This window comes from Ruminiclostridium cellobioparum subsp. termitidis CT1112 (genome assembly GCF_000350485.1).
GTDB classification, from domain to species: domain Bacteria; phylum Bacillota; class Clostridia; order Acetivibrionales; family DSM-1351; genus Ruminiclostridium; species Ruminiclostridium termitidis.
The window spans coordinates 1-115,343 of sequence record NZ_AORV01000065.1; the positions used below are offsets into that span (position 1 = coordinate 1).

Genomic DNA, 115,343 nt, shown 5'->3' on the forward strand with positions numbered 1-115,343 from the left:
GGGAGAAATTGAGTTTATCACCTGCTCCGGCAACTGCATATACCGGTTGATTCAGCTTTGCAGCTTCCCGTGCAGTATTTCCTTCACGCCAGTTGCCTGCATGGGGATACAGTGAGTATGTGAAATAATGTTCTTCCTGGTCGGTATGAGGATTTGGCTCTATACCTGATTTTATCAAGGTCAGTGAAAGATTGCCCTCATGGACCGAATGTCCGTACTTGCAGTCATTCAGAAGACTTACTCCATAGCCTCCCTCTGAAATATCGGCCCACTTCTGTCCGCAGCTCTCGAAACGTGCCTGATCCCAACTGGTATTCCTATGGGTTTTACGGGTCACATTCCCGAACTGAACATCAAAGGTTGCTTCATCGGAATGAATCTCCAGAGGGAATTGAACCTTGAGCAGATGCTGATTTTCATGCCAGTCCACATAGGTTACAAAATCAATGCGTCTGGAGCCGGCATAAAAATGTATTTTCTGTGAGACAACAGAACTCGAAAAATTCCTATTTATCTCAAGAGTGGCCCTTACGGGACCGTTTTCAATCCACTCCATGGCTGCAATATCATTTACATCCCAGTATTTCTCGGTATAGAAAATATCTATATCCCAGTTATCATAGTAAATAGGCTTATCCTCATACACCCTGAGCTGATTTCCACACTTGCCGTCCCTAAGCACCTGCCTGCTGTTTTCCTTGTCGAACAGGGAACTGATATTGCCGTCCTCGGTGAACCGGACGTCATAGAAGGGAGTCTCGATTCCGTTTCCTGTAATGCGGAACGGAGTCCCGTATTCAGACCTGCCCTGCTCATCACGGCATGGAGTAAAGCTTTTATATCCCTTGGACGGAAGGCCTTTTACGTATGCAACGGCTCCGTCTGCCGTCTGCTGTACAGGGTAAACTGTCCCGCTTTCATCAGTGAGGCTCTCCGCCTCCATATTGCCCAGCAGAACTACATCATCCCTGTCGAAGCCCAGAGTATTAAAGAGAACCACGGCAGTTCCCTTGCCAGCCAGGGCTGACAATCTTTCCTTTATGAGATTACCTGCTTTTTCGGCCAGCCAGGCATACTCTTTTGCAGTCTGCTCATAAACCTCTTTAATTGAGGAGCCCGGCAGTATATCATGAAACTGATTCAGCAGCACTGTTTTCCACAAGCCGTCAAGTTCCTTTGCCGGATAATCAATTCCGGCAGAACCGGCCATTACGGATAATAGTTCAAGATCCATCAGCATCAGTTCACTCTTTCTGTTGGAGCGCTTGTTTCGTGCCATGGAGGTATAGGTGCCTCTGTGGTATTCGAAATAGAATTCCCCTTCCCACCTGGGCAGTCTGCTGCTGTCCTTTACGCGGGCTTCAAGCTCTTCAAAATACTTTCTTGAGAATTCCTGTCTTACTTTTGGAATACCTTTAACCCCTTTATCCATACGTGTTGAAGTTTCCAACATCTGGCGGGTGGGCCCTCCTCCTCCGTCACCATAGCCGAAGGCAACAAGGATATCATTGTTGATCTCCTTGTTCTGATAACGTGTCCAGCCTCCCATTATTGCATCAGGATGCAGCATCCCGTTATAGGTTGTAAAAAAGCTTTTTGCAGGCTGCCCCACACCCAGGGTGCTGATAAAGTGCGTAAACACTTCCGATCCGTCTATACCGCGCCACAGCAGTGTATCATAGGGCACCTTGTTGAACTGGTTCCAGGACAGTTTTGTGGTCATGAAATAATCTATTCCGCATTTTTTCATTATCTGCGGCAGTGCGCCGGAATATCCGAAAACATCGGGTAGCCAGAGAATTCTGTTATCAACCCCGAACTCCTCTTTGAAGAACTTTTTGCCGTGCATGAACTGGCGTACCAGAGACTCACCCGACGTAAGGTTGCAGTCTGCTTCCAGCCACATTCCGCCCTCAGGCTCCCAGCGCCCCTCCCTGATCCTCAGCCTGACTTTTTCATACAGCTCGGGATAGCGTTCCTTCAGGAATACATACAGCTGCGGCTGGCTGGACATGAACCTGTAATCAGGGTATTCCTCCATGAGCTTCAAAACAGTTGCAAAGCTGCGTGCGACCTTTTCTTTAGTCTGCTCCACCGTCCACCACCATGCAACGTCTATATGCGTGTGACCTATGCATGTGGCTATTACCTCATTAAAGCCCGCCATATTTTCATAGAGCTCACGCTTGATGTACTCTCGCGCTTGATTTACCGAGTCTGAAAACCCAGGTGAAGGAACCTTTCTGAAATCCAGAAGGTTTATGGTTCTGTTCAGCACTGCTTCAATATCAAGTCTGGTTTTGTCGTCTTTGTCCATTCTTTCAAATGCCCAGACAGGTACCTGCAGGTCATAGTACAAGCCCTGTATCTGCGGATCGATCTCTGCCGCCTCGCCTATCAGCCTGAATTCACTGTGAAGTGTCCCGGTGTAGGATTGAAGGTCCACATGATATGTCCTTCCGGCCTGGGCGCGGTCTGTTACCAAAATTTCGCGGTGATTCATATCCAGGCCCTGGACTATTTCTCCGTCAATAAACAGCAGGAACTGGGGATTCTTTCCGTCATCCCATTCTTCAATCTGGGTGTGAAAAATCAACCAGAGCGGTCTTCCATCGAATTCCTCCGGTACGGTAAATTCCGTCTTAAACCAGTAATGCCTGTCAGGGCCGTACCAGTGCATGGTCCTGCTGTCAAAAGTCTTCCAGTCTCCGGCTGCAGCTTCCGCATCGGCAGGCCTCAGAAAATTTCCCTCTTTCACCTGCCATTGAGTCAATTCCACCTTTTGCATCTTTGAAAACTTTTTCAGCTGGTCACAGATTACCTGGACCCTTTCCTTTGCAAATATCATAGCTTCACCTCCAGGGGGTATTTTTCCATATAATCAAGCAGTTCATTTATAGCGGTAAATGCCAATCCGGTAACTGTATCGGCACAGCCGTAATAGATGGCGATTCTTCCGGTTGCTGCATCGGTTAGGGCCGCACACGGAAAAGTTACATTTGGAACATCTCCGACACATTCATATATGGTCTGAGGTCCTAAGATGTAATTTCCTGAACGTGCAATAACCTTCCAGGGCTGATCAATATCAAGCAGCGCACAGCCCATTCGATATACAAACCCATTGCAGGTATTTATTACACCATGATAAATCAGCAGCCAGCCTTTATCGGTTTCTATGGGCACCGGTCCGGGACCTATTTTCTTTGACTGCCAGGCCGACTCGTCGCCGTTGATGGTTCCCATTACATATCTGTGCTTTCCCCAGAAAGTCATATCGGGACTTATACTGTAAAAAATGTCCCCAAAGGGGGTATGGCCTGTATCACTGGGCCGGCTGAGCATGGCATAATGTCCGTCTATTTTTCTTGGAAACAGCACCCCATTTCTGTTGTATGGCAAAAATGCATTTTCCAGCTGATAAAAGGTTTTGAAGTCAAAGGTGTAGGCCATTCCGATGGTCGGACCGTGATAACCGTTGCACCAGGTTATATAGTAGCGGTCCTCGATAAAGCAGACTCTTGGATCATAACGGTATTCCCTTTTGATTATTTCGGGAGCACCCTGGAATTTTATAGGTTCATGATTGATTCTCCAATTTATTCCGTCTTCACTGAAGCCGGCAAAGATATCCATACTTACCGACCTGGAATCACATCTGAAAACCCCGGCAAAGCCATTTTCAAAAGGTACCACCGCAGAATTGAATATGCTGTTTGAGTTTGGTATTTCATCCCTCTCAATGATGGGATTCTGAGAATATCTCCATACCGGCTGGCTGCAGCTTGCCGGCTTATCCTGCCATGGAATGTTTGGAAGAGCTCTCCCTATTATTTTACTCATGTGCTACCTCTCTATATAAATTTTATTGTTGTTTTCGAGTTCATTTAAAGCTGTTCTTAAAAAATATACAAAAATCCGAACAATAGGCTTGCACTAACGTCCGGATTTTTGCCCTGCACACAATTAATTTGCAAACTTAATACCACTTCTGGGAATGGTTAAATATTATTTAAAATATTCTGTGATCTGTTTCTGTGCTTCTGCCATAATTTTATCCATACCTGCTGCTTTAAGCTCTTTTACAATCTTCGGAACCATAACCACAGGATCGGATGCACCGGTTTGCAATTCATATTTGTATTTATCCCAAACTGCCTTGCAGTTTGCAACTTCCGTTGAAAGGTTGCTTATATCAAGAGCGTATCCGAGAGTGACCGAAGCCGTAGCTTCCTCATTTAACTTTTTAACCGCATCCCACTGGTCTGCCGGGTTGGGATCAACTGCCGCCATGTTGAAGAAAGTTCCCTGTGAGTATGCCGGTAGGGTCCAGGTATCACTTGTTCTCTTTATTACGTTATCGGCAACCTTCTGCCAGTCAGTTCCTTCAATACCGTATGCAAGCATATTTCTCAACTGTGCATCTGTGTTAACGGCCTGTATGAATTTCAAAGCCTCGGCCTTATATTTTGAATTTGCCGAAATGGCATTCAGAGAACCTTGAATACTGCTCGTTGTGAATATTGGTCCAAACTGCTGTGCCATTACATATTTTTCAACACCTTTATCCACCTGCCAGCTTGCTTCGGCACCCGGAAAAGCCTGTGCACTGAAGAACGGAAGTTTCTTTGGGGCTTCTCCCAGGGTCGGAGCATCAGGATTGATTATTCCGTCCTTATACCACTGGTGAAGCTGTTTCAAATCTTCCATTACATCCGGTTGTTCAAGTACTGAAACCACTTTTCGCGAAGTATCATCTATCTTTACGCCCATAGGTCTCAATCCCAGTGTAAGGTCGTCGTACTTGTTGAACATACCGTTAAAACCGTCATCCTTTATCATCTGCAAAGGATAATAGGACTTTCCCTCTCCGGCTTTGATTGCGCGGAATGGCTTATCAAGCTCCTTTAAGGTTTTAATATTTTCATAATCAATGTTATATTTCTTAACAATGGAATCATCCCATACAAAATACTGAGTTATTGATGAATCCTTATAAGTAGGCACTGAATATATTTTACCATTCAGCTTTGTACCATTCCATACTTTTTCAGGAATAAATTTGAAGAGGTCGGGAGTTTCCTTCTGGACTGCGTCTGTGATATCGGCCAGAGCCCCGAGATTTATAAACCGATTGTAGTTGTTGTTGTTTACAAACATTATGTCAAAAGCCTCTCCGGTATTGACTATGGTATTCATCTTTGTATCATAGTCACCCCAGCCGGCAACCTTGATATCAACTTTAACACCGTATTTTCCTGCAATGTATTCATTTATTTTTGCCACACCTTCTGTAAGATTTTGCGGTTGTGTACCTATCTGCCACCATACAATTGTAGGAGCATTTTCAGCCGACACCTGTGTGCTGGCTGCCGCATCAGTGCTTGGAGCAGTTGATGCCGTACCCGTACTTGCGGTAGATCCTGAAGCCGCAGAATTTGAGCCGCAGCCTGCAAATGCGAATATCATGATGCTTACAGCACAAATAATAGATAAAACCTTCAACATCTTTCTCATTTCTATTTCCTCCATTTTTTAAATTTTTTATAATCAAACTTAAGATTCCTTAAGTTCAATATCCTTGCAGATGAATTTGTTCCAAACCGTATCCTTTGAAAATAAAATCATTCCTTGACCGCACCTATGGTCAGACCTGAGGTGAAATACCTCTGGAAGAAAGGATATGCACATGCAATAGGAATAACTATGAGTACTGCTATAGCCATACGTGCCGATTCCTTGGGCATTTTTGCCGACATTTCAGCTGCACTGATTCCGATGGTGGCGGCATTTTTAGACAAATAGTCGGCCTGATTCATGATTTTATTCAACAACGCCTGCAGAGAATACATATCCTGGTTATCTATATACAGCATGGATTGAAACCAGTCATTCCAGTAGCCGAAGCACAGGAACAGTCCTATTGTGGCAAGTACCGGCAGCGAAATGGGCAGTACAATACTGAAAAATATCCGGAGCTGAGCCGCTCCGTCGATTTTAGCCGACTCTACCAGTGCATCTGGTATTGTAGTTCTAAAAAAAGTCTTGCATATCAGCACGTTAAAGGAACTTACCGCCAGCGGCAGAATCAAGGCCCAAACGGAATCCTTCATATGAAGCTGGCTTACATTTATATAATAGGAGGACACCATTCCTCCGTTGAATATCATTGGTATGAACACCATCCAGGTCATGAATTTTTTCAGGCGGTACTGAGGTCTTGATAAAACATACCCCATGCTTGTAGTAAGCAAAACTCCTATAAAAGTTCCTGCAATGGTAACAAACACTGATATTCCAAGTGCCCTGAGGATCATGTTTGCCTGCTGGTAAAGAAATATATATCCATCCATCGATATAACCTTTGGAATCAACTGATAGCCAAATTCTTCGATGGAAGCCTCCTTTGTAAGGGATATGGCAATGACGAATAAAACCGGAACAAGCGATATCAAAGCCAAACAAAGGAATAATAAATTAAAAACCATATTTGTAAAAGGTTTAACCTGATTGAATCTTTCAACATTTTCCTTGTAATTAAATTTCTGTGACATTAATATCCCCCCTAAATCATTGCGCTTTCAGAATCAATTTTTCTAACCAGTGCATTGGCCAGAAGAATGGTCACGCAGCCCACCACCGACTGAATTAAAGCTGTTGCCGACGCCATGCCCGTCGTTCCCGATTTCATCATGGAGTACACATAAACATCAATTGTGTAGGTAACGTCAAACAAAGAGTTGGAAGCTTTAGGCACCTGATAGAACAGACCGAAATCCGAGTAGAATATTCTTCCCACGCTGAGAATGAACATTATCACAATAACTGTCTTCATCAGCGGCAAGGTTATATACCTCACCTGCTGCCATTTGGTCGCTCCGTCTATAACAGCAGCTTCATAATATGTGCCGTCGATTCCAGTTATAGAAGCCAGATAAACCACCATTCCGTAGCCCACGCTCTTCCACAGGTTCATAAAGATTATAAAGTACGGCCAGTATTGGGGGCTCATATACCACTGTACAGGTTGGCCCCCTATGCTTTCTATGATTTTGTTGGCAAGTCCCTTGTCGTAGCTGAGGAAACCGAATACTACGGCAGAAACAACAACCCAGGACAAAAAGTAAGGCATGAACATTGCCGTCTGATATATTTTTGCGGCTATCCTGCTGTGAAGCTGGTTGATTATAAGGGCAAGGACTACCGGAATTACTATTCCTAAAATTATGAAAACAATATTGTATGCAAGAGTATTTCTTATAATTGTCCAAATGTCTCCGAAGCTGAAAAGGGACTCGAAATTCTTTAAACCATTTCCCCCTGCCCAGGAACTTTTGAAAACACTTGTAATGAAATTTCCTGAGATTCTGAAATCCTTAAAGGCAATAATTATTCCGAACATCGGCAGGAAGCAGAAAAGTACATACCATATTGTAGTTGGCGCCGCCAAAAGCGTGAGCTCTGTGTCATCCTTCGTCCACCGCTGACGGTACTTTTTTTCGGGATGTGATCTGTTTATCATTACGAAATCCTTCCTTTTAAGCATATTTTTATTTAGATTGAACAGATTTCCTAAAGCCTTTTCTTACTTTGATTATATTGCCTATTACAATTTCGCTTCCAGTCAATAAACAATATAAAATAATATAAAAACGTTAGATTTAATAAAAAATATCTAATTATTTGGATCGCAAATCCATATTTTTTGTATAGATTGCCATAAGGCTACATAACGACATATAAGATTATCTCTTTTTAATTTAACAAAAAAGTCCCCGGATAAGGAATTACCCTTAAACCGCGGACTTAAAATTTTATATTGATTTTTACCATGCAGCTGGTTCTAATTTTTAATGTTTATTTCCTTTTTGCTGCCGAATTTACAGGTAGTTATTGGCAACGTTTTCTTCATACCGGCGCAGGTTGCCGGGCGAATAACCAAAGTAATCCTTGAAATGGATGTAGAAATAATTCAGGTTCAGATACCCCACCCCATAGGCTATTGAAGCTATCTTTTCCGAAGTGGTCTCAATTCTTTCCTTTGCCACTGTCAGCCGGTAGCTCATCAGATACTCGGAAAACTTCATACCGGTTTCCTTTATAAAAATTTGTCCGAGATAAGTGCTGTTCATTTTAAATTTATCAGCTATAATCTTGAGATTTATATTTTTGCTGAACTCACCTTTCACAATCAGAATCACCTTATTTGTAAGATTTGAGAGAGATGAATATTCCACGTTCAGAATGGGATCGATATTTTTATCCTTTGGCATCCTTCCTTCCAGAGTTCCTTTCAAATCTTCTACTATAAGTCGTTCGATTATTTGCTTCAGCTTGACAGCATCAATGGGTTTTAAGATATAATCCTTTACACCCCTGAGAAATGATTTCCTGACAAATTCAAATTCATCGTAGCCGCTCATCATGACATAACTGGTAGGAATTTCAAGAACATTGAGTTTTTCAATAATATCATACCCCCGTGCATCATCGATACACACATCAAATAAAGCAATGTCAGGTCTCAGTTCCACCGCCTTTTCCACGGCTTCATGGAAATTCAGGGCAGACTCTATCCTGCTGAATCCATAGCTTTTCCAATCAATAAGCCGTTTTACCCCGTCAATAATCATGGGCTCGTCATCTACTATCAGCAATTGGTACATGTTCATCCCCCCTCCAAATCGATATAGATATGGTAATACCCGCTTCCTCGTTGTTGTTCAATTTCATTTTCAGACCATCTCCATAAAAAAAGCGAAGTCTGGTATATACGTTGATCAGGCCGATACTGCTATTATCGGTATTTTCTTTTTCGGTTGCGGCAAGCCATCCATTTATTGCTTCAAGCCTGTCAGGTTCAATCTTTTCACCATTGTTAATAATTTGAAACATTACTTCATTTTCATAAATTTTTCCGCTTATAAGCAGTAAATTATAATCGCAGCTTCTGTCGAAACCGTGTACAAAAAAATTCTCTACCAGCGGCTGCATCCAGAATTTAACCGTTTCCATTGAGCGTATTTCATGATCAACATCTATCTGGTAATAAAATTTTCCGCTAAACTTGAATTCCATTATTTTCAGATATTTCGTGAGTATGTCAAGTTCATTTCCAATAGTTATTACATCCTTGTTCTTAACCACCTCCCGCAGCATTCCTCCCAAATTGAACACGGCATCAGCAACACTTTCGTCGTTGTTCACCAGGGCATGGGACCTTATAACCTCAAGGGTATTATATAAAAAGTGCGGATTTATCTGCTGCTGCAGGGTCTTCATCTCGGCTTCCTTCTGCTTGAGCTTCAGAATGTATTCTTTTTGAATATGTTCTTCAAGCTGTTCCGACATATCATTGAGCTTTCTTGCTATTATACTGAATTCATCCTTGCGTTTTTTTATGTCTATCTTTACAAACTTTCCCGACTTTGCCTTGTCTATGGCTTTGGTAATCAGGCTCAGGTATTTGGCATCATATGACATACGCGTAGCTATCAGCAGAGTTATGGATATAAATATAAAAAGGATACCGAATATATAAAATAAAAATATTGAGCGATTCTGATTGATTATAGCTCCATAACTCACTAATGAAACCATTTTAAATCCATATTGTTCAGATGTATATACATTATAATGCATTTCCTGAAAAAAACCGGACCCTATCCTGCCGCTTGTTTTTTCACTGTCATATATTCGCCGGAACTGCTCCTTCATAGTATCATCAGCTCCGAAATAAAGTTCACCGTCCTTACTCATAACAGCTACATGAACTATGGGATTTTTATTGACATTTCCAAAAATAGCCTGAGCCCGGACGAGAAAGCTCACTTCTCCCAGCGTTTCAGACATATCACCCGGCTGCAGGATTTTTTTTGTATAATTATAGCCCAAAGATATGTCGTTTTTTATTCCGTTCCGGTTTGGAATGCGGAATTTTACCTGGGAAATCCCATTGGTTCCATAGGTAATAATATTTGAATTTTTAGAGGTAAGAAATAATATCTGGGAAATGGAATACTGGTTTGATCTAACAAAATTTTTTATATCTTCAATAAAACTGGTTTCGGCTTCATCGCCTGAAACCTCCACAATGCGTTTCATTATATAGGTCTCGGCATCATTCCCGAAAAAGCGCATGAAATCCTTAAGTATCCGGCGGTTCTGTTCAGAATACAACCCTAGAAAATAGCTGTCTATTTTCTGGATATTAAATCCTATATTGTTCTGAGCATTTTCAAACTCTTTGAGAGAGTCCTGCTTTATCTGCTCCAATTGACTGTTTAATGTCAGCTGGAACAGCAGGGAGCAAACCAGAGTACATACCACCAGCAGGGATAAGGTATAAACAATAAAAGGCTTACGGTAGACCTGTTTCTTAACAAATTCCAGCATAGCATTACGCCTTTCATTCCATTAGCCTGATATAACGGGTCAATAAATTTCCAAGAACGTGAAACGTTCTTTTGAACCTATGCGTTATAATATATTTTATATTGGCTTGCAAACATTTTTACAGTACACATTTGTTATATTATAGTATAAAAACGTTAGATTCAAGTGTATTTCTTGCCATTCCGTTCTGCTTCCGTGATATATTATGAAGTGTAAAAGTCTCTTTCAACCTTAAATTTTATAATTTCCAATAATCTAAAAGGAGTTATTGCGTTATGAATTATTCTCTAAAACTGCTTGGCTTGAATGAGTATCAAGAAAAAGCCGTTAATGAGCTTTCAGGGCTGCTGTACGTGACTGTATCTCCGAACGGCCTCCCCGTTCAATTCAGACGGTCACACATTCAGGAATATAGTTTCGACGGAAACTCCGGAATAATCTACTATGAAAAGGAGCACCAGATATTACGCGGACTTGGTATTTTTATAGAAAATCTGGAGACGGGAAAACCTTTTATTGTAAGAGAAAGTGCGGCATATGACCAGCTGGGCGTAATGATAGACTGCTCCCGCAACGCAGTTTTGAATATACCTTCTTTTAAAGAGCTTATTAAACACCTGGCTTTAATGGGCTATTCAAATGTACAGCTCTATACCGAGGACACTTACGAAATAAAAGAATATCCCTATTTCGGCTATCAGCGGGGCCGTTACACCCCGGAGGAATTCAAGGAAATGGATGCCTATGCCAAACTTTTTTCCATAGAGCTTGTACCATGTATTCAAACACTGGCTCATCTGGGCCGTGTATTGAAATGGGAAGCTTTTTCAGAACTCCGTGACTGCAATGATATACTCCTGATAGATGATGAGAAAACCTATGCTCTCATTGATGATATGTTCCGCACAATGTCTCAAAATTTATCCAGCCGCCGTATTAATATCGGTATGGATGAGGCTCATATGGTGGGCCTCGGAAAATATCTTGACAAACACGGATATAAGGATCGTATGGAGGTAATGCTCCGGCATTTTAACCATGTTATGGATATTGCACTTAAATACGGTTATCGCCCCATGATGTGGAGCGATATGTTTTTCAGGCTTGTATCGGGAGGCCAATACACCGCTGATGACTGTCCCATTAAAGAGGAGCTTCTCAGTCAAATACCTGAGGATATAACTCTGGTGTATTGGAATTACTATTCCACTGAACAGGAAGAGTATGATAAAATGCTGTGCAATCACAAAAAAATAAGTTCCAATTTAGTTTTTGCCGGAGGTGCATGGAAATGGAACAGCTTCACTCCCTACAGCCATTTCAGTGAATTTGTTTCAAAAGTCGCCCACAAGAGCTGTCAAGAGCATAATATCCGAGAAGTTCTCATAACCAGCTGGGGGGATGACGGGGCCGAATGCCCCTTGTTCTCCGTACTGCCTGTATTTCAGATATGGGCTGAGCTGTGCTATTCAGGTTTCTCCCATGAAGAATATCTTGAGAGACGCTTTTTGACATGTGCGGGAGCTTCATATAAAGATTTTATCACCCTGGGTGAACCCATATTGACCCCTGACAATCCCGCACCCGGACGCTGCGGGATAAATCCCACAAAATACCTGCTTTATCAGGACATCCTGGGTGGGCTTTATGATGCGCATGTGCTGCCTGATTCATATGACGCACATTTTAAAAATTGTGTCCGAAAAATTGCGGAATGCTCTAAACGCAATCCCAAATGGAGTTATCTCTTTGAATATCACAGGGCCTTTTGCCATGTGCTGGCCTTAAAGAGTGAAATGGGAATCCGCATAAGAAAGGCTTATCACTCGGGAGAAAAAGATATTTTACTTAAAACGGCACAGATTGAAATACCTGATTTACTTAACCGGGTGGAAGTTTTATTGACTTCATTGGAGGAACAATGGAAAAAAGAAAACAAAATTTTCGGACTTGACGTACTTGAGCTTCGTTTGGGAGGACTAAAGCAGCGCTTGCTGTCAGCCTCCCGAAGATTAATTCAATATTCCGGCGGTGAAATTGACATATTGGAGGAGCTGGAGGCAGAGCCACTGCCTTTTGATATAAAATCCCATGAAAAAGGGGAAATTTCAGTTTGGTGCCAGCCCTGGCATAATCTGGTCTCTCCTTCGGTAGTAGTGACATTATAGAAATTTTAACAAGGCTTGATGTCGGCGTGGCGCAAAACAATTGAAATACATGGAAAAACATTATAATAGTGCTCCCGTGCTAACTTCAAAAAATGGGAAGCACTATTATATTTGTCTTGTTTTGAGATGGACCCCTGCATCAAACCTCTTATATATCCCCATTACTCAGGGAGAATCCATCAGGATTTTAACCCATTACAACCTTAACTTCATGGTTCTTTCGGTCATTAAAGACAGGAACAATATTACCTTCATATTTTCTGCCGTCAACTACAAGCTCCTTAATACCTTTTGAGACATGCTCCGGATTGCTTATGGTTATATCATAAGTTGCATTCCGGAACTTTCTGCTGATCTTGTAGCCATCCCAGGCCTTTGGTATGCAGGGATCGATCATGAGACCGCTGTAGTCAGGCTTGATTCCAAGAATATTCTGAGAAATGACTACAAAGTTCCAGGCCGCAGTTCCTGTCAGCCAGGAGTTCTTTGCCTCCCCATGTCTCTTTGCGTCCTTTCCGGCAATCATCTGGGAATAGACATACGGCTCGGTTTTATGTATCTCACTTATTTCCTCAGTGTACGCAGGAGCAATTTTTGAGTATATCTCAAAAGCCCTGTCCCCTCTCCCAAGCGCTGTTTCACCGGCGGCAACCCAGGGATTGTTATGGCAGAATATGCCTGCATTTTCCTTATAGCCGGCAGGGTAAGTCGAAATTTCACCCATGTTGATATAATACTTTGTAAACGCAGGGTTGTTAAGTACCATACCATGCTGGCTGTCGAGATATTTTTTGGCCGAATCCAGAGCCTTTTCCACGTGACCGGTGTTGAGACCGATTCCGGCCATTGTGCAGAAGCCCTGTGATTCTATGAATATCTTGCCTTCTTCATTTTCCTTGCTGCCTATTTTTTGGCCGAAATCATCGTACGCGCGGATGAACCATTCTCCATCCCATCCATGCTCAAGAACCGTTTCGGCCATTTTATCAATATGTACCTGAGCCTTGCCGGCTTCCTCTTCCAGCCCATTCAGCCTGCATAACTTAACATACTCCGGTCCATAGTAGACAAACATTCCCGCTATCAGTACCGATTCTGCCACCTTGCCATCCTTGCTCGTAGTGGTCTGGAAGGATTCATCGGGAGCATTCGAGAAGCAGTTCAGGTTGAGGCAGTCGTTCCAGTCTGCCCTTCCGATCAATGGCAGTCCATGGGGACCCAGGTTATTTACCACATGATAGAAGGAACGTCGCAGGTGGTCAAACAAAGTGGCCGCCCTGGAAACATCATTGTCATACGGAACCATTTCCTTAAGAATGTCCATATCGCCTGTTTCTTTTATGTAAGCGGCAACTGAAGCAATCAGCCACAGTGGATCATCGTTAAAGTTTCCGCCGATTTCATTGTTGCCTTTCTTAGTCAAAGGCTGGTACTGATGATATGCACCGCCTGTTTCCAACTGAGTGGCTGCTATATCAAGTATTCTCTCTCTCGCCCTGTCAGGAATCTGGTGAACAAAGCCAAGAATATCCTGGTTGGAATCTCTGAACCCCATACCTCTGCCTATGCCGGTTTCAAAGTATGAAGCACTTCTGGACATATTAAAGGTAACCATGCATTGATACTGATTCCATGTGTTTACCATCCTTGCCAGCTTTTCATCCTTGTGCTCCAGTCTGTACTGCGTGAACAGCTGGCTCCAGTAACTCTGCAATTCTTCAAATGCAGCCTGAACACCTGCGGGATTACCTTTTTCCTCAATCATGGCATAGGCTTTTTTCTTATTGATTACCCCCTTGCTTTCCCACTTGTCGTCCTCAGCATTTTCAACATAGCCCAGAATAAAATCATATTCCTTTTCTTCACCGGGCTTTAATTCCACTGTGATACAATGTGAAGCCATTGGACCCCAGCCGTCGGCTATTGTATTTTGAGGTTGGCCGCTGACAGGAACCTGAGGTGCCTCAAAGCCGTTATATAATCCCACAAATGCATCTCTGTCGGTATCATAGCCCGTTAGACTCGCGTTTACAGAATAAAAAGAAAAGTGATTTCTTCTTTCCTTATATTCGGTTTTGTGGTAAATAACTGAATTCTCAACCTCAACTTCGCCTGTGCTCAGGTTTCTCTGGTAATTAGTCATATCGTCATATGCATTCCATAAACAGAACTCTATGCATGAAAACAGTTTTACAGTCTTATTATCTGAGGTTGTGTTTTTAACCCTGACTCTGTGTAACTCTCCATTAAAATTCAACGGAACGAAAAAGAGTACTTCGCTGCTTATTCCATTTTTGCTTCCTGTTATTTTGGTATACCCCAAACCATGCCTGCACTCGTAGCTGTCGAGATCGGTCTTGACCGGTGACCAGCCCGGAGACCACAGGGTTCCGTTATCGTTGATATAGAAGTATCTCCCTCCCATATCTATTGGTACGTTGTTGTATCTGTACCTTGTAATTCTGCGTAAACGCGCGTCCTTATAAAAACAATAACCGCCCGCAGTATTTGAAATTAAAGAAAAAAATTCTTGTGTTCCCAAGTAATTAATCCAGGGATACGGTGTTTTGGGAGTAGTAATTACATATTCCCGGTTGCTATCGTCAAAAAATCCAAATTTCATATTTTTTGGCTCCTCTCGAATGAATAAAAATGTATATAACAAATAAGCACTTTTACAAGTACCATTATTTTCTTGAACATGTTTCACGCAATATCATTTTTGTGTCGTAGCTATAGTTGAAAAACCCCTTTTTGTTTCTTTTAATATTTGCAATAAGCTCAGTTACAGCTTTATCCACTATATCATAAACAGGTGTTGACACTGTAGACAGGGCCGGTCTGATCAATGACGAAAGCGGAATATTATCAAACCCGATGATGGAAATATCTTCAGGTACTTTTATATTATTTTCTTTAAACAGGTCCATGGCAGTTATTGCCATATCGTCATTGGAAGAAAATATTGCACTTGGAAATTTATCTTTTTGAATCAGGTTTTTAACTTCATTGGCAGTCTTGGATTTTATAAAATCACCGTGCAGAATGAAATCCTTATCAACTTCCAGGCCATGTTTTTTCATGGTATCAAAGAAGGCTTCATATCTCTGCCTTCCCGAATATGTAGACAGTCTTCCCGCCAGCAGCCCAATATCCTTGTGTCCCAAACTTATCAGGTATTCAACTGCCTGGGCAGCACCTTCATAATCATTAGATCCTATAACTATCAGATTATTATTATCCGATTTATTTTTCTTTATCTCTTCGGCATCATAATCTATTAAGGCTACCGGAAAACCTCTCTTGGAGACATTAATAAGAACATCCGCTTCCCGCTCGGTTCCGATAACAATTCCCCCGTCAATCCGCTTTTGAAGAAAGACTTCACTGACTTTATTGTAATCATTTTCACAATAGATTATATTGACAAGAACATAAAAACCCCGCGCATTAGCACATTCTACCGCCGCATCAACAAATTGGGTAAAATAATTGTTGTTATACAATCTGTTTGGATTGTCAGTGTCAGCAATGCTGACAATAAACAGTCCAATCGTATCATTTTGTTTTCCTGCCAATACTCTTGCACTGGTATTAGGCTGATAATTGTATTTGGATATTACTTCGAGAACCTTTTTCTTAGTATCTTCCGGTACATTAGAATAATTATTTATTACTCTGGAAACAGTACTCCTGGATACTCCGGCAATTTTAGCTATTTCTTCACTTTTCATTCAAATCCACCTTATCCGAACTACGGCCTAATGTTAATTTATTTATTAAAATAGGGCTAACGCTACACCAAGCGCTAGCCCTATTTTACATCTATTTGGTAATTAAATCAAGCTAGAATAAATATAGTATCACCCAATTACTTGCTTGCTGTAAATGCATCAACCTGTTTCTGCATTTCTGCAAGAACATCGTCCAAACCAGCAGCCTTAAGTTTTTCATTGAACTTAGGAAGTACTACTGCAGGATCGGATTTACCGGTCTCAAGACCTGGCATAAACTGTTTCTTAACACCTGTCAAAGCTGCAACTTTAGTTTTAACCGGTTCAGCATTAAATGTGAAACCAAGGATTGGTGAAGCTTTTGCAGAATCATTGTAAGCTTTGAATTGATCCCACTTAGCAGTTGCAGATTCAAATTTTTCTGAATTAAAGATGTAAGTATTGAACTGATTAGCGAACAACCAAGCAGTTCCTGTATTGTAACCGTCTATACCTGCTTGTGTTTGCTCAATCTTAGTATCAGATACCTTGGTATAGTGAGTTCCCTCAATACCGTAGTTGATTAAGTTACAGAGTTCTGGTTCGGTATTAGCTAATTCAAGGAACATTAACGCTCTTTCAGGATTCTTTGAAGACTTGGATATAGCCTGCATTGCACCAGTCATTTCACGAGTAGTAGACATTGGTGCAGTTATATCGATCTGCTGCCATTCTATTCCTGATGAAACACTTTCTTCACCGTCTTTACCCGGTTTCAGTGAAGCTACTGCTGAGAATACCTTACCTGCTTTTCTGTTTGCCTGCCAGTCAGTGATTGTATCAGCATCTTTTCTGATATATCCTGCTTTATACCAGTTGTGAAGTGTTGTGAACAAAGCCTTTGCTTCAGGAGCATCAAAGTCGTTTATAACTTTAGTGTCTCTTCCGTCACCATAGATGGCACCCGGTACGTTATCATCAACCATCTTTTCGAAATCAAGAATTCTGTATGCAGATTCTCCGACAACTGTCTGGAAAGGTTCTACTCCCGGTTCTTTTTCTTTTATTATCTTAAGAGCCGGTTCAATATCTTCAAACTTCTTTATTGTTGACAAATCTATGCCGTTCTTGTCAGCAAGTTTCTTGTTGACAAGGAAACCCCAGTTATGAGCCATTTCCTTGTTAGTAGGTATAGCATAGAGTTTTCCGTCAATTGAGGCACCCTTTATAACTTTGTCGCCTAATAAAGCTTTAGTCTTTGGGGCATATTGATCCAACATAGGGGTAAGATCTACAAATGCACCCTTTGGAGCGTTTTGTAAATAGTTGGCAGCCCAGTTAGATGTAAAAGTTATATCGTACTCTTCACCGGAAGCAATCTTTGCACCCATCTTCTGTTCGAAATCATCACCCCATGTAAAAATGGTCAGTTTTAATGTAGCGTTAATTCTTGGCTGTAACCATTCGTTAATCTTTGCCATAACAGCGTCAATATCCTTAGGTTGGCCATTACCTACAACATACCATTTCAGTTCTACAGGATCAAGTGCTACTGATGATTCAGCTGCTGCCGATGATCCAGCGGCAACTGATGACGATGCAGTAGAAGTTGTTGATGTTGCTGCCCCGTTATCACTGCTGCCGCATCCAACCACGAATGTGATTGCCAAGCAGAGAACCAAAAACAAACCTGTTAATCTTTTTGCCTTTTGCATATGAACCTCCTTAAAATATAAATATTTATGCCATCCATATATTCAGCATCACGCTTTATATGGTATTAGCCTTTAACGGCACCAACTGTAAGACCTTTGACAAAATACTTCTGGAAAAAAGGATAAGCCAATATAATAGGACCGATTGCCAGGACGCACATGGCCATACGGGCTGTTTCAGAAGGCAGTTTGGAAAGGATCTGGGCAGTACCTCCAGTAACGTTTGACGCCTGCGCAAGATATTGAATTGCGGTCAATGTTTTATATAATATGTATTGCAGATTAAAAAGCTTGCTGTTTTCAATAAGCATAAGCGGGAGATACCAATCATTCCAGAAGCCCAAAGTCTGGAACAGCGCTATGGTTGCCAAACCCGGTTTGGCAAGCGGAATCACTATCTGAAGAAAAGTTCTGAATTCTCCCGCACCATCAATTTTTGCAGACTCAATAATTGAATCCGGTACATTGGTCTGGAAGAAGGTCCTCATTATCATTACGTACCAGGCATTGACCAGTGAAGGGACAATATAGGCCAGCAAGGTATCATTGATATGCAGAAAATTTGTATAAACCATATACCAAGGTACCAGACCGCCGTTGAATATCATTGTGAAAAATACTATGAAAGAAAATGTATTTCTGTATTTGAAGTCCTTTCTTGATATAACATAAGCAAACATTGCAATTATGGCTACACTGCATAAAGTACCGATAATTGTTATCATAATTGATAAGCCGTATGCTCTGATTATTGCATCACCGCTTTGAAAAACCCATTTATATGCCTCAAGACTGAAAACCTTTGGTATAAAATTGTAACCTGAGGTTATAATAGTCTTTTCATCGGTAAATGATACGCCGATTACCAGTAACAACGGTATGATACAAGCAAATGAATATAGTATAAAAATTATATTAAATACTCCATTCCAAAAAGGTGAAACTGTGTTTAATATACCTGAATTTTCTCTTTGTCTCATCTCTTTCCCCCCCTAAAACAGTGCTTTATCCGGATCTATTTTTCTAACTAACAGGTTGGAACTCAAAACCAGTATAAAGCCGCACACTGATTGATATAAGCCGGCTGCCGATGCCATGCCTACATCGTTCAAATTTCTCAATGCATTGTACACGTATGTGTCTATTACCGAAGTGGTATCATACAGAGCACCAACATTTCTTGTAACACTGAAGAACAATCCAAAATCCGAGTAGAAAACACGTCCCACCGCAAGTAGAGTTAAGATTACCATCAATGGAGTCAATAAAGGCAGGGTAATTTTTTTGATCTGGTAAAATCTCGAAGCACCGTCAACGGTGGCAGCTTCATAATATTCCTGATCAATACCTGCAATGGCGGCTACGTAAACAACACAGTTGTATCCGGTAAACTTCCACATGTTTACAATAGTCAGAATAAACGGCCACTTGCCGGGGTCGCCGTACCAGGAAGGAAGCGAATCCACATTCATGCCTAGAGCCGGAAGAAGGCTCTTGTTTACAAAACCCTGTTCTTCGCTTAATAATGCAAACACTAGATAGCTTACAACTATCCAGGACATGAAATAAGGTAAAAACATGCTTGCCTGATAGAATTTTGATTTGTACTTGCCCTTTATTTCATTCAGGATGATTGCAAAGAAAACAGAAACTATCAGACCAATAACAATAAATGCGAGATTATACAGCAGAGTGTTTCTGGTAATTGTGAACGCATCCGGCGTTGCCGTAAAGAATTCAAAATTCTCCAACCCTACCCACTCACTCTTGGCAAAATTTTCGAAAAGGTTTCTTCCGAAATATTTGAAGTTTTTAAAAGCGATTAACACACCTGCCATCGGTAAATAATTGTTCAGAAATAAAACCACCAATGCAGGGAGCATCATGATGAATAGTACTTTATTCTTTTTTAGTTCATACAAAAACCCGTGTTTATAAATTATTTTTTGCACATTGTCAACCTTCTTCGTAGCGGACGATGTTGTTCCCATGAGTAAATGCCACCCTTCATATTGTAGTATGTGTAAATGTGTAAATGTCAAGAACAGGCGTTCACAGTCAAAAATCAACTTATACCTGTTTCCTTTAATTACATTTTAATGAATAGACGGGCAAGACAAAATAGAACAACTTGTTTAAATGTGCAATATCTTGTCTATGCAATAGAGCAAAATAATACAACAAGATATTTCCATATATTTTACAGATGTTTTTTTCAAAGTCTTTTCAATATTGCACATTATATTTGACATTTTTTGAATATAGTTGTTATAATATTATTAAAAATTACCAATAAATGTCTTATTTGTAAGAAATATGCCAGTAAAATAGCCAAATAATTATCAATATATGTGAGGTTAAAGATTGAAGATAAAATTTTTTAAGCAAAATGATTTACATTTAATAAAGAGAACTATTAAATATGTATTTCCCTATAAAACCAAATTCATACTTGCATTCCTGTGTATACTAAGCGGCATAGGAACAGGGTTGGCCGGACCTCTGTTTTGGGGCAGAATACTTAACAGTCTGTTTCAAAAAAATATGGATGGTGCCGTACATAATATAGTATACAGCCTGATATTAGCTATACTAACCTGTGTTATATCATATTTCCAGTCATATATCTTTGCATCTTTAAATCAAAATATAATTTTCGATCTAAAACAGGATATGTACAAAGCGCTGCTGGATCTTCCGGTAAAAGCATATGACGACATAGATAATGGAGAATTAATGTCCAGACTGCATGGTGATGCCGCTGAGGTTGCAAATGCCATTACAGGAACATTATTAAATACCCTTGTGGACATAATACGTCTTTTTGCCATAGGCATAACCATATTCGCAATAAGTGCCAGCTTGGCATTAATCGTAATAATATCCTTTCCCCTTTCCTTTTTTATATCAAGTAAATATGGTAAAAAAATCAGGGCCAGCAACAAGCAGTTATCTATAATAAATGATTGTTATTTTAGCAATACCGGCGGAGCCATCTGGGGCATCAGAGAGGTAAAAAGCCTGGGGATTAAGAACAACCGTATCAATTCCTTCACAACACTGGCAAACAAATTAAAAGAACAGAAAATCTTTATAACCGTACTTGGTTCTTTGGCTCAATTGCTTTCAAATACGGTAAATATTGCCGCACAGATGGCTGTTGCTTTTGTTGGAGGAATTTTTGTTATTACCGGCTCATTGGACATTCAGTTTTTTATAGCCTTTTATTCCTACTCAGGCCAGTTTTCGGGCTCATTGCAAAATATAAGCCGTACAAGTCTGAACCTGCAGCAGGTTATGAATTCTCTTGAAAGAATATTTCATTTAATAGACGGAATGTCTTATCCATCTGAAAAATTCGGATCAAAGAGTATCAATAATATAAGTGGACATATAAATTTTGAGGATGTCACTTTTCAATATAATAAAGAACAAAATGTTCTTAAAGGCTTAACCATGGATATTCCCGCCAGGGGCCGGACCGCAATAGTAGGCAGCAGCGGCAGCGGTAAAACAACTATTTTCAACCTGCTGCTAAAACTTTATGAACCCTGCAAAGGACGAATACTCATTGATGGTATAGATTTAAAGGAGATCAAGGAAGAAGAATTGCGAAGGCACATTTCAGTTGTTCGGCAAGATCCGTTTCTTTTTCCAATGTCCATAAGAGATAATCTATTGCTTGCAAATCCGGATGTATCACAAACAGAGCTGGAAAATGCATGCAAGAGGGCTTTTATACATGATTTTATAGAAACACTGCCGGATAGGTATGATTCAATGTTAGGTGAAAACGGGGTCAATCTTTCAGGCGGCCAAAGACAGAGAATTGCCATAGCCAGGGCTTTCTTGAAAAAATCCAAAATAATACTTTTTGATGAGGCAACCTCATCTCTGGACAACGAATCTCAATTTTATATTAAGAAGGCCATAGATAATATATCCAGAGACTGTACCGTTGTGATAATAGCCCACAGACTTTCTACAATAATTGAATCCGATGTTATATATGTAATGGATAAAGGTGAAATAGCCGGGCAGGGTACTCATCAATCCTTAATCCGGATAAATAGCATATATAAAAATTTATACAAAGCAGAAGTGGATCTTATAAATGAGAATTGCAAGGAGGTGATTTGATATAAATGAAATAGGCAGAAAGATTCGGATAGCTGTTATTGACAGCGGTATAAACGCGGGATTATTCGATTTAAATGAGTATGTCATTCATTCAACAGGCTTTTATATAAACAGCCAAGGTTATATTGCCGAGAGTAATATGCTGCCTGTAAGGAACCTTCACGGTACAGCAGTAGCCATGATAATACGCCATATATGCAGTGATGTGGAGTTTATAAGCGTAAATGTCCTTGATGAAAATCTGTCAACAGATGGAAGGGTGCTGGCATATGCGCTTTCACAGGTATTTGACTACAGGCCTGATATTATCCATATGAGTCTCGGCACCTTGAAAAGGAGATATATATTTCCTCTGAAAAAAATAATAAAGGAGGCGAAAAAGCTTAATGTTTTATTGGTGGCTGCTGCTGAAAATAGCGGAAAAACCTCATACCCTGCCTATCTTAATGGTGTAATCGGTGTAAAATCCGGTTTTTTTGAGAATTACAAGCAATACTCATATAAAAAAGGGTTCTTCCTTGCCCCTGACGGAACCAAGGGCATTGCACACATTCAGGAAGTACCTGTAATGAAGAATTCCAGGGGAACCAGCATGTCGGCGGCATATATTTCAGGACATCTGGCAGAAATATTAAAAAAATATAAAAATTTTTCGGCAAACGACGCCACAAGAATTTTAATAAATACTTTGAAACAAAAGGAGTGATGGAGTGAATAATAATTTAAAAATTAAGATGGGAAGTTTACCGCCTTCCTGGAGGGGATTGGATGGCTTACCAAAGACAATAACTTTCTGTGTTACGGAAAATTGCAATCTTGCCTGTAAATATTGTTATATGACAGGAAAAAACCACTTTAAAAAAATGACATTTGAAACTGCAAAAAGGGCAATTGATTTTATACTCTCAGACACAGACAATTTTAAAGAGGCATCTGTGGTTTGGGACTTTATAGGGGGAGAAGCCTTTCTGGAAATAGAGCTGGTGGACAGAATAACAGACTATATCAAACAACAAATGTTCCTGCTTGACCATCGCTGGTTCAACAGCTACCGCTTGTCTTTCTCAAGCAACGGTCTTCTCTATGGTACACCGGCCGTACAAAAATATATAAAAAAGAATAAATCTCACCTTTCTGTTGGGTTGAGCGTGGACGGAAATAAAATAAAACATGACTTACAGAGAATACGGCCGGATGGCAGCGGCTCCTATGATGATGTGGTTAAAAACGTCCCTCTCTGGCTCAGTCAATTTCCAAATGCCTCAACCAAGGCTACCTTTTCTCATGACGACCTCCCTTATCTTAAGGACAGTATCATAAATCTCTGGAAACTGGGCATTAAAAATGTTGCTGCCAATGTAGTTTTTGAAGATGTGTGGCAGGACGGTGACGGCATAATAATTGAACAACAGCTCAAGGGGCTGTCAGACTATGTTCTTGAGAATAAACTATGGTCTGAATACTCGGTGAGATTCTTTGATCCCAATATAGGCAAGCCGCTCAAGGAAGAGGATGCAGGCCGTAATTTTTGCGGTGCGGGAAGTATGCTGGCAATAGACTGCGACGGTAACTTCGTTCCATGTGTAAGATTTTTTAATATCAGTCTTAATAACAGAGAGCCAATATATATAGGAAATGCGGATACAGGGATTAATCAGGATAAGGTCAGACCTTTTCTGGCATTAAATGTAAAAAGCCAGAGTCTTCCCGAATGTATGACCTGTGATGTGGCTACCGGCTGTGCATGGTGCCAGGGTTGTAATTATGATATGGCAGACACGGATACTATTTACCAGAGGGCTATATATTTATGCAATATTCACAAAGCAACTGTACGGGCAAACAAATACTTCTGGAATCAATTTGAATGTGTAACCGGCTTGCCTTCCGAGAGAATAGACCAGGAAGGAGAAAATCGGCAAGGTATAAAGAAATACCTGCAATTCATTACTTCGGATGATATAACCCCTCACTGTGCCTATAGAAATACGAAAGGCACAAACAATATCATGGCTGCTGAAGTCTTGGAAAAAGGTCTGGCCTACTGCAGTAAAAATGGTTACACTCCGGCTTTTCTTGGAATACCTGGGGAAACGGACAGTGAGAAATATCAGGAATATATTGTTATTGATAAAGCAGGACAAGCCGGCAATACGGTATCAGTATTTGACAATACCGCAGAAAACCAGGATGAATCAGGTGTCGGCATACTGCTCCTTAACAGGAACAATATTCAAAACCTATATGAAATAATTGAGAAGCTTTTTACCCAATTGTACAGAGTCAACCTGGTTATTGAAGACCTGTTTGGTTGGGATAATGAGGACACCGAGCTGTACAGGACGGAACTGGATAAATTAGTCGTTCTGATGGCCGATAAATACATGCAGGGGGAAGAACTTGAACTCAATGTATTGACCGATATATGGAATTTGAAAGCCATGAAGAATTGTGATGCAGGTATAAATTCCTTTTCACTTGCCCCTAACGGCCGGATCTACATGTGCCCTGCATTTTACTTTAATGACCCTGACAGCCATGTAGGTACCCTTGAAGATAATGTAACAATAAAAAACCCCCAGCTGCTTCTGCTTGAGAACGCACCTATATGTTCGGCCTGTGATGTCTTTAACTGTGATCGGTGCAAATATTTAAACAAAAAAATGACGAATGAATTAAATATACCATCTAAAATCCAATGCGTAGTCAGCCATATAGAAAGAAATCAGTCCATGAAGCTGCAAAAACTAATTAAAGAAAACAGCTCCTGTCAGTATGAAAATATATTGGGGGAAATTTACTACCTCGACCCGTTAGAAAAGTTATTAAAAATCTGATGAAAGGAAGTGTAAATATGACAGGTGAATTAGTTGGAACAGTAACCGAAGAAGAAAAAAATGAAATATTGGTGCTTTATGAAAGAAAAATGGGAATTGAAGAGCTTGCTGCCACTCTGGACAGTGATTTACTTTCCGATGATAAAAAGGAAAGCCTGCAGGATAAAATGATAGCAGAGCTGGGCAAAGTCACGGTCAACATGCAGTTATGGTGGGACAGAATGTATGAAAAATACAGGTGGAAAAGCATTCATGGCCATAAATGGAATATAGACTTTCAAACCTGTGAAATATTTTTAATTGAATAATAATATCTGCAGATAGAAGTGAGATCAATAAAATTAATTAAGGAGGCTATATTATGGATCGTTTATTTTCAAATAAAAAAATCAATAAGTCAAGGCAGGATATAAAAGGTTATAACGGACCAGGCTGCATGACATGTCAGCATGAATGCGGTAATAATTGTGTCGGCGGATGCACAGGGACCTGTGAGGGTAATTGTAACGGCTGTGCCGGTTCCTGTTCCGGTATGTGCAATTCGGCTACGGCGCAATATTGTGGTAGTGCCAATGCTTGGTAATTAAATTAAGCAGCAAACTATCCTGGGTTTTTAAATACATACTAATTATGAAATGTTAGGTATGGCTTTAAGCAAGGCTATCTGCAGATTTTATTATATATGATATCAATTTTCAAAGTTGACAATTGCGTTCCGGAGTTAGGTTCTAAAGGTGGAATACTCCTCCCCGGCTGTTTTTTGCCAGGAAGGAGTATTTTCTTTCAGGCAGCAATAAATTATTAAAACTCAATATAATTTCTATTGTATAACCTGGGTTTCCCGGTATTCAGAAGGCGTCATACCCGAATACTTTTTAAAAAGCTTGGAAAAATAATGCGGATCTGAAATTCCTACTATCTCTGCAACTTCATAAGTCTTGTACTTAATATCCTTGAGCAATTCTTTGGACTTTTCTATCCTTACATCATTGAGATAGTCAACAAAGCTTTTGCCAAGTTCCTTCTTGAACATTCTGCTTATATAAAACGTGCTGACATAGATATTCTCGGCTACTTCATTAAGGGTAACCTGCTCACTGTAATGCTCCTGGATATAATCTATGGCTTTTCTGAGAATAAGTTTTATGCTCTTGTTGTTGAAGTTGTTAACCTTCTCGGCAATTCTTACCGCCACATCCTCCAATAATGAATTCAATTCTTCGGCGCTTTCACTCTTTTCTATGAGTTTAAGCAGGCTGGCAATATCCCTGCCCTCTTCATGCCTCTTATCCACCTCAATAGCCGAGACCGAAATTCTGATGTTATTGATTGAGGATAAGGTGGTATAGTAAAAATTCTTCATATAATTGATGTTGATTTTGTTGGTAGTAACATATCTGGCTATATTTTGGGTAGTAACCTTTACAAGTCCCTCGTTGCCGGCTTTTATACTTTCCAGCAGCTGTTTCTGGTACTTGTCAAGTGTTGAATAATCCTCGTATCTGAAAAAGGAATTCAAATCACTGTATTGTATGATTGAATTGGTGCCCATATAGCTTTTATACTCCAGGGAACCCAAACATTCCTTTAATTTTTCCGGCAATTCCATGGCGGAAATTCCGCCCGAGCTGACAGCTATTGTGACGGTAAAACCAAACCCGTTATTTATCACTTCCTGAAGATAACTGCATTTTTCGCTTACTTCCTCTATATCCAATGGTATCCTGTCAGGCTTCTGTATAATGAAACCCACCCTGCTGCTGTTGAGCATTATGGACAGGACCTCGTACTTTTCGGCAAATATCTCCTCAAAGGAGTTAACAATGCCGAACTGGTAAAGATGTTTGTCATACTGGGAGCTGTTGGATTTTTCATCATAGTCGTTTTCCATGACAACCAGTACAAAGTTCTTTATGCTTATGTTAAAAAGCTTCATTTTCTCGGTTATTTCATATTCATTGGTATTCAGTCCGTAGATAATATCATATAGGAGCTTCTCTCTGAGAACCGGTATACTTTGTTCAAAGAGGACTTTAAACCTGTCTATTTCCATATGCCTTACTTTTTGATCATTGATTTCATTTACCGCCCTGGTTAGCACTGCAGTGAGCTCCTCAATCTTTGACGGCTTCAGCAAAAAATCAAAGGCGCCGAATTTGATGGCCTCCTGCACATAGTCAAAGTCCCTGTATCCGGTAAGGATTATTATCTTTGAATAGGGCACAATCCCTTTTACCTGTTTTATCATGCTCAAGCCATCCATGCCGGGCATCCTGATATCGGTAATAATTATCTCGGGCAGATATTTTTTTATCAGTTCAATCCCTTCAATGCCGTCACTTGCATCTGCACATACTTCACAGTCAAGCTGCTTCCAATTGACGATGTTTTTTATTCCTTTTCTAATGATGGATTCATCATCAATTATTAGTACTTTGTACATAAAAACCCTCCTTTTTATAACTCTGTGCAGGTAAAGTAACAGATACTTTTGTGTAGATATTTAATTTGCTTTCAAGGTTTATACCATATTTTTCACCGTAAAAGAGCTTGATTCTTCTGTTAACATTATCAATACCTATACTTTTGTTCTTTTTATTGCTTAAAGATTTAAAATATGTGTCGTTGTCCATCTCCAGGCCTTTATTTAATTTTACGAGTTCATCTGTTGATATTCCGTTGCCATTGTCAATTACTTCAATTATCAGCAAATCCTCTCGTATACTTGCTGTGAGCGTTATGATCCCTTTTCCCCTGCTGTTTTCCACTCCATGGTACACCGCATTTTCTATAAGCGGCTGTATCAGGAGCCTTGGAATCTTTATGTAGAGCACCTTGGGGTCGACTTCCTTGTTGAGGGTAATCCTGTCTTCAAATCTTCTCTTAAGCAGAGCTATATATTTATCTATATACATGAACTCCTCTTCAATTGTTATGAGCCTGTCATCCCTCCCGATACTTGCCTCCAGCAATGTGGAGAGGTCCGATACGGTACTGCTTATCTCAGGGACATTGTTCAGCTGGGCCATCCAGTTGATGGATTCCAGAGTGTTGAAAAGGAAGTGGGGATTTATCTGTGACTGTAACGCTTTTAGCTCTGCCTCCTTGCGGGTAATCTGCTCTCTGTATATCCAGGTAACCAGATGATCTATTTCTTTTGCCATGTTGTTGAAGGTTTTATGTAAAAAACCCAGCTCATCTCTTCTTTCTATCTCTATATAACTGTCGGATATATTGTCAATATTCATTCCTTTCATGGCCTTAACCAGCTGGTTTATGGGCTTGATCATATCAAAGGACATAAAGACACTCACAACAGACAATATCAAAATTGAACCCATGCATAACAATATGATTCTGTCTCTGAGAGTTTCCACATCCGAATAAAGCTGATTCAATGGAATGTAGGTAACTATTCTCCACCTTGGTTCCGATAGGTAGGTATGTGCAACAAAGATATTGTTCTTCTTATCTACAAAAGAATTTTTTTCATTGGGAATATCCTGTATGACCTTTTTAAATTTGTCCAGGGCTGCTTTGTTTTTATATATGATGATTTCATTATCCGAGGATAGAATTGTGGTGTTCTGCATTACCTCCGATTCAAGGCCCTGAAGTACAAAATCAAAGAACTCCATATTGATTTCCACAACAAGCAGTCCTATTTCCTTGTAATTATCCCTGTTGTAAATCATTCTGACCAAATACGAATTCTGTACAACTCCATTTTTGGTGTTAAAAAACCATACTGCCTTACCATTGGCTTGAGCGGCTGATTTTGTAATTTCAGTATATTTCTGCAAAACTATGGATTTGATATTTGATCCATCGGAGTTATTATTGTTATCATAAATAAAAAACCGTTTCTTGTTTGTTACAATGCACATGGATTGTATTTCGGTCCTGGTCATTACAGCATTAAGGAATACATTATTGAGCTTACTTCCTACCTCATAGCTGTACAGCATGTTTATATTATTGCTGTCGTCGTTCATCAGCGCTTCATAGATACTTTCATCGCTGCTCAGGTCCTGGGATATGATGTTAAGATTTCTGACCGTATCCTGGAGTCTGAGTTCAATAAGACTCAGTATATCCTTGGAGTACGAAAGGGATTTGTTTGTAATGATTTCTTCCGAACTCTTGAAGCTGAAAAATCCAATAAAAACAAGAGGTATCAATATCTGTATATATAGTACCAGCAACAGTTTTTTCTTTATAGAAATGTTTCTGTAAAATTGTAAAGCATTCATCAGTTTCGAAAACATTTCCGAAGTAATCTTATTCCACATTTTGACCTCATAGTTCTTTATTTTTGCTTGGCAATGATCAAATAATCACTTCCGATTCCTTAAACGATTATTATATGGTCATCCCTCAATTTGACTGAATTTTCTCCACAGCCTGCTTCCAGATTTCCTCAGCAGTCTTTTTTCCCTCCAGGAAGTAGGGAAACTGCTTTATAACTATATCATTCCAGGCACTTCTGTCTATGATATGATCTGGAATTGACGTCTTGTTTTCTTCCAGGGTCTTTTCATATAAATCAATACTTTGCTGTGCCAGTGAACTATAGGGTGTTTCCTGCTGTATTTTAAGATTGCTCAGCAAGGCGGTTTTCTCATAGAAAAATGTAGCTGTTTCCTTTGAGGTAAGATGTTTTAACAATAAAATGGTGTTTTCCTCTCCGCTTGGTGTATCCCAGGCACTGCTGCTGATATAAAAGGTTCCTCCGCCCAGTCCTGTGGGAATTTTGGGACTGTTGTTATTTATTGAAGGGAAGGGAATCATTTCAACACTCTCATCATATTTGTCAAAATAAGGTATGAACCAGGAACCCTGAACTATCATTGCCGCCTGTTTTGAAAAAAACAGCTGGTTTCTCTCATTACTGTTGAGAGTGAGTGCATCATTGGGAAAAGCCTTCATATCGTACAGTTCTTTCAGATATTTCATTGCATCGATATAATACTTATTGATCTTCCCGTCTGTAATGCTTTCCTCAACACCCTTGCTGCCGCCCAGATTGGCTATCATATTCTGGTATATATAGGAACCTTCTGCAGAGGAATTATAGGCTATGGGTATTATACCGTTTTCTTTGAATTTTGTAATAGCTGTTTTGAGTTCCTCATAATTTTCAGGTATTTTAACCTGATATTTATTAAAGAGGTCCTTATTGATAAAAAGTCCTTCAAATACCAATTCGAACGGTATTCCATATATTCTGTTTTCATAGGTTGTAAGGGAGAAACTGGACTCTTTGAAACTGTCCATCCAGCTTCGGTCTTCCTTTAATTTATCGGTAAGATCGGCCACTTTATTTGCCTTTATAAGATACTTTATGTCTGAGCCCGGCCAAAGACCAAAAACATCAGGTTCATTTCCTGATGCAAATCTTGTCTTAAGAGTCGGTAAATATTCATCTCCAAATATTGATTGATTTGATATCTTGATAGTACTGTTTTCATTTTCAAACTTGGCTATTATTTCTTTTAAACTTCCAGCTTTACTGTCAACACCGCCCCATGAAGTCATTAATTCGATTGTGGTACTCTTGGTTGGTAATGCAGGACTTTTTGACTTTTCGGATTCTTTTGTTATGCTACCTGCACACGCGACCATTGAAATGCCAAATATAGCAACAGCTATAATACTCAAAACCCTTTTTGAGTATTTCATGAATTTCACCTCACTCTACACAGATTTAAAGACAGCGTCATCTAGGAAATGGCAGTAAAGAAATATATCATATACAGTTATTATAATTATTTATCAGTACAATTTGCAACAATAAAGTGAAAAAAGCTGCACGGAAAACTGTGTTCCGGCAGCTATTTTTATTTTATTAAATAATTGATAACTTTATTTCATTGTTTTCATCCAGGTCAACGCCAACCAGTGAGCCCTCTTTTATGTTTCCCTTCAGGTACTCCTCGGACAACCTGTCTTCAATATAATTCTGAATGGCGCGTCTTAAAGGTCTTGCGCCAAACTTGATGTCATAGCCTTTTTCCAGTATGAATTCCTTCACCCTGTCGGATATATTTATTCTGATATCCTTATCTCTCGCTTCGGTATATACCTCCTCAAGCATTAATTCTATTATTTGCTTAAGCTCCTCATTGTTCAGCTCGGTAAATACAATTACCTCGTCAATCCTGTTTAAAAACTCAGGTCTGAAGGTCTCTTTGATCACATCCTTTACCTTGCTTTCCAGAGTGGCATAAGCATTGTTTGCAAAACCGATGCCGCTTGACTTAAAGTTGGTTCCGGCGTTGGATGTCATAATTATTATTGTATTTTCGAAACTTACGGTCCTTCCGTGGCTGTCTGTCAGTCTGCCGTCCTCAAGTATCTGAAGCAGCATGTTGAATACATCGGGATGAGCCTTTTCAATTTCATCCATCAAAATTACCGAATAGGGTTTTCTTCTGACCTTTTCTGTAAGCTGTCCTGCATCATCATATCCCACATACCCCGGAGGTGAACCTATGAGTTTGGAAACAGTGTGTTTCTCCATATATTCGGACATATCAAGCCTTATCAGTGCTTCCTCACTCTCAAACAATTCCATGGCCAATGCCCTTACCAGTTCGGTTTTACCAACACCGGTGGGGCCCACGAATATGAAGGAAGCAGGCTTTTTCTTTTTCTTGAAGCCCGATCTGCTTCTTCTTATTGCCCTTGAAACTCCTTCAACAGCCTTGCTCTGACCTATTACACGCTTGTGCAGCCGGGTTTCAAGATTGATGAGCTTTTCCGATTCCTCTTCACTGAGCCTTTGTATTGGGATTTTGGTCCAGGCTTCAATGACACTTGCAATATCGTCTATTGTCAGCTCAACATCCTTACTTGTATCTTCGATATCTTTTATAAGTCCGATTAGCTTACATTCGTGAACCTTTAAATCGGCTGCCTTCTGGTAATCTTCTATGGAGTCTGCAGAAATAGCGGTTTCCTTTTCTTCCTGGACTCTGCGGAGTTCATCTTTGTATGATTGAAGTTCTGTAAGTTTTACATTTCCTAGGTTTGCCCTTGAACCTGCCTCATCTATGACGTCAATTGCCTTGTCGGGCAGCATTCTGTCCGTTATATATCTCTCAGAGTAATTAACAGCCGCCTTAACAATTTCATCGCTGATCTTTACCCTGTGATATTCTTCGTAATAATGCTTTATCCCAATTAATATTTCAATGGATTCCTCTATGGAAGGCTCATCCACTATAACAGGCTGGAATCTTCTTTCAAGAGCCGAATCCTTTTCTATATGCTTTCTGTACTCATTGAGTGTTGTGGCTCCGATAACCTGTATCTCGCCTCTCGACAAAGCCGGTTTGAGTATGTTGGCCGCATTCATGGCACCTTCGGCTTCCCCGGCTCCCATTATATTGTGAAGCTCATCTATAACAAGAATTATATTTCCAAAGGATTTGGCTTCTTCTATAATTCCCTTCATTCTGCTTTCAAATTGGCCCCTGAACTGGGTACCTGCTACAACACTTGTCATATCCAGCAGATAAACCTCTGAATTAAACAGTTTCTGAGGAACGCTCTTCTCGGCAATTCTGACGGCAAGCCCTTCTGCTATGGCAGTTTTTCCTACACCAGGCTCACCGATTAGAACAGGATTGTTTTTTGTCCTCCTGTTCAATATCTGTATAACCCTTTCAATCTCCCTGTTCCTTCCGATCACCCTGTCTATGGCACCGTCTTTTGCCTTATCGATCAGGTTTGTCCCGTACATATCAAGGTACTTTTTCTTTTTAACAACCTTTTTATCCTGTACCTTGGTCTTGGTTGAATTCTTTTCCTTATCTTCCCCGTTGCCTTTGTCCTGGTTACTGACAGCCGGTACATCAGTGTTTTGATTGTCCGCTGTTTTAGGAAAAGCTTTATTCAGCATTCCAAAAAACGGATTTGTCTGATTTACATCACCTGCATCTGTCTGTAAAGCCTCCAGCAGCTCATTGCCCTCCATATCCTCAAGCATATCGCCAACCTGCTTGCTGATGTTATCAAGCTCATCCTCCGTCATTCCCGTCTGTGATAAAAGCTGATCTATGGGCTGTAAATTCTGCTTTCTGGCGCAGCTGACACAAAGCCCCTCCTGTACCTGCCTCCCGTCAACTATTTTAGTCACAAAAACAACTGCTATATTTTTATTGCATACTGAGCATTTTATCATATTGACCTCCATTGATATTTAAATGAACCGTGTTGTTGAGGTCATTATTCCGACCTCCCATATTTTGAGTACATTCCATTTTTGTCAATTTCTCCGATAGCATATTATAACCGCTTATGGAGGTTATAATAGTGACTCTTTTTCAGCATTAAAATAAAATTTATTATTTCATGGTCAATATTTTACCTCTTGTCCGGTCTTATTACTATTATGTGATGCACATAATATATACCACTTATACCGATATTTATAACCGTTATATTATCTTTTCAATATATAAACATGGAAATACCCCATCTTGCAACTTTATATATACATATATACTATATTATTTCCAGAAATGTCTATAATTTTTTAAATTTTATATTTTCCCTTTTACTCCAATATGTTTTTAATAGTATAACACAAGTATACTCCTAGGTCTAACAGCTTTTCAGTTGTTTTTGCTACTATTAAGTTATATTCGTTATTAATTGCAAAACAAATTAATTAACCGTGTCTATAGTCTTCCTTGCGTGTTTATACGTCCTTAATCCCTGTTTTGATTTTTCAATATGTAAATATTCTGTTACCGGATTAAATAAATTTGGAAAAAAGGAAACGGCAAATTAAACCAGGCTTAATCTACCGTTTCCTTTTTTAAGTATAGAGTTAAAATTTATATCCTGTTTAGTTTATTTCAGATAAATAACTTGAATATGGTAGTTATAAATGCACCTATCAAGGCGGATACAGGAATGGTAATTACCCAGGCCCAGACTATGTTTCTTACAAGGGACCATTTAACGGCCGACAGTCTCTTTGAGGCTCCCACACCCATTATTGATGATGAAATAACATGCGTGGTACTGACGGGGGCTCCAAAATGTGTCATGGTCTCTATGACAATGGCAGCACCTGTTTCGGCAGCAAAGCCTCCGATAGGCTGCAGCCTGATCATATTGACCCCTATGGTCTTGATTATTTTCCAGCCTCCGATGGAGGTTCCCAAAGCCATTGATAATGCACAGGCCACCATAACCCAGGGCTGTACACCCGTATGACCGCCGTTCAGGCCTGCACCCACCAGAGCCAGAGTTATGATACCCATGGATTTCTGCGCATCGTTATTACCGTGGGAATAAGCCATAAATGCCGCAGATATTATCTGTAATTTTGAAAACCATTTGTTTATGAATCTCGGGGTTAAATTACGGAGTAGTTTGTACAATAAGGTCATAAATAGAAAGCCTATACCAAAACCAATAAACGGCGAAGTTACCAAAGGCAATACCACCTTCTCCCAAACTCCCTGCCATTTTACAATGCTTATTCCCCCTGAATAGGCAATTGCAGATCCCACCAGCGCTCCGATCAAAGCATGTGACGAACTGCTGGGAATTCCGAAATACCAGGTTATCAAATCCCATATAATTGCAGCGATAATGGTCGCAATTATTACATATTGGCCTTTAATCATATCGCCGTCCACCAAACCATTGGTTATGGTATGGGCAACTTTACTGCTGGTCAGTGCACCTACAAAATTTAATACTGCCGACATAAGTATTGCCTGTCTTGGAGACAGCACTCTTGTTGAAACAGATGTAGCGATAGAATTTGCAGTATCGTGAAAGCCGTTTATAAAATCAAATCCTAGTGCCAATACAACAACAGCTACCAATGAAACACTAAGCATTTTTCATTACAACCCCTTCTACTATATTTGCAACATCTTCACATGCATCTATTGTATTTTCCAGTAATTCAAATATCGCCTTCCATTTTATTACTTCAACCGCATCGGTTTCAGACATAAACAAACTGGCCATGGCATCCCTGAAAATGGTATCTGCTTCATCTTCAACATTATTCACTTCAATAATCTTGTTCTGAAGCTGCTTGCTTTTCTTCATATTCTTTACTTCAATCATTACATTTCTCAGTTCGCCGGTGGCCTTAACAATCAACTTTGTAAGAGTAAGTGCTTCGGGTCTTACTTCCTTAACATTGAACATGCTGAAGCGGTGAGCTGCACTCTCAATATCATCGGTAATGTTATCAAGTTCTTTGGCAATGGTAAAAATATCTTCCCTGTCAATAGGAGTAATAAAGGATTTGTTAAGTTCATTAAGAATTTTGTGAACATAGCTGTCACATGCGTGCTCAGCTTCTTCAATGCTCATGATCTTTTCGTTGACATTGACATAATTGTGTGTCAAATCATCAAGCAGGTTTGCTGCCTTACAGATGATTTCACAAGTCTCAATAAAATAGTCAAAAAATATCTCTTCCTTAGCTGTAATTCTAAACATTGTGAGGTACCTTCTTTCGACAAAATATAACATTTAACCGTTACCATTATATAGTATTGTTAACTAATTTACAATAAAGTTAACATAGAATTAACAAAGCCAGGTATTGGCTGTTTTGATGCAATAAATGATTATTTAGGAGCACGTAAATAGAGTTCCTAGAAAAACGTATTTTATAGGAACTCCTTAATTATTTATTATGAAATTTATTGATACTTTATTTTAATATCCTTTTCAGATAATTTCCCGTATAGGAACCTTCAACCTTTGCTACCTGCTCAGGAGTACCCTGGGCAATAATGGTACCGCCCTTGTTTCCTCCTTCAGGGCCCAAGTCCAAAATATAATCGGAGGTTTTGATAACATCCAGATTATGCTCGATAACAACTATGGAATTGCCTGCATCCACAAGCCTCTGGAGAATGTCTATAAGTCTGTGCACATCGGCAATATGAAGTCCGGTGGTAGGCTCGTCCAATATATAGAGAGTACTTCCGGTACTTCTTTTGGACAGTTCGGTAGCAAGTTTGACCCTTTGGGCTTCTCCTCCCGACAGGGTGGTTGAGGGCTGTCCTACCTTGACATAGCCCAGGCCGACATCGTAAAGTGTCTGCAGCTTTCTTTGAATTTTAGGTATGTTTTTGAAAAATTCAAGTGCATCCTCTACAGTCATATTGAGAACATCAGAGATACTTTTCCCTTTATATTTGACCTCCAGTGTCTCCCTGTTGTACCTCTTGCCTTTACAAACTTCACAAGGCACATAAATATCAGGAAGAAAATGCATTTCTATTTTAATTATACCGTCTCCGCTGCAGGCTTCACATCTGCCTCCCTTGACATTGAAGCTGAACCTTCCGTTCTTGTAGCCCTTCATTTTTGCTTCTGTGGTAGCAGCAAAAACCTCCCTGATGAGATCAAATACTCCTGTATAGGTAGCAGGATTGGATCTCGGCGTCCTTCCGATTGGCGACTGGTCGATGTTTATAACCTTGTCCAGGTTTTCTACGCCATTTATGGCATCATGGGCCCCAGGCCTGGTCCTTGCCCTGTTCAACTGCGCTGCCAGGCTGTTGTATAATATCTCGTTTATAAGTGAACTCTTACCTGACCCTGATACTCCCGTAATTGAAGTTAAGACTCCAAGTGGTATTTTGGCATTGACTCCTTTAAGGTTGTTCTCCCTTGCCCCCAGGATTTCAAGCCACTTTCCATTGGGTTTTCTGCGTTTTTTGGGAACCTCGATACTCTTTCTGCCGCTGAGATACTGGCCTGTCAGGGACTCCTCACACTCAAGTATCTTTTCCAGCGAACCTTCGGCCACCACATTTCCTCCATGGATGCCTGCGCCGGGTCCCATGTCTATAATGTAATCAGCGGCATGCATGGTGTCTTCGTCATGCTCCACCACAATAAGGGTATTTCCCAAATCCCTCAGGCGGTTCAAGGTGGTCAGCAGTCTTGCATTATCTCTCTGATGCAGTCCGATGCTGGGCTCATCGAGTATATACAAAACTCCCATCAAACCCGAGCCGATCTGTGTTGCAAGCCTGATCCTCTGTGCTTCCCCGCCTGATAAGGTCCCGGCAGCTCTGGAAAGGGTCAGATAATCCAATCCAACGTCCACAAGAAACCCTATCCTGGCATTTATTTCCTTCAAAATCTGGTTTGCAATCATTTTTTGTCTTTCGGTCAGATCAATATTTATGAAAAAGTCCTTTGTGTCTGCAACAGACATGGTGGACAGCTCGTGAATATTTTTATTTCCTACGGTCACAGCGAGACTTTCGGGCTTCAACCTGGCGCCGTTGCAGTCAGGGCATGGAGTATTGCTCATGAACTGCTCGTAATACTGCTTCATACCTTCCGACTGGGTTTCCTTGTAGCGTCTCTCAACTACATTCATTACGCCCTCAAATGCGGCCATATAAGATCCGCTGCCGTATTCTCTCTCATACTCGACTTTTATTTTTTCACCCTTTGTCCCGTAAAGTATGATATCGAGTATTTGGGCAGGAAGCTTATGAACAGGAGTGTTGAGCTTAAACTTGTAATGCTTTGCCAAGGCATTGAAAATCATCCTGGTATAGGCATCTTCGCTCTCCACATTCCAGCCCGAAACCGTAATGGCTCCGTCGGCAAGAGACAGGGATCTGTCAGGTATCACAAGATCGGGGTCCACTTTGAGCAGGTTGCCCAGTCCCGTACAGGTAGGGCAGGCACCAAAGGGATTGTTGAAGGAGAACATCCTGGGTGTGAGCTCTTCAATGCTTATGCCGCAATCGCTGCAGGCAAAATTCTGGCTGAAAAGTATTTCTTCCTTACCGACAACGTCTATTATCGCAATGCCGCCGCTTAAGTGAAGTACAGTTTCCAACGAATCGGAAAGCCTCTTCTGTATATCCTCACGGATGATAAGCCTGTCCACGACAATCTCTATATTGTGCTTCTTGTTCTTGTCCATTGTGATTTCGTCATTGATGTCCAGCACCTGTCCATCGACTCTGATCCTGACAAAGCCGCCTTTTTTGGCATCCTCTATAAGCTTGTGGTATTCTCCCTTACGACCTCTGACAACAGGTGCAAGCAATTGGATCCTTGTGCCTTCCTCAAAAGAGAGTATCTGGTCAACCATCTGATCTACTGTTTGCTGGGTTATCTCTTTCCCGCATTTGGGACAATGAGGTATACCTATTCTTGCATAAAGAAGTCTGAGATAATCATGAATCTCGGTTACTGTTCCGACAGTGGAACGGGGATTTCTGCTGGTAGTTTTCTGATCTATGGATATGGCGGGTGATAAGCCGTCTATGTAGTCCACATCAGGTTTTTCCATTTGGCCCAGAAACTGTCTGGCGTATGAAGACAGAGATTCGACATACCTGCGCTGTCCCTCTGCATAGATGGTGTCAAAAGCCAGCGAGGATTTTCCCGACCCGCTGAGACCGGTAATAACAACAAATCTATCCCTTGGAATTTCAATGTCCACATTCTTTAGATTGTGCTCCCTGGCACCTTTTATGAAAATATTGTCCCTTATCATTTTTAAGCTCCATTTCTGCTTCATAAGATAAACATAAATTTCGGTTACTGTCTACCTGATAACACTTTTTCTATAATAAATATTAAATTTTACACTACTGTAAATAAAATCCTGCATGAATTTTATGCATTTATATTATATCAAAATAAGAAAAGAATGCAAACATTTGTTCGATAATTTCTAAAATTTTATTCTATTGAGTAATTATGGAATAAGCATGGATTAATTAAGCGGCCTATTGATCAACTTTTCATTGATATTATCTTAAACATCTGTTATAATAGCTTCGGATAAAAAGTATCCATATAATTTCATATTGTAAGGTATTGGCAGACAATTAATAATTCTTGACGGCATTATTTGACGGTTTGCTTTATACCTGAACGGGGAGCTGAAAATTGATTCGGCTGAGATAAGTATATTTACTTAAAACCCTTTGGAATGCTCTGCATTCCATGTACCTGATCTGGGTAATGCCAGCGTAGGAAAGCTTATTGTCATGCTGCATTTTTCCAAACAGGTATGGCATTTTTTATTTTAAGGAGGAGTTTACCATGAAAAAAATGTCTACCAGAATGTTGGTGGAGGCGGGCATTATGATTGCCTTAGCCCAAATATTGAGTTATGTTAAGATTTACGAGTTCCCTTACGGAGGTTCCGTGACAGCCGGAAGCATGATACCCATAGTGTTGTTTTCCATGAGGTGGGGAAGCAAAAATGGATTACTTGCGGGCTTTGTTTATGGAATACTGCAGTTCGTATTGGGACCCAAATATTCATACCATCCCCTGAGTGTTCTGCTGGACTATTTGCTGCCCTTTGCAAGTATTGGACTTTCGGGATTGATTAGAAAAAACCTGCTGACCAATATGGCAAGTATCACCATAGCTATGTTAAGCAGGTTCATTTTTCATTTTATTTCAGGAATTATTTTATGGGCACCCACGACCGGAGAAAATGTATACTTATATTCCCTGATTTACAACGGGAGCTATATGCTGCCTGAATTCCTCATTTCAGCAGTAATAATAGCCGCATTGTACAAACCTCTGAAGAGATTCTTATATGAAATAAATACTTAGAGATGTAAAAGGGAGGGATGCTTGGGCGTCCCTCCCTTTTACCGAATCCCATTTATTTGTACACCGGCAGGATCTACTTGCACTGCTTATTAAAATTATTACTGTTATAGAATTTTCTCACTATAATATGATACAGATTAAACCGCCGCTGCCCTCATTTATTATTTTCTGCAATGTTTCCTGCAGCTTGAGCTGAGCATCCTCAGGCATTCTGAACAGTTTATTCTGCAAACCTTCATTGACAAGTTCATGCAGTGATTTTCCGAATATATTGGACTCCCACAGTCTTGCCGTATCATTTTCAAATTCTCTGAGCAAATATGTAACCAGCTCTTCAGACTGCTTTTCGGTGCCAACCAGCGGGGCTATCTCAGTTTCAATGTCCGCCCTTATCATATGTATTGACGGGGCGCTTGCTCTGAGCTTGACTCCAAACCTGTTACCCTGTTTGATAATTTCAGGCTCCTCAAGTGTGAGCTCCTCCATCTGAGGTGAAACCATCCCGTACCCCTTCACCTTGACCTCGTGCAGCGCATATTCAACTCTGTCATACTCCTTTTTGATTCTGGCAAGATCCTTGATAAGACTGATTAATTTATGCTCACCCTCTATTTCCATGCCGGATTCTTCGCTGAGTATTCTGTACAGCAGACCGTCAGTCGTTGAAATGTCTACAAGAACCGAACCTTCTCCTAGACTAACCCTGTCAATTACTGACCTCTTTATGAAATCATATGCTTCAAAATCCGGCATAGCCAGCTTTATATCTCTTATTTTTCCCGCCGACTTAAAGGTTTCCCTTATGGAATCAAGCATATTGGCCTTAAGCCAGTGTGAATCCTCCAAAGCCTCAACCCATCTGGGAACGTTTATACCGATTTCATATATGGGGAATTCATACAGGATTTTTTCCATTACAGAATCTATATCATCTATTCTCATTTGCAAACAATCCATGGGAAGAACAGCTACTCCATATTTCTGTTCCAGTTCATCCCGGAGTCTGAGAGTTTCAGGATCTCTTGGCCTGGTGGTGTTGATTATCACAACAAAGGGTTTGTTAATGGACCTCAGTTCAGTTATTACCCTTCTTTCGGCATCTATATAATCTTCCCTGGGGATATCGGCGATGCTTCCGTCTGTGGTGACAACCACACCTATTGTGGAATGCTCATTTATTACTTTTTTAGTTCCTATTTCGGCTGCCTCTTCAAATGGAATCTGGTACTCGTACCATGGTGTCGACACCATCCTGGGTGCATTGTTCTCAAGATGCCCCATGGCCCCTCTGACCATATACCCCACACAATCAATCATTCTTACTTTCAATTGTACGTTTTCATCAATAACTACTTCTACTGCCTCGTTGGGGATGAATTTAGGTTCAGTGGTCATTATGGTTCTTCCCGACGCACTTTGTGGAAGCTCATCTATTGCCCTTTCCTTCTGGTATGCGTTCTCTATATTGGGGATAACCAAAAGATCCATAAATCTCTTTATGAATGTTGACTTTCCCGTCCTTACAGGTCCCACTATACCTATATAAATATCCCCTTGAGTTCTTTCAGCTATTTGCTGGTAAATATTGAATTTTTCCACGCTTAGAACCCTCCCCTATATTGCTACACGCCCAAATAGGACTATGTATTTTGTCACTTTCAATATTAAATATATGTCCGAAAACAGTTAATATTACAAAAATAAATTTGCAATCAAAAAATTATTCGTAAAAACTAAAAAGGAGCCCACATCCGCTTTCGTGATGTGACAGCTCCTCATATACCTATTAAATTCATTTAATTAATTTAACATGTTGTGCCAATTGAAAATTGTTTTTTGCTTTACAGATAGATTTAATTAGAATCAACTGGTAACGCGAGGACAACTTCATGAAATAGGATGCGCGGTTAAAAACAATTGCGGTAAATTGCCGACGAAGGTAAAGCGGTTTTGACGACAAAGCAGCAGGACGCTGCTTTGAGCTTCAAATCGAGACAGGATGTCGAGTTTGAGCGACGGCAAAATCGCTTTAAATGAGGCGCTACAATTTTCGCAATTGTTTTTGGTGCGTCCTATTTCATGAAGTTAGTACGGAAGTTACCAGTTGATATAAAAAATTACAGGTAAAGCAAATATAGAATAATTAGTACAACTAGTTAATTTAAATTCATTATTTACATTTCAGTTTTTTTGTCCCTGGTCATAAGATCTCCGACCGCATATCTCGGGTCCTTGCCTTCAAACAGAATACTGTAGGCTTCGCTGGTTATGGGCATTGACACACCCAGCTTTTTGGCCAGCTCATATGCCGGCTTTGTGGTAGCGACACCTTCCACTACCATATTGACCTCATCAAGTGCTTCCTGGACAGACTTGCCCTGACCTATCAATATACCCGCTCTTCTGTTTCTGCTGTGCATGCTGGTACAGGTAACAATCAGGTCCCCCACTCCCGTAAGGCCTGAGAATGTATCGGCATTTCCGCCCATTGCCACACCAAGCCTGGAAATTTCAGCAATACCTCTTGTCATCAGCGCGGCCTTTGTATTGTCCCCAAAACCCAGACCATCCGATATGCCGGCACACAGGGCTATAATGTTCTTGAGGGCCCCGCCCAGTTCAACTCCTATTACATCAGTGTTTGTATACACCCTGAAGTTAGCTGTCATAAACAAATCCTGCAAAAATTTTGCTACTTCCAGATTCTCAGACGCAGCCACTACAGTTGTGGGTATATCTCTTCCAATCTCCTCGGCATGGCTTGGCCCCGACAAAACCGCTATATTGTTATTCGGCAGCTCCTCCTGCATAATTTCCGATAAGAGTTTACAGCTGACATCCTCTATTCCCTTCGAACAGGTTACAACAACCGTATCCTTTGAAATCAGACCTGCCAGTGTTTTGCAATTCTGTCTGGTAGTCTGAGATGGAACTGCAAGCACAACAACTTCTGCATTTTTTACTGCATGTTCGATATCTGTAGTAAATTCAACACTATCCGGAACTTTTACTCCCGGCAATCTTGTCACATGCTCCCTATTTGCCTTTAACATGTTAATTTCATCTTTCATCGGAGACCAGAGGCTTACATTATTTCCGTTTTTCGATAACAGGACCGCCATGGCTGTACCCATACTCCCGGCACCGACTACTGCAACATTTCTGTTCATATTAACCTCCTAAGCCATGTTATGGCTTTGAGCCGCATTGCGGCCACAAAATGTAATGAAAATTTATATCCTTTATCGCTATAAGGCGAATAAAGGAGGTTAATTGGCCATTATATAAAATTACATTATAAATAGATTTAACCGTTGGTTTTTTTCTTCTGACCCAGCTTGGCCTCAGAGCCGTTTAGCAGTCTTCCTATATTCGCTTTATGTCTGGCTACGGCCAAAACAGCCAGAACAGCTGAAAAAATAATAAATATTGTGCCGTTTCCTTTTATAGCCGCACCTATTGGAAAAGCAACCGAGGCTATTATTGAGCCCAGGGAAACATATCTTGTAATTGCCACAATTACAGCAAATATTCCAAGCAGGATCAATCCAAGCTTCCAATCCATCATCAATACAACTGCGAAAGAGGTAAGTATTCCCTTTCCACCCTTAAACCCAAAGTAAACAGGCCAGTTATGCCCTGCTATGGCAGCTATTCCGGCTGCCATTCCGCCTATGCCTGCCAGATCAAGAGTTATGGATGCTGGTATTGAACTAATAATAATATTTCCTAAAAGGTATGATATAACACCCTTTAATATATCTCCGGCAATAACCATCACAGCTGCCGCTTTTCCCAGTGTCCTGAGGGTATTGGTCATTCCTGCATTGCCGCTGCCGTGCTTTCTGACATCGGTACCGTAAAATTTGCCGACTATGAGTGAAGTGTTCAAGCTCCCCAACAGATATCCTATTACAACAACAGCAACCAGCTTAATTACAAATAATCCCATATACATCCACCATTTCCGCCTTTACAGGCTTTATAACTTAATATCCGAAGGAGAATTCTATTCATCCTTGTTCCGCTGTCTGTGAATAAATTTAATAGGTGTACCTTCGAATCCAAAGTTTTTTCTCAATTGATTCTCAAGATACCGCTCATATGAATAATGGAAAAGCTCCAAATCGTTCACAAACACGACAAAGGCAGGGGGCTTGATTCCCGCTTGCGTCATATAGTAAATCTTCAGCCTCTTTCCTTTGTCGGAGGGCGGCTGAACCATTGCTGTCGCTTCATTGACAAGATCGTTAAGCATTCCTGTGGAAATCCTGAAGGCTGCCTGATCCGCAACATATTTTATCAATTCATAAATTTTATTGATTCTTTGCCCCGTTTTGGCAGATATAAACAATACCGGTGCATAAGTCATGAAACCTAATTTTTCATGTACCTGCTTTCTGTATTCTTCCAGAGTCCCTGTCTGCTTTTCAATCAAATCCCATTTGTTTATTACTATTATAGACGCCTTGCCCTGCTGGTGTGCATAACCGGCTATTTTGGTATCCTGCTCGGTAACGCCGTCCTCGGCATCTATCATTATGAGGCAGACGTCAGCCCTCTCTATTGCGGTCCAGGATCTGATGGTACTGTACTTTTCAATGCTTTCATTTATCTTTGCCCTTTTCCTGATACCCGCCGTATCAATAAAAGTAAATTTCTGCCCGTCGTTTTCCACGTGTGTGTCAATGGCATCCCTGGTTGTTCCGGGGATACTGCTTACAATAACCCTTTCCTCCCCAAGTATGGAATTTATTAATGAAGACTTTCCGGCATTTGGTTTTCCCACCACTGCTACTTTTATAACATCCTCATCTTCTTCGTTATCAATATCTTCGGGAAAATGTTCAAAAACAGCGTCAAGCAAGTCCCCCATTCCAAGGCCGTGAACAGAAGATATTACTACCATATCTCCCATGCCGAGGTTATAAAATTCGTATATTTCAGGCGGCGGGTCACCCACCCGGTCAACCTTGTTAACAGTCAATACAACCGGCTTCTGGGACTTTCTAAGCAAGGTGGCCACTTCCTTGTCGGTAGCTGTCATGCCGTCCTTTGCATCCACCATAAATATTATAACATCTGCAGTCTCAATGGCAATTTCAGCCTGCCGCTTCATCTGCTGCATTATTATGTCCTCTGAATACGGCTCAATTCCGCCTGTATCTATAAGGGTAAATTTCTTGCTTCTCCATTCAATCTCAGTATATATCCTGTCTCTGGTCACTCCAGGAGTATCTTCTACAATGGAAATCCTGCTTCCTGCAAGATAGTTAAAAAATGTTGATTTTCCCACATTAGGCCTACCAACAACTGCTACTACGGGTTTTCCCAAACCTTACACCTCCGCGTCTTTTATAAAAGCTTCCGATATAGCTTTACAAAGTCAAGCAAATACCTGGATTATTATTTGCTTTATTTGCCAATCAATGCATTGACTGATGCTTCTTCACTTGCTGTACACACAGGCCAAAAAATTATTTTAATATCATATTACTTTACTTCAGGTCCGGGATATCCGGATATTATTTCTTGTACCAATTGTAATATAATTTTTTTGACAAGTCTACCTGCGGCAATACTTATATGCCCGTTTTCCAACGGAATAATGCCTTTTTTTACACAACCTTTTTCTTTTAATAGAAATCAAAAAGCAGCAAGAGTAATCCTGCTGCTTTAATGACATATTATTATTTAGCTTCTACTTTAACTACCTGTTTGCCATCATAATATCCACATTCACCACATACCCTGTGAGGCAGCTTGAAAACATGACACTGTGGGCAGCTTACCAGAGTTGGCGATGCCAGCTTCCACTGGGATCTTCTCTTACCTGTTCTTGCCTTGGACCATCTACGCTTTGGATTTGCCATCAATAACACCTCCCTACTATAATGCAACCATCAAGAAATAATCAAACAATAAACCCTACATTTTTCAAGGCTATTCCTTGAAAACATACTTTATTATTTAATTATTTCCAGTAGAAACCTACTTGAAATAATCTTTAAGAATTTCCATTCTTGGGTCTACTATTTCGCGTTCATCACAATTACAATTTTTTATGTTCAAATTGGTACCACATGTCTTGCATAAGCCTTTGCAGTCTTCACTGCAGATTATTTTCATAGGCAGTGCAAGGATTATGTTGTCCATAAGTGGCTTATCAATGTCCACAACATTACCTTCAAATGTATATGCATCAACATCATCGGATTTGGAAACCTCGACAAAGCTCTCTTCTACCTTGATATCGGAAACCGTATCAACCTGTTTCAAACATCTGAGGCAATTCGCACTAAATTCAAAATGAAGGCCACCACTTAACTTTAACAGGCCACCCAAATTAACGATGCGCCCTGTGAACTCAAACGAAGGTTTGAATTCTACTGAAGTATCATACTCCCGTAATCCCGGCAGATTGTCACTAAAATTGACGTCTATTCCGGCCCCTTCAGTTTTAATAATATCAGACACATTAACTCTCATTAGTAACCTCTTAAAAACCGACAACTGATATTATACTAACTAATACCTCTTTTGTCAATAATTCAATTTCGGTAATTTTAAATGATTTTTGATCCTCCGGATTTGTATCCGGGCCCATCAAATTTATACTCAACCCCCGCATTGAAGGTTGAGTATATCTTTATTATTACCAATATTCCGATATCTATATATTCGTATCTATATAATAATGTAGAAATTATTTCAGAAGCCTTACGGTTTCTCTTGCAATGGCAAGTTCTTCGTTGGTCGGAATAACAAATGTCTTAACAGTGGCACCCGGTGCACTGATATCGATTTCCTGGCCCCTGATCTTATTCTTGTCAGGATCGATTTTTATTCCCAGGAAGTCCATATTGTCAAGGATTTGGGTTCTTATGGTTGAGTTGTTCTCCCCTATGCCGGCTGTAAATACAATTGCATCCACGCCGTTCATGACTGCAATATATTCACCGATAAACTTCTTGACACCATAAGCAAATATTTCAAGAGCCAGCTGGGCTCTTTTGTTTCCTTCTTCGGCAGCAGTGTGGAGATCTCTGAAATCGCTGCTTACGCCCGATACACCAAGTACGCCTGATTTCTTGTTCAGCAGTGTGCTTATACCTTTAACGGTGAGATCCTCCTTTTCCATCAGATAAGTAACGACCTCCGGGTCAATGGTACCGCTTCTGGTCCCCATTGCAAGCCCCTGCAGCGGTGTAAAGCCCATAGAGGTGTCAACTGACTTGCCCTTATCTACAGCACAGATGCTCGATCCGTTTCCAAGGTGACAGGTGATGATCTTTAATTCGCTTAAAGGCTTTCCGAGCAAGTCGGCAGCTCTTTCGGATACATATTTATGCGATGTGCCGTGGAAACCGTATTTTCTGATGCCGTATTTCTCATAAAGCTCGTAAGGTATGGCATAGAGATATGCATAATCGGGCATTGTGCTGTGGAAGGTTGTATCAAACACTCCAACCATGGGAACATCAGGCATTATCTGCTGACATGCTTCAATACCTACAATATTCGGCGGGTTGTGAAGAGGAGCTATATCAATACATTCTCTTACAGCGTCCATAACCTTTTCGTTTATAACTGCAGAGCTGTTGAACTTTTCTCCGCCGTGAACTATTCTGTGTCCGACGGCTGAAATTTCAGACATGCTCTTTATTACACCTATCTTTTCATCGGTAAGAGCAGCTATAACAGCCGCAATTGCATCTTTATGATTCTTCAGGACTTTACTTATTACTACTGCTTCTTCGTCTCCCTTTGACTGCTTGATAAATGAATTTTCAATACCTATTCTGTCACAAAGTCCTTTTGCAAGAACTGCTTCATTGGTCATATCGATCAGCTGATACTTTAATGAAGAACTGCCTGCATTAATAACTAAAACCTTCATTTATATTTCATCTCCCTAATTAATTATTTGGTTACTGAATATTTTTGATTGATCAAAACTTTATTTTAGATAAAATTTACATAATATTGTACTAAATATTATATTGTACCAAACTATTGTATCAAAATTACATATTTTGTGCCTGCACACAGGTAATAGCCACAACTCCAACTATATCCTCCGCACTGCAGCCTCTTGAAAGGTCGTTTACAGGTCTTGCAAGCCCTTGGATTATCGGGCCATAGGCATCAGCCTTTGCAAGCCTCTGTGTAAGCTTGTATGAAATGTTTCCGCAGTTCAGATCAGGGAATATCAAAACGTTTGCCTTACCTGCAACAGAACTTCCGGGAGCTTTTGACTGTCCGACGGAAGCAACTATGGCAGCATCTGCCTGCAGTTCACCATCAAGCTGAAGTTCCGGAGCCTTTTCTTTTGCGAGCTTTGTTGCTTCTACAACCTTTTCGGTTAATTCACTTTTTGCACTTCCGTAGGTTGAATAAGAGAGCATTGCCACTACAGGCTGGGCCTGAACAAGACTCTTGAAGGATTTTGAAGAAGCGATTGCGATTTCTGAAAGTTCCTCGGCATTTGGATTTTCAACAAGTCCGCTGTCACCATACACAAATACACCGTTTTCACCGTATTCACAGTTTGGAACAACCATTATGAAGAAGGCTGAAACCAGTTTTGCTCCGGGAGCTGTTTTTAATATCTGAAGTGCAGGTCTCAAGGTGTTTCCTGTTGAGTTTATAGCTCCGGCAACCATTCCGTCGGCCGCACCCATTTTTACCATCATTATACCGAAATACAATACGTTTTCACTCAACAATTTTCTTGCCTGCTCTATTGTCATTCCCTTGGCTTTTCTGAGTTCATACAAAGTATTTACATACTCGTCAAATTTATCAAAATCAGCAGGATCTACAATCTGCGCCTTTGAAATGTCCAAATCACCTGCCAACTTCTTTATTTCATCCTTGTTGCCAATGAGAATAATGTTTGCTATTCCTTGCTCCTGAATCATTGCGGCAGCCTTAATAGTTCTGATATCCGTACTTTCCGGAAGTACTATTGTTTTGATATCACTTTTTGCCCTACTCACAATCTGCTCTAGAAAATTCATACTACTGTTCCCCTTTCTTGTCCAGAAAATATTACTTGATTTAAAATAAATAAGCTTTAAATATTAGCTCAAATCCCGGCTTTTCTTACACAATTATTTCAATATTTCGATATTTAAAGTATTTCAATAATTAATGCATTTTATTTTATTACCTGGTCATATAACCTGAAACCAAGTATATTCGCCACTTTTATTATATACAACTTGTTCATTGTATACAAGATTAAATTTCATAGGATTTATTTTGATTAATTATGCAAATTCCCCAGATTGAATTCACAAATAAACCATAATGATATAAACTATATATAACAAGGTATCTTTACCTCGTTGAAACGCGCATAAGGTAAGAAAATTTTTCTGCAACGGAAAAATTTTCAAGAATGTGAAACGTTTTTTAAACCTATGCGTTATAATCTACCTTACGAAAGGACAGGAAAAAGAACACATGGAAAAAAAGCTGCTTTTGTACGCAACTTCGTTTTTTTGCGGAATGTCCGTAATGGCTGTTGAATTAAGCATTTCAAGATTATTAGCTCCAACCTTCGGAACTTCCCAGATTATTTGGACAGTCATAATAGGTCTGATAATGATTTCTCTAAGCATAGGCAATATTCTGGGCGGCAGGTCGGCCGACAAAAATAACAGCCTTAACAAATTGTACATGATTATATGGGGTGCCGCCCTGTGGATCGCAGTCATTCCCTTTATCGGCAAATACGTTATCATTGCTATTACCGGGTTATTGGCATTGTTCTTCTCAAATGACCTGCTGGTCACGGGTACTGCAATATCCTGTCTTGTTCTGTTTTCGGTTCCTTTGGTAGGTCTTGGCATGGTTTCTCCCTATCTGGTGAAGCTGGGTGTGACCGATCTTGAAAATGCGGGCAGGACCACCGGCAAGATTTATGCCATGAACACCATCGGAAGTATAATAGGAACATTTTTACCTACATTTGTTACAATTCCTTATATTGGAACCAATAAAACCTTTTTGCTGTTTTCTTTAATATTGAATCTCATTTGTTTGAGTTATTTCTTAATCAGGAAGATAAGACCCATTAAAGTTATAATCAGCTCGCTGTTGGTTTTTATGCTGATTTTCCTTCCCCTTTCCAATTCATACGCCTTCTGGAAGGATTGTATCCTGGAAGACGAATCGATTTATAATTATCTCCAGGTCTCGGAGGACGAGGAAGCGGTTTATCTCTCCACAAATGTGGCTTTTGGAGTACAGTCGGTATACAGGAAGGACAACAAGCTGTCGGGCCTTTACTATGACTATGCACTCATGGCACCTCAGTTTTTAAAGGAATTCAGTCCGGACAATAACTTGGACCTGCTTATACTTGGCAATGGTACGGGTACATATGCCAAGCAGTCCAGGATATATTACAAAAATGTAAAAACCGATGCGGTTGAAATCGACCCGAAAATTGTAGAGCTCTCAAAGAAATACTTTGGCGTAACCGAGGATGAGGCCACTGTCTATGAAACCGACGGCCGCACTTTCCTGTCGGACAGGAATTGCAGAGAGTATGATGTAATAATGGTGGATGCCTACCATGACATAACCATCCCTTTTCATATGACGACAAAGGAATTCTTTACCGAAGTATCGAGTCACCTCAAACCCGGAGGTGTGATCATACTGAATATAAATATGAAGTCAGAGGGCGATAACCCTATAAATCAATACCTCAGCCAGACTGTTAAAAGTGTCATGAACAAAGTTTATACCTGCGATATAGCCGGTACCACCAATGTTATGCTATTCGCCTCAAATGATGCAGATATGGTCAATAACTTTGATATTAATACAGGTAAGTTTGACAGTCAGAATCCTCTTCAGAGAGTTTCACAATATGTACGTCAGAATCTCCAGGAGGTTACCGGCTCGGAGCTGGTATTCACTGATGACCTGGCTCCTGTTGAAGTTCTGGGGCAAAGTCTCCTGAACGATATCGTTAAGGATGAACTGGCCAGCTTCAAGGATATGATAAATTTTAAGGAAAAAGGGTTGCAGGGAATCTTTGATATGCTTAAGTAATAAAAGATTTCCTTTGTGAAAAGTGATTTAATTCATTGAAACCTTGACACATATTATTTCAAAATAATATAATATAGAACAACCTATTAATTTATTAGCAATGACGATAATAAGTACTTCTTTAAGTTCTTAAAATCAATTGTGCTGCAATTGACCTGCAGAGAGCCGGAGATGGTGGGAATCCGGTAAGAACACTGATGGAAACAGGTATCCGAGCTTCGGGCTGAAGAAACATTTATCAATCAATTCTTCAATGGTTTCAAGAGAATCAAAGCGGATTTGACATTAAATGAAGTAAGCCTGACGGTTTGCTCCCGTTACAGAGAGAGGAATGAACAAATAATAATGGTGATTATTATTTTTCCGTTCTGTAAAGTGGGCTTTGCCAAGCACGGTGGTACCGCGGAAGTTAAACCTTTCGTCCTGCATATGGACGGAGGGTTTTTTTGTTATATCCGGCGCAGACAAATGTGGTTACGCCACCTTTGTTCTTAATAAAAATAATACTATATTACGGAAAGGAGTTAGATACCATGCAAACCAGAACCAGATTTGCACCAAGTCCAACCGGTTACATGCACATCGGCAACTTGAGAACCGCGCTGTATGAATATTTGATAGCCAGAAAAGAAAACGGAAAGTTTATTTTAAGAATAGAGGATACTGATCAGGAACGTTTTGTTGAAGGTGCGGTTGATATTATTTACAAGACTTTAAAGCTGGCCGGACTTGTTCATGATGAGGGTCCTGATATCGGCGGAGCTTATGGTCCCTATGTGCAAAGTGAAAGAAAGGGCATGTATCTGGAATATGCCAAAAAGCTGGTTGATTTAGGCGGAGCATATTACTGCTTCTGTTCCAAGGATAGGCTTGCCGCCCTTAAGGAAGAGCAGGAGGCTGCCGGCCTGGGCCACAGATATGACCGTCACTGTCTCAATCTTTCCAGGGAAGAGATCCAACACAAGCTTGCCAATAATGAACCCTATGTCATCAGACAAAAAATGCCCGACACAGGTACAACCAGCTTTGAAGATGCCGTTTATGGGACAATTACCGTTGACAACAGCGAGCTTGACGACCAGATTCTCATAAAGACCGACGGACTCCCCACCTATAACTTTGCCAATGTTATAGATGACCATCAGATGGCTATTTCACATGTTGTAAGAGGTAATGAGTACCTGGCTTCCACACCGAAGTACAATCTTTTGTACCAGGCGTACGGCTGGGATATTCCCACCTATGTGCATGTTCCATTGATATTGAAGGCTTCAGGACAAAAACTCAGCAAGAGAGCCGGAGATCCTTCCTTTGAGGACCTGGTTTCCATGGGTTACCTGGTTGAGGCAATAGTAAATTATGTGGTCCTCCTTGGCTGGAGTCCCGGAGACAACAGAGAGATTTACTCTCTTAAGGAGCTGGAGGAGATTTTCGACATCAAGGGTATCAGTAAATCACCGGCTATTTTTGATATAAACAAACTTACCTGGATGAATGGCGAATATATCAGAAAAATGCCTGCTGAAGAGTTCCACAAATTGGCTCTGCCCTATTATGAAAAAGCCATAACCAACAAAAATATTGACACTATAAAGCTAAGCAAACTGCTGCAGCTAAGAACCGAAGTCCTGACCACCATACCCGAAACTGTGGACTTCATTGATGAGCTTCCCGATTATGATATACAGATGTATGTTCACAAGAAGAGCAAAACCACCCTTGAGAATTCTCTGGAAAGCCTGAATTCGGTGCTTCCTGTGCTGGAGGCCATCAGTGACTGGAATTTTGATGCTATCCATGAAGCACTGTTTGCACATATTGAAGCTCTGGGTATTAAGAACAGTCTTATGCTCTGGCCTATAAGAACCGCTGTTTCAGGCAAGGCGGTTACTCCCGGCGGTGCTGTCGAAATAGCTGATATCCTTGGAAAAGAGGAAACCCTTAAGAGAATCGGAATTGGTATCGAAAAGCTGAAAAGCTGCTGATTATAAATACTATATATGCTATATAATACTGTAAGATACAAATCAGACAGTCAAAAAATTTGACTTATTATATATGGAGGTAAAACAATGGCTGACGAAATTATAAACACCCCGGCAATTGAAGAAGAAAACCCCGTCCCGTCAAACTTTATATATGACTTTATTGATGAGGACCTGGCCGCCGGGAGGGTACCCGATAATATTATAAGAACAAGATTTCCTCCCGAACCCAACGGTTATCTTCATATAGGCCATGCCAAAGCTATATGCATTGATTTTGGCACTGCACTGAAATATGGCGGCAAATGCAATCTTAGATTTGACGATACAAACCCCAGCAAGGAAGATGTGGAATACGTTGAGTCCATCCAGGAGGATGTAAAATGGCTGGGTTTCAACTGGGATAATATATTTTATGCATCGGAATATTTCGGTATTATGTACGAATGTGCAGTTAAACTTATCAAGGACGGAAAAGCCTTTGTCTGTGACCTGACTGCCGAGCAGATACGCGAACACAGGGGAACTCTCACCGAGCCCGGCAAAAACAGCCCATACAGGGACAGATCGGTGGAGGAAAACCTGGATTTGTTTGAAAAAATGAAAAACGGGGAGTTTGCCGACGGTTCAAAGGTGTTAAGAGCTAAAATAGCCATGGCTTCCCCAAATATAAACATGAGGGATCCGGTCATATACAGAATCCTCAGAGCACATCACCACAGAACCGGAGATCAATGGTGCATTTACCCCATGTATGATTATGCCCATCCCATTGAGGATGTTGTGGAGGGTATCACCCACTCCCTCTGCTCCCTTGAGTTTGAAGATCACAGACCTCTTTATGACTGGGTCAAAGTGAATGTTGACCTGCCTGCAAAACCAAGGCAGATCGAGTTTGCACGTTTGAATCTGGCATATACGCAGATGAGCAAACGTAAACTTCTTCAACTGGTGAACGAAAAGTACGTAAGCGGCTGGGATGACCCCAGAATGCCTACTATTTCAGGCCTGAGAAGGCGTGGATATACTCCCGGCTCAATCAGGAGCTTCTGTGAAAAAATAGGTGTTGCAAAAAACAACAGCCTTGTTGACTTTGCGCTGCTGGAACATTGCATAAGAGATGAGCTGAACTTCAGCGCATCAAGGGTTATGGCTGTATTAAGACCGTTGAAGGTGGTTATAGAAAACTACCCCGAGGGTCAGGTGGAATGGTTTGATGTGGAAAATAATCCCGAGAATCCTGAGATGGGCACAAGAAAATTGCCTTTCTCAAGAGAAATTTATATTGAGCAGGATGACTTTATGGAAGATCCTCCGAATAAATTCTTCCGTTTGGCTCCCGGCAAAGAGGTCCGTTTAAAGAACACTTACTTTATAACCTGCCGGAGTGTGGTAAAGGATGAGACTACCGGAGAGATCGTCGAGCTGAGATGCACTTACGATCCTGAATCCAAGGGCGGCAACTCCCCCGACGGCAGGAAGGTAAAAGGTACGCTTCACTGGGTATCGGCATCCCACGCCGTAAAAGCCGAGGTCAGGTTATATGATCACCTGTTTATGAAAATCGATCCCGAGGATGTTGAAGAAGGTAAGGATTTCAGATCAAATATTAACCCAAATTCTCTTGAAATTATTGAGAACTGTATGGTTGAGCCCGATCTTGTAAGGGCAAAACCCGGAGACAGGTTCCAATTCCTGAGAATGGGCTACTATTGTATTGACAACGACTCGACTGAAAACAAGCTGATTTTCAACCGGACAGTGGGTCTTAAGGACACCTGGGCAAAGGTGGTTACAAAGGGCTAATAATTTTATGGAGGTCATGCGGGGGATTCATTTATCTCCCGCAGATAGGGAGATTATATGAAATATGTTGTTGTTTTAGGTGACGGCATGGCAGATTATCCCATGAAGGAATTGGATAACAAAACACCGCTGCAGTATGCAAAAAAGCCGAATATAGATATGCTTGCCAAAAAAGGTACCGTAGGTCTGGTCAAGACTATTCCGGAAGGAATCCCTCCGGGAAGTGATGCAGCCAACCTTTCGGTTATGGGCTATAACCCCCGGGTATACTATACCGGACGCTCTCCGCTGGAAGCTGTCAGCATGGGTATCAGTCTCCTGCCCACCGATGTGGCACTTCGCTGCAATCTGGTTTATTTATCGGAGGACGAGTCAAACTATGCCGACAGGACCATGATCGACTACAGTTCCGACGAAATCTCAACCGAGGAGGCACGCGTACTGATAGAAGCAGTAAATGCAGCTTTGAAAAACCAAAACATTAATTTTTATCCAGGCATAAGCTACCGGCATTGTCTGGTGTGGAGCAATGGAAAAACAGGGCTGGGCTGTACTCCTCCCCACGATATTCTGGAGAGAAAAGTTACCGATTATCTTCCAAAAGAAGAATCCGGAATGTTGCTGGACTTAATGATAAAGAGCTACGATATTTTGAAGGATCACCCCGTAAACCGGTCCAGAAGGGACCGCGGACTCAGGCCAGCCAATTCAATTTGGCTCTGGGGAGAAGGCAGAAAACCTGCTCTGGCCTCCTTCAGTGAAAAGTATGGCAAGACCGGAACCATGATATCGGCAGTTGACCTGTTAAAGGGCATCGGCCTGTGTGCAGGTCTGGAATCCGTTGACGTAGAGGGAGCAACAGGGAATATCCATACAAACTTTATCGGAAAGGCCAACGCTGCCATAGCAGAACTGGACAGCGGTAAAGACTTTGTTTATGTCCATGTGGAAGCTCCTGATGAGTGCGGACACAGATATGAAATTGAAAACAAGGTAAAATCAATTGAATACCTGGACCAGAAAATTGTCGCTCCCATACTTGAAGGACTGAAAAAGCACAGGGATTACAGGGTTTTGGTGCTCCCAGACCACCCCACACCGCTGAGTCTACGCACTCATACTTCTGAACCTGTTCCGTTCATAATATATGACAGCACCCGGGAAGTTGTTTCGGAGGCACAGTGCTATGATGAGGCAGAAGCCGGGAAGACAGGTATTTTCGTCGGAGAAGGCTATAAACTGATGGATTGGTTCATAACCGGAAAAATATAGTGAATTTATTACCCCCGCAGCCGGTGTCCCCTGGAAACACCGGCTGCGGGGGTTGTTTTTGAAATGTGCTTCTGTCAATTCACCTTTTCCAGAATTATTGCATTCAACCCGTTTATCAGGGCAAGTGCACTGGCCTTGATGACGTCGGTGTCCATGGCCCTGGCCGTATAAATTTTTTCGTCGTGACAGATCCTGATGCTGACCCTTCCCAGCGCTTCCTTCCCTCTTGACATGCTGCTGATCTTATATTCCTTAAGGTCCACATCCAGGCCTGTAATATCCTTTATTGCAGTATATAATGCATCGATTGGACCATCTCCTACAGCACTGTGCTTGAAGGTCTCCTTCCCTTTTTTCAGCTTGATGGTGGCAGTGGGAAAAATATCATTACTTATTACCTGGAAGGAAACCAGTTCGTAAAGGTCAAGCTCCGCACCGGCACTGCCGTGTCCGCCGTCAGCCCTGCTGCTGTTATGCCTTTGGAGCAGATAGTAGACATCATAGTCGTAAACCTCCTTTTTAGCATCGGCAAGCTCCAGAAATTGATTAAAGAGAGCTTCGAAGTCCGTTTCACTCTGATACCTGTAACCCAGTTTTTCGGCTGCATTCCGAAATGCGTGGCGGCCCGACCTGGCCGTCAGGATTATATCCATCTTTTCTACTCCCACATCTTCGGGGGCAATGACTTCATAAACCGCTCTGTCTTTGAGCAGACCGTCCTGATGTATTCCCGAGGAATGTGCAAAAGCATTGTCCCCGGTTATTGCCTTGTTAACCTGTATGTCCAGTCCCGTCAGATTGCTCACCAGCCTGGAAGTTCTGCAAATTTCTTTTGTATTGATATCGGTGTGGGCATCATAGTAGGCAGACCGCAGTTTCATGGCCATCACCACTTCCTCAAGGGCCGCATTTCCCGCCCTTTCTCCGAGGCCGTTGATTGTACACTCGATTTTGTCGGCACCGTTCTTTATGGCGGCCAGGGTGTTTGCGGTGGCAAGCCCCGTATCGTTATGGCAGTGAACGCTCAAAATAACCTTGTCATTAAGGTTTTTCAAACGGTAATTGAGCTTTCCTATGAGTTCTCCGAACTCTTCAGGCACCGCATAACCAACTGTATCGGGAATATTGATCATAGTTGCCCCTGCTTTTACAACGGCCTCAATAGTTTTCCACAAATATTCGAATTCCGATCTGGAGGCATCTTCCGTTGAATACTGGACATAGGGCATTAATGTTTTGGCATACTTTACGGCATCCACTCCCATTTCCATTACTTCCTCCATTGTCTTATTAAATTTTTTATTGACGTGAACCTCAGATGTCCCAAGCACTATATGAATTAATGGATTTTGAGCCATTTTTATACTCTGGTATACCGCATCAATATCACTTTTTACCGCTCTTGCCAGAGCAGTAATCATGATGCTGCCGTTACCGATTTGTGACGCTATTTCTTTTATCGAATTGAAGTCTCCCTGGGATGAGGCCGCAAAGCCGGCTTCAATGATATCAACATTTAATGCCTTCAGCTGGTGTGCCAATTCAATTTTCTCATGTAGATTCAATTTGGCTCCGGGAACCTGTTCTCCGTCCCGCAAAGTCGTGTCAAGTACTAGTATCTTTCTGCTCATAGAAAAACCTCCATCAAATAATTATATTTAGTTTCAGTCAGCTGCTCAAACCCGGAATTTGAACAGCTGTTTTTCGTCTTGAAAAGTCTCAATTATGGGAATTTTTTTACTTTTCAGGACAACAAAAAGCCCCATCTCAGTATAGAGACGAGGCTGACTCGCGGTACCACTCTAATTAATTCTTAAGAATTCGCTCTTTCGACGGCTATTACCATCTATCCCTGTAACGGTGGAATTCCGGCTTACCCTACTTGTCGGGCAGCAGTTCGTGGATGAGTTCAAAATCATCAAGACTGCCGGCTCGCACCAAATGCCGGCTCTCTGTAAGCTTTTAGATTTCTAATATTTCCAGTCATTACCTTTAACATTTATTAAATGATAACCTAATCGCTTAAAATTGTCAATAACCAAATTAAGGTGATGTGCCCGGCTGGTTAAATTATTCTGGTTACACTGGCCGGAGTTATGCCGAAATTGTTCCAGTCAATATATCTTACATCTTCACTCCAGCCGTCATATACCTGAACAAAGTTTCTGTCGTCACAGTGCTCCCTACTGCTGCCGAACTCTCTATAACCGGTAACTGTGACAGTATGCCCCTCATAATCACCGCAGGCAATGTTCAGCAATACAGGATTCATGTCATCTATACTGTTTTTAATGGCCTTTAATTTTCCAATATATATATTATTCGGTTTGCTGCGCTCATAACCAAACTTCTTCCAGGTATCTCCAACCATTGTCTTTATTTCAAAGGGAGTGTATATGAATAAATCTCTCAAAATTCCTGATTTTTCCGGATCATACCCATGCTTTACTCCTATTTCCCTGACTATGGCATATATCTCATGGATATCTGATGGAATCTCATGAAACCCCAGCTCTGAGTAATATTTCATAATCCTGGTTATGGAAGCCAGGGTGCAGTTATTCCGGTTATCCGGCCCAAAAATAGTTTGCTTGAAATTTAAAATTGTCTCTATATTTTTACTCTTTTTTTGCTCCCAGCCTATCCCAAGCTCAAAAGCTGAATATCTTTCAATATCTTCAATCCCTCCGTAGCCTTTAAACTCCTTATGCTGACCGTTCTGCTTCAGATTGCCTGCTTCCGACATAATTGGCCTGCGACCTCCCTTCAGTTATTCATTTACATACCTTCTGACGGAAAAAGTATTCCATGCTTCATAACATGCTTCATAATATGTAAAGAATAACATTTGGGTTGAATAAAATTTATCTATTTACAGATTATATTACTGAATATCTTGGAAAATCTCTCTCAAAGGAGTTATTTATGTTTAAAGGAAAAAAGAACAAGAGTACCTCAAAACCCAATGCACAAAACAAAGCAGAGCAGGCAGCCATTCAGAATCCTGATAATCCAAAGTTCAGTGATAAGTTTAAAGGCAAGCTGGATGATTGATGATGATTTTTTATTGGGCAAAAGGCCATGTAACAGGTTACATGGTCTTTTAATGTAATAGTATGAACCCTGCTTTAAGCAGAGACATAAGTTTTAAGGATATTGCATTGAACTAAATTTATTCCTTAGATCCTCCTCCAGGTCCATCGTGAAGATAAGTAAAAAACTCAAAGTCAGCACTTCCGGCCAATGTACCGTTTGTAAAAATGCCTACTCTTGCCCCCTTCCAATTTGCGTTAGAACACCCGAATCCCCTTCCCAAACTTATAAAGGCTTTATTATCAAAACTATATTTAAAGCTGCAAAAGTTATTGATGTCTATATCAGCTAATAACCATATTTTATTTTCAGCTATACATGGTCCTATTATAAAGCCGCCATCTATGCTTGCAACTACCCGGTCCATACCGTCAATCTTTTTAATACCTATCCATTGGGCGGACTTGCCGATCAAAGTCAATCCTGCCTGCTGACCATCCGCAATATTTCCAGTATCAAGCAATGTAATTATTCTTCCCCTATCACCCATAATTTTCTGGGTCAGGACATTTCTTGTCAATAAAACATCAGTATTCTCATCAACAGGCTGAAGGGATAAAAACCCGGCGCGTTTGGTTAAAGACCAGCTGGAGTTCACAGGGTTATGGTTCCACTGCCACTGCAAACCTAACCTTTCACTCTTGAAATCATCTGAGGTCACGGGTGCTACTATTTTATCATGTTCAAATCCTGTATCCGGCTTCCTGTGAACTATGACAGGTTCGCCAATACCGTCGTCATCAATATCCACTCCTATTAAAGGCCAGCCATCCACCCATTTTACAGGGTTCAAATGCACAACCCGGCCTATAGTCCCTCTATCCTGAAAATGTAAAAACCACCACTCTCCGGACAGAGTATCCACAATTCCTCCCTGATGGGGGCCATTTATTCCGTTACCCTCCTTTAATACCTTTTTTGCTTCATAGGGACCGTAAATGCTGCCGGATCTGCATACTGTCTGCCAGCCTGCGGCAACGCCTCCCTCCGGTATTATAAGGTAATAATATCCGTTCAGTTTTAAGAATTTGGTTCCTTCCGCCACAGGTCCCCGGTAAATCTCAACTCCTTCATCCAATATACATTTACCGTCGGGACTCATTTTATGCAGTATAATGGGACCTGCACCCAGAATGCTGTGTCCGAGATATGCATTTCCGTCATCATCCCAAAAGGGACAGGGATCCTCCCAGCCCTTTATATTGACCAACTGATGTAATTGTTCCCAGGGTCCCTCAGGACTTTTTGCGCTGGACATGAACAGGCCTTCATCAGGAGTACAGAAATAAACATAAAAAGTCCCGTTGTGATATCGTATGCTTGGCGCCCAGCTTCCACCCCCATACCTGTTCATGTATACATAATTTTCATTAATATCCAGTCCGGAATATATTTGAGAGATATAGTTCCAGTTAACCAGATCCTTTGATTTGAGCACCTGCATTCCCATAAAATGAAAATCCGAACATACCATATAAAAAGTATCGTCCACTCTTATTACGTCAGGATCCGAATAATCTGCATTCAATATAGGATTTCTAAAAGTACCGTTTCCCTGATCTCCCCAGGTTCCTGTATATATTAAATTTGATTTATCCATAGTAGGTTCTCCTCTTGCTTTAATTGATGCTTATTTTAACAATATTGGTTTGAGAGATAAAACTGGAGCCCGACAGCTCCAGTTTTATCTCTCCTGATTACAAGCAAAATAATTTGCGCTCTTTATCTCATGGTACAATTATCTGCCATTGCTGATCATTTGAACCCGTATACGGCCACTGGATCAGATCGGCTCCGTCATTTGTGGCTCCATCCCTCACTGCTATGATCTTACCGCTCTTCCGGTTTATGATTTTGTAATAACCGCCGCCTGCGTCAACAATCTGCCACTGCTGATCAGGATAATCATTTGAATAAGACCATTGACAGTAAAGAGTCCCATCATTGGCGGAACCTCCCTGAAGTGCCAGATACAATCCACTCTTTCTGTTCATTATCTTGTAATAGCCGTCTCCCGCATCGACAAACCTCCACTGCTGATCAAGACTTGAGCTGTCAAATGGCCACTGGATCAAGGTTGCCCCTTCATATGTTGAACCGTACATTACTGCAGCAGCTTTACCGCTCTTACGGTTAACGATTTTATAGTTAGCATTGGGAGCCGGAAATGAACCGAGAGGGACACCGGCTGCAGTTGCGATAGCTGATGTATTGCCGTCACCGTCCACTGTCTGAATACCGTAGGTATCACCTGCAACACCCGTATCATCGAAGAAGAAGGTCCCCCTTGATACTTTGCTGAAATACTGCCCATTTTTGTATACGTTGTAATATGATATCCAGTTGTTGTCTATTCCTGTTGTCCATGAGACCTCATTACCTCCGTGGGACAAATATGTTGCAGGTGCCCCTTTAACATTTGTCGGAGCTGTAGGAGCAACTATGTCGGTTTGAGCATTGGGACGGTTCTGGAGATTTAAAAAGAATATCTCCCCTTTTGCAAGGTTTGTAACCTGTATTCCATCCGCCATCCACTGAGCACCTGTTTTTGTGGCAGCTGCAGCACTTCCGCACAGAGTCTGCATGGTATACTCGGTTACAGGGTTCAAGCCCTTTGGATAAAGTGTGAAGTTTGATGAAAACAAATCAGATCCCCTGCGGACTGTAATAAATGCTTTGGCGTTGTCCGCATTTGTTTTCTGCAGGAAATAAGTTTTGTCTCCTGTACTGACAGTTGGCCTGTAAACCTTGGAATACCTACCGGATACTCCTATCTTCATAAAATAGCTACGAAGGTCTATATCCTTGCGAAGATTTTCCATATCTGTTGCCTGCATAGGTGTTGCAGCATTTGAATAGCAGTCAATGTTGAAGTTATAGCTGAGTTTTCCGCGTCCTTCAGGATCATAGTTTGGCCATTGCACCGTATCATAAGAAGTATTTGCTACAATTTTATCCGGAGGTACAAGCATTGAAAGGTAATAACCGTCATAATGGTAGCTGTCGCCGTCGGTAGGCTGGACTATCTCTGCAAACCTGTTGTTTTCAATATTTATGCCTCCACCTCCCGATGAACAGTTAAAAATTCCTGCATTTGGGTTGGAATCTTTGAATGCTTTGGTCAACGCATAGAAATTATTGTTTTGTCCCAGCAGGACCGAGGTAGGTCCACCATTGCCATCAAAACAGATATCTCCGTCGTAACGCCACATATGACTTCCCCAGTCTTTCTGCATACGGTTCACCAAATTCAGTTCCCAGTTGAAAACCTCTTGCAAAGCCTGATTCAAGTGCATACCATATCCATTTGGCCTGTAGTCGTTTTCCACCTGCCAGCCAGGGTTGTTTACCAGTACTGTTGAGGTTTGTTCAGCGTGCCACACAGGCATCCAAACAGCCATATTCATTCCATGCCTTTTTGCGTAATTATTTATATCTGCCATATGGTCGGTGGTATTCCAGCTGCCCGAGTCATCAAATACGCCACAATCTATCCACAGTAAGCCTGCTCCCAGGTAACCCGCATTATTTATTGCAGCATAGGCATTCGGTTCCTGAGGTTTTCCTTTGAACTGGACCATATTCACCTGTCCCATGTACTCTTCACGTGTATAATCCCATTTATACCGGTATTGGTAATCAAGTATTGTATTGCCCAGATCATCTGTATCACCCTTAAATACACCTATGGTACTTTTAGGGGCTGTAACAGTTTCATTATTGGAAACAGCCAGGTTGCCTACCACCGCATTGTTTTCCAGTGTAAAACTTTTACCTCCCACCAGGCCTGCTTTTGTATTCCACTTTGCCATATAATCAAATGTTATGAATAATCCGTCATTATTGGACCTGTTTCTCAATGCAAAGAATTCCTGGTATTTATTGCTTGCACCTACATTTGCAACTGAATTTCCGTTAGTATGACCATCAACTGTCATAACCTCAACCGGATCCAATACCGAATCAAAAGTTCTGGAATAGTTTGGTGTAGCAGCTGCCGTTTTCAAAACATTGCTGCCTGTAAACCAACTGCCTCCCGTCATATAATGCAGGTCCACATTGTTCAGCTCGTTTTGCATAAATCTTTTCAGGAAAATACCGGGATTTGAAAAGCTTTTGGTAGCTCCCGAAACATTTTTAAAATCTGACCATTCCTGGATAACCCCTGTAGATGGATAAACTATATAATGACGTGTAACTTTCACCACATTGTTATGGAAGGTTATATCCAGCTGAATTTCTCCCTGGGACAGTGTGTTTGTACCGTATGTATCGTAGATCCATCCTCCGCCGCTGCCCTTATACTCGGCAGAATCTATCCATATGGAGAACTCTTCCGAGTCTGTAGCGCTTCCCTGTACGTATTCACGGTTTGTCAGTTTATTTTTATATGATATAAGTGAAAAATTTCCTCCGGAAAGGCATACCTTACTTTCGACCATGCTTGTACCCATAGTCCAGATACCCGTCTGTGAGTCATAATTTACATAAGCATCACCCGAACTTGCCCCGAGAGCGGGCTGACTTTCAAAAGCACAGAACGTTATAAGAATTAAAACAGCCAGCAATATGGAACTTAGACGCTTTAACCTGATTTTAAGCATAACTTTCTCTCCTTTAATATAATTCATAAGAATTATTTAACACCATATCTTCAATATTCCATTCCAATTATTTTTGACTCTTTTGCCTTTCCCATACTTTATTGTACAATTCCCCCAACTTGTCCGAGCCTTTTTTCCTGCATTCCTGAACGTAGCTGTCCCAGTTGCCGAAACTCTCTTTTCCATATATGAACTTCTCAGCCATCTGGTCAATATAGTCCTTAAGCGCAGTTCTTGTAAGTTTCTCCTGTTCTCTTTCATCTGCTGTCAGCTGCAGGTTTGGATCAGGATCACCGGCAACTTCCTTGTCAACCATCTCCTGATATACACCCACTATATCCGAAGATTTCTGGGCCATTACCCACTCTATAGGCTTAACCACTGTAAAACAGTTGTTAAGTACTCCGTATTCCTTTGGAGCATAGGTTTTTCCGCTCATTATATCGTCGGTAATCTTCTTTTCACCGTTGACAACCGTATATGATTTACCCTCTATGCCCCATGAGAAAAGATCGGTGCCCTCGGTTCCGTAGAACCAGTCTATGAATTTAATCAATGTATCAAAGTTTTCATTGTCTTTAACGCTTGCCGGTATAACCCATGACTCATGCATTTTGCTTGTTGGATTCAATTGGCACAGCCCATTCGGTCCTTTCGGAGGCATTATGGGCACCATATTGAAATCGGGGTTGATCTTTCTGCCCTCTGCATTGTATCCGGCAATTGTGTCATCCCAGTCAATGAGAATAAATGCTTTTCCAGCCTGAATTCTTTGCATATATACATTGCTGTCCAGTGTTGAAAACTCTTTGTCCAGCAAGCCTTCGGCAAGCAATTTATTTGAAAATTGCAGCAGGGTCTTGAATTCTTCGGATGAAGTAGTATTGATCCACTTGTCGCTTGTCTTGTCGTAATGCCATCCCGCATTATCGGTCCATCCCCCTGCACCCGGTACAAACAGACGTCCAAGGTTTCCGATAATATTGCCGGTTCCAAATCTGTTTATTATTGGATATGTATCGGGGTATTTTGCCTTTAATGCCTTTGCAGCTTCATACATTTCATCTGTAGTAGCCGGGATCTTTATCCCCTCTTTATCAAATACATCCTTTCTCACCATCCAGGTTTGCGGCTGGAACTTCTTTGTGAAGGTATTCACCGGCAGAGCATAGAATTTCCCATCCGATTCCTTAATGTTGTCGAGATCTGGCTTTAAATCAATTTTCTCTATCAGTGACTTGAAATTAGGCATCCTGTCCACATAGTCACTTACAGGAAGAAATGTTCCGTTTGGCACATAATCCTTTATATCATTGGCGGAGGTCTTGCATACTATATCAGGTATGCTGCCCGAGTTGAATATTATCTGCCTCTTGGTTTGATAGTCTGAGTCAGGTACAACCTGGATGTCCAGAGATACATTTGTAAGCTCGGTCATTTTCTTCAATGTCGGCCACTCCGCGTTAAATGGATAGGATGCATTGTCGGAATAAAGCATTGTGAATGTGACCGGTTTATCAGACACTTTTCCAGTGCCGGGCTCTGTTGCTGCCGCCGTACTTGTACTTACTGCCTCGGTTGAATTACCTGCCTTTGAGGTTTCTTCCTGCTTTCCGCATGCCGCAAATATCCCCAGCATCATAGCTAGTGACAGGACCATACCTGCCCCTCTGCAAAAAATTTTGCTGTTCCGCATTTCTTTTCCTCCTTGAAAATTTAATTTCTTATATTTAAACTTATCATTCCATGAAAACATAAATAGGAATGATATTTTAAAACCGGCTTATTCTTTAATAGATCCTATCATCATACCCTGTACAAAGTATTTTTGTATAAAGGGATAAACCAGCAATATGGGTATTGTGACCAGCATAACTGTAGCCGCCTGCAAAGACTGGGGCATTACTACCGATGCACCCGAATCCATGACCTGACCGTTTTTAGCAGCCATTTGGGAACCCATTATGACATTTCTTAAAAACAATGTGACCGGATATCTAATATTATTGTTTATGTATATCAATGGATAGAACCAGTCATTCCAGAACCAGACGGCAACAAAAAGACTGATTGTAGCCAGTATGGGTTTTGACAGCGGCATAACGATTTTTATTAATATCCCCAATTCATTCAACCCGTCTATTGCAGCTGCCTCTTCAAGACTCTGGGGAATTCCTTCAAAAAAAGTTTTCATGATCAGCATGTTATAAGGACTTATTGCACCAGGTATTATAAGTGCCCAAATCTTATCCGTCATATGTAAGGAATTCACCAGCAAATAAGTTGGAATCAATCCCCCTCCGAAGTACATGGTAAACACAATCAATTTCAGGAGAAGTCCTCTTCCTAAAAGACGCTTTTTTGAAAGGGGATATGCACATATGGTTGTCATGAAAAGCCCCACTGCCGTACCTGTAACAGTGTATAGCACGGTATTTCTGTAGCCTGTCCAGAAATCCTTCTGTTCCAGTATCCTAAGGTAAGGTTTTATGGTAAACTCAACCGGCAAGAAGAAAACCTTTCCCTGTAAAATTGCAGTGTTACTGCTGAAGGACATTGCAAACATGTATAAAAACGGAAAAAGCGTTACAAAAACCACAATTAACATGAATATAAAATTAAAAGCCTTAAACATCGAATACCCTTTACTTCTTTGAATAGCCATAAATTTAAAATTCCTCCTACCACAGACTTGATTCCGAGAATTTTTTTGCAAATTGGTTTACCATCCAGATAAGCACCAGGCTTATAATAGACTGGAACAGGCCAATAGCAGTGGAGTAACTGTAGTTGTTTGCAACAAGTCCTATTCTATACACATACGTCTGGAGTACATCGGCAGTATCATATATACTGGGGGTATATAGCAATAACACCTTTTCAAATCCTACCTGAAGCATATATCCGACCGAGAGTATGAATGTTATTATAATGGTTGGCATTATGCCCGGAATAGTGACATGCCAGGTTTGTTTCCATCTGTTGGCCCCGTCTATCTCAGCAGCTTCGTAGAGCTGTGTGTCAACGTTGGAGAGGGTGGCAATATAAAGTATGGCATTCCATCCCATGAACTGCCATATTTCAGAGGTAACATAAATAGTTCTGAACCAGGATGATTGATTGATAAAGTATATACTCTGATATCCAAATATTTCCAAGACCTTGTTAACAACTCCCGTGGATGGAGACAGTAAATTATTTATCATCCCGACTACCACAACCGTTGAGAAAAATTTCGGAAGATACGAAACTGTCTGTACAAACTTTTTTGTATACTTGCTTTTTATTTCATTTAATAACAGTGCAAATATAATAGGTATTGGAAAGCCAAATATTAAATTATAAATGCTTAATAATACAGTATTTCTAAATACATTCCAAAAGTTACCGTCGTGGATGAACATCCCGATGTATCTCAAGCCCACCCATTCGGTGCCAAATATGGATTTACCGGCCTGGTACTTTCTGAAGGCCACTGCCACACCTGCCATTGGTATATACTTAAATACTATAAAATAAACTACCGGTAGGATTAACATCATATACAGCAGGAAATCCTTCTTTACTGCCGCTTTTATTCCATTGCTGATTTTATAGGCATTTTTCCGTTTAATTGTTTCACTTTTTAATATCTCTCTATTCTCCAGAATTCTTTCCTCCTTCCAATATTTATTTACAAACTCAAAACATATTTAAAGATGAATATCCAATGTCCACATTCCGGATATACTCCCGGATGACCATATGTTTTTAACTTGCGATTTTATCTTACAGGGTTTGAACCAAACAGAAAACACCCAAGCTTGTCAATCTGACATAAAAATCTACAACATCATTGTTATGTTTTCAGCAGCAGTTATAAAATTCAACTAAAACATTCCCTTTCAGGAAAAAGCAGCCTTTGTGGAATTTTATAACGTTAAGGAAATTTAAAGCATTGTATTATGTTAATTACCAATATACAATAATAATGCGAATAATAACCGGGATAATGGAGTGATCACATTTGTATTATAAAAAGAACATCAAAATTCATATTCCCAAACTGCATTACCGTTATAAAATTTTTAGTTATTTTCTTATCCCCATACTGCTTACAACAATTGTGTCCATTTGCATGAATCAGTTCTACCTCTGGTTTTTCCAGCAGAAAACAGAAGCCGGATACATAAAGACCTTATCCTCAATATCAGAAAATATTGACAACTCTCTGTATGAATTGTTCCAGACCAGCATCCTGCTGACTTCTTCAGGTGATATAAAAGATGTTATATATTCGGTTAACGTATTTAATCCTGACGATTATGCCAAGGTTTCCCAAGCCATAACCCTGCTTTCCAGATTCAGGGCAACCAAACATTATATTCAAAATGTTTTCGTATTGCACAGCCCTGATAACCTTATCATGGCCAGCGGTGGTTCGGCTTCAGCTGATGAGTTCTTTAACAGCATCTGCCACTATGACATATATGACAGGAATTTCTGGACAGGGATTTCTTCAGATGGACATCAGTATAAAACATTAAAGACCAGCACAGTGGAAAACATATTTACAGGAACAAAAACAAGAGTTATACCCGTTGTACAATTTGGAATCGGAGATACCTCTTCAAAAAATCTATTTGTAATTAATATGAGGGAGGATTATATTGCCGGGTTGCTTCAACAGAACAGGCTTACCCCAAACAGTGAACTATATGTTTTGAGCAAGGAAGGTGAGGTTATCTCCAAGTCCAGTAATGATACCGAGGTCTCTATTAATTTTAATAATGTTACCAATCAATTGGAAAAGGGCACCGGCCCAATATTTGTAACCAAAATAAACGGCCAAAAATCCCTTGTTGTGTCATATACCGCAGATACCAATGCCTTGAGCAGCTTTACATACTTTGCGGTAGTCCCTTACAGCGATCTTATAAGGGAGTCCACAACCACAAGAACTCTGCCCATATTGACAATTGTTTTCAGCCTGGTACTGGGTATAATCATTTCATTTGTAATGAGCAACAAAATATACAATCCTGTCGGGTTACTTACAAGTTTGCTGATGGAGGCAACCGGCACATTATATAAACCCAAAACATATACCGATGAATTTACTTACATAAATCTGGAAATTAAAAATATAATCAATAACAATAAGAACCTAACACAGGATCTATCCCTGGCGCTCCCCTTTGTATGCGAACAGTACCTCTTTAAAATATTAAACGATAATGAGCTATATCTCGATGAGGAAATAAGTGATTTTTTAATTAAGCACGGCTTTTCTTTTAAGTATAACTGCTACGCTGTAATAATAACCGATGTAAGCTATACACAGCCGTTTTATGAAAGCTACAGCAGTGAGGAACAGCTTGCTCTGTACAGAGAAATGGCAAAAGTCATGAAGCTTGTATTCCCTTCAGAGTTTCAGCCATATGTACTTACCATGGAAAAAAAGAAGCTTCATGTAATTTTAAATCTTCCCGACGAGGCTTGTGAGTCCATAACGCTTGAAGCAATTGGACAGTTTCATAAAAATCTGAATATAGATAGCAACCTCTTCAGGGTGCAAAGCGGAGTAGGAAGAATACATAAGCACCTGTCCGGTCTTCAGCAGTCGTACAAAGAAGCTGAAATTGCAGTTTCGCAGCTCTCTCCGCTTGAACAGCAAGCCATAAAAGTATATGAAAAAGTAGAATGTATAAATAAATTTTCTTATTCCATGCAGGAAGAAAATAAATTATTTAATTATCTTATAAAGGGTGATATTGAAAGTGTTAATAATATCTTGGAAGAAATAATTCAAAAAAATATATCGGCAAATATTTCGGAATCATACTTTAAAAAACTTTATATCCAGATTTATAATACAGGAGTACGGGCGTTAAGTCACAGGAATTCAAAAGCCTCCGATCTCCTTGAAGGCTCGGCAATAGATATAATCAACAACGAAAATCACAGGAGCTCCAAGGAAATCGGTGAGTTTGTGCGCATGTTTCTCGGCAGGTTGGTAAACCTGAATTCCTCTGCTGCAGGCAAAATTGATCTTAATGTAATAAGACAGTACATTGATGAAAACTATGCAAATGACATCTATCTTGAACAGATGTCTGACAAATACGGTATTACCCCAAAATACATGTCAAAATTAATAAAAGAAGCCTTGGGAATTCCCTTTCATCAATATCTGTCAAACCTCAGAATAGATAAGTCAAAAGAGCTGCTGCGCAATTCCAAAAAAAGTATAACTGACATTGCAGCTGAAGTGGGCTTCAACAGCAGAAATACGTTTATAAGAATGTTTAAGAAACTCGAAGGCATTACTCCAAGTGAATACAGAAATCTCTCTAAATAAAATAAACCTATTCATGTTTATGCAGCTGTGGATTTATTTAAATTACTCATGCTGTTACTGGCTTTGAACATATATTATGTCATCAATTGCCTTACCCCTGATATAGAAAACCATCCGGGAAGTATTTCTTGAATCCCAAACGTCGATCCATTTCTCGTTACCGTAGATACTGTCCCCTTTCCTCATTTCCAAGTCAAAGCTGACAAAGGACCTGTCATCTGTTTCGGGCGGTATTATCCACTCAAAACCATAGGTATCTCCGGAATTACTTGTCAGCCTCACGTCATCAGTATGTATTGCACCTTTAACCAAATAGTTTATTTTAAAATACGCCGCATCGGGTTTCCCTTGTATGTCAATTTTGCCTTTAACTCTGTAACCGGCCTTAACAGAGTATCTCGGATATGGAACAAGCTCATAGTAATTGATCGGCATTTTCACTGTACCGATATCGGTATTTGCCTTTCTGGGATACCGGTCGATTACGCCGTCATGATTGTCATCGATCCCGCCGCCGACATTGAAGTAATAGTTCCTCCAGCCCACATCCAGCATCATGGTAATAAAAAACTGTCCGGCCTTTACATTGTTGATAGTATATGGTCCGGTCATGTTTTTGCCGGTTTGACCAGCTTTATCACAGGCTTCCATGTGCAAATAATATGTACCATCTGTGTTTAGGGTAATAGTTCTTTCCTTAATCCCGTCAACTTCTTTTACCCACTGTGAAGCAGCCGGTGAATCGGTATTAACGGTGACGGCATAACGCATATATGCGAAGTCATTTTCACCATTATCGGAAGCCGTAATTGTTATATTAACGGGTCCGGTGCCGTTATATTCAGTTGGAGCAGCACTTATGGACGGCGGAACATTAACTGTATCAATTGTATCTATATATGGGCTGCTCCAGGCACCTTCAATATCCTTAACGCTGAGTCTTATCTGATAGACACCGGAATTGTATGCAAGACTCGCCGGTTTTCCCTCAATCCATGTATCTGATGAGGCTTTCTTGTACTGCCATACTCTGGCTGCAATACCTTTATCTGTTCTTGACAGGTTATGATCCGGATCATAAGATTTATCCAGATATGTCAGATTAACGATTGACCCCGTTCTGCCTGCTATCTGTGTGCTGAATAAGGCTATAGGCCTGCGGTGTACAATTATTGTGGCCGGAGCCGAAACATTTGACCAAAGCCTGTAGTTGTCAAATCTATCATCATCCTTCGGATTGTCCCTGAATTGTGCAACTGCTGTATATTTTCCAACTTTACTGAAGGTGTACAACGGTTCAGTGATCCATTTACCTGAGTTGCCGTCCAGTCCATTTGAGTTATCAAAATAGGTCGGGTCGTGGGTATACTGCCATTTTCCGGAATATTTCGGGTCGTGCTCAAAATCGCTGTAAATCTGGTTATAGCGGACACTTTCTTCGTTTATCAATATTGTTAGTGTTGTGCTACCTTGCTTTGTAAATGTGTCATACTTCCTTGCAATAAGAGTTTTGACCGTGTTTTCATCCTTGCAGAATGCGCTGTCCATAACAGAGTTATATATCAATTCTCTTAAGGAATACTGCTGCCTGTTTACAGGGACATATGGATATTGCAGCTTTAAATCCCTGGCTTCTGCCGGAGAAACAACGTAAATATTGAATCTGTTAGCATTCAGATAATTTAAAACCGTGCTGTCCAAATTATCCAACAGCAAATAATCCGACGGAGCATGAAAGTAAGTATCTTTTTTGACATTATCGGAAATATATATAAAGTACCTCTCCGAACCGTCCCTTAACTGAGTGTTGAATATTTTCGACTTTGAGAATGCTTTCACAGGCTTGCTGGTTATATCAAAAACTGAATCTGCCTTGCCGCAATTAACAGTGGTGTATTTATATCTATACATACCATACTCGTCGGCTCCCAAATAATCGCAATTAACATAACAAATACTGCCCTGCTTGTTCACATAGCAAAAACGGTTTCCTATTTGTAAATAATCGGCGGCAGTATCACCTGCTGAAGCGTCAAAGACTGTGGGTACTCCTCCCCCATTGTTTGCATAATATCTTGCAGCATCATAAGTGGTTGTAATATCAGTCTTAAATATATTTTCGTAGTTAAGACGGCCTATATAACCAATTTCACCGCTGAGAGTTCTTACTACAAGTCCTCCGGTTCCTCCGCTGTTATCCTGTACAAACAATATTTTATCAGCCACAGGTATATTATAAGTGCTCCAACCACCGGAAGTATTACTGTATATTTTTCCATCATTCGTTAGCACATAGCTGACACCGTATGCAGACTTACCAAGAATGGCCTGTTTTACCGGCGTACTGAAATATGCCTGTCCCTGCAGATTATATATCTTATTATCTGTACAAAGTATAACCGCTTGTCTCGCCGTATCCCTGGACGTTGAATAATCTTTTACCGGATAAGGTAATTTCCCGCTGTGATTAAGCGGTCTTTGCGGACTGCCGTTTGACCAGGATGTATAATCTATATTTCCGTCAGTAGATATATAATAAAGGCTACCGCCGCCAACACCAAGTATATACTGGGTATTTGCCGGAGCATAAGGGTCTTTTGCCAGCGGCACTATGGAGTTATCCCAGTCCAGCACACGCTTGTATACACCTGTATCCGTTACCATGTACATTACCCAAAATTCATTAACATCAAAAGCAAGTGATCTTACACCAGTCCAATATGTGTTTGTAAATTCCTGATACTGTATTGGCATGTCATATCCAAGACGTGAATTGAATGTCACTCCATTGGCACCGCAAACCCACAATGACCCATCATTTTTTATTATATAAATGGAATAGCCACTGCTGCTATAGTAGAAATATGCATCTTTTACATCTGCTGCTATTTTAATAAAGCTGCTATAGGTTTTAGTTGTTGTGCTCTGTCCAAATAAACCGTATACTTCATTTCCCTGGTAGTTCCATCCTATGAGATTACTGCCGCGTGCCCATAAGTCCCCATTTCCACAAAGTAAGAGTGTGGCATCAGTATTATATTGAGAATAACTCTTATAATCGCCCTTTGTCACATATTTTTTCCAGGTGTCTACATCTTCAAGAGAATCCATGTTTACTATATTTGTTTTGAAATCTACATCAGAGCTTATGTTATCCTTAATGCTGTCAACAAAGCTGTTTGTACTTGATATATCCTTGTCAGTAGTCACTATCATGTCAACCTTGTCAGACGGTCTTTTGACATTTTCTCTTATCTTATTGACAAGGCCGGTTATGTTTTTCTGACCTATGCTTCTGCCGTCAAAGCTTGATTCAATCAAACCCCCTAATGAAATATTCTGAGCTGGACCGTTAAATGTCACCGGGTACTGAGGATTTGTTGAAAGATTCACATTCTCCAGATTATCTGAACAAATGGAATACACTCTTGCCTCACTATCTTTAACATACTTGCCAAGGCTGCTGTCACTCCTGAGCTGACCCAATCTGTAGTTTAATGCCAAATGAGAAGTGTAATAGTTTGTATCCTCATTGTTAAGAGCAAAAATTATAAATGTATCAGTATTACCTGTCAATTCATAGTTTAATTTTGATAAATCCCAGCCGGTTACGGAATTTGTTACCGGTGAATCCTGAGAGCCTTGAATTGACCAGGCTGTGTCATATGTAAATACAGGCTCGGCGCTTAATTCCTTAAAACCTTGCTGAGCAGCCCCATTGGGATAATAGTAATTATACTCCCTGTTATAGCCGAACTGACCCTCGCATATACCTGAATTATTTATAAATGTATACGTATAATAAGTACGCTGTCCAAAGTCATAGACTTGTGTCTGCAGGGCAGATCGGGTATATCGTGTTGGCACACCATAAGGCTGGGTTGGTGTTTGGCCTTCGGGCAGTTCTATTACATTGGAGTAATTAAATACTTCGGTTTGTAATTCGTTACTTGCATTATGCTGCTGTACCTGGCCATAGGGTGTTATATTTAAAGTATATCCGGACCATCTGTAAGTCGCATATCCGTTTTTAGCCCAATAATTTTTAACATAATTGCCCTGCTGTGTTCCTATGGTGGTATCAGTCGGATTTGCATACTCAATGCTGATTTTCGCATAGTTGGCAAGCTCGCTTTTCATGCTTGTTAATGCATTTTTTAGATTGGCGTTATCTGTGCCGGCATAATCCGTTAATACAAGCAATTTAACTTCACGGCTTTTTTCAACCGTGAAATTTGTTACAGGAGGGGTGTTCTTTAAATCCTGTACATTCACTGCCAAAACCCCGCTGCTGTGAAACAATAAAATTAAAATTATAATCCAGATAGCAGATATATACTTTTTGCTCATTAAATCCTCCGTTTATTTCTTTACCACCCTTTCAAGTAATCACTCTTATAATCACCTGGCAGCAGCAATTCTTTAACCGTTTCAGAATCAGGAATATCTTCATACACCTGCAATGCTTCGGTATATTTTCCAACCTCATAGGACCAGATTTCAGCTATTGAATCGTATTCACCATCAACCACCAATCTCACCCCGCTTATAAACGGATCGGCACCTGAGTGGGGGTATATGGTTGTTTCATCTGCGAAGGCGGCAGAAACAACGGCGCCCTGGGCCATATCGTTATCACTGTCATACCTGGCAGACCAGATTCTTTTGCCTATGGGATCACCATCTGGTGAGGTTGAAGTGCAAATAACAGGGATAATACCGTATTTTTGCAAGGTTTTATCGACAGGGTTTTCAAATTCACGTATATTGCTTTCCGATCCGCTGAAATCTGCTACAGGCGCCAAATCCTCAACTACCGTAATGATTCTGTCAAGAGTATTTAAATAATGGACCGCACTGTTAAATGCAAAAGTATTGGTCATAGAGACAGTAATTTTGTACTGCCCGCTGTCCCTGGCCTGAAAATATACAGTTTTTTGTCCCTTCAGCACGGAATTGAAGTCCAGACCCGTATTAGTCCATAAACCATTATTATATAACTGAGCTTTTCCGTTAACGTTTTTATATACCGTACCGTTTGACAGCCTTACTCCGTAATCGCCGGTAGCTCCGGTGCCGTTTACAGGCTGTATGCTCCATGCAGTCAGGTTCCAATCAATAGGAAATCTTGCAGCTGATTTGCTTTTAGAGGTGTCAATTGTTATTTTTCGATTTTCTTTCATCTTGCCGGCTGAAATATCTATCACTACTTCCGGTTTGGGTTCTATTATTTGAATGCTGCTCCCGGCATAACCGAAGCAATTACCATCATCCACTACCTCCAGGTCAATATCATATATTCCAGCTCCGGGATACCAGGTGGTCCCCTTTTCATTGTCACCCAAACTATTTTCATATGTATTGTAAGGATCATAACCATATGTACCCGGCAAATCCCAATAATAGTGTTCTATATAGCCGTCTTCATCATAGGACCGGCTGCCGTCAATTAACACATCATCTCCGGCATATGCAACAGGTGGATTGCTGATAATGGCTATAGGGTCATAATTAATTTTTGGGGGCGGTTTTGGCGGGATGGTCGGGTCAGATTTATACCAGAAGTAAATATAGGCATTTTTATTTGTTGATGATAATGTCACTGTCTGGGAAGCAGCAGTTTCCATTTTTGACTTGTCAGGTATTACCGTGGAAAATGTTTGATATGAACCTTGAATCTTATACGCTGATACGGGAGGATAAGTAACGGTTTTAGGTTTTCCGAACGGAACACCCGGAATAATCTGGGAAGTATCGGGAATTTCGGTATTGGTATCTATGTTAAGACATCTAATGTAAATAGTCCCTGAATCAGGAGGCGGTTTTATCACATGGACGGTATGTATGGCCGAATCGGCAAGCTGTGAACCTTGACCGGTTGAATCCGGTGTATTTCTGCCCTTTATCTGAAACTTGTAATCTCTGACCTCGTCAAGAGTTACTGTTGTTTGATAGGTCATTTCTTCTCTTATACTGTCATTTGGGTTGCCTTGTTCATCAAGAAATTGGCCGTTCACAAATCCGCTTATATGATGTATACCTGTTCCCGTACCTTTAAAAACTACCGTGGTTCCCTGTAACACTGTAGAACCATCAATTGGTAAAATCAGCTTTACAGCCGGTTTTGGCAGCTCAGGTTTATTCTGAGGGATATGAAATCTTATGTTGAAATATTGACTCGTTGTATTGGATAAATATGAAGATGTATACTCTTTAAAATAGTCAAGCAGTTCTTCAGCCGAAGCTGCTATGGAGTATGGATCTTCTGCTGTCGAAATTGGCGTATAGGCAGCTCGGCCTGTTTTGGTCTTATCATACCAATATTTTTGGATTTCTGCATTTGCAGTTATATCACAGCCGCCAGGATCTTCAATTATTTTTCTATAGTATGCTTTATATTCATCGGTTACAAAGTCTTCTACCGAGTTTCCTCCAAGCATTCCGCTTGCTGCAGTGCCTTTCCACTCATCAGTGAGAGGGTAGGTATAAGTTCTGGGCTGAGAATCCCATGAAGTCATGGCACGTGGAACATTGACAGTAACATGCTTTCCGTCAGGAGTTTCAAACCGGATATTCCAGGCAATGACAAATGCCTGCTTTGGTGCAGTTGAACTTATACCCTGAACTGTCCACTGAAGAGCTTGATGCTTTTGACTATCACTTATGGGAATAAGTACAGTCCCGTCACCACCATCTGCATATAAATTAAAACATGGATAAATTAACCCTGATAAAAGAATTACTAATATTAAAAAAATAGAGATATTTTTTTTCATCATTAACCTCACTTTACAATGCGTGTATCAGTGAGTCTATACCAAAAACCATTTGCTTTTACTCCTGAATCTTGAGGGTAAAAGCCTAGTTTAATTTCTTCTTCATACCAGACACCAACTTTATTTTCTCCTGTATTTTCAGATGGATTTATCCATCTATATCGTATAGTACCCCTTAAAGTTGGCTGATCCGTGGAGTCATAAGCTAAAAGACTTTTACCGGTATAAAAATATCCTTCTCTTACCCATATATTATCTTTTATCTTTTTAATTCTACTATCCACATCAAAGCCACCAATCATCACATTTGCCCAATCGGTTTTTATAATGTTGATCTTTCTATAATCTGCATTAATCCATAGTTCAACTACCTTTCTACCGACTTTAACCATCTCATCAGCAAGTTCATCATCTGAAATTCCAGTTACACTTGACCAACCTGGCCATTTACCATTCTCCAAGTCATCCATAAGCCTGAAATGCTGTTCCTCCAGGGAATAATCACCCAATAGATCAGTACAGCTGAGTAATTCCTTACTCACACCCTTATCCATGCCGGCAAGCCATTCCTGATGTCTCCTTGCTTTAGTCTCAGCTTCATCTTTTTTTGCTTTTTCCTCACTGATTTTCTTATTGAGATAATCCAGCTTATCAATGTTGCAATCATATGCATTGACAATAATAGCAGCAGTTTCAGCCCTGGTAAGCCTGTCATCCGGCTTGAAATAAAACTTATTATTTTCAATCGATCCCCGCATGAGATAGTTGGAGTATGCTGCAGCAGAATACCCTGCATCGGCAGAAACATCTGTGTAGATCGATTCTGTTGTTTCGTCGGGAGCTATATTCAAAGCTCTGCATACCATTTCAGCCGCCTCCTGCCTTGTTATTGCATAATTGGGGTTGAATTTCTGATCAGCAGGCAGATCAATTATTCCGTTTGCCAAAGCAGCTGTTATATAACCTGATGCCCAGCTTTTCTGAGAATCGGCAAATGGATTTCCCTGCATTTGTTCATATCCCTTGACATTGCACAGGAAAGTAACGAATTCAGCCCGTGTAACTGACAGATTCGGTCCAAACATGTTATTGCCGATGCCGGCAGTTATCTTAAGCTCCATAAGTTTCGTGACATAGGAATAATACCAGGAAGTAGCTTTTACATCAGAAAATTTCAAATTATCAACTGGTTCTCCAAATGTACAGATTTCAGTAACCGCTAAAATTGAGACTGTCAAGATCAGTGCCATTATTCTTTTCATACATTCTTTCATGATTGTATTCTCCTTTATTATGTTAATTTAATTATTCTTGCGATGTTTTTATTTGGCAGGATTCCAAAGCTGTCACGAGTTTCCATGCTGAAGCCGTACCGAAGAATATGAGCTTTCTTATGATTTATCTCCATGTTTTTATTAAATTTCAGAATGTAAAAGATCCTGTGCGTGCATATTAATTTGACTGATTGGATAAAAAAGATTTTTGTTAAAAAGATTTTTATATTTAAAATACCTTCAAGAATTGCTGTCATATTAATCAAACTATGACCTCAAGTTATTCCAAAAGAGACAGTCGCTTGACCTTTTAGCGGCTATGTCATAACTTATATTGCATACTATACCAAAATAATCCAAAATATTCAATAGCATATTACAATTTTTATAATATTAATTGTAAATTTTTACATCAAGCGACTGAATTATTAAATATTTCGAAGTAACTCACCAAAATAAGCCAGCTCCAAAACCTGTGAAACAGTCTCAAAGTTGGCTTATTTTAAATTTATTCTATTGTTTATTTTTTACCCTTCCCTCCAATTGTTATAGTTATATTCAATAACTATCAGCCCGTTCTTTATTTCCTCCATGCTCATACCTGTGTTCCTGAGTTCAGCACTGTCGCTGCTGTCGTAAACAATTATCCTGTTGACCATTTGCTCGATAATATTCTTATTGATCCCCTGGGTTTTTATCCTGTTAATAAAATTTTCTACCACATGCATTTTGTCAAGCTGCTTTTTTTCTTCCTCCAGCAGTTTCTCCGTCTCTTTTCTCAGAGTACTTATACGCTCTTCAATATTTTTATTCATTCTGATAAAAAGCTGCTCCGATATTTTTGCTTCCAGCCTGTCAAGATACAATATGTCCTGCTGCTTTTGCTTGGCAGCTATCTGCTGCTCCAACTTCTGCGCCATTTCATACCTCTTCTGCCTGTCATCTTCCTCATTACAGTATTTCAGGCTGAAGCTGTCTATAAACTCTCTATTTGACAGCATTTCCAACAGTTCGTCGGAAATGACATCAATTATCGTCTGTTCGGTAACGTAATGACTGGAGCAGCATTCACTCCCATTTTTGGAATAGGAACTGCATATGTACCCTACAGGTCTGTCCTTGCGGACTCTCACATACATTGCCTTACCGCATTTTCCGCAATAGAGCATATTGCTCAGCAGATGGGATATATTCCTGTTATATCCCTGATTTGAGCGCTTTTTCGCTCTTATTTTCTGGACTTCCTCAAAATCCTCGTTCTTTACTATGGGCTCATGGGTATTTGTTGTAATAATCCATTTATCAAAGGGAAGTCTTCTGGTTTTCTTATTCTTAAAGCTTATTTTTTCACTTACACCCTGAACCGTATCGCCAATGTATACACGGTTGCAGAGTATTCTCTGCACAGCCACCTGATTCCAGGGAGTTATGGGAATGTCGGAGTTTTTTGAAGACGGTGAAGGATACCCTCTCCCGTTCAGCATATTTGCAATTGCCGCATAGCCATAACCCTGCTTATACAGTCCGAATATCTCCCTGACTACCGGAGCGGTTCTTGTATCCACTACCAGCTTGTTTTTCTCATTAACAGACTTGACATATCCGTAAGGAGCATTTCCTATGTATTCACCCTGCTCTATTTTAAACCGCAGATTTGCCCTTATTTTCTTTGAAATATCCCGCACATACCGTTCGTTATACCACGTATCAATGCCCACCGTTTCATTATCCTTCAGGCTGTCATATCTCCCGTCGGAGGTTATTACACGCACACCGTATTCCTCAAGAAAGTCAAGAAAAAGTAATGTTTTGGCATTATTCCTTCCCAGTCTTGATAAATCCTTCAGTACTATTAGATTAATGTTGCAGGACAACACATCCTTTTTCAGCTCTTCCAGAGCATTTCTCTCAAAGCCTGACCCAGACACATTATCATCGACATACGTTTTGTATATTGTCCCCATATTATTTCTTTTTACATAATCAACCAATAGTTTTTTTTGAGTTTCAATTGTTTCAAGATTTTCTTCATTTTCATCTCTGCTCTGCCGAACATATATTCCTATGTGATAATTGATATCAGGCTTGTTGAATCCCAGCATTGCCCTGCTACCTCCTTGCTGCATTTGTTGAAATTTCTTTCATAGCATCTTTAAATCAGGAGCTGACTTCTATTTCATTTATATTCACATTCACTGAATATTAAAATTTGTCCTAAATAAATTAGAGTATTAGTTTATATGAAAGAAAAGAAGATATAAATATTTGGGATTACTATTACGTTGTCCGCATCTATTATAGTTTCAAGCCTGTTAAGGTTACCAAACCCAGTCTCATACGGGTTTGCACGTCAAAAGATAATGCTCCCTTTTAAATTATATGTCTAATTTTAACAATTATACAAATAATGTAAAAAACAGAAAATATTACAATTTATTCCTTTTAAAATATGTTAAAATCTAATTAAACATGTTAATTTTTGATAATATGACAATTTTTAGTTTAGCATGACTGTGCTGGGTAAATATGTAAAAGAAAAAAAGGGGGGTTGTGCTGTTTGAATATTCCATATCCGGCATCAGAAAAATGCGCAAAATCAAAACAGAAGGAGTGTAAAGTAAATGGTGAATGTAAATATGAGAATAAGGCTCAGAGCATGGGTTGTCGGCTTTTCATTGCTGCTGACAGCTTTAATTCCGGCAGGCAGCGTATCCGCCGATACCAACGGCACAATAAACGTAAGTATTGACACAGCAGCGGAAAGAGCTGCCATCAGTCCTTATATTTATGGTGGAAACTGGGAATTTAACAATGCAAAATTGACCTCGAAAAGATTCGGCGGTAACAGGACGACAGGCTACAACTGGGAAAACAACTACTCAAGTGCGGGAAGTGACTGGCAGCATTCCAATGATACCTATTTGCTGACAAACAATAATATCCCAACAGACAGATGGAGTGAACCAGGTGTAGTTGTATCCGATTTTCAGGACAAAAACCTTGCAGCCGGTGAAAAATACTCGTTGGTTACTCTGCAGGCTGCAGGCTATGTTTCTGCGGATGCCAACGGTACGGTAACAGCCGGCGATACAGCACCATCCAGCAGATGGAAAGAGGTTAAATTTAAAAAGGATGCACCTCTGTCTCTTACTCCTGATACAACCGACAATTATGTTTATATGGATGAATTCGTCAATTTCCTTGTAAATAAGTATGGACGTGCATCGACACCTACCGGTATAAAAGGATATGCCATAGACAACGAACCAGCTCTCTGGTCCAACACACATCCTAGAATTCACCCGGAGAAACCAACCTGTGCCGAGCTGGTTGACAAAAACATCAATCTTGCAAAGGCGGTTAAAAGCGTTGACCCGGATGCCGAAACCTTTGGCCTGGTAGCATATGGATTTTCAGAATATAACGACTTCCAGACCGCAACTGATTGGGCAGATGTTAAAGGAAATTATGCATGGTTCCTGGATTATTATCTTGACAACATGAAAAAGGCCTCAACCCAGCAAGGTACCAGACTGATTGACACACTCGACCTGCACTGGTATCCGGAAGCCCAAGGCGGCGGACAGAGAATTTGCTTTAATGAAGATCCCGCAAATATTGAGTGCAACAAAGCACGTCTTCAGGCGCCAAGAACATTATGGGACTCCACATATACAGAGGATAGCTGGATTGCGCAGTATTTCAGCTCCAGGCTGCCTTTGCTGCCGAAGGTACAGGCTTCCATTGACCAATACAATCCCGGAACAAAGCTTGCATTCACAGAGTATTCATATGGCGCGGACAACCATATAACCGGAGGTATAGCCCAAGCTGATGTTTTGGGCATATTTGGAAAATACGGTGTATACCTTGCCACAGTATGGGGCGGCGGAAGCTACACGGCAGCCGGCATAAATATGTATACCAACTATGACGGAAATGGTTCGGCATATGGTAACACAAAGGTAAAAGCAGAAACCTCGGATGTTGAAAACAGTTCGGTTTATGCATCAGTTGATGAAAATGACGACTCAAAATTACATGTTATTTTAATAAATAAAAATTATGACAGTCCGATGACAGTAAATTTCGATATTAACAGCAGTAAAAATTACACTGCTGGAAGGGTATGGTCATTTGACAGAAGCAGTGCTAATATTACTGAAAAAGCCCCTATAGAAGCTATTAACAGCAATAAATTAACTTACACGATCCCTGCATTGACCGTATGCCATATTGTTCTCGATTCTAATGCTGCTCCGATACTGTATGGTGATGCCAACAATGACGGATCAGTTGACGCTTTGGATTACTCTTATTTCAAAAAACTGTTAATGGACCCTGATATTGAATATAATAAAGCCCTGGATTTAAATCTGGACAGCACTGTAGACGCAGTCGACTTCAGCATTTTGAAACAGTATTTACTTAATATAATACATAGCCTGCCTTACACTTCAGAAAATAAACCGCCTGTAGCGGCTATAAGTGTATCACCAAAGGAAGCCTTTACCGGGGATAATATTAGTTTCGATGCCACAGCTTCAATCGATCCTGACGGAAATATTTCCATTTACTCATGGGATTTCGGTGACGGTACCGAAGGCACGGGGGCAAAGATTATTCACAAGTACAAAGCTCCCGGAACCTATACCGTAAGTTTAACAGTTATTGATGACAAAGGCCTGTCAGCCTCGGCAACAGATTCCGTATCCATTTCAACTGCTACGGGTGACAATTCTAATATTAATTTTGAGGACGGAACTCTTAACGGTTTTGTCTCCAGCAGTACTGCATCAGTCCTATCTGTTACATCAGAAAAAGCATTCCAGGGAAATAAAGCGCTTAAGTGGGAGGCTGCCTCCACAGCAGACGGAAAGCTGGATGCTGTAGTAAATAGCAGTGTACCGGTAATTGACCCCGGACAAACCATGACCTTCAGGGTCTGGATACCTGCAGACGCTCCAATAAAAACAATTCAACCATTTGTCATGCCTCACGATCCTTCATGGACTACAACAGAATGGTTTTCGGCCTGGAAGAGCTATGACATGGTAAAGAAGGGTGAATGGAACGAGTTTGTAGTCACCCGTTCTCTTACATCGGATGTAAATTTGACGCAGTGCCAGTTCGGCATTCAGGTTGAAACCTCTGAGCAAGGTAATTTTACAATGTATGTTGATTCCATTGACTGGTAATTGGTTTTATTACGAACAAAGATGGCAAAATCAAATACCCCAAATGCCAATTCATTGCTGTTTGAATAACCAAGTACTAAGGATATAAAAAGATATAATATGAGAGAATAAAATAAGAGGCATTATTGTTGAGATAATGCCTCTCTTGCTTTTCAAATTCGGTTTGTCATTTAAAAAAAATCATATCCCAAATTTTGTTATATCATAAGCGGCAAAATATCGCACAGGGCTGGTACAAGTATCGTAGTACACTGGTGATACAGATTCATAGACAACATATGCGTAAGTTGTACCCATTACAACGCCTTCCGATAAAGGAGGAAGTGTTGTAGTACTTTTTAGCGTATTTACCTTTTTACTCTGATCCCAGGTATATGAATACAATTGAGAATCTTTTGTCCTTCCATAAGACGATGAAATCATCATTCTATTTCCTCTGACTGAAATACCCTGTGTTTTCAGTGGAACTGAAATCTGAAACTGATACGGCAGTGTCGGGCTTGTTGTTGTCTTGTTGTTTACCGCATAGCAGCGTGCAAATGATTTTTCAGAGTCAGTTTCGCTGAATTGTGCAATCCAAAGATAATCATTCACAGCATCATAACACATTGTTGAAGCAGAATAGCTCAAATCTGCTACTCTATTATATGTAACACTTAAAACTTTGCCTTTGCAATCTGCCAGTTTAGAATATTTAAAACACCCGACAGAATTCCCATTTGAAACCCATATGTTGCCGCTTGTACTGCAGTCATAAGCAACCCCGCCTACATGTGCGGTACCGGGTAACTTGATTGTACCATAATAAGATTTATCACTCTCATTAAATACATATATAACCGAATTATGAGTACCGGTTTCGTCTCCGCAATACGCAGAAATCAACAGGTAATCACTTGCAAAAGTAATTCCTTGCGGGACCATTTGAGAACATCCTCCAGACTTAGCCGCGCTGCGGACCAGATCATAGATATCATATGTAGCTGAGGTTGACGGATACGCTGCTGCCGAAGCAGCAAAACTTAAATTACACATTATTGCAAATAAAATTGCAAAAACCGATAATCTTTTTCTTACAATTTTCATTTTAAAAGTCTCCTTTTCAATTTTTATTTTACAAAATATGTTTGAACCCTAAATGGTACTTGTCAAACTATTTGTCAAAAGTATACCATATTTTAAACAAATATTATACAAAAATGGTAAAAAATATAAAATTATGTTTTTTAACTATTGATGCATGTGAAAGAAAAGAAGATAGTTTATAATGCTATATTCAGGTCAGAATCAGCATACCTGCATAAGCTTAAATAAGTTGCACACAATAATAAAAAATTATTATCAGCGGTGATCAATTTGGTATTCTGGAATAAACATAAGGATAAAAACAAGAGTAAGAGTGAGTGTTTGACATACCCGGACGATCAGTCCGGAGCGGGTAATATCAACTCATCGCTTTCAAAAAATATTGAACTTTTTATGAATATTTTCCGTGATGAAGATACCTTCATTGTCAGAAATATCGAAAGTCAGTATAACAAATCAATAAAATGCAGCGTGTTATTTATGGAAGAAATGGTTGATACCTCAATTATTAATGATAATATACTCCGCCCGGTTTTACAGAATGACAGTTTGAAAAGCAGCGGTGATACTATAGCGCAATTACAAAATATGGTAATAAATGCCGGTCATATCCACAAAAGTCCTGATATAAGCATTTTAACACATTCGATACTCAAAGGGAATACTGTGTTATTACTGGAGGGTTCATCAGAAGCGTTGATTATCGGTTCTATTGGAGTCAAAGGCAGAGCCATTGAGGAACCGGAGGCTGAAAAGGTAGTAAGAGGCCCCAGGGAAGGATTTACAGAACAAATAATGACCAACTTATCCCTGTTGCGCAAAAGACTGGAGACCACTGATCTCAAATTCAGGTTTATGACTGTGGGCGTCAAATCCAGGACAAGGATTTGCCTCTGTTATATGAACAGTATTGTCAATCCAAAAATTCTTAAAGAATTGGAAGACAGAATAAACAGCATTAAAATAGACAGCATATTAGCCTCCGGATATATTTCTGATTTAATAAAAGATGCACCGTTATCTCCGTTCAGAACTGTAGGAAGCACAGAAAGGCCTGATATTGTTGTGGGAAAAATATTGGAGGGCAGAATAGCCGTCATAGTAGACGGAACTCCTGTTGCTCTCACGGTTCCATACCTGTTTCTGGAATATTTCCAGGCAAATGAAGATTATTATATTAATTTTTACTTCTCCTCAGTCAGCAGAATACTCAGGATACTCGGGTTTATCCTCACAGTATGCGTACCTGCAGTTTATGTAGCACTTATGACTTTCCACCAGGAGATGATACCTACCCCTCTGCTGATAAGTATATCCGCTGCCAGGCAGGGTGTGCCTTTTCCTACTATTGTTGAGACATTACTTCTTCTGATGGTGTTTGAAATATTGATAGAAACCGGTACCCGAATGCCAACAAATATCGGTCAGGCTCTGAGCATAGTCGGCGCATTGGTATTGGGACAGGCATCTGTTGAGGCAAAAATCGTAAGCGCTCCGATTGTCATTGTAGTTGCCATCTCCGGAATCACCAGTCTTATGATTCCGAAAATGCAAGGGCCAGCGTTGATTTTAAGAGTTGTATTTTTAGCTTTGTCCGCATTTATGGGTTTTTATGGTCTCATTTTTGGAATTACAGGTGCCATATTACACCTGTGTGAAATCCGATCCTTTGGAGTACCATATTTACTATATTTGACCTCAATGGAGCCGAAAGACCTGAAGGATACTTTAATAAGGGCACCATTATGGTATATGAATTACAGACCTAAATTGCTGTCGCAAAATAATAAGCTACGACAATCAAAAGGAAAAGAGAAAAAATGATAAAAAGATTATTAGGTTCTCTATTAGCCATTACTGTACTTTCGATTTTTTGCACCGGCTGCTGGGACTACATGGAAATCAACCAGATGTCAATAGTGTCGGGAGCGGCAGTTGATAAAACCCCTGACGGCAAATATAAATTAAGTATTGAAATCATTGACCTGAAAGGCGGAGGAAGAGATGCACCTGTTCACTCAAAGAAATTGGAGAGCTATGGTGACTCAATTTTCGATGCCATACGCAACTCAATCAAAATCAGCGCTCAGAAATTATATTGGGGACATGCCGAGATCATTATAATAAGCAAGGATGTTGCAAAGGAAGGCATATTGCCGATAATTGATTTCTTAAGCAGGGATGCTGAACCCAGATTATCAATAGATATTCTGGTCTCCAATGAAGATACGGCTGAGAAACTGCTTGATTCACAGAGCATTTCCACAGAGATTCGTACTTATGAAATAAACAAGATGCTTGATGAACAAAAAAAACTGTCCAAATCTCCAAAGGTTGAGGTTTATCAGTTTATAAATGCCCTGGGCAATGAAGGTATTTCTGCAGTGATCCCGGTTGTAGGCCTGACTCAGAATGCCGGTGAAGCGACATCCCAATTGATAGGGACCGCAGTTTTCAAACAGGACAAGCTTCAGTACATGTTCAATGGAGATGACACTAAATATTATCTTTTTGTGATGGACAAAATTAAAGGCGGCCTTTTAGTTGTTAATAAAACACAAAATAATAATAATGCCGGTAATTTTACACTGGACATCGACAGTAATAAAACGTATGTAAAACCTGTATATTCAAAGGGTAAACTTTCTTTTGAAATCAGTATCAAAACCAAAACTACCTTGGGTGAAATTGATGACAATAAAATCAAATTTACCAGCCAATCTGAAATTGAAAAATTGGAAAAACAAACCCAGGCTGAGTTAAAGAAGAATGTGGAGAGAGTTATAAAGGCAGTACAATCCGAGTATGATATCGACATATTTGGCTTCGGATTGAAAGTAAAACAGGATATGCCGGAATTGTGGAAGAAAATTAAGCCCGATTGGGATGATTTTTTTAAAAATGTACAGGTGGAGGCAAATGCAGAGGTTAGAATCAAACATGCCGGGTTGCTTTCAAACCCGATTATGATGGGAGACTGAACTTGACTTTTTTATTATTGTTCACAATTGTTCTTGCTTTCTATATAAGAGACCTTGTTCAGATGTACAAGGAAAAGAGGTGGCTGCTTTTTTCGCTTTTTTCCTCATTGACGATACTTATATTTATTATGTCTCTGTTGATTACAATTGGGATAAGTATCCCCAGTCCCTCTGAGCCCTTGAAGAAACTAATCAGTCTTATATGGAGCCTGGGATGATTTATCCTTTAAGTTGTACAGAAAGGAATGGTAATATGGAAAAAGAACTGATTACTCAAAAACAGGGATTAGCCGTAATGATCATGTTTACACTGGGCAGTACACTTGTGCTTGGAGCAGGAGGAACTGCAAAAAATGATGTCTGGATAGCAATTTTAATTTCAATGCTTTTGGAAGTTCCTATAATATTGATTTGTTGCAAAATTCAAAAGCTCTACCCGGCTAAGAACATATATGAAATTTTTGAGATCGTATTCGGAAAAGTGGCAGGAAAACTCCTGTCAGTTCTTTTTACCTGGTACTCTTTTCACCTTGGTTCACTTGTAATTAGAAATTTTACCGAGTTCATTGTAAGTGTTTCATTGCCTCAAACTCCCCAGAGCATTGTCGGCTTATTTATGGTTTTCTTGTGCATCTGGGCCGTAAAGGCGGGTATTGAAGTTATCTGCAGGTGGACCGCCATTATATTTCCAATCACTATCATCGTAATTTTGGCGGTTACCTTCCTCTTCGCACCCATATTGAATTTTGAAAACTTCAAACCCATACTTTTTTATGGAATTAAGCCTGTAATAGACAGTGCATTTTCAGTATTCGCATTTCCTCTTTCAGAGACTGTAATTTTTCTGGCCTTTTTTAATCAGCTTAATTCTAAAGCCAGTGTTTATAAGGTTTACTTTTTAAATCTGCTGATAAGCGGCCTGTTCATAGTGCTGGTATCTGTGCGGACACTTCTCTCATTGGGAGTGCCGAATATATCAATTGAGTTCTTTCCGACCTATTCTTCAGTGCGGCTGGTAAATATAGGCGACTTCCTGGAGAGAATTGAAATAACGGTTGCAATGGTTTTCCTTTTTGCGGGCTTCATTAAAATTAATGTATGTTTATACAGTTCCTGCATTGGAGTAGCAAATCTGTTCGGGCTTAAGAATTACAGACAGGTAGTGGGGATACTCGGGCTCTCCATGCTGCTTTTATCAGTCATATTCTACAGAAATACGTCTGAAATGTTCGATTGGGCCAACAATATCTATAAATATTACGCTTTTCCATTCGAGGTCATTTTACCCGTTATTACCTTGCTATTTTTTGAAATAAAAAAGTTCTTCATAAAAAGAAAAAGGTTACCTGATCCCGTCGAGGATTCCTAATCATACTTGAGTTGGTTTTTTCAAGCCGGTAAAAAATACTTCACCGGCTTGCTTTTGTTTCTGTCCGCTATCTCCTTGCTGTCAGCGATATTATTTTGAATATCAGGTCTTTTACTTCAATTTTTCCCTTATAAACACTTATGATGCGTTTTGGTTTAACTTTTGGCATGTACATAACCTCTTTTCACTACCTGCATCAATCTATATAAATTATATTCGCTGCATCAGAATATTAAAATTTGTCCCTTAAATATCCTTTAAAAAATACAGTTAATAAATATAGTATGATAATAAATCAATTGTATTTTAGGATAAAATGTAATATTATGTATTTATAAGTATTTTATTACATTTATGTAAAATAAAATACTGCAACATATTATTTTAATAATATAAAGGAGGCGTTTTTATGGGTAGGAAAACAGTAAAATATGTTTTCTTAGTACTGGCATTAGCGGTATTGATACCTGCGATGCCATTCATCAAAGTCGCGGCAGTTTCCATACCTCCGGAGGGTGTCAGGTATGAATTTGAGAACGGTATTCAAAACAATGCCGAAATTCATACCGACTATGTGGGAAAAACCGAAGACGGCCAGACAATTGATCTTACCGGGGCAACCTGCACCTTTATCGCCCAGAAGGGTACAAGTACTTCTGTCAATGTTGAGATTGACAAGGCCGGGCTGTATGAATTGATTGTCCGCTATGCCCAGCCCTATGACAAGACCAAAAAGGTACAATATCTCAATGTTAACCATTCCAACCAGGGTGAGGTAAGTTTTCCTTACACACTCACCTGGAAGGAGATGTCGGCAGGAATTGTCAAACTTAATCAGGGTACCAACAATATTGAATTTGAAAGCTATTGGGGTTATACCTTCTTTGATTACCTTGTGGTAAAACCCGCTGATGAAAGCATCACCGGCCTCAAGGTTGAAAAAAAACTGGTAAATCCCAAAGCTACCAGGGAAGCCAAAGCTCTCATGAGCTATCTTGTTGATGTTTATGGTAAACATATCCTCTCAGGCCAGCAGGAACTGTGCGGCTCTCACAACTACGACGGTTCCGAGGCCGAATTCACCTACATAAGGGAGAAAACCGGAAAGCTGCCCGCTGTGAGGGGTTTTGATTTCATGAACTACCGCGGAAACGGTTTGCTCTGGGATGATCTCTGCGCCGAACGGGTTATTGACTGGTACAACAACAAGGGCGGAATCCCAACTGTCTGCTGGCATTGGTTCTCACCGGGGAATATCGGGAAGAAAGCCGACAACAGCTTTTATACCGACAGTACCACTTTCAGCATATCAAAAGCCCTGACTCCGGGAACTGCAGAAAACACTGCGCTGCTGGATGATATAAAAGTCATGGCAGGAAAATTCAAGCAGCTTCAGGATGCGGGAGTTCCCGTACTTTTCAGACCTCTCCATGAAGCAGAAGGCGCATGGTTCTGGTGGGGTGCCGAAGGTCCCCAGAATTGTGTAAAGCTATACAGACTTCTATATGATAAATTCACAAACGAATACGGGCTTAATAATCTCATATGGGTGTGGACTTCCTATACCTATGAAACGTCACCCCAATGGTATCCTGGCGATGATGTGGTAGACATGGTGGGCTATGACAAGTACAATGCCAAGGACGGATTGCCGAACGGAAGTGCCATAACCTCAACCTTCTACAATCTCGTAAAGTCCACAGGCGGTAAAAAGCTGGTTACAATGAGCGAAAATGATACCATCCCTCAGGTCTCAAATTTAATAAATGAAAAAGCCGCCTGGCTGTATTTCTGTCCATGGTACGGCTGGTATCTCACAGGAGAGCAGAACAATCCTGTCAACTGGCTTACCGAAATATATAAAAGCGAATACTGCATTACCCTCGACGAACTTCCCGACCTGAAAACATATCCGGTACCTGACGGCCAGGATATTTTATACGGCGACCTGAACTCAGACAAGTCAATTGATTCATTGGATCTGGCATTGATGAAGAAATGCATCCTGGATAACAACCAGGGGATCAAAGCTGCCGACCTGGACGGCAACGGCTCAACCGATGCATTGGATCTCGCCCTCATCAAGCAGTATTTACTCGGGCAAATATCCGTATTTCCCGTAAACAACAAGTAATCTGATAAATCATAAAATAAGTTGATTTCGAAAGGAATAACCATTATGAATAAGAAACTTAATTTCTTAAGGAGAGCAGGCTGTTCGGTCATAAGTGCCGTAATTCTGACAGCATTGGTCTTCCCTGCCGCAAATATGAATGTCAGTGCTGCCGGTGCAGAGTACAATTATGCAAAAGCACTGCAGTATTCCCAATATTTCTATGATGCAAACATGTGCGGCACCGGCGTCGGCGAAAACAGCCAATACAAATGGAGAGACGACTGTCATGCCTATGACGCACAGCTTCCCCTTGACACCACCAACACTAATATGTCACAGAGCTTTATCACCAAAAATAAAAGCATTCTCGATCCTGACGGGGATGGAAAGCTTGATGTATCAGGGGGCTTTCACGATGCGGGCGACCATGTAAAATTCGGTATGCCCGAGGCATATTCAGGTTCTACATTGGGCTGGGGCTTTTATGAATTCAGGGAGCAATACCAAGCCACAGGCCAGGACGCCCATGCCAAAACAATCCTGAGATATTTTAATGATTACTTCATGAAGTGTACATACCTGGATAATTCGGGCAAGGCAATAGCCTTCTGCTACCAGGTTGGGGACGGTGACGTGGATCACGCCTACTGGAATGCTCCTGAGAACGACGAAATGTTCAGAAGAGGCTGGTTTGCCACTGAAGAACTGCCTTCCACAGACTGTGTGTCTGCAGCGGCGGCTTCACTTGCAGTCAACTATATGAATTTTAAGGATGAAGATCCCCAATATGCAGCAAAAAGCCTTAAATATGCAAAGGCCCTGTTTGAATTTGCCGAGAGATGCCCCACCAAATCATGTAATGCCGACGGCCCCAAGGGTTATTACACCTCTTCAAAGTGGCAGGATGATTATTGCTGGGCAGGGTCATGGCTTTACCTGGCAACACAGGAAGATCATTATCTGAACGAAGTTTTCAAATATTTTGATTATTATGCCCCTCCCTCCTGGACGCACTGCTGGAACGATGTCTGGGCCGGCACCGCATGTATCATTGCCGAAATAGACGACTTATATGACAAAAACGGTCAGGTATTTGAAGACAGGTACAGGGCCGCAACAAACAAGAGTCCTTATGAGGAGATAAATTTCTGGGGGCAGATTGCCAAAACTCTTGACAGCTGGATGACAGGCAAGACCGTAACCATAACCCCCGGCGGATATGCATTTCTCAATCAATGGGGTTCTGCCAGATACAACACTGCCACCCAGCTGCTGGCTGTGGTTTACGACAAGCATCACGGCAATACTCCCTCAAAATACGGCCAGTGGGCGAAATCACAAATGGATTACCTGATGGGCAATAACCCTTTAAACCGCTGTTATATAGTAGGCTACAGCGATATATCGGTGAAATACCCCCATCACAGGGCGGCTTCGGGCACCTCCATGGCTGAAGATCCCGCTCCCCACAAGCATGTGCTTTATGGTGCATTGGTGGGCGGTCCCGGTTCAAAGGATGAACACAAGGATGTTACATCGGACTATGTATACAATGAAGTAACAATTGACTACAATGCGGCATTTGTGGGTGCCTGTGCCGGTCTTTACCGCTTCTTCGGGGATTCTTCAATGCAGATAACCCCCAACTTCCCTCCTGAAGAAACAGGTGGTGAAGAAGAGGAAACTTCATACTGGGTTGAAGCCTTCGGTGTGAACATAGTGCAGTCCGACGGCCCAAAAGCCACCGAAGTAACCTTCTATGTCCATTCCAATGCTCCGAAGACTTCAAAAAACATCTCTGTAAGATACTATTTTGATGCAACCGGAATGACCTCCCTTGATCCAAACAGTATTGAAATGAGGGAGCTATACGACCAGACAGCTGCAGAGACAAATTATAATGCCATACTTTCGGGACCGTATAAATACACCAGCAGCAAGCTGGGAGAAAACAAGATTTACTATGTGGAGGTGACCTGGGATGGTTTTTCCATAGCCAACTCCAACAAAAAGTACCAGTTCGCACTGGGTACCTATGCATGGCAGAACTATTGGAATCCGTCTGATGACTGGAGCTATCAGGGGTTGAAAATTGAAGACAGCAACTGGACAGGCACCCCTGTCAAAACAGATAATATCTGTGTCTATGATTCCGGCGTTCTGGTTGGCGGTACCGAGCCTGACGGAACCAAACCTGCCGGGCCGGTAACAATCATGAGAGGTGACTTGAACGGTGATAAGGAAGTAAACGCACTGGATCTTACACTTCTAAAGATGCACCTTCTGGGAAGCCAGCTCCTGACGGGAGATGCCCTCAAGGCCGCGGATATAGATTCCAGCGGTTCGGTGGATGCATTGGATCTGCTCAGGCTGAGAAGCTACCTGTTAGGACTGTCCGAATTGTAATTGCCAATTAAAGAAAAGAGCTGCCTCAAAATAGAAATTGAAATTCTATTGAGAGGCGGCTCTCATTTTCATTTTTGCAGAATTAGTCCGGTCATACCGTTCTCTTCTCAGTGACAATCAAATCCACCGGTATGTCGTAAGCCTCGTGAGGTATTTGCTCCAACAGCTGGAAGTCATAACACACCCCAATTTTTTTGCAATTGCCTGATGTCCGCATCAGATATCTGTCATAGAAGCCGCCTCCATAGCCCATGCGGTTTCTTTGAATATCAAAAGCGCTGCCCGGCACTATTATCGCATCAAGCTCTGCCGGAGCAACAATACTGTCAATTTTCAGTTCAGGTTCCATAATACCATAGCTGCCTTTTGTCTTCAGATCACTAAAATCCTTAATTTTAACAGCATGCATGAGACTCTCCCCGGCAGGGAATTTTTCTATACGGGGTACACTTACATTTTTACCCTGCAAAATCCATTCCTTTAACAAGCCGTGGGTGTCAACCTCACTTCCAAAGCTGACAAAACACATAATATTTTCAGCCTCAATTACAGCCTGCAGCCCATTCAGTTTTTCTGCTATACACCGGGACCAGCCAAACAATTCCCGTTTATCCATATTGCTTCTATATTCAAGGTATTGTTTTCTCAATTGACTCTTTGTTATAATAACTCCCCCCTGAAATACCTGCCGATAACGAAAAATATAACAGAAACGCTTCTCCCGTGCTTTAATAATAAAAATCAGGTCCCACAGCCAGTGCAAATATGAACCAGAAGATTAACTGCATGACAAAGATTATCAAAGAGACTGTCAACAATGCAGCTCCATAGGATCTTCTATCAGAATCACTGTCGTTGGAAACCATGATCAAGCCGGCTATTATACCTATTATTTGACCAATACCTGGAATTATTACAGCTAATGCGCAAAGAAATACTTTTGCCCAATTACTCATAAGCTTTCCGCCGGCAGCCGGTGCACAATTGTTCAAAAGCAGCTGTCTCTCGAGAGACGTCACCTGTCTGTCCGCCCATAGAAGCTGTTGCTGGCTGTTATTATATGACTGTGAAACAGTTGAAACATTTTGCATTTTTTGGTGTTCATTCACTTCATTAACATCTTTAACGTTAATTTCGTTAACTTCGCTCAATTCTTCCTGTATATGTTCCTGCTCCATCCGATTAACCTCCATGAGCCATCATCCTCTTTACCAGTGATATTATACCATAATGTGACAAAATAGAAATAAGACTATTTATCTATTTTTAACCATATCCAGCTTATGGATGGAATATTTGATTCAGATGTTACAGACAGCTACGAAATCTCCAGGCCCGGCTCACAATTCACTGTCAGATAATAAATCCCAATCAGGCCCTTTATAACATCATCATAATTTTCTTCAGTAATTTTATGTAAATAACCATTTTCCATATGTATGTACAGTGTGACACCAAAGGATTCATAATTGTCCATCAAGGCACTTATCATATCTATTGAATCCATCGGGTTAAAAAATTTTTTGACCCATCGGCGTGAATCCTCTTCCATTATATAATCCTTTTGATAAAAACTATGTAAAAACCTTCTTATTTCCCCCTGTTTGGTTGACCACAAACTCAATGTTACCGACATTATATTTCCTCCATGCTCATTTAAAATTGTCCAACTATTATACTATTTGACGTTGAGACTAAAAACCCTTTATGTAAATTGTTACAGTACAAAAAGACCCCGACAATCGCAGGTGTCAGGGTTTAATTATATAATTTTTTATACGTTATGTCACCTATCAATGATTACCTTACCAATAACCTTTTGGATAAGGAGTGCACTTCATACTTGATTTTCTCCTCATCTATACCGGTGAATACTCTGTTTTGCATAATAATATTTCCATCAATGATTACAGTATCCACATCCGATGCCTGGGCTGAATAAACTGCAGTTGACAGCGGATTGTTTTTGGGATAGAAATGAGGCTTGTCGGTATCTATAAGTATTATATCCGCTTTCATACCTTCTGAAATTTTTCCTGTATCGTCAAAACCGATAGCCCGGGCGCCATTATAAGTCCCCATTTTTAACACAGTATCGGCCTTCATCAGCTGGGGGTTCATGGCAACACCCTTGTGAAGCAGCGCCGCCAGATTTATTTCCTCAAACATATTCAGGTTATTGTTGCTGGCAGCACCGTCGGTACCCAGGCAAACGTTAATGCCCATGCCGATCATCTCGGGAACTCTTGCAATACCGCTTCCCAGCTTCAGATTGCTGGAAGGATTATGGGCTATACTGCAGCCCTTTCTTCTCATTATCTCCAGATCGCTGTCGGTCATGTGCACACAGTGTGCCGCTAAAACAGGTACATCCAGCACCCCTGTCTTTTCGCATATTTCTATTGAGGTCATTCCATAGTCTTTTTTGCTGGATTCAACCTCCGCGGTGGTTTCCAAAAGGTGGATATGGATACCGGTATTGAGCTGTCTGGCAAGCAAAGCCGCATTTCTCAGGGTTTGTTCATTAAACATGTATGTAGAATGAATTTCAACAAATACTTTTATACGTCCCTCGGCACTGTTGTGGTACCGATTGTAGTAATCCACCGTTCCCTGGCTCTTATCCAGGCGTTTCAATTCTCCGCCTTCAAAGAACTGAACCGGACTCTTGCAAAGATTTGCCTTTATTCCTGTCTCGGTCACAGCCCGGGCCACTTCATCCATAAACATATACATGTCTGCAAAAGCAGTAACTCCCGACTTCAGCATTTCAGCTATGCCCAGCATGGTTCCCCAGTATACATCCCTGTCCGTTAGCTTTGCCTCTATGGGAAAGATATTATCGAAAAGCCAGCTCTCCAATGCAATATCATCCGCATAATTCCTCATCAGGGTCATTGCACTGTGGCTGTGGGCATTTACCAGACCGGGCATTGCAAGCCCGCCCTTTCCGTCTATTTCCTTCTTGAAGCCAGTATTTTCAGGGAGTTTTTCACCTGCAAAACAGATCTTCCTGTCTGAAACTCCGATAAAACCATTATGGATGACCGAATTTTGGTCATCCATGGTAATTATATCAACATTTTTTATTAATAAATCCAGATTCATCATTCCCTCGCTTATTCCGCCCAGCTGTTAAGATATTTCTTCTGATCCTTCGAAAGCTTGTCGATCTTAACTCCCCAGGATTTCAGCTTCATTTCGGCCACTGCCTTATCGATTTCTGCAGGCACATCGATGACCTTATTTCCCAGCTTACGGAAGTTGTGAAGCATATACCTTGCGGAAAGTGCCTGCAAAGCAAAGCTCATATCCATGATTTCAGCGGGATGTCCGTCTCCTGCCGCAAGATTTACAAGCCTTCCCTCGGCAAGAAGGTTTATCCACCTGCCGTTGTCCAATTTGTAACCCATTATGTTTTTTCTCTGCTCCTGCTTTTCAACAGCTATCTTCTCCAGCTGTTCTACCGATACTTCCACATCGAAGTGGCCTGCATTGCATAGAATAGCCCCGTCCTTCATGCTCTTGAAGTGTTCTTCTGTTATTACGTCGCGGCAGCCGGTAACGGTTATAAACAGGTCTCCGACTTTGGCCGCTTCCGACATTTTCATCACTTTGTAGCCATCCATTATGGCCTCTGCCGCTTTTACAGGATCGATCTCGGTAACAATCACATTTGCACCGAAGCCCTTTGCCCTCATGGCAATACCTTTGCCGCACCAGCCATAACCTGCAACTACTATATTTTTGCCGGCAACTATGAGATTGGTGGTTCTGTTGATACCATCCCATACAGATTGACCGGTACCGTATCTGTTGTCAAAAAGATACTTGCAGTTTGCATTATTTACCGCAATCATGGGGAATTTGAGCACTCCCTCTTTTTCCATCGCTTTCAATCGCAGGACACCGGTTGTGGTTTCTTCACAGCCTCCCATAATATGAGGTATAAGTTCTTTTCTTGTTGTGTGCAGGAGATTAACAAGATCTCCGCCGTCATCTATTATAATATTGGGCTTGTAGCCAAGTGCCAGATTGAGATGCTCCTCATACTCTTCCCTGGTTGAGTTATACCAGGCGTATACATCCAATCCGTCGGCCACAAGACCTGCAGCCACGTCGTCCTGTGTTGAGAGGGGATTACTTCCGGTGACAGAAACTTCTCCGCCTCCAATTGCAAATAATTTTGCCAAGTACGCAGTTTTAGCTTCAAGATGCACCGATACAACTACTCTGACACCTTTAAACGGTGTTGTTGCTCTGAATTCATCCTCCAGGCTTCTAAGGATGGGCATGTTTCTTCTGACCCATTCTATTTTTTGTTTTCCCTTATCAGCCAAAGAAATATCACGTATAACACTTTTCATTATAAATATCCCCCATCTGTGTTTGGTTTACCATTAAAATTATATGACACATTATAGCCTGTTTCAACATTTTATTTTTATTCATTTTACATACCCTCTATTAAAAATGTACATTGTTAACAAAGGGTATGTAAGCTTTAAAACCCTACTTCTTGCTCAATAATTCAGTAACTGTCACTATGTTGTAACCCCTGTTCTTAATCCCTGCAACTATCTCTTCGATGTTGGTTATGTCATACTGGTTAAAATGAAGAAGGATTATGGAACCGCCGGTACAATTGTTTACTACGTGCTGTTGGATCTTTTTTGCTATTTCATTTGTAGAATAATTTTTCCTCATGCGGCTTATGACACTGTTATAGGTTTCAAGATTCCATCCGATTACCTGATAGCCGCAGTCCTGGGCGATGGAAAGTATCCTGTCCTCCTTGTTTCCGTTCCCGCCGGGCAGTCTCAGGTATGGGAATTCACTTTTCATCCTATTCAAATACTCTTCTCCCAGCACCTTCTTCACACAGGTCTCCCAGCCCAATATCTCGTTTTTTACCTGCTGATCGGACAGTTTTGTCAGTGTGGCATGATTCAGAGTGTGGTTGCATATCTGGTGTCCTTCATTTATGGCCCTTTTCCACACCTGGGGATAATCGTCCAGCACACTTCCGATTATGAAAAAAGTTGCCTTTATATTATTTTTTTTGAGAACATCCAGAGTTTTAATTATTGTCTTTTCGTTGTAGCCATCATCAAAGGTAAGTGCCACATAAGATGTCTTTGCCCCCTTGAAGATGGTTTTTTGCACCACCTTGGCTTTCTTTGCGGTTTGAGCCTTATCATTGTTTTTTACCTCAGGCTTTTTATCCGGCTTTTTTTCAACTTGTTTGTTGTTGCTGTTTTTATCTATATCCTTGTTTTTTTCAGGCTGTACTTGAGTATTTTTATCATTCTTACCTGTTTCCGGCTTACTTTCGGTTTTGTTCTCCGGCTTATCCGCTGGTTTATTTCCGGGCTTGTTTTCAGGCTTGCTCTCCTGTTTGTCTTCCGGTTTGCTTTCAGACTTATTCTCCTGTTTGTTTTCGGATTCTTTTACAGGTGGGGCTACTGGCTTATTGCCATCAGATGTATTTTTACCCGTATCCGGTGATAAATCATCGGCTGATGCCTGTAAGCCGTTTTCCGCAGCTTCATCTCCCGTTGCTTTGGCAGAAAAGGTTATTTTTTGATTTGAGGTCTGAACGGTATTTTTTAGAAATCCATCATGAATAAACCCAATCTGGTTCTTTGAAGCCATATTGACAATGCCGCAGTACCATATCAGTATTATAGCCACAGTGCATATGGATAAAGTATAGACGGTACGGATAAATATTCTTTTGCCTTCCTCTGTAATCAGCCTGTTATATTTCTCGTATACGTTGAATCTATGCAATATTTTTTTTAGCATGTATGTACCCTTTGGAAAGAATTATATATCTATTATACTACGATATACCGGAAAAGCACCTCCTTTTTGCTTTTAAGCCTTTTTTGAACGCCTGGCCGATATTTTGAATACATAGTTTTCTCCCGAGTTGTTATCCCAGTTATCAGCCGGGTCCTTAAAACATAATTGCAGACTTTTTCCCTCAAGAATTTGTATTTCCGTTGAAAAACCGTCAGCTCCCTTTTGCATGGGAGTATATGTACTGCCTGACCATTCACTGCCATAACCGGAATGAAGGTATATGCTTTCAGCCCCTGCCTCTGCAAGCAACCCCTTATAGGTTATCTTAATCCTGTCTCCGCCGTATATGGTTTTCTTCGATAGACTTACTCCATTTTCCTCATATGATTTTATTGCCATTTTACCACCTCCGTACTTTATGTTATACCCGTTATAATTGCAATTTCACATTGGAATGAAATTTTTAACATTATACCACGGCCAATTCACTTGGTCAATTTTACATTAATGTAATTTTATTACAAATAGGGCATTATCAATTTTTCCAGAGTGGGGCTGATCCCTAAAAGTTTTTTCAATTGCTTGTATTCTTCTATCACGGCTTTGTTCACACCGCCTGTCTTTTCAGCTCTGATCATCAGATTTTTCGGTGTTTCGAGAGGGGATACGTATTCTACGATGGACACCTTATAGCCCATTGCCTCAAGGAGCATCAGCCTGATTCCGTCGGTGAGCACATCTGCAAGCCTTGCTTTTAAAACCCCATGCCTGGTTATACTCTGAAGTATATCAAAAGAATATTGGCTCAGTATCTCCTTCTGGCAGCAGGGAACCATTACAATTGCTTTCGCATTGTTGTTAACCGCCAGAGCTATTGCCTCATCCGTTGCAGTATCACAGGCATGCAGGCTTATTGCCAGATGTATATCTTCTCCGGCGGTATAGTTTCGGATATCGGTTACTCTAAAATCCATATTCTTATAGTCCAGCTGCTCTGCAATCTTTTTTGAAGCATTTATAACTGTTTTTGAAATATCAAGACCGATAAAATGGCAGTTCTTTTTCAGCACTTCTTTTATATAGTAGTTTAATACAAAGGACAGATAGGATTTTCCGCAGCCGCAGTCGACAACATTTATTTTGCCGTACCTGGCGCACAGGTTTCTAAGCATATCATCCACCAGTTCAATATAATGGTCGATCTGGTTGTATTTCCTGATCATATCATTTTTTATCTTCCCATTTTCTCCAAGTATGCCTATTGCCTTCAGAACAGCATCGGCATGTCCCACCTTTATATAATAATCCCTGTTGGCTATCTGGGAGGTTTCATTATGACCTTTGCCGGCATCTGCAGCGTCCTGGTCCCTTGTCTTCATCTTAACGCCCCTGTCATCGGCATCAATATGGATTGCAGTGCCGCGCTCTTCATATATCAGATTCATTGCTTCGTACTGCTCGGCTATTTTTGCAATTCTGGCCCCCAGCCAGGAAATCTCCATCCTGTCATTTCGGCCGTTATACTGTAAAAACAATCTGTTTTCCTTTAAAGTCACGACTGCCTCATAAAATTTTGTTCCCGACTTGAATCTGATTGTTATCTTTTTAAAAAAATCCGCATTTTCAGTTATTCTTTGCTCAAGTCCCGTTAAAAACAGGCTCAGCTTTGAGATGCTTTGTTTATTCATATTACCTCCACTATTAGTGCTTTTGAACAGAAGTTCTCAGCAATTCAACGTCTTCTTCGGTCAATTCCCTGCATTCTCCCAGGCCCAGATTTTCATCCAGCATGAGCTTTCCCATACTGAGCCTTTTCAGGTAAATTACTTTTTTTCCCACAGCTTCAAACATTCTCTTTACCTGATGAAATTTGCCTTCCACTATGGACAGCCTGACCTCCGATATCTCATCCGACCTGAGTATTTCCAGGCTGGCCGGAAGGGTTTTATATCCGTCATCAAGAGTGACTCCTCTTTCAAAGGCTTCCATATCGGCTTGCTCCACACGCCCCTGTACATGAGCATAGTACTGCTTCGTAACATGTTTTTTGGGAGACAGAATTTCGTGTGCAAGCTGACCGTCATTGGTCATGAGAACAAGCCCTTCTGTGTCTATATCCAGCCTGCCTGCAGGAAACAAGTCAAAGCATTTGTATTCCTCCGGCAGGATATCAAATACTGTTTTCTGCCTGGTATCAGTGGTTGCAGAAATAACTCCGCGGGGCTTGTTCATCATGAGATAAATGTATTTACGGTACTGGAGTTTTACACCGTTCATCAGGACGGTGCTCTCAGCAGGGTCCACATGCAAACCGCTGTCCTTGACTACAGTACCGTCAACCGTGACCAGGCCGTTTTTTACGGCACTCTTGATTTCAGTACGTGAGCCGAACCCAAAATTGGATAAGACCTTGTCCAGTCTCTGCTTTTGTTTCAAAAGTCAAACCTCCTTGAAATAACATATCTCATATGATGTTTTATCACGCCATCTTTCTCCACCCTTTGGGATACAGGTTTTTCAGCATGTCCCCGGTCTGCTTTGCCCAGCCCAGAGTGTAACCGTCAACACAAATACCGGTATAGCCCTTTTCGCCCGAATCAATTAAAGTTTCGCCCTTCAGGTAGCTGTTTGTTTCCCTGTCACTGGCACCAAAGTTGATTTTTCTTTTCATTTCCTCACTTTTCATGGATACTGCGAGAGAATGTGAAGGAACAAAACCCTTCGGACTGTTCTCTCCAAGATACCACCCGAATTTAGCCACCTTCAGGCCTGACAGGTCGGGACAGGCTTGGGGCAGGTGGTAAAAATTGTTCCCTTTCTGAAACACATAGCCTTTCAGGCTCAAGGTTGTGCTGTTATTTATAAACTCCGCCAGTTCTCTGTTAAAGTTTCCCAAGTCCTCAAAGCTGTTGACGGGGTATGCCTTTTCCCAGCTTCCATCCCTTTGGAGGGCCGGGGAATTAATATCATTGTCTCCATTCGTACCGTGCTCAAGTTTCCTTATAACGGCGGCAAAATGTCCTTCTCCGTTCAGCTTGTGGGGCCACAGCCTGGCAGCTTTTGAAAAATCGTATTTCCCGGCCGACCACTCCCTGCGGCCGCCTTCTATACCGCCGGTTTTAGGTATTTCCAGCAATTCATAGCCTCCCGGGTGTTGGTCCATGAACCTTTCTATCATTATCTCATCCTCTTCCGGGGAGAAGGTACAGGTGGAATATAATATCACTCCTCCCGGCTTCAGCATTTTGTCCACCTGCTGCAATATATCCCACTGCATGCAACTGCATTTTTCACATTTAAATTTTTCCCAGCTTTTAACGGCATCCTCGTCCTTCCGGAACATTCCCTCCCCTGAACAGGGTGCATCTACCATAATCTTATCAAAGAAACCTTCAAAATTTTTGGCAAGCTTGTCGGGAGAATCATTGAGTACAACGGCATTCCTGACTCCGCAAAGTTCGATGTTTTTTACCAGTGCCTTGACTCTCTCGGCATTGATATCATTTGAAACCAGCAGACCCTGACCTTTCATTTGTGCAGCCATCTGAACCGATTTCCCGCCGGGCGCTGCACACAGATCCAAAACCCTGTCCCCGGGTCTGACACCTATAACAGCCCCCGGAAGCATGGCACTGGGCTCCTGAATATAATACAGTCCCGCATAATAATACGGATGTCTTCCCGGGTTGTCGCCTTCTCTGTAATAAAAGCCATCGGTGGTCCATGGAACGGGTTCCAGGTGAAAGGGTGATATTTTTAGAAATTCGTCCACTGAAATTTTCAGCGTATTTACTCTCAAGCCGTAAAATCTCGGCTTTTTATAGGATTCAAGGTAACTGTTGAATTCCTCACCCATCAGTACCTGCATTTTGTTCACAAACTCTTCGGGCAGCTTCATATATTAAAAATAAACTCCTGTAAATTAAAATAAACTCCTGTATAAAGAGATCTTTTGCAAAGCCCTCTTAATACAGGAGTTATTATACCACAAAATATGGCACTTTAAAGCTTCCATATCACTTATTTTGTCCTTATTGCCAAATAAATACTATTTGCCGTCCAGAGGTATCTTTACCGTAAAGCGGCCGCTTATCCTGCTGGGATAATCACATAATTTAAAGGTTACAGGCCCTTTAAAGCCTGATCCAAGTTTTAAATTATAATGGTAATAACACGATGATTCGTCTCCGCCTTCCATCCCTTCACTGATTATGGTAAGAGGATGCCCATTGGAATCAAAAGCCTCATTGGTTATAGAAAAATTCTTATCCGAATATGGAGCATTTCTTTTCATTTCAGCACTCAGAAACATTTGATCTTTGCCGACAGTTATATCCGTTAAACTCAATAAATTAAAAGGTGAATACAATATCTTCCCGTTTGCAGTATCCACGGTAAAATAGCACTTATCCTTATCCAGGGCTCTGATGTAATTACCTGTGATGTACAGCTCCTTCGGTTTTGTAAAATAGTTGCTCTGGAAATTCAAGGTTTGACGGTCACCGCCAGGATTGGAGCCCGATAATCCATTTACTATCCTACCCCACTCTTCTCCGTTTTCATCCATCAGCTTCAAATCTTCAAAAGTAAATAGTTTCTTTGTATTGGCTGGGTCCAAGCTGACCGACAGGATACTTTTTATAGGGTAAATCCTTATATCCTCGAATTTTATCTTTTGTCCCTCAACCTCGACAGTTTGATTGATATTGTACATTTTCTCAGCACCCGATAATTTCTCCCTGTCTATGGTGAACGGAATCTGCCAGCTTCCGCTAATAGCCTGGAGATTGCCAGGCATGCCAGTATTCTGCTCCGGAGTATTATCCTTTGGGGATATTTCACTTTCTTTTAGCTTTCTCTGTTCTTCCAAACCTACTTTTAAAACCAGATTGTCAGGTATTCCTTCACTCTGATTTTCATTTGAATAAAACTCTATTTTTCCCTCAAAATTTTTACCTTCATACTGTGCTGCGTCGTAACCTATGCTCATCTTCAAATCCGCCCCCTTGGAATCAGTTAACTTAACGTCTCTGATACGGGGCATAATGTGACTGCCTTTGTTTTCCAGCGAATAGAACACAATAATTCCACTGTTGTCGGCAATAACATCCTTTATTGTGAATTTGATATTTTCATACTCGACGGATTTATCTATATGCTGGATATATTCATTTTCAACTGCTGCCGAGAGTCCTTTATCCAAACCTACAAGTTCAACAATATAATTTAACCCCGGAATCCTGGCTACATTGGAAGCAAAAACGGGAGAGACTCTAATACCTGTAATAAACATGACCAGCAGCAGGCTGCCCATAACCGCAGAAAACATTTTTATCCTTTTTGCGGCCATTTTCCTCCGTCCCCGGTCAATGCCTTTAGTTATATATTTATCTATATCCTCAGGAATTTTAATATTGTCAAACACAGTGTTCACTCCCCTTCATGTTATCCCTCAGCTGTTTGAGACCTCTGTTTATCCAGGTCTTAACAGTACCGACAGGTTTGTTTAATGCTTTTGCTATGTCTTCTGTGGAAAAATCCTCAAAATACTTCAGGATTAATACATCTCTGTATTTGGGTTTAATTTTTGTAAGACTGTTGGCCAGGTCGAGCCTTTCCTCTATTCCGCCGTCCGCATCCACTATGCAAATATGCTTAAAGTCTGCCATATCCTCCGAAGTGTGCTTTGAAAGATATTTTAACTCATTAATACAATAATTTATGAGTATTCTTGTCAGCCAGGTTGTAAAGTACCTGGAATCCCTGAGCTTGTTTATGGAAATATAGGCTCTGCAAGTAGTCTCTGCCACAGCCTCCAGTGCGGCATGTTCATCCTTCAGATACGAATATGCTGTTCTATATAATTTTTCCCTGGACGCGGATATTATTTCGTAGAAGGCATCGCGGTCCCCGTGCTGAGCCTTTCTTACCAGTTCTTCCATAATTTTTTATAAGTATCTCCTTGATTTTCATTAGCCCTTTATTCTTTAATTCTATATATTAGACCATAAACAACTCATTCCGGATTCAAATATTTAAAAATATTTATAATAACGCAGTATACCCCATTACAATATTGCTATTACACATGACAATGTTGCTTCCACACATAACAATGTTGCCTCCATACACTCCTTGACAGTCAATATTACCCATGCTATAATAGCTTTTGTCATTAAACTTGAAAACATGTTAATGGCCCATTGGTCAAGTGGCCTAAGACACCGCCCTCTCACGGCGGTAACAGGGGTTCGAATCCCCTATGGGTCACCAGATAAAGCATCTGCATTTATGCAGGTGCTTTTAATTTTTTGTTTTGGGATTCGAACCCGGGAGGGCGCGAGCGTAAGTCGAAAAGGGCCTTAATGGCTGTTTTGCAGCGTAGCGTAGGAGACCGGCACCGCAAGCCAAAGCGCGCAGCGGTGGGCGACGTCATTAGCATGCACAGCATGCGGCGAATCCCCTATGGGTCACCAGATAAAGCATCTGCATTTATGCAGGTGCTTTTAATTTTTTTGTTTTGGGATTCGAACCCGGGAGGGCGCGAGCATTTAGGAGCTATCTCTGCTCATATTTGTGAAATTTGTATGGAGAAATTGATTTATAATATCCAGTATCCAATATTAATTCATCCCTGTTCATTTCGCCCAGTGAAGTATTATATCGCCATATTACCAGAGGAGTAATTTCATATAACTCATTGTTTTTCTTCTCGAACACTGCCGTGTATTTTGGAAACCGCCTGTCATAAATTTCTCTTTTATGTATATACTCATGGCTGCCATATGGTACTAGCCTCGCAATTCCATGAATCTGCAATACGCCGGCACATACCGCAACATGCGGATTCTCGGCTAAATTTCTACATTTTAATGTGTCAGAATAACTTCCGAAATACAAATGTAAATCTTGATCATGTGCAAAGCAAACAGCTGAATTATCTGGATAAATTTTGTTTGTAGTTGCCAGGTATAACAATTTCTCTTTTTCCAATATGTTTATGACAGTACCAAAATCAAGTTCCATATAAGCTTACCCATCCTCTGCTATTATTTTGCAAGTAACGTACAATAAATTATTATAGATATCCAATTATTAGTAAATAATATCTTACTATATAGGAATAGTCAACCTGCGTACATATTCACATTCTGCTTAATTATTTTTATATTACGGCGACTACGGCATAAAAATATCCCTTAACATATCGGGCTCTTGAGGTTTATTTTCTCTTTCTCCAACTATTTCTGGATCTTATTAAACTCCTTAATAAAATTAATCCAATAATAACCGCTCCAATTACCAGTGTTGGAATTACTATATAAAAGCACAAAATGAAAAATTCGGTCTCTCTATTCCATTCCAAACTTTTTTCACTCTCCCATCTACTTTTATGGCTAAACTCAATAACAAGTGGACGTGCGGTAATGGCATGATAAATTAAAATCAATCTCTTTTTAAATAATCTGATGAAATCATAGAATAATAACACACATCTCTATACCCAACTTCACATCTATTAGCATAAGAATTATAGCTAATAAAAACCAGCCTCACCTAAAAACTCATTTGTGTTTTTTCAAATAAAGCCATAAATGTATATTTTCCGCTTTGTCTATCAACTACTTTACCGCACTATTCACTGTATCCCTTAACAACAGTAAAAACCGCACATTCAATTTAACAGGATATGCGGTGATGAGTATTTATTATAAACATTGTTATCTATATAAATTCAACCCCTGTTTTGTTGTTTTTCTGCCATTCATAAAATTCATTAATTCTTTTACAGGGGCTGTTACTGCATTGTTTGCATGTATGTATACCTTTGCTTGTATTACACTGCGTAATATTACATTTGTCGGACAGAAAAAACTTCCTGCCGGATTTACAGCCATAACATTTCATTTCTTCAATATCAAATGTACGTTTGTAAATCTCTCCCCATTTGTCTGCAAGTTCCTGTTTCAATGAAATATTCTCAGTTGATGTAGCAATAAATAATGGACATGTAGAACAGTTTATACCACAATATGCAATCAATTTATCCAACGCCCTTTCCTCCCAACCATATTCGAAATCATATTATCAGAAACACTTATCTTAGTTATAATCTTAGTTTAGCACCTTAAGAAATTTCATCAATATTAGCTCTCACAATACCTTCAAGATAATGTACCATTTCTTTTAGCTTGTCCTCATCGGAAATTGCATGAAGCTTTGTATCAATCAAGACATTATTCTTTACACTTATTCTGATTTGAAATTCATTTAATCCTTCATTATCCACAAGCCTGATTAATGGAATCCCCCTCTTAAGTTCCAGTTCAAGCTTTCTTCGCATATCTTTAAACAAATCAATAAAATTCTCTTGCCCAATGGTATTTATATAAGGAATAATTCCTGTCCCAAATTCAAATCTGACAATATCTCCTTTATAGCTTTTTTCCATGTTTATCATCCTTTCGTCAGTACTATGCAATAATATTTGCTCTCGCAGGAACTGATAAATATTAACATTGCTGATTCCAATATCTTCACTCATTTTTAAAACCGACTGAATAATAGACTTGCTGTATTTAAGTTCATATATTTTATTTTCTATTTCATCCAGCCTGCCAAGGAGAATATCGGATAGCTGCCTGCCATTATCAGACAGCAACACCCCGGAAATTTCATTCATAGTCAATTTAATATTCCTGAGGAGAAGAATCTGTTCCAATCTGTTAATTCCCTCTTCGTCATAATATCTGGCATGTGATACCTCATCTTTAATACTTTTTAACAGCCCGATTTCTTCATAAAACCTGAGAGTTCTTTTTGTTATATTGTATTTTTTTGATACGTCACTTATCTTAATAAGTGCTGCCATCATTGTACGATCTCCTTCCTCCAAAAATTATTAAGAAGTACTTCTTACGTTAATTGTAAATGATTACGCAGCGTAACTGTCAACATTTTTTTACCATATATGTTTATAATCAAGCTATCCAACAGCAAATTAAGTACCATGTATTTACAATATTTGGAATTTATTATATGATTAGATAAAATAAATACATCAAGGAGGAAAACTGTATGAAGAGATCGGTTAAGGTCCTATCGTTAGTGTTGGTAATAATAATCTCATTATCAATACCTGCTTTTGCCTCTGGCAGTTCAAGCGCAAATATCGTCAGCTACGGATATAACCAAAACGGTGATTATATCGTGGTTGTGGAAGTTGAGGGCTGCAGCATTTCCAGCGCTGTCTGGGATAATGTCAATGCAGCTTACAGCAGCATCAACATCATTAATTACAATAAAGCACAGTATGTATATAACTTTGGCAAACCATCACACGATCTGCACTTTTTTACAATATTTTTTTCCAATAATACTTATATACAAGCTGATTTCATGACTTGATTAAAAATTAATATTTTGCAGGATTTGAATAACATATAAAAACAACTTTGCCGTTGCAAAGTTGTTTTTTATATTCGGTATATCTCCTATCTAACAGGACATATCTATATTTCATTAAAGGTGTATATATTCGGTCACTTTATCTGTAAACAATACCCCATCCAGATGGTCAAGTTCATGGCAGAAGCACTTGGCCAGCTCTCCTGTCCCAATATACCTGACTTTCTCACCTTTTTCATTCAGCGCCTCAACTGTAACCTTTGCCGGGCGTATTAATCTGCCGGCAACACCTGGAATGCTCAAACAGCCCTCAATAACCTCCTGGCTTCCCTCCTGGCTGATTATTACAGGATTAACCAGTTTAATCAGGCCATCCCCCATATCCAATACAACAAGTCTCTTTAAAATTCCCACCTGGGGAGCTGCCAGACCTGCCCCATTTTCGGTATGGTACATTGTTTCAGCCATATCATCCAATAGCTGTCTTATCTGGTCATTTACTTCTTCCACAGGCCTGCATTTTTTTCTTAATACCTCATCTTCCACCGTCCTGATCTGCCTTATTGCCATTAAACAACACCTCTGCTTTTTTGAGCTCTTGATTTTCTTTCACTTTCCTCAAAGTTGAATACATCTTCAATTGTGCTGCCAAATACTTTGCAAATATCATAGGCCAGCCATATTGAAGGTTCAAACTTTTCCGTTTCAATAGCATTTATTGCCTGTCTGGATACACCCACCAGTTCCCCCAGCTGTTCCTGGGTCAGGCCCATTACTTCACGCAGTTCCCTGATTTTATTTTTCATCCTTACCTCCGTGTGCCCTGCATTTTATTCGTATTGCCCTTTATCTCACTGTCATGTTTACCTTACATTAATTGTATATCAGTTCTGGAGTTAATGTCAAGTCTACCTTACAAACCAATCACAAAAAAGACACAAAGCTGATCATTCAACTTTGTGTCTTTTACAGATAAATAATAATCTAATAAAAACCTATTTTTAAAACCTATTTTTGATGTGTCTTATTAAAATTCATGCTGGCATTGGTTATATGCTGGATTGTTAGTTTCTCGGCAGTATCCGCATCCTTGTTTTTGATGGCTTCAAATATGGCTCTATGCTCATCAAGCGCTTTTACAGGTCTTCCCGGAGTCTCAAAAGAATTATTCCTCGCACTCTGGATATAAAAGTGGAAAGTGCTGAGCATATGCATCAAAGGCCTGCTTTTACTTGCCTTGAAAATAATATCATGAAATTTGGAGTCATAAGTCATCAGATGCTGGGCATCGTTCTTAATGGTATAGAACTCCTCAAGCTCAAGAGCCTCCTGCAGTTCCTTGATCTCTTCATCAGTAATCTTCTCTGCCGCCCATCTGGCCGCCAGTCCTTCAATCATTGTCCGTATGATGAATATATCCTCAACATCCTGTTCGGATACTCCCTTGACTATAACTCCCTTGTTGGGTATGGATTGAACCAGTCCTTCCAGCTCAAGTTGTCTTATAGCCTCCCGTATGGGGGTTCTGCTCACTCCAAGCTCCTCCGACAGTCTCAATTCAATCAGACTCTCACCGGGCTTGTAAACCCCGGTCAGGATTTGCTTCCGAAGCTGATTAAAAACCTTCCCTCGAAGAGAATTCACCAGGTTTTCACTTTCGTCATATTCCAGCCTAGCCATTTTTTTGATATCCCATCTGCGTGTAAAAATGCCGGGGCATCCTGCACGCTTTTAATTAAATAATTATATATGTCAGCCGTTATTTACCTTTGTAAAATTCAGCAAACCTCCGGCAAGTATCATCTGTACCTGTCTGTCCGACAAAGATACCTTGACCTTTATCTCTCTGTTTTTAGTAAGATTTCTTACTATGACAGTATCGGCCTTTTTTACCTGATCTATGGCATTCTCAATAGTAAGTTCATCATTCATATCTATGGTATCATAATCCGCTTCGTTTTCAAAGGTCATCGGAACTATTCCGGAGTTGATCAGATTTGCCATATGGATTCTGGCAAAGGATTTGGCTATAACACCTTTGATCCCAAGCTGAAGCGGTGCCAATGCAGCATGTTCCCTGCTTGAGCCCTGACCATAGTTTGAACCTCCGATTATGAAACCTCCGCCGTTTTCCTTTGCTCTTGCAGGGAATTCAGGATCACATGGAGTCAGACAGAATTCAGCAAGATAAGGTACATTTGACCTGAATGGCAGCAGTTTTGCATTTGAAGGCATTATGTGGTCGGTGGTTATATTGTCTCCAACCTTTATCAAAGCTTTTCCTGAAACCTTATCGGACAATGCCTTGTTAACAGGGAAAGGCTTTATATTAGGCCCCCTTACTACCTCCACATCATTTCCTTCAGGTGCAGGAGCCACCACAAGGTTGTCGTTTATAACAAATTCCTCAGGCATTTCTATTTTAGGAGCCTCTCCCAGCTCTCTGGGGTCTGTCAGTACTCCGGTAAGTGCGCTTGCCGCTGCAACTTCAGGGCTTACAAGATACACCCTGGCAGAGGTTGTTCCGCTTCTGCCTTCAAAGTTTCTGTTGAAGGTTCTCAGGGATACCGCGTCTGTACATGGAGCCTGCCCCATACCTATACATGGACCGCAGGCAGATTCAAGGATTCTTGCCCCTGCCGAAACCATATCGGCCAGAGCACCGTTCTGTGCCAGCATGGTAAGGACCTGCTTCGAACCGGGTGCTATTACAAGGCTTACATTGGGATTGACTGTCTTTCCTTTTAAAATGGCAGCTACCTTCATCATATCCATGTATGATGAGTTTGTGCAGCTTCCGATTGCAACCTGGTCAACCTTGATTTTGCCTATTGTTGAGATCTTTTCGACATTATCCGGGCTGTGAGGTTTGGCAGCCATTGGCTCAAGGGCTGCCAGATCAATAACTATATGTTCATCGTAATTTGCATCGGCGTCAGGCAATAATTCCACCCAATCGGCAGCTCTGCCCTGTGCCCTGAGAAATTCGTGAGTCACATCGTCACTTGGGAATATTGAAGTGGTAGCACCCAATTCTGCTCCCATGTTTGTGATGGTTGCTCTTTCGGGAACAGTAAGAGTTTTGATTCCCTCTCCGGCATATTCGATAACTTTGCCGACACCGCCCTTTACAGACAATACCCTTAAAACTTCCAGTATTATATCCTTTGCAGCCGACCAGGGATTGAGTTTTCCTTTAAGTTCCACCTTACAGACTTTTGGCATTGTCAGGTAGTATGGTCCTCCTCCCATTGCAACAGCTACGTCAAGGCCGCCGGCACCAATGGCGAGCATACCGATTCCTCCGCCTGTCGGAGTGTGGCTGTCCGAGCCGAGTAATGTCATTCCGGGAGCACCAAAGCGTTCAAGCTGTACCTGGTGACATATGCCGTTTCCGGGCTTTGAAAAGTACACACCGTGCTTTGAAGCCACAGTCTGGATATATTTATGGTCGTCGGCATTTTCAAAACCGGCCTGTAAAGTATTATGGTCAATATATGCCACTGATTTTTTTGTCTTTACTCTCGGTATACCTATTGCCTCGAATTGAAGGTATGCCATTGTACCGGTGGAATCCTGCGTGAGTGTCTGGTCAATTCTGATGGATATTTCGCTGCCTGTAACCATTTCACCGCTTACCAGGTGATTTTTTATTATTTTTTGTGCTAAATTAAGACCCATTTCTATAAAGCCCCCCTAAATATAAATATACATATTCATAATTGATGATATCAATTTAACCGGTTTCATATAATAAATAATTAATAAAATAATATAAAACCTATATAATAATATCTATTTAATAACTATTTTTCAACATAAAAGCCATACCTTTTTTCACTGAACAGCAGTACGAATTATATTGATAATATTAATTCTTTTAATGTATCCTGATCGAGCTGCTATAAAAGCTGGCAGACAAACAGGAACTATCTGCCTTCCGGAATCAAGTCCGGAGCCAGTTCCCTTATGCACTTCAGCATTTCCTTGTCACTGATGGAGGTATTTCTTCCGCCCTTGTACTGTGCGTCAACCCATTCCTTTATTACAGCTACCCTGTCATCTTTTTTATCTATAAGACTATCCCCTGAAAGGCGGAAATAGTTGTTGATCCACAATGCAATCCCAGCCAGGCCGGAAGTCTGTGTTATGGCCACCCCTATAGGTCTGTTCAGCAGCTTGCCTGTATTGAATATGTTGTATATTTCTTCATCCTTTAAGAGTCCGTCTGCATGTATTCCAGCCTGTGTCACATTGAAGTGCCTGCCGACAAACGGTGTCCTTGGCGGGATCTCATAGTCAAGTTCCTTTTCATAGTACTCGGCTATTTCGGTAATAACCGTAGTATCCATGCCGTCGGTGGTACCCCTGAGCGAAGCATATTCAAACACCATAGCTTCAAGAGGTGTATTTCCGGTACGTTCCCCTATTCCCAAAAGTGAACAGTTTACCGAGGAACAGCCGTACATCCATGCAGTGGCTGAGTTACAGACAGCCTTGTAAAAATCGTTATGTCCGTGCCATTCGATCAACTCACTGGGGAAGCCGGCGTGATGTCTCAAACCGTAAATTATTCCTCCCACACTTCTGGGAAGCGCCGCACCCGGGTAGGAAACGCCATAACCCATGGTATCACAGGCTCTCAGCTTTATTGGCACTCCGCTTTCATCCATAAGCTTTCTGAGTTCAAGTGCAAAAGGAACAACAAAACCGTAAAAATCTGCCCTTGTAATATCCTCCAGATGGCATCTCGGTTTAATACCCACACTGATAGCTTCCTTAATTACACTGAGATAGCTGTCCAGTGCCTGCTTCCTTGTCATTTTGAGCTTATTGAATATATGATAATCGGAGCAGCTTACCAGGAAGCCGGTTTCCTTCATGCCCATCTGTTTGGCAAGCTGGAAATCACTCTTGGACGCACGTATCCAGCTGGTTACCTCAGGGAATTGATATCCTCTCTCCAAACATTTATATACCGCTTCCTTGTCCTTGTCGCTGTAAAGGAAGAATTCGGTCTGACGGATGATACCTTTCGGGCCGCCCAGCTTATGTAAATAGTCATATAAAGTTACTATCTGTTCTGCTGTATATGGAGCTCTTGATTGTTGTCCGTCCCTGAAGGTGGTATCCGTTATCCATATTTCATCTGCCGGGTTCATTGGCACCCGGCGGTGGTTAAAAGCACATTTGGGCACCTCGTCATAATTATATATCTCTCTGTAGAGATTGGGCTCGGCAATATCCTGCAGTGCATACCTGTACTGCGTTTGCTCCAGGGTGTTGGATTTCCTGTTAAATTCTATCATATTGACCTCTCCATTCTGCTGCTGCGCAGCCACACAAATGCTGAATAAAAATTTATAAAGATAGGTTCTGATTAGCTTCAGAACCTCTTTAGAATCGTATTTATGTATATGTGTATAATTGTATACAATCATACACACCGTGTCAATAATTTATAAATCCTCAAATTACTCCAATTTTTTCATAATTGATTTTAGCTTTCAGTGCTTTTTCATTAAAAATAACTGCCTAACTATGGTAAATAAAGAAGGATTTTATTTCTTTTTGTAGAATATCTGTAGAATAGTAGTATATTCCAATGTATAATGTTATTATATTTGAGGAATGAAATAGATTGCACGGTTTTCATTTTCAACATTTCTATTTTTCGGGGGGAGTATTATGAAAAAAACAGAAGAGACAAATGGTAAAAAGCCCAGTAATCTTTATGTTATTGGTGCTGTAATCAGTGTTGTTTTATGTGTCATTGGAGGTATTATAAGCGGTAAAGTACAGTTTGCCTTTTACACGCTGTTTGCAAGTTTGGCGAGCTGTGTTGTTTTTATAATTCTTACAGGGCTTCAGTACAAAAAAACTATCACACAGTTCTCTAAAGATTTGGATGGTTTTAAGTCAGGTGATTTTTCACACATGATCGAACCAAAGGCTTATGGAATAATGGGACATATGGCCTCTATTGTCAACCTGGTTATCAGTGATGTGCGTTCACTGATAGAAAGCTTCTTTAATCTCTCACTTTCCATCTCTCAGGCTTCCAGAAAAGTGACATCGACTTCCGAAAACGCTTCCAATGCAATTGAAGAAATTGCAAAGACTATTGATGAAATAGCAAAGGGTGCATCTTCGCAGGCTGAAGAAGCGCAGATGGGTGTTCAGGTAGTAGACAAGCTTTCAGATCAGATAAATTTCGTATATGAAAGCTACAGTGGTATCACAAATGAGACAAACAAGATAATTGATCTTAACACTGTGGGTCTTAAGGCGGTAACCACCTTGAGAGACAAATCCAAAGAAACCTACGAAACCTCTGAGAAGATTTTCGCCGTTGTTGAAAATCTTACCAATACTACAAAAGATATAGGTTTATTTGTTGAATCCATTGAAAACATTGCAGAACAGACAAACCTGCTGGCACTCAATGCAGCAATTGAAGCAGCAAGAGCCGGTGAAGCCGGAAAAGGTTTCGCAGTTGTTGCCGACGAAGTCCGTAAGCTGGCCGACCAGAGCAGAAAGTCCACTGAAGAAATCAATAATATGATGCAGAGTATTCAGGAAGAGTCTGCTTTAGCCATCTCCTCAATGGAAATAATGAAAAAAGTATCTCAGGAGCAGAACCTTGCAGTTGACAGGACAAACAGTTCCTTCTCAGACATAGCAAATGCCATTGATTACATAGTTGCCAAGATAAATGATGTAAATAAGGCTGTTATTAAAATGCAGGAAGATAAGGGTGAAGTTATCAGTGCAATTGAAAACATCTCCTCTGTTTCCCAGCAAACCGCCGCCTCCAGCGAAGAAGTTGCTGCAACCACTGAAAATCAGCTTAAGACTCTTGACGATATGAAGATTGCGTCGGAAAGCCTTAATCAGCTGGTTAAACAGCTCGATCTGAAATTGAAGAAATACAAGTTAAGATAAATCATGAACCGACTTTAAGATTACAAAATTATAAAAAAGCAACCTGCAGCATCTAAGCTGCAGGTTGCTTTTTTCGATATAGTTATATAGAACTTATAACTTTCTAAAACTCAGTATTAAAGCTAACTATCAGTATTCCCGTCCGGACTGCTCTCATCAGTCTCTTCACCGGGCAGTTTTTTGTTCCGCTTGCGGAGTGCTTCGCTTATAAGATATTCTATCTGACCG

At 40.6% G+C, this 115,343-nt stretch carries 81 protein-coding genes, 1 tRNA gene and 1 other annotated feature (1 of these 83 running past the window's edge); of the genes, 22 read left to right on the plus strand and 60 right to left on the minus strand.

Annotated features, from left to right (window positions below):
• The 7 genes from CTER_RS22220 to CTER_RS22250 all read right to left on the minus strand — a co-directional run.
• Positions 1–2,848, minus strand: a 2,848-nt coding sequence (locus CTER_RS22220; RefSeq protein ID WP_004629929.1) for an alpha-mannosidase, incomplete at its 3' end; no start/stop codon positions are given.
• Positions 2,845–3,843 carry a glycoside hydrolase family 130 protein gene (locus tag CTER_RS22225; RefSeq protein WP_004630151.1) on the minus strand — a complete coding sequence of 333 codons (999 nt, stop codon included), beginning with the start codon at positions 3,841–3,843 and terminating at the stop codon, positions 2,845–2,847. The genes CTER_RS22220 and CTER_RS22225, both read right to left, overlap by 4 nt.
• A gap of 165 nt (positions 3,844–4,008) precedes the next feature.
• A complete protein-coding gene (locus CTER_RS22230) occupies positions 4,009–5,517 on the minus strand; it encodes an ABC transporter substrate-binding protein (protein ID WP_004630250.1) in 1,509 nt (502 codons plus the stop codon).
• A gap of 107 nt (positions 5,518–5,624) precedes the next feature.
• On the minus strand, positions 5,625–6,554 hold the full coding sequence (locus CTER_RS22235; RefSeq protein WP_004629732.1) for a carbohydrate ABC transporter permease: 930 nt from the start codon (positions 6,552–6,554) through the stop codon (positions 5,625–5,627).
• 11 nt (positions 6,555–6,565) lie between these two features.
• On the minus strand, positions 6,566–7,522 hold the full coding sequence (locus CTER_RS22240) for an ABC transporter permease (RefSeq protein WP_004629899.1): 957 nt from the start codon (positions 7,520–7,522) through the stop codon (positions 6,566–6,568).
• Between the two features lie 358 nt (positions 7,523–7,880).
• Complete coding sequence (locus CTER_RS22245; RefSeq protein ID WP_004630076.1) at positions 7,881–8,666, minus strand: response regulator transcription factor; 786 nt, start codon at positions 8,664–8,666, stop codon at positions 7,881–7,883.
• The gene (locus tag CTER_RS22250) at positions 8,641–10,395 is read right to left on the minus strand and encodes a sensor histidine kinase (RefSeq protein WP_004630054.1); all 1,755 of its coding nucleotides are present in this window, start codon (positions 10,393–10,395) and stop codon (positions 8,641–8,643) included. Before CTER_RS22250 ends, CTER_RS22245 begins: the two co-directional genes overlap by 26 nt.
• A gap of 275 nt (positions 10,396–10,670) precedes the next feature.
• Between CTER_RS22250 and CTER_RS22255 the strand changes: the two genes are divergently transcribed.
• The gene (locus CTER_RS22255; RefSeq protein ID WP_004630266.1) at positions 10,671–12,563 is read left to right on the plus strand and encodes a beta-N-acetylhexosaminidase; all 1,893 of its coding nucleotides are present in this window, start codon (positions 10,671–10,673) and stop codon (positions 12,561–12,563) included.
• 187 nt (positions 12,564–12,750) lie between these two features.
• Here the strand turns inward: CTER_RS22255 and CTER_RS22260 are convergent, their stop codons facing one another.
• From CTER_RS22260 to CTER_RS22280, 5 genes are all read right to left on the minus strand, one after another.
• Positions 12,751–15,186, minus strand: coding sequence for a glycoside hydrolase family 94 protein (locus CTER_RS22260; RefSeq protein WP_004629682.1), 2,436 nt, complete (start codon positions 15,184–15,186; stop codon positions 12,751–12,753).
• Positions 15,187–15,250: 64 nt separating this feature from the next.
• On the minus strand, positions 15,251–16,297 hold the full coding sequence (locus CTER_RS22265; RefSeq protein WP_004629900.1) for a LacI family DNA-binding transcriptional regulator: 1,047 nt from the start codon (positions 16,295–16,297) through the stop codon (positions 15,251–15,253).
• 137 nt (positions 16,298–16,434) lie between these two features.
• Positions 16,435–17,991, minus strand: coding sequence for an ABC transporter substrate-binding protein (locus CTER_RS22270; RefSeq protein WP_004629888.1), 1,557 nt, complete (start codon positions 17,989–17,991; stop codon positions 16,435–16,437).
• 65 nt (positions 17,992–18,056) lie between these two features.
• Complete coding sequence (locus tag CTER_RS22275) at positions 18,057–18,971, minus strand: carbohydrate ABC transporter permease (RefSeq protein WP_004630001.1); 915 nt, start codon at positions 18,969–18,971, stop codon at positions 18,057–18,059.
• A 12-nt stretch (positions 18,972–18,983) separates the two neighbouring features.
• Positions 18,984–19,982 (minus strand): ABC transporter permease, encoded by a 999-nt coding sequence (locus tag CTER_RS22280; RefSeq protein WP_004630174.1) that lies wholly within the window; start codon positions 19,980–19,982, stop codon positions 18,984–18,986.
• A 373-nt stretch (positions 19,983–20,355) separates the two neighbouring features.
• Between CTER_RS22280 and CTER_RS22285 the strand changes: the two genes are divergently transcribed.
• Genes CTER_RS22285 through CTER_RS22305 form a run of 5 tightly spaced genes read left to right on the plus strand, consistent with a single transcriptional unit; the run spans position 20,356 to position 25,551 of the window.
• The gene (locus tag CTER_RS22285; protein WP_004629931.1) at positions 20,356–22,131 is read left to right on the plus strand and encodes an ABC transporter ATP-binding protein; all 1,776 of its coding nucleotides are present in this window, start codon (positions 20,356–20,358) and stop codon (positions 22,129–22,131) included.
• Positions 22,132–22,153: 22 nt separating this feature from the next.
• The gene (locus CTER_RS22290; RefSeq protein ID WP_278245952.1) at positions 22,154–22,837 is read left to right on the plus strand and encodes a S8 family serine peptidase; all 684 of its coding nucleotides are present in this window, start codon (positions 22,154–22,156) and stop codon (positions 22,835–22,837) included.
• Between the two features lie 4 nt (positions 22,838–22,841).
• Positions 22,842–24,968, plus strand: a complete 2,127-nt coding sequence (locus tag CTER_RS22295; RefSeq protein WP_004629910.1) for a radical SAM peptide maturase, CXXX-repeat target family — start codon at positions 22,842–22,844, stop codon at positions 24,966–24,968.
• Positions 24,969–24,985: 17 nt separating this feature from the next.
• The gene (locus tag CTER_RS22300) at positions 24,986–25,276 is read left to right on the plus strand and encodes a CXXX repeat peptide modification system protein (protein ID WP_004630029.1); all 291 of its coding nucleotides are present in this window, start codon (positions 24,986–24,988) and stop codon (positions 25,274–25,276) included.
• Positions 25,277–25,329: 53 nt separating this feature from the next.
• Positions 25,330–25,551, plus strand: a complete 222-nt coding sequence (locus CTER_RS22305) for an AC3_0185 family rSAM-modified Cys-rich RiPP (RefSeq protein ID WP_004629839.1) — start codon at positions 25,330–25,332, stop codon at positions 25,549–25,551.
• 237 nt (positions 25,552–25,788) lie between these two features.
• On the opposite strand, the gene CTER_RS22310 is transcribed toward CTER_RS22305, so the two are convergent.
• The 7 genes from CTER_RS22310 to uvrA all read right to left on the minus strand — a co-directional run bounded on the left by CTER_RS22310 (position 25,789) and on the right by uvrA (position 38,493).
• Entirely contained in the window at positions 25,789–27,411 is a 1,623-nt protein-coding gene (locus CTER_RS22310; RefSeq protein WP_004629930.1) for a response regulator transcription factor, read from the minus strand.
• On the minus strand, positions 27,389–29,260 hold the full coding sequence (locus CTER_RS22315) for a sensor histidine kinase (protein ID WP_004630223.1): 1,872 nt from the start codon (positions 29,258–29,260) through the stop codon (positions 27,389–27,391). Before CTER_RS22315 ends, CTER_RS22310 begins: the two co-directional genes overlap by 23 nt.
• Before the next feature lie 85 nt (positions 29,261–29,345).
• Entirely contained in the window at positions 29,346–30,650 is a 1,305-nt protein-coding gene (locus CTER_RS22320; RefSeq protein ID WP_004629668.1) for an ABC transporter substrate-binding protein, read from the minus strand.
• Positions 30,651–30,816: 166 nt separating this feature from the next.
• On the minus strand, positions 30,817–33,156 hold the full coding sequence (locus CTER_RS22325) for an ATP-dependent Clp protease ATP-binding subunit (RefSeq protein ID WP_004629736.1): 2,340 nt from the start codon (positions 33,154–33,156) through the stop codon (positions 30,817–30,819).
• A 679-nt stretch (positions 33,157–33,835) separates the two neighbouring features.
• Positions 33,836–34,834, minus strand: a complete 999-nt coding sequence (locus CTER_RS22330) for an inorganic phosphate transporter (protein WP_004629955.1) — start codon at positions 34,832–34,834, stop codon at positions 33,836–33,838.
• Positions 34,827–35,450 (minus strand): DUF47 domain-containing protein, encoded by a 624-nt coding sequence (locus CTER_RS22335; RefSeq protein ID WP_004630072.1) that lies wholly within the window; start codon positions 35,448–35,450, stop codon positions 34,827–34,829. Before CTER_RS22335 ends, CTER_RS22330 begins: the two co-directional genes overlap by 8 nt.
• A gap of 217 nt (positions 35,451–35,667) precedes the next feature.
• Entirely contained in the window at positions 35,668–38,493 is a 2,826-nt protein-coding gene (gene uvrA / locus CTER_RS22340; RefSeq protein ID WP_004630243.1) for an excinuclease ABC subunit UvrA, read from the minus strand.
• A 554-nt stretch (positions 38,494–39,047) separates the two neighbouring features.
• Here uvrA and thiT point away from each other — a divergent pair.
• Positions 39,048–39,575 (plus strand): energy-coupled thiamine transporter ThiT, encoded by a 528-nt coding sequence (gene thiT / locus CTER_RS22345; RefSeq protein WP_004630236.1) that lies wholly within the window; start codon positions 39,048–39,050, stop codon positions 39,573–39,575.
• 120 nt (positions 39,576–39,695) lie between these two features.
• Here thiT and spoIVA read toward each other — a convergent pair whose 3' ends face one another.
• From spoIVA to pta, 8 genes are all read right to left on the minus strand, one after another.
• Complete coding sequence (spoIVA, locus tag CTER_RS22350) at positions 39,696–41,174, minus strand: stage IV sporulation protein A (RefSeq protein WP_004629700.1); 1,479 nt, start codon at positions 41,172–41,174, stop codon at positions 39,696–39,698.
• Between the two features lie 575 nt (positions 41,175–41,749).
• Positions 41,750–42,745: an NAD(P)H-dependent glycerol-3-phosphate dehydrogenase gene (locus CTER_RS22355; protein ID WP_004630219.1), complete on the minus strand. Its 996-nt coding sequence runs from the start codon at positions 42,743–42,745 to the stop codon at positions 41,750–41,752.
• Positions 42,746–42,882: 137 nt separating this feature from the next.
• Positions 42,883–43,527 (minus strand): glycerol-3-phosphate 1-O-acyltransferase PlsY, encoded by a 645-nt coding sequence (plsY, locus tag CTER_RS22360; RefSeq protein ID WP_040761948.1) that lies wholly within the window; start codon positions 43,525–43,527, stop codon positions 42,883–42,885.
• 57 nt (positions 43,528–43,584) lie between these two features.
• The gene (der, locus tag CTER_RS22365) at positions 43,585–44,910 is read right to left on the minus strand and encodes a ribosome biogenesis GTPase Der (protein ID WP_004630068.1); all 1,326 of its coding nucleotides are present in this window, start codon (positions 44,908–44,910) and stop codon (positions 43,585–43,587) included.
• A 355-nt stretch (positions 44,911–45,265) separates the two neighbouring features.
• A complete protein-coding gene (gene rpmF, locus CTER_RS22375) occupies positions 45,266–45,448 on the minus strand; it encodes a 50S ribosomal protein L32 (RefSeq protein WP_004622625.1) in 183 nt (60 codons plus the stop codon).
• A 118-nt stretch (positions 45,449–45,566) separates the two neighbouring features.
• Positions 45,567–46,064, minus strand: a complete 498-nt coding sequence (locus CTER_RS22380) for a YceD family protein (RefSeq protein ID WP_004629740.1) — start codon at positions 46,062–46,064, stop codon at positions 45,567–45,569.
• Between the two features lie 217 nt (positions 46,065–46,281).
• Entirely contained in the window at positions 46,282–47,475 is a 1,194-nt protein-coding gene (locus CTER_RS22385) for an acetate/propionate family kinase (RefSeq protein ID WP_004630101.1), read from the minus strand.
• A 127-nt stretch (positions 47,476–47,602) separates the two neighbouring features.
• Positions 47,603–48,598 (minus strand): phosphate acetyltransferase, encoded by a 996-nt coding sequence (pta, locus tag CTER_RS22390; protein WP_004629966.1) that lies wholly within the window; start codon positions 48,596–48,598, stop codon positions 47,603–47,605.
• 448 nt (positions 48,599–49,046) lie between these two features.
• Between pta and CTER_RS22395 the strand changes: the two genes are divergently transcribed.
• The 4 genes from CTER_RS22395 (at position 49,047) to CTER_RS22410 (ending at position 55,711) form a co-directional block, all read left to right on the plus strand.
• Complete coding sequence (locus tag CTER_RS22395) at positions 49,047–50,648, plus strand: spermidine synthase (protein WP_004629894.1); 1,602 nt, start codon at positions 49,047–49,049, stop codon at positions 50,646–50,648.
• 533 nt (positions 50,649–51,181) lie between these two features.
• Positions 51,182–52,633, plus strand: coding sequence for a glutamate--tRNA ligase (gltX, locus tag CTER_RS22400; RefSeq protein WP_004629838.1), 1,452 nt, complete (start codon positions 51,182–51,184; stop codon positions 52,631–52,633).
• Between the two features lie 87 nt (positions 52,634–52,720).
• Positions 52,721–54,439, plus strand: a complete 1,719-nt coding sequence (locus tag CTER_RS22405; protein WP_004630191.1) for a glutamine--tRNA ligase/YqeY domain fusion protein — start codon at positions 52,721–52,723, stop codon at positions 54,437–54,439.
• Between the two features lie 57 nt (positions 54,440–54,496).
• Positions 54,497–55,711, plus strand: a complete 1,215-nt coding sequence (locus tag CTER_RS22410) for a cofactor-independent phosphoglycerate mutase (RefSeq protein WP_004629826.1) — start codon at positions 54,497–54,499, stop codon at positions 55,709–55,711.
• A gap of 74 nt (positions 55,712–55,785) precedes the next feature.
• Here CTER_RS22410 and CTER_RS22415 read toward each other — a convergent pair whose 3' ends face one another.
• On the minus strand, positions 55,786–57,342 hold the full coding sequence (locus CTER_RS22415) for a 2-isopropylmalate synthase (RefSeq protein ID WP_004630083.1): 1,557 nt from the start codon (positions 57,340–57,342) through the stop codon (positions 55,786–55,788).
• A 140-nt stretch (positions 57,343–57,482) separates the two neighbouring features.
• Positions 57,483–57,707: a binding site (T-box leader), on the minus strand.
• Positions 57,708–57,776: 69 nt separating this feature from the next.
• A complete protein-coding gene (locus tag CTER_RS22420; RefSeq protein WP_004630145.1) occupies positions 57,777–58,457 on the minus strand; it encodes a hypothetical protein in 681 nt (226 codons plus the stop codon).
• A gap of 179 nt (positions 58,458–58,636) precedes the next feature.
• Between CTER_RS22420 and CTER_RS29080 the strand changes: the two genes are divergently transcribed.
• Positions 58,637–58,765 carry a hypothetical protein gene (locus CTER_RS29080; protein ID WP_004629594.1) on the plus strand — a complete coding sequence of 43 codons (129 nt, stop codon included), beginning with the start codon at positions 58,637–58,639 and terminating at the stop codon, positions 58,763–58,765.
• Between the two features lie 118 nt (positions 58,766–58,883).
• Here the strand turns inward: CTER_RS29080 and CTER_RS22425 are convergent, their stop codons facing one another.
• The 5 genes from CTER_RS22425 to CTER_RS22445 form a co-directional block, all read right to left on the minus strand.
• Positions 58,884–60,404, minus strand: coding sequence for a glycoside hydrolase family 43 protein (locus CTER_RS22425; protein WP_004629787.1), 1,521 nt, complete (start codon positions 60,402–60,404; stop codon positions 58,884–58,886).
• 127 nt (positions 60,405–60,531) lie between these two features.
• Positions 60,532–63,408: an RICIN domain-containing protein gene (locus tag CTER_RS27205; protein WP_004629925.1), complete on the minus strand. Its 2,877-nt coding sequence runs from the start codon at positions 63,406–63,408 to the stop codon at positions 60,532–60,534.
• Between the two features lie 67 nt (positions 63,409–63,475).
• Positions 63,476–65,104, minus strand: a complete 1,629-nt coding sequence (locus CTER_RS22435) for an extracellular solute-binding protein (RefSeq protein ID WP_004630163.1) — start codon at positions 65,102–65,104, stop codon at positions 63,476–63,478.
• 87 nt (positions 65,105–65,191) lie between these two features.
• Positions 65,192–66,073, minus strand: a complete 882-nt coding sequence (locus tag CTER_RS22440) for a carbohydrate ABC transporter permease (RefSeq protein WP_004629658.1) — start codon at positions 66,071–66,073, stop codon at positions 65,192–65,194.
• A 16-nt stretch (positions 66,074–66,089) separates the two neighbouring features.
• The gene (locus tag CTER_RS22445; protein ID WP_200859491.1) at positions 66,090–66,950 is read right to left on the minus strand and encodes an ABC transporter permease; all 861 of its coding nucleotides are present in this window, start codon (positions 66,948–66,950) and stop codon (positions 66,090–66,092) included.
• A gap of 464 nt (positions 66,951–67,414) precedes the next feature.
• Between CTER_RS22445 and CTER_RS22450 the strand changes: the two genes are divergently transcribed.
• Positions 67,415–69,748, plus strand: a complete 2,334-nt coding sequence (locus CTER_RS22450) for a helix-turn-helix domain-containing protein (protein WP_004630092.1) — start codon at positions 67,415–67,417, stop codon at positions 69,746–69,748.
• A 54-nt stretch (positions 69,749–69,802) separates the two neighbouring features.
• Here CTER_RS22450 and CTER_RS22455 read toward each other — a convergent pair whose 3' ends face one another.
• From CTER_RS22455 to CTER_RS22475, 4 genes are all read right to left on the minus strand, one after another.
• On the minus strand, positions 69,803–74,098 hold the full coding sequence (locus CTER_RS22455) for a hypothetical protein (RefSeq protein ID WP_004629780.1): 4,296 nt from the start codon (positions 74,096–74,098) through the stop codon (positions 69,803–69,805).
• 20 nt (positions 74,099–74,118) lie between these two features.
• Positions 74,119–76,524, minus strand: a complete 2,406-nt coding sequence (locus tag CTER_RS22460) for a hypothetical protein (RefSeq protein ID WP_004630269.1) — start codon at positions 76,522–76,524, stop codon at positions 74,119–74,121.
• An 8-nt stretch (positions 76,525–76,532) separates the two neighbouring features.
• Entirely contained in the window at positions 76,533–77,798 is a 1,266-nt protein-coding gene (locus CTER_RS27210) for an S-layer homology domain-containing protein (RefSeq protein ID WP_004629908.1), read from the minus strand.
• A 527-nt stretch (positions 77,799–78,325) separates the two neighbouring features.
• Positions 78,326–79,900, minus strand: coding sequence for a recombinase family protein (locus CTER_RS22475; protein ID WP_004629582.1), 1,575 nt, complete (start codon positions 79,898–79,900; stop codon positions 78,326–78,328).
• A gap of 519 nt (positions 79,901–80,419) precedes the next feature.
• On the opposite strand from CTER_RS22475, the gene CTER_RS22480 reads away from it, so the two are divergent.
• Positions 80,420–82,996: a glycoside hydrolase family 44 protein gene (locus CTER_RS22480; protein ID WP_004630112.1), complete on the plus strand. Its 2,577-nt coding sequence runs from the start codon at positions 80,420–80,422 to the stop codon at positions 82,994–82,996.
• Positions 82,997–83,176: 180 nt separating this feature from the next.
• Here the strand turns inward: CTER_RS22480 and CTER_RS22485 are convergent, their stop codons facing one another.
• Complete coding sequence (locus CTER_RS22485; protein ID WP_004630234.1) at positions 83,177–84,082, minus strand: hypothetical protein; 906 nt, start codon at positions 84,080–84,082, stop codon at positions 83,177–83,179.
• A 261-nt stretch (positions 84,083–84,343) separates the two neighbouring features.
• Here CTER_RS22485 and CTER_RS22490 point away from each other — a divergent pair, with 261 nt between their 5' ends.
• The 5 genes from CTER_RS22490 to CTER_RS22515 all read left to right on the plus strand — a co-directional run bounded on the left by CTER_RS22490 (position 84,344) and on the right by CTER_RS22515 (position 92,954).
• Positions 84,344–85,906, plus strand: a complete 1,563-nt coding sequence (locus tag CTER_RS22490) for a spore germination protein (RefSeq protein ID WP_040761907.1) — start codon at positions 84,344–84,346, stop codon at positions 85,904–85,906.
• The gene (locus CTER_RS22495; RefSeq protein WP_004629761.1) at positions 85,903–87,063 is read left to right on the plus strand and encodes a Ger(x)C family spore germination protein; all 1,161 of its coding nucleotides are present in this window, start codon (positions 85,903–85,905) and stop codon (positions 87,061–87,063) included. The genes CTER_RS22490 and CTER_RS22495 overlap by 4 nt, the downstream gene beginning before the upstream one ends.
• 253 nt (positions 87,064–87,316) lie before the next feature.
• The gene (locus CTER_RS22505) at positions 87,317–88,432 is read left to right on the plus strand and encodes a GerAB/ArcD/ProY family transporter (RefSeq protein WP_004629615.1); all 1,116 of its coding nucleotides are present in this window, start codon (positions 87,317–87,319) and stop codon (positions 88,430–88,432) included.
• A 409-nt stretch (positions 88,433–88,841) separates the two neighbouring features.
• Positions 88,842–90,566, plus strand: coding sequence for a glycosyl hydrolase (locus CTER_RS22510; protein WP_004630012.1), 1,725 nt, complete (start codon positions 88,842–88,844; stop codon positions 90,564–90,566).
• Positions 90,567–90,611: 45 nt separating this feature from the next.
• The gene (locus CTER_RS22515) at positions 90,612–92,954 is read left to right on the plus strand and encodes a glycoside hydrolase family 9 protein (protein ID WP_004629933.1); all 2,343 of its coding nucleotides are present in this window, start codon (positions 90,612–90,614) and stop codon (positions 92,952–92,954) included.
• A gap of 91 nt (positions 92,955–93,045) precedes the next feature.
• On the opposite strand, the gene CTER_RS22520 is transcribed toward CTER_RS22515, so the two are convergent.
• From CTER_RS22520 to CTER_RS22575, 12 genes are all read right to left on the minus strand, one after another.
• Positions 93,046–93,717, minus strand: coding sequence for a 5-formyltetrahydrofolate cyclo-ligase (locus CTER_RS22520; RefSeq protein WP_341349549.1), 672 nt, complete (start codon positions 93,715–93,717; stop codon positions 93,046–93,048).
• A complete protein-coding gene (locus CTER_RS22525) occupies positions 93,683–94,132 on the minus strand; it encodes a hypothetical protein (protein WP_004629702.1) in 450 nt (149 codons plus the stop codon). Before CTER_RS22525 ends, CTER_RS22520 begins: the two co-directional genes overlap by 35 nt.
• A 140-nt stretch (positions 94,133–94,272) precedes the next feature.
• Positions 94,273–94,590 (minus strand): hypothetical protein, encoded by a 318-nt coding sequence (locus CTER_RS22530; RefSeq protein WP_004629920.1) that lies wholly within the window; start codon positions 94,588–94,590, stop codon positions 94,273–94,275.
• Between the two features lie 164 nt (positions 94,591–94,754).
• Positions 94,755–96,065, minus strand: coding sequence for an amidohydrolase (locus CTER_RS22535; protein ID WP_479725121.1), 1,311 nt, complete (start codon positions 96,063–96,065; stop codon positions 94,755–94,757).
• Positions 96,066–96,073: 8 nt separating this feature from the next.
• On the minus strand, positions 96,074–97,321 hold the full coding sequence (locus tag CTER_RS22540) for an adenosylhomocysteinase (RefSeq protein WP_004629621.1): 1,248 nt from the start codon (positions 97,319–97,321) through the stop codon (positions 96,074–96,076).
• 145 nt (positions 97,322–97,466) lie between these two features.
• Positions 97,467–98,762: a polysaccharide deacetylase family protein gene (locus CTER_RS27215; protein WP_004629687.1), complete on the minus strand. Its 1,296-nt coding sequence runs from the start codon at positions 98,760–98,762 to the stop codon at positions 97,467–97,469.
• A 72-nt stretch (positions 98,763–98,834) separates the two neighbouring features.
• Positions 98,835–99,161 (minus strand): carbohydrate-binding protein, encoded by a 327-nt coding sequence (locus CTER_RS22550; protein ID WP_004629897.1) that lies wholly within the window; start codon positions 99,159–99,161, stop codon positions 98,835–98,837.
• Positions 99,162–99,280: 119 nt separating this feature from the next.
• On the minus strand, positions 99,281–100,450 hold the full coding sequence (locus tag CTER_RS22555) for a class I SAM-dependent methyltransferase (RefSeq protein ID WP_004630245.1): 1,170 nt from the start codon (positions 100,448–100,450) through the stop codon (positions 99,281–99,283).
• A gap of 13 nt (positions 100,451–100,463) precedes the next feature.
• Positions 100,464–101,198: a pseudouridine synthase gene (locus CTER_RS22560; protein WP_004629961.1), complete on the minus strand. Its 735-nt coding sequence runs from the start codon at positions 101,196–101,198 to the stop codon at positions 100,464–100,466.
• Between the two features lie 43 nt (positions 101,199–101,241).
• Positions 101,242–102,660 carry an RsmF rRNA methyltransferase first C-terminal domain-containing protein gene (locus CTER_RS22565; RefSeq protein WP_004629901.1) on the minus strand — a complete coding sequence of 473 codons (1,419 nt, stop codon included), beginning with the start codon at positions 102,658–102,660 and terminating at the stop codon, positions 101,242–101,244.
• Positions 102,661–102,810: 150 nt separating this feature from the next.
• Complete coding sequence (locus CTER_RS22570; RefSeq protein ID WP_004629604.1) at positions 102,811–104,187, minus strand: DUF4179 domain-containing protein; 1,377 nt, start codon at positions 104,185–104,187, stop codon at positions 102,811–102,813.
• Positions 104,180–104,704, minus strand: a complete 525-nt coding sequence (locus CTER_RS22575; protein WP_004630143.1) for a sigma-70 family RNA polymerase sigma factor — start codon at positions 104,702–104,704, stop codon at positions 104,180–104,182. Before CTER_RS22575 ends, CTER_RS22570 begins: the two co-directional genes overlap by 8 nt.
• A gap of 255 nt (positions 104,705–104,959) precedes the next feature.
• Here CTER_RS22575 and CTER_RS22580 point away from each other — a divergent pair.
• Positions 104,960–105,035: transfer RNA gene (locus tag CTER_RS22580), tRNA-Glu, on the plus strand.
• 285 nt (positions 105,036–105,320) lie between these two features.
• Here CTER_RS22580 and CTER_RS22585 read toward each other — a convergent pair.
• The 3 genes from CTER_RS22585 to CTER_RS22595 form a co-directional block, all read right to left on the minus strand.
• The gene (locus tag CTER_RS22585; RefSeq protein WP_004629892.1) at positions 105,321–105,788 is read right to left on the minus strand and encodes a pyridoxamine 5'-phosphate oxidase family protein; all 468 of its coding nucleotides are present in this window, start codon (positions 105,786–105,788) and stop codon (positions 105,321–105,323) included.
• A gap of 699 nt (positions 105,789–106,487) precedes the next feature.
• Positions 106,488–106,814, minus strand: a complete 327-nt coding sequence (locus tag CTER_RS22590; RefSeq protein WP_004629765.1) for a DUF3795 domain-containing protein — start codon at positions 106,812–106,814, stop codon at positions 106,488–106,490.
• Positions 106,815–106,890: 76 nt separating this feature from the next.
• Positions 106,891–107,637, minus strand: a complete 747-nt coding sequence (locus CTER_RS22595; RefSeq protein WP_004629842.1) for a MerR family transcriptional regulator — start codon at positions 107,635–107,637, stop codon at positions 106,891–106,893.
• Positions 107,638–107,840: 203 nt separating this feature from the next.
• On the opposite strand from CTER_RS22595, the gene CTER_RS22600 reads away from it, so the two are divergent.
• Positions 107,841–108,170, plus strand: coding sequence for a hypothetical protein (locus tag CTER_RS22600; RefSeq protein ID WP_004629869.1), 330 nt, complete (start codon positions 107,841–107,843; stop codon positions 108,168–108,170).
• Positions 108,171–108,284: 114 nt separating this feature from the next.
• Here CTER_RS22600 and def read toward each other — a convergent pair whose 3' ends face one another.
• The 5 genes from def to CTER_RS22625 form a co-directional block, all read right to left on the minus strand.
• Positions 108,285–108,740, minus strand: a complete 456-nt coding sequence (def, locus tag CTER_RS22605; protein ID WP_004630074.1) for a peptide deformylase — start codon at positions 108,738–108,740, stop codon at positions 108,285–108,287.
• Positions 108,740–108,976 (minus strand): helix-turn-helix transcriptional regulator, encoded by a 237-nt coding sequence (locus CTER_RS22610; protein WP_004630230.1) that lies wholly within the window; start codon positions 108,974–108,976, stop codon positions 108,740–108,742. The genes def and CTER_RS22610 overlap by 1 nt, the downstream gene beginning before the upstream one ends.
• A gap of 202 nt (positions 108,977–109,178) precedes the next feature.
• Positions 109,179–109,850: a GntR family transcriptional regulator gene (locus CTER_RS22615; RefSeq protein ID WP_004629907.1), complete on the minus strand. Its 672-nt coding sequence runs from the start codon at positions 109,848–109,850 to the stop codon at positions 109,179–109,181.
• Between the two features lie 72 nt (positions 109,851–109,922).
• Entirely contained in the window at positions 109,923–111,851 is a 1,929-nt protein-coding gene (locus CTER_RS22620) for an aconitate hydratase (protein WP_004629932.1), read from the minus strand.
• 248 nt (positions 111,852–112,099) lie between these two features.
• Positions 112,100–113,479 carry a beta/alpha barrel domain-containing protein gene (locus tag CTER_RS22625; protein WP_004630228.1) on the minus strand — a complete coding sequence of 460 codons (1,380 nt, stop codon included), beginning with the start codon at positions 113,477–113,479 and terminating at the stop codon, positions 112,100–112,102.
• A gap of 379 nt (positions 113,480–113,858) precedes the next feature.
• On the opposite strand from CTER_RS22625, the gene CTER_RS22630 reads away from it, so the two are divergent.
• On the plus strand, positions 113,859–115,115 hold the full coding sequence (locus CTER_RS22630; RefSeq protein ID WP_004629651.1) for a methyl-accepting chemotaxis protein: 1,257 nt from the start codon (positions 113,859–113,861) through the stop codon (positions 115,113–115,115).
• Positions 115,116–115,237: 122 nt separating this feature from the next.
• Here CTER_RS22630 and CTER_RS22635 read toward each other — a convergent pair whose 3' ends face one another.
• Positions 115,238–115,343, minus strand: the 3' portion of a protein-coding gene (locus tag CTER_RS22635; protein WP_004630124.1) for a type II toxin-antitoxin system antitoxin. 92 nt of this gene lie beyond the right edge of the window; 106 of the gene's 198 nt are visible here — the last part of the coding sequence; the start codon falls outside the window, past its right edge; it ends in the stop codon at positions 115,238–115,240.

Excerpts from the sequence above, each read along its gene's own strand:
- CTER_RS22385 (WP_004630101.1), bottom strand. The coding sequence starts at position 47,475 with ATGAAGGTTTTAGTTATTAATGCAGGCAGTTCTTCATTAAAGTATCAG.
- CTER_RS22265 (WP_004629900.1), bottom strand. The coding sequence starts at position 16,297 with ATGAAAAGTGAAGAAATAGCTAAAATTGCCGGAGTATCCAGGAGTACT.
- CTER_RS22320 (WP_004629668.1), bottom strand. The coding sequence starts at position 30,650 with ATGAAATACTCAAAAAGGGTTTTGAGTATTATAGCTGTTGCTATATTT.
- CTER_RS22305 (WP_004629839.1), top strand. The coding sequence starts at position 25,330 with ATGGATCGTTTATTTTCAAATAAAAAAATCAATAAGTCAAGGCAGGAT.
- CTER_RS22355 (WP_004630219.1), bottom strand. The coding sequence starts at position 42,745 with ATGAACAGAAATGTTGCAGTAGTCGGTGCCGGGAGTATGGGTACAGCC.
- CTER_RS22230 (WP_004630250.1), bottom strand. The coding sequence starts at position 5,517 with ATGAGAAAGATGTTGAAGGTTTTATCTATTATTTGTGCTGTAAGCATC.
- def (WP_004630074.1), bottom strand. The coding sequence starts at position 108,740 with ATGGCAATAAGGCAGATCAGGACGGTGGAAGATGAGGTATTAAGAAAA.
- CTER_RS22460 (WP_004630269.1), bottom strand. The coding sequence starts at position 76,524 with ATGAAAAAAAATATCTCTATTTTTTTAATATTAGTAATTCTTTTATCA.
- CTER_RS22530 (WP_004629920.1), bottom strand. The coding sequence starts at position 94,590 with ATGTCGGTAACATTGAGTTTGTGGTCAACCAAACAGGGGGAAATAAGA.
- CTER_RS22535 (WP_479725121.1), bottom strand. The coding sequence starts at position 96,065 with ATGATGAATCTGGATTTATTAATAAAAAATGTTGATATAATTACCATG.
- CTER_RS22575 (WP_004630143.1), bottom strand. The coding sequence starts at position 104,704 with ATGGAAGAACTGGTAAGAAAGGCTCAGCACGGGGACCGCGATGCCTTC.
- plsY (WP_040761948.1), bottom strand. The coding sequence starts at position 43,527 with ATGGGATTATTTGTAATTAAGCTGGTTGCTGTTGTTGTAATAGGATAT.
- CTER_RS22300 (WP_004630029.1), top strand. The coding sequence starts at position 24,986 with ATGACAGGTGAATTAGTTGGAACAGTAACCGAAGAAGAAAAAAATGAA.
- CTER_RS22420 (WP_004630145.1), bottom strand. The coding sequence starts at position 58,457 with ATGTCGGAAGCAGGCAATCTGAAGCAGAACGGTCAGCATAAGGAGTTT.
- CTER_RS22280 (WP_004630174.1), bottom strand. The coding sequence starts at position 19,982 with ATGGGAACAACATCGTCCGCTACGAAGAAGGTTGACAATGTGCAAAAA.
- pta (WP_004629966.1), bottom strand. The coding sequence starts at position 48,598 with ATGAATTTTCTAGAGCAGATTGTGAGTAGGGCAAAAAGTGATATCAAA.
- CTER_RS29080 (WP_004629594.1), top strand. The coding sequence starts at position 58,637 with ATGTTTAAAGGAAAAAAGAACAAGAGTACCTCAAAACCCAATGCACAA.
- CTER_RS22540 (WP_004629621.1), bottom strand. The coding sequence starts at position 97,321 with ATGAAAAGTGTTATACGTGATATTTCTTTGGCTGATAAGGGAAAACAA.
- CTER_RS22315 (WP_004630223.1), bottom strand. The coding sequence starts at position 29,260 with ATGTGGAATAAGATTACTTCGGAAATGTTTTCGAAACTGATGAATGCT.
- CTER_RS22620 (WP_004629932.1), bottom strand. The coding sequence starts at position 111,851 with ATGGGTCTTAATTTAGCACAAAAAATAATAAAAAATCACCTGGTAAGC.
- CTER_RS22550 (WP_004629897.1), bottom strand. The coding sequence starts at position 99,161 with ATGGCAATAAAATCATATGAGGAAAATGGAGTAAGTCTATCGAAGAAA.
- CTER_RS22250 (WP_004630054.1), bottom strand. The coding sequence starts at position 10,395 with ATGCTGGAATTTGTTAAGAAACAGGTCTACCGTAAGCCTTTTATTGTT.
- CTER_RS22270 (WP_004629888.1), bottom strand. The coding sequence starts at position 17,991 with ATGCAAAAGGCAAAAAGATTAACAGGTTTGTTTTTGGTTCTCTGCTTG.
- CTER_RS22235 (WP_004629732.1), bottom strand. The coding sequence starts at position 6,554 with ATGTCACAGAAATTTAATTACAAGGAAAATGTTGAAAGATTCAATCAG.
- CTER_RS22260 (WP_004629682.1), bottom strand. The coding sequence starts at position 15,186 with ATGAAATTTGGATTTTTTGACGATAGCAACCGGGAATATGTAATTACT.
- CTER_RS22330 (WP_004629955.1), bottom strand. The coding sequence starts at position 34,834 with ATGCTTAGTGTTTCATTGGTAGCTGTTGTTGTATTGGCACTAGGATTT.
- CTER_RS22515 (WP_004629933.1), top strand. The coding sequence starts at position 90,612 with ATGAATAAGAAACTTAATTTCTTAAGGAGAGCAGGCTGTTCGGTCATA.
- CTER_RS22325 (WP_004629736.1), bottom strand. The coding sequence starts at position 33,156 with ATGATAAAATGCTCAGTATGCAATAAAAATATAGCAGTTGTTTTTGTG.
- CTER_RS22225 (WP_004630151.1), bottom strand. The coding sequence starts at position 3,843 with ATGAGTAAAATAATAGGGAGAGCTCTTCCAAACATTCCATGGCAGGAT.
- gltX (WP_004629838.1), top strand. The coding sequence starts at position 51,182 with ATGCAAACCAGAACCAGATTTGCACCAAGTCCAACCGGTTACATGCAC.
- CTER_RS22595 (WP_004629842.1), bottom strand. The coding sequence starts at position 107,637 with ATGATGGCAGCACTTATTAAGATAAGTGACGTATCAAAAAAATACAAT.
- CTER_RS22555 (WP_004630245.1), bottom strand. The coding sequence starts at position 100,450 with ATGAATAAACAAAGCATCTCAAAGCTGAGCCTGTTTTTAACGGGACTT.
- CTER_RS22310 (WP_004629930.1), bottom strand. The coding sequence starts at position 27,411 with ATGTACAAAGTACTAATAATTGATGATGAATCCATCATTAGAAAAGGA.
- CTER_RS22495 (WP_004629761.1), top strand. The coding sequence starts at position 85,903 with ATGATAAAAAGATTATTAGGTTCTCTATTAGCCATTACTGTACTTTCG.
- CTER_RS22510 (WP_004630012.1), top strand. The coding sequence starts at position 88,842 with ATGGGTAGGAAAACAGTAAAATATGTTTTCTTAGTACTGGCATTAGCG.
- CTER_RS22610 (WP_004630230.1), bottom strand. The coding sequence starts at position 108,976 with ATGAAAAATAAAATCAGGGAACTGCGTGAAGTAATGGGCCTGACCCAG.
- CTER_RS27205 (WP_004629925.1), bottom strand. The coding sequence starts at position 63,408 with ATGCTTAAAATCAGGTTAAAGCGTCTAAGTTCCATATTGCTGGCTGTT.
- CTER_RS22565 (WP_004629901.1), bottom strand. The coding sequence starts at position 102,660 with ATGAAGCTGCCCGAAGAGTTTGTGAACAAAATGCAGGTACTGATGGGT.
- CTER_RS22625 (WP_004630228.1), bottom strand. The coding sequence starts at position 113,479 with ATGATAGAATTTAACAGGAAATCCAACACCCTGGAGCAAACGCAGTAC.
- CTER_RS22240 (WP_004629899.1), bottom strand. The coding sequence starts at position 7,522 with ATGATAAACAGATCACATCCCGAAAAAAAGTACCGTCAGCGGTGGACG.
- CTER_RS22585 (WP_004629892.1), bottom strand. The coding sequence starts at position 105,788 with ATGGAACTTGATTTTGGTACTGTCATAAACATATTGGAAAAAGAGAAA.
- CTER_RS22335 (WP_004630072.1), bottom strand. The coding sequence starts at position 35,450 with ATGTTTAGAATTACAGCTAAGGAAGAGATATTTTTTGACTATTTTATT.
- CTER_RS22505 (WP_004629615.1), top strand. The coding sequence starts at position 87,317 with ATGGAAAAAGAACTGATTACTCAAAAACAGGGATTAGCCGTAATGATC.
- CTER_RS22415 (WP_004630083.1), bottom strand. The coding sequence starts at position 57,342 with ATGAGCAGAAAGATACTAGTACTTGACACGACTTTGCGGGACGGAGAA.
- CTER_RS22255 (WP_004630266.1), top strand. The coding sequence starts at position 10,671 with ATGAATTATTCTCTAAAACTGCTTGGCTTGAATGAGTATCAAGAAAAA.
- CTER_RS27215 (WP_004629687.1), bottom strand. The coding sequence starts at position 98,762 with ATGCTAAAAAAAATATTGCATAGATTCAACGTATACGAGAAATATAAC.
- CTER_RS22600 (WP_004629869.1), top strand. The coding sequence starts at position 107,841 with ATGAAGAGATCGGTTAAGGTCCTATCGTTAGTGTTGGTAATAATAATC.
- CTER_RS22405 (WP_004630191.1), top strand. The coding sequence starts at position 52,721 with ATGGCTGACGAAATTATAAACACCCCGGCAATTGAAGAAGAAAACCCC.
- CTER_RS22485 (WP_004630234.1), bottom strand. The coding sequence starts at position 84,082 with ATGAAAATTGTAAGAAAAAGATTATCGGTTTTTGCAATTTTATTTGCA.
- CTER_RS22380 (WP_004629740.1), bottom strand. The coding sequence starts at position 46,064 with ATGAGAGTTAATGTGTCTGATATTATTAAAACTGAAGGGGCCGGAATA.
- CTER_RS22615 (WP_004629907.1), bottom strand. The coding sequence starts at position 109,850 with ATGGCTAGGCTGGAATATGACGAAAGTGAAAACCTGGTGAATTCTCTT.
- CTER_RS22445 (WP_200859491.1), bottom strand. The coding sequence starts at position 66,950 with ATGATGTTAATCCTACCGGTAGTTTATTTTATAGTATTTAAGTATATA.
- CTER_RS22525 (WP_004629702.1), bottom strand. The coding sequence starts at position 94,132 with ATGGAGCAGGAACATATACAGGAAGAATTGAGCGAAGTTAACGAAATT.
- CTER_RS22395 (WP_004629894.1), top strand. The coding sequence starts at position 49,047 with ATGGAAAAAAAGCTGCTTTTGTACGCAACTTCGTTTTTTTGCGGAATG.
- thiT (WP_004630236.1), top strand. The coding sequence starts at position 39,048 with ATGAAAAAAATGTCTACCAGAATGTTGGTGGAGGCGGGCATTATGATT.
- CTER_RS22410 (WP_004629826.1), top strand. The coding sequence starts at position 54,497 with ATGAAATATGTTGTTGTTTTAGGTGACGGCATGGCAGATTATCCCATG.
- CTER_RS22435 (WP_004630163.1), bottom strand. The coding sequence starts at position 65,104 with ATGCGGAACAGCAAAATTTTTTGCAGAGGGGCAGGTATGGTCCTGTCA.
- CTER_RS22475 (WP_004629582.1), bottom strand. The coding sequence starts at position 79,900 with ATGCTGGGATTCAACAAGCCTGATATCAATTATCACATAGGAATATAT.
- CTER_RS22245 (WP_004630076.1), bottom strand. The coding sequence starts at position 8,666 with ATGTACCAATTGCTGATAGTAGATGACGAGCCCATGATTATTGACGGG.
- CTER_RS27210 (WP_004629908.1), bottom strand. The coding sequence starts at position 77,798 with ATGAAAGAATGTATGAAAAGAATAATGGCACTGATCTTGACAGTCTCA.
- CTER_RS22425 (WP_004629787.1), bottom strand. The coding sequence starts at position 60,404 with ATGGATAAATCAAATTTAATATATACAGGAACCTGGGGAGATCAGGGA.
- CTER_RS22275 (WP_004630001.1), bottom strand. The coding sequence starts at position 18,971 with ATGAGACAAAGAGAAAATTCAGGTATATTAAACACAGTTTCACCTTTT.
- uvrA (WP_004630243.1), bottom strand. The coding sequence starts at position 38,493 with ATGATAAGGGACAATATTTTCATAAAAGGTGCCAGGGAGCACAATCTA.
- CTER_RS22480 (WP_004630112.1), top strand. The coding sequence starts at position 80,420 with ATGGTGAATGTAAATATGAGAATAAGGCTCAGAGCATGGGTTGTCGGC.
- CTER_RS22440 (WP_004629658.1), bottom strand. The coding sequence starts at position 66,073 with ATGGCTATTCAAAGAAGTAAAGGGTATTCGATGTTTAAGGCTTTTAAT.
- CTER_RS22455 (WP_004629780.1), bottom strand. The coding sequence starts at position 74,098 with ATGAGCAAAAAGTATATATCTGCTATCTGGATTATAATTTTAATTTTA.
- rpmF (WP_004622625.1), bottom strand. The coding sequence starts at position 45,448 with ATGGCAAATCCAAAGCGTAGATGGTCCAAGGCAAGAACAGGTAAGAGA.
- CTER_RS22630 (WP_004629651.1), top strand. The coding sequence starts at position 113,859 with ATGAAAAAAACAGAAGAGACAAATGGTAAAAAGCCCAGTAATCTTTAT.